Source organism: Streptomyces sp. NPDC005393, assembly GCF_040606675.1.
GTDB lineage: Bacteria > Actinomycetota > Actinomycetes > Streptomycetales > Streptomycetaceae > Streptomyces.
This window is the reverse complement of record NZ_JBEXFG010000016.1, coordinates 1-113,516: the sequence shown is the minus strand read 5'-3', so window position 1 is coordinate 113,516 and position 113,516 is coordinate 1. Positions and strand designations below refer to the sequence as shown.

The window sequence follows — 113,516 nt, the reverse complement described above, 5'->3', positions numbered from 1 at the left end:
TAGCCGTCGGGGTGAACGTAGAGCTCGGTGTGGTCGGCGAGTTCGTAGTCCTCGATCCGGACCACCGAGCCGTCACCACCCGCGGCGCCGCCGCTCGGCGGACCGCCGTGGCCCCCGTCGCCGGAGTGGAACCCTCCGCCGAAGCTCACGCTCCCGTTGAAGACCGCGACCGTGCCCATCCGGGTCGCGGAGACCTCGGAGTTGATGCGCTCGGCGATGGGGTCGGCGAGCGCCGCCGCCCGCACGGCCTCTGCTCGCTCCGGCTCGTCGTGGCCGCCCCCTGAGGTGAGCGACTGAAGCGCGTCGGCCTCACTGACCGGACCGTCTTCCTCCGGTCCGGGCTGCGCCGGGGGCCGGGAGCCCGGTGTGCCCGTGCCGTTCGGGTCGTTGTCGGCATCGCGGCGCTCGTCACCGCCGTCGGGCGGCTTCTCGGGCCCTTCCTCGGTTCCTTTTCCCGCGGGTGTTTCCCTGCTCACGTTCGTCATGGAGATGCGGATGTCCCAAGGCCGTGATGATCGCCGTGGCCGTACGGCAGGGTCAGGAGGTCTTCCAGTCGCCGTGGACCTCGACCTTGCTGTGGAAAACCTGGGCGTTCTTGATCAGCGCGGCGTTGACGGACGCCCGGCCGCCGCCCTGGGCCGCCACGGCCTCCTCGACCATGCGCCGCACATCGTCCTCGAAGGACGGATCGCGCAGCATATGAGCCTGCAGCATCCGCTGCAGCAGATCACGCGCGCCCTCGTCGTCCGGATTCCGCCGCGCCTCGTCCAGCGCGCCCTCGGCGGCGCTGTCACCGCTGAACCGCGCCCGGATACGCTCCAGCAACCGAGCCCCGCCGCCCCACGACGAGCGGCCCGCCTCCTGGCCCGCGGATTCCAGAGCTCCCTTGACCACCAGTGCGGTGCAAGCGACCGCAACGGTAATGGGATCCATGCTCCCCCGTCCCCCCATGCTCGAACGCGACGTGATGCCGCACGCCACGTATCTGTCCACGTTAGGGGCCACAACCCAGCACGATCACGCCGTTACAGAGAATGACCGAAAGTCGCCCATCCCTCTCCCCCCTTATAGCCGTCGCGCTGTCGCCATCACCTGCCACCGTCGCGCTGTCGCCGTCGCCCTGCCACGGTCGCCCTGCCACGGTCGCCCTGCCACGGTCGCGCTGCCTTCCGAGCGCTGCCACGTACTCGGTATCGCGTACGCGCGGATACTCCCGCCGTCAGACGCCGCGCGGGCCGCGGCACGCGACGGTGGTGGCCATGCAGCAGCTGAAGCGCCCCGTCCGCCGGGGACTCCTCGTCGTTCATGTCGTCGTCTCCGTCGGCTGGCTCGGGCTGACCCTCGGGATGCTGGCTCTCGGGATCACGGGGGCCGTCGCCGGGTCGGCCGAGGAGGCCGGAGCGGCGTACCGGTCGATGAATGTGCTGGGCGACTGGCTACTGATTCCGGTCAGTCTGCTGGCGCTGGGCAGCGGGGTCGTACTGTCCCTGGGGACGCCCTGGGGGCTGGCCCGCTACCGGTGGGTGTGGGCGAAGTTCTGGCTGACGCTGGGGACGACCGCCGCCACGGCGTTCGCGCTGCGCGCCCGTATCAACGCCGCGATGGCCGATGTGACGGCGGGCCGGGCGGTCGGGGCGACCACCGATCTGATCCTGGCCCCGTCGGTCAGTCTGAGCGTCTATGTCTTCCTCACCGCGATCTCGGTGGTCAAGCCATGGGGGCTGACCGCGCGCGGGCGGCGGCTGCGCGGACGCTGATCTCCGGCGCCCTCGATACTTGCCTACGCGGTCTATTTCATCCCTGCACTACCGTGGATCCCGCTCACCCACTGAGGGAGGGGTCCCATGCCGGACGAGCCGCACGGCGCCACCGCCCCGCCCACCGGGCAGGCGCTGGCCCAGGGCTGGGGCGCCCTGTCCTCCCTGCACGGCCGGATCGAGGCGCATATCGAGCGTGCGCTGCGGGCCGGGCACGGTCTCAGCGTCCGCGAGTTCGCCGTGCTCAATGTGCTCAGCGGCCAGCACGACGGCGAGGGCGGACATCTGCAGATGAAGGAGCTCGCCGACTCCGTCGTGCTCAGTCAGAGCGCCACCACCCGGCTGGTCGCCCGGCTGGAGGCCTGCGGTCTGCTGTCCCGCTACATCTGCCCGACCGACCGCCGTGGCATTTGTACGAACGTCAGCCGCGAGGGGCTCAGGCTGCTGGAGGAGGCGCGGCCGACCCATGACGCCGCGCTGCGCGAGGCCCTCCAGGACGCCGCCCGGCGGCCGGAGCTCGCACCGCTCGTGACCGCCGTCGAGGGGCTGTGCTCCCCGTCGTTGGCTCACGGCGTGACCGACCGTAGGCTCACGGCGTGACCGACTTCGAGATCCGGCGCGCGACCGCCGATGACATACCCGCGATCGTGGCCTTGCTGGCCGACGATCCACTCGGCGCCACGCGGGAGTCCCCCGACGACCCGGCTCCGTACCGGGCCGCCTTCGAGCGGCTTGAGCGGGATCCGAACCAGCGGCTGGTCGTCGCGGTCCGGGACGGCCGTACCGTCGGCACCCTCCAGCTCACCGTGGTCCCCGGGCTCTCCCGGCGCGGCGCCACCCGCTCGATCATCGAGGCGGTCCGGATCCACTCCGATGAGCGTGGCGGCGGGCTCGGCACCCAGCTGACCGAATGGGCCGTGGAGGAGTCGCGCCGCGAGGGCTGTGTGCTCGTGCAGCTGACCTCGGACGCGACCCGTACCGACGCCCACCGCTTCTATGAGCGCCTCGGCTTCGAGGCCAGCCACGTCGGCTTCAAGCTCCCGCTCGCCTGATCACGCCTGATCACAGGGTGTTGAGGTCGATGGCCTCCGCCATCCGCCGGTAGCCCGCGTCGTTCGGATGCCTGAAGTCGCCCGAGTCGTACGCCGGGTCGAGCGCGAGCGGATCGGACGGCGTGGCCATGACCTCGGCGAAGTCGACCACCGCCTCGAACGCGCCGGAGGTCCGTATCCATTCGTTGATCGCGGCGCGCCTCGCCTCGGCGCGCGGGGTGTGGTATTCCGCGCCCGGACGAGCGCACGGCGGATCTCCTTGAGGCGCGGGGAGAACGGAGGACCGGATGGCCCCGTTCGGGAACCAAACCTGCCGCGCCCGGCACGCCCCACCCAGCCCCCGGCCGTACGTACCACCGCCAGGGTCAGGCCGGCGCCCCCCTGCGCTTCGCGGGCCCGGTCAGAGCGTGCGCCAGCCCTCCGGGTCGACGCCGCCGGGCACCGCGCCGTCCGGTGCGTACGGCTCCCGCGTGAACACGAAGGTGCCGAGGTCGAGATGGGCGGGCGCGCCGTCCTCGCCCTCGACCACGCGCAGCGTCTCCCCCGCGTAGTAGCCGTCCAGGCCGGTCCAGCTCCCGTTCGGCTCGGCCCTGAAGCGCGAGCCGCGGCCCTTCCCGCCGACCGGGGACAGCTCCAGGGCCCGGTCGGCACGCAGCCGCAGCACAAAGGGGTTGGCGCCCCAGTACCAGGGCCCGGTCAGCGCCAGCAGCGCCGGATCGGCCTCGGGCAGCGGCCGCCAGGGGTCGGGGATACGGGGCTCGTGCTCCGCCACGATCCCCACGAGGTCGGCGGCGAGGGCACTGACGGCGGGCCCGGAGGTGGCGTTGGCCAGCGCGATCCCGGCGAGCCGGTCCTCCGCGCTCACCCACAGGGTGGCGAGAAAGCCGGGCATGGAACCGGTGTGGCCGTGCAGGAACCGGCCGCCGACGCGCACCAGCTGCACCCCGAGGCCGTAGCCGCCGTCCCAGTTCTCGCCGTCGGGGGCGACCGCGGGCGTCCGCATCTCGGCGAGCGTCGCGGCGTCGAGCACCCGCTCGTCCCCGTCCAGCAGGAAGGCGGCGAAACGGGCCAGGTCCCCGGCGGTCGACCAGAGCTGTCCGGCCGGGGCCATCCGCCCGGTGTCCTCGGCCGGTTCGGGCAGCAGCACATCGGCCCACGGGTGCACGGCCCATCCCCCGGCGTGCGGGGCCCGCGGCTCCAGTGATGTACGGACCATCCCCAGCGGCTCCAGCACCTCACGGGCCAGCACCTCGCCCCAGGGCGCGCCCCGCACCCGCTCGACCAGCGCGCCGAGCAGCGCGAAACCGGGGTTGGAGTAGTGGTGGCGGCGGCCGGCGGGGTGGACCAGCGGGCGCTCGCCGAAGATGTCCGCCGTCTCGGGGCGCAGCGCGCCGGGTGTGCGCTCCCACCACGGGCCGCGCGCCTCGGCGGCGAGACCGGAGGTGTGGGAGAGGAGTTGGGCGACGGTCGCACCCTCCGCCTCCGGCACCTCAAGGTGCTTGGTCAGCGGATCGGCGAGGTCCAGCAGCCCCTCGTCGCGCAGCCGCATCACCAGCACCGCCACAAAGGTCTTGGTCAGCGAGCCGATGCGGTACTGGGTATCGGCGTCCGGTGCGTGCCCGTCCACACAGCTGCGCGACCCCGTCCACACCAGCCGCCCCTCCCGCACCACGGCGCCCACCAGGGACGGGGCACGCCCCTCGGCCTGGCCGACGGCGACGCGCCGCAGCAGGGCGCGGCGGGTGGCGGGCAGCAGCTCCGCGAACTCATCGGAGGATGGGGAGAGGTGGGATGCGGTCATGTCCGCACCCTACGGCGGCCGGCCCGGACGTGTGCCTGGCTTTGACGTCAGGGTCAAGGTCTACCGTCGTCGTCATGCGGATCGGAGAGCTGGCCGAACGGGCGGGAACCACCACCCGCACTCTGCGCTACTACGAGTCGATCGGACTGCTGCCCGCGCGGCGCGCCGACAACGGATACCGGGCGTACGACGAGGACGATCTCCGGCTGCTCCGGCAGATCCGCACCCTCCAGGACTTCGGCTTCGGACTGGAGGAGACCCGGCCGTTCGTGGAGTGCCTGCGCTCCGGGCATCCGGCCGGTGACTCCTGCCCGGCGTCGCTGGAGGTGTACCGGCGCAAGCTGGCCGAGCTGGACGACTGCATCGCGCGGCTGAGCGACGTACGCGAGCAGGTCGGGGCACAGCTCGCCGAGGCGGAACGGGCCAGGGCGGCGCTGGAGACCGCGGCCACGGCACCGGGCGGGCCGCCGGAGCCGCGCTGCGAGCTGACGCCGCCGGAAGAGGCCGTCATGGCAACGACACCACCGGGAGACATGACATGACACAGACGCACACCGGGGAAGTGTCCGTGATCACGGACACCACCTTCGCCGAAGAGGTACTGGCGGCCGAGCTGCCGGTGCTCGTGGAGTTCACCGCTTCCTGGTGCCCCCCGTGCCGGATGATCGCGCCGGTACTGGCGGAGATCGCGCGGCAGGAGGCGCACCGGCTGAAGGTGGTGGAGCTGGACGTGGACCAGAACCCGGGCACCACGGCGACGTACGGCGTGCTCTCGATGCCGACGCTGATGGTGTTCCGGGCGGGCGAGCCGATGCGGTCGATGGTCGGCGCCCGCACCAAGCGGCGGCTGCTGGAGGAGCTCGCCGATGTGATCTGACACCACACCACGGCGGCGGCCCGGGCCGACGGGGGCCGGGCCGACGAGGGCCGGGCCGACGAGGGCCGGGCCGACGGGGGCGCCTGGGCTCGGGCCTGGGTAGAGGGTCCAAGTTCGCATGACCAATGACCCAGGTGCTGAGCTGAGGTTTTAGCAAGCGTCCACGCGCAGGTCAACGAAGTTACGTCCGAGTAGCTTGACCAAAACTCCTGCCTCGGAGCTACATGGGGCATCCCACTCACTCTGCCATGCGGATGTGAGCCGCCGCGTGCTGCTTTTTGGCTGAAAGCTCCGGTGGACCGCTGACCTCGATCATCTCGCCGGGGCTACGACGTGCCCGGCAGTCCCGGCGCACCGCGGCGTTCGGCCCTGCCCGCGTGCGGATGCACACCCGGTGCCGACGAACCGGCTGAGTGAGGGCGTGATCAAGTGATTATTCGAGGAGGCTGGGGAAGCGAGCGTCGGCTGACCGCGATCAGCGTGACGACCCCACCGAAGCGCTTTCCATGGGGATTGGACGCATACAAGGACGGCTACCCGCCCCGTGGCGGAACCCTTCGGCTACGCCGGCGCCTACCTCGGCATCGCCGACCTCTACCAGTTGGGCGCCCGCTCCTACGACCGGACCACCGGTCCGATTCGCCCGACCCGTCCCGTCCGCCGGCCAAGAAACCAGGGCAGCGGCCCCCCACCCGCTAACGGTCCTGTTTGAGGTCGTGCGCGAGCGCCGCGTAGATGTACTCGCTGCCCCAGCGGTCGCCATCGAGGTCGTTCTCGATGAGATGCGCTTCTCTGCGCATGCCCAGGCGCTCGCAGAGCCGAACCGATCCGGTGTTCTCGACGTCGAGTCGGGCGAACAGCCGGTGGACACCGAGTGTGCCGAAGGCGGCTGCGGCCAACGCCGCGGCGGCCTCACCCGCGTAACCGTGGCCTTCGTGGCCAGGGTGCAGGCTCCATCCGATCTCGCCCTGACGCGATCGGGCGTCGGCCAGCGTGAGGGAGACCTCTCCGATGACCCCCGGCTCTTCCTGACGGCAGAGCGCCAGTGAGAGTTTGTCCCCCTCGACGCCCCACGATGTGACCGCCGACCGCTCAGCGGCGACCGCCTCGCAGTCCTCCCGTGTGTACGGGGGCCGGTAGAGGTATCGAGCGACGCTCGCCAACCCCTGATACGCGAACAGGTCATCGGCATCGCTCGGAGTGAACAACCTCAGCGAGAGCCGGTCAGTCGTGAGGGGTACCAGGGAAGTGATGTCCACGCGATCTCCTGTGTGTTCACCGGCGCGGAGGCCCGCGCCCTTCGGCTGTGCCAGGGGCGATTCCTGGTTACCCGTCGGGGATGCGCAACGGCGACATGTGAGGGGGAGGCAGGATAGGCGGGGTAGACAACGGGGTCGGCCCGGTCCGGTGGCCTCCCCGCGCGCCGACGGCAGCGGAGCGGCCGCCCTGGCACTTCCGGTTCCGGTACGCGGCGACTTGGACCCGGGGCTCGGCTCGACTCGCTGAGGATGCGAGTTTCCACGCACCGCGAGACCGTCCTCATCACCGGCACGTTCACCGGCGGTCTTCTCCGGCGATGAGGAGCCGGTAACCATAGTCGATCGCGTCCTCGGCCAGCAGCTCCGCGTGACGCTGCTCCCAATCCCCAGAGGACAGATCTTCCCTGAGCCTGTCCATGGCCGGCTCGATTACCTCGGCAGGCAGGACGGCGAGGCTCGAACTCGCCTGCCGCACGACCGGGTCGAGGTACTGCTCCGGCCGACGCCAGAACGCGGCCAGGAATCCGTCGGTGAAGTCGTGCGGGACGGGAAAACTCAGCACGGTGTGCGCCTGGAGGCTCTCTGCGACCTCGGCCACTGACGTGAAGCGGGCGTGGTCCAGGTCCCGGATCTCCGGGAGGTACTCGGAGACCAGCCACAGCTCGCGCGTGTGGCCGGGATCCAAGGTGAGGACGACCTGGCGCCTGGCGACCCGCCGCAGTTCACGGAGCCCTTGGTGCAGGTCGGACCAGTGGTGGACCGTCAAGATGGCCATTGCCGCGTCAAACGAGCCATTCTCGAAGGGCAGGTCTTCTGCGCCGGCCTGGACTTTGTGTGGGCCGGGGTGCTGGTCGAGCATCACTTGTGAGGGGTCCACCGCGGTCACATCGGCGTCCGGCGGCTCGTAGGATCCGGCCCCCGCACCGACGTTCACCACGGTGCGGGCGCCTCCCAAGGCATCGTGGATCATTGCAGCCAGCCGCGGGTCGGGGCGGCGGACCTCGCGGTAACCGAGGCCGATGCGGTCATAGGCGGCCGACGCTCCGGCTGAGGGGAAAGAAGTCACAGGGGGCATTCAATCGGTGTTCGGGGACGATTCCCAGAGATTTCTGAGCCGAAGATGCAGTCTCGGTTCGAGAGCCCCGGGGGCTACTCCCGGAGGACGGGGCCGGTATCCATGTCGCTGGGCCATGCCGTGTTCGAACATCGCGGCTGGGGACATCCGCAGCCCCGGCAGCCCGGGGTCGACCAGACTCGTGTGGGGCCGCCGGTGATAGACCACCGCCACCCACTCGCGGGATTCGTGCCCTGCGGAGTCTGGGAAGCGGTCTACCTGATCGACTCCCTCCTGCAGAACCAGTCGGCCGCGCAGCCGGAGCAGATCCACGCCGATACGCAAGGCCAGTCGTTCCCTGTCTTCGGGCTCGCCTGCTTGCTCGGCATTGACCTGTTGCCCAGGATCCGCAACTTCCAGGACCTCACCTTCCACCGTCCCGACCCCGCGGTGCGCTACCGCCACATCGACCAGTTGTTCTCCACTGACCCCCGCACCGCCATCGACTGGGACCTCATCCGTCGCCACTGGCCCGACCTCATGCAGGTCGCGCTCTCGGTCGAGCAGGGCACCGTCTCCTCGGTCACTCTGCTGCGCAGGCTGAACAACCGGTCGCGGAAGAACCAGATCTACCAGGCCTTCCGCGAGGTAGGGCGCGCGGTACGCACGGCCGTGCTGCTGCGCTATCTGTCCGACCCGGCGCTGCGGGAGCAGATCCAGCGGGCGACGAACAAGGCCGAGGCCTACAACGGGTTCACCAAGTGGCTTCACTTCGGCAACGCCGGCTGGTTGACCAGCCGTGACCCGGAACTACAGGACAAAGCAGTCAAGTTCCTCGACCTCCTGCCCCGAGTGTGATCTTCTCGACCACCATCGACATGAGCGAGACGCTGTCCCGGATGGCCCGCGAAGGCTGGACCGTCCATGCGAGTGACCTGGCGGTGCTCAGTCCCTACCGGCGCGAGAACGTGCTCCGCTTCGGCGACTACACCACCGACCAGCTCCACATACCCCCGCCCGCCTACAACCCGGGCCTCCACACCGCTCAGGAAGTGCCGGCGGAGACATCAGCGCAACGGTGTGATCAGCGAGCGGCAGACAGTCGGTTGTCAACGATGATCAGTCCACAGCCCACGACGTCAAGGCCTCGGCCGCCCCGCGCCTGGCAGGCCGCAGCGGGCCGCCCAGGACAGCCATCGGTCCAGGGCGTGCCCGCATTGGCGGGCAAATCGCCAGGTCTGCTGAGCTTCGCCTACGCGGCTCGTGTCGCGTCTTGCTGGCCGGTTGGTTTGGCGGGTGAGGTCGGTGTGCTGGGCGTCTCCCACACGGCGGGGAGCAGGAGTATGGCGAGATTTGCAGCGCTCACCAATGCCGCTCCCAGGAGCAGTGGAGTTGTGGTCCCGATGGTCGCCGAAACAGGGGCGGCGATGGCGAGACCGAGCGGTCGGGCGGCGAAGGAGATCAGCGTGTCGAACGATCCCACGCGCCCGAGGGCTTCTTGCGGGATGCGGCGTTGCATGGTGGTTTCCCACAGCGGGCTGAGAAGGCCGACTCCGAACATCCCCGCGAAGTAGGCAGTCGTGACGATCGAGATCGGTAGGAGAAGGGCGAACGCCGTCAGCGGGAGCGCGAAGACAGCGGCGCCCACGGCGACGCCGACCAGGGGGTGGCGTATGGGCAGCCGGGAGGCGGCGTAGATACCGGCGACCATCCCCACCGTGCCGACTTCTGCGATGACGACCCAGGCGGTGTCTCCGCCCAGATGACGTACGGCGATCATCGGGCCCAGGGTGAGGAGGAAGCCCGCCGTCAGGTGCCACACGCCGTGTCCGAGGACGTTGGCCAGGAACCAGGGATGGCGGCGGGTTTCAGCCCACCCCTCGCGTAGTTCTCCCAGGAAGGCGCTTCGCTTAGCGCGCTGGAGGGGGCGGTCTAGCCGCAGGCCGCCGAGAGTGGTGGCGGATGCGATGAACAGCGTGCCGGTGAGCAGGGAGGACCACCCGGCCCCCACAAGCAGCATCAGGCCGCCGGCGGCTGCGGGAGCCGCTATCTGAGCGAGCCCTTGCGCGGCCCCGAGTTGCGCGTTGATCCGAAGGCGCTCGGGTCCGGCCACTACAGCGGCGACCAGCGTGCGGACGGCTGGTGTCCCGAAAGCCACGGCCCCGCCCGTGATCGCCGACAGCACGGCCAGATCGGGGATCCGCACTCGGCCGCTGAGCAGTTCCGCGCCGATCGCGAGTTGTGCGGCGGCGCGTATCAGGTCCGCGGTGAGCACGACCCGCTGCGGTGGGAAGCGGTCGGCGACCACACCTGCAACAGGCAGCAGGACGAGCATGGGGAGCAGCTCGCAGGACAGCACAAGGCCGAGGTCCATGGCCGAGCCGGTGCGGACAACCGCGAGGGTGAGTGTGGTCGGGATCAGCGCGGTCGCTAGAGCCGCAATAGTGCGCCCTACCAGCAACCGACGAATCGGAGAGGCCATGACGCACGGTACTTCGTCAGCCAATCTTTAGCCAACGAAATACTTGCTGGCGTAGCATACTGAAGAGATGGAGGACTCCGTCGACCGACACATTGCCCGCTGGCGTAACAAGGCGCCCTTCGACGAGCGAGCCGAAGCGATCATCACCAGGATCCAGCTGCTGACCAAGCACGCCAGCCACACCAAGCACGAAGCTCTCGCCGAAGTCGGCCTCCAGAAGTTCGAGTTCGAGACACTGCACCGCCTCGCCTCACGCGGCAAACCATGGCGCGCCACCCCATCACAACTGGCGACCGAACTGATGATCTCTCCAGCCGGAATGACCGGCCGCCTCGACACCTTGGAGAAGGCGGGCCTGATCCGCAGGCTCCGCAGTACCGAGGACCGCCGCCGCGTCGACGTCGAACTCACCGAACTCGGACACACTCGCTGGTACGCCGCCATGAAGGTGCAGGGGGCGGCCGAGGAAGCCATGGTCAAACCGCTCGACCACGCCGACCAGGACATCCTGATCGCTCTGCTCAAGCGCATGTTGGTACACGTAGAGTCTGGACGTTCCACGGCTCGCGGCTGAACCGTCGGTGGCGAGCCGATGTTGATCACCACGTTGCGGCTGCTCGCTTTCTCACTGTCATTACTGTGCGTATTCACAGCCGGGGGATGCAGTCCCTACAACAGGTACCAGGCCTTGGGAGGAGATACGCGCGGTAGCACCCGGCATCGCGGCGATCCTCGAAGACCGCGACCGCTTCGCCGGTCGACACATTGTCACCATCGTGTGTGGCATCAACGTCGACGTAGATGCCTACCACCGCTGGGTCGGCGCGTCTCCCATCCATAGGTCTTGGCAATTGCTTACAACCAGGCGAGACGTACCTGATCAGCCGGACCGCAGTCCGGGGGGCGTGGACGGCGAAGCCCCGGGCGGCCAGCAGTCGTCGGACTCGCGGACCGCTCCGGAGACGGTGGAGCGGTCCACCCCATACAGGCGGGCCAGCGCCGCGTGCGGGACACCCAGCCGCACGGCCCCAGGCAAGCGTCACAACTCGCCAAACTCGTATGGACCTTGCCATGTCACGGGCTGGCCAGCACGTCCGCTCCTCACACGGGCAAGGCACCTGCCATGATCCATGTCATGCACACACAGATCACATCGGCCGAGATGACCGACATCCACCAGGTTCTCGCTGATCACCACCGATACTGGGGAGAACGCGACCTTCGGTCCCTGCACCTTCTGGCGCTGGTGCAAGAGTTCGGTGAAACCTGTCTGATTGCCCGAGCCGAGGACGGAATCCACGGGTACATCATCGGGTTCGTCACCCCGACCGGCACCGGGTACGTACACCTGATCGCTACTCGGGACGACGCCCGTGGCATCGGTCTCGGGCGTCGTCTGTACGCGGCGTTCGCTGACGCCGCGCATCGCCACGGCGCTCTGCGATTGAAGGCGATCACGTCACTCGGAAATACCGGCTCGATCGCATTCCATCGCCGCCTCGGCTTCGATGCGAAGATCGTCGATGACTACAACGGCCCCGGTCAAGCCATGGTCGTCTTCCATCGCGTTCTGCCGTTCGACGCAGTGCAGCCCTGAGCGACCAGCCGTCCCCATCACCGGCAATCGCCCCCCAGGTCGTTACCGCCGTTCAGCCCGTCACCGTCGGTGAAGCACGTCTTGCCGTCCGAACGGCCTCTGCAACTTTGCTGCCGAACGGGGTTGGTCTCATCCCGCGGCCGCGTTCAGCTCGCTCGATCAAGGTGTGTCCCAGGTCCCCTTGGCTGAGAGATCGGACAGCGCGCGGCCGCAGATGGCGCGGATGTCGCTGAGCGCGCCCGCCGCCGGCTGCGGAGCGAGTGCGTAGGCGCCGAAGGTGGCTGTGCCGCTCTCGATGATGTTCATGACGAGCGCCTGGGCGGCCATTGCTGAATGTCCGGCGGGCAGGCGGAGGGTGTCCGTCTGTGTGAGGTCGAAACCGCAGCCTCTGGTGAAGGGACCGTCCGGGTTTGAGGGAGCGTTCCCGCAGTACCGGGGGCTAGGGATAGCTCGCGGGCTTCAGGGCCGCAGGCGGGGGACACGCCCACAGCCCGGACAGCAGTCGCCCAGCAGTCGGTGGTGTCGCAGACAGGCGAAGGACCAGCCCAGCCCCCAGGACAGCATCCACCGGCCGTCGGATTCCGCCAGGCAATCCGGGCAGAAGCGGGAGCCGGCGCCTCGCCCCCAGAGCACCCGCCGGTTGACGAAGCGACGCTCGTGATTGATCTCCAGCCCCCGCTGGTCGTAGTGCCGCAGCGTCATCGCATGGAGGTGGGCCTCTTCCAGCCCCGTCGTCGCGGACAGAGCGGCGGCATGCTGCGGCCCCAGCAGAATCGTCCAGTCCGGCGGGATGCCGTGCAGCTGGTTGCTGGCCTTCTGCCGGGGTGGCAGGCCGACGCTCAGCATGACCTCTCCCAGTGGCGTCCGAAGCAGCTGAGCGAGCGCCTCCAGCCATGAGTCCAGGGCTTCGCCGGGAAGCGGGGCCTGGCGCAGCGGCAGCGTACGGGCCTGTTTCATGCCACGGTCTTCGCCGACGCGGCCTTCGTGGTGCGGGAACAGGGCTTGGTCGTCATGCGCTTGCGGGCGAACTTCTTCTCCAGTGCCTTACGCGCCCGCTCCGCCCCCGCATCGAGTTTCACCTGGTTCAGCAGGTCCTCGTCGAGGAGTTCGACGCCGGTGCGGGCAGCACGTTGACAGCCCCGGTTGATGAGCGTCATCAGCGAGCCGATGTGGCCGGTGGTGCGGATGTAGAGGCAGTCTGATGTTGCTCCGGTTTGGTGGACACCTACCCGCTTGGGGACACTGGTCCCCGCAAGGAGGAGTTCATCGTGCCAAGGACGCGTCCGGCCTACCCGCCGGAGTTCCGTCGCCAGATCGTCGAGCTCGTCAGGGCCGGCCGTACGCCGGAGGACCTGGCCAGGGAGTTCGAGCCGTCCGCCCAGACGATCCGCAGTTGGGCGAGCTCCTCGGTTTCCCGTGGTCGACCACGATGGTCTCCGGCACCAGCGCCGGGCCTGCGACACCTGTCGTGCCGCCGCCCTTCCCCTCCCGGTCGTCCTCTTCGAGGGCTTCCCGTTCTACTAAGACGGTGCGGGGAATGCCGTGGTCGGGCCAGACAGCGTGCGCGGGCCAGTCCCTGCCCGCTGGGCGGGGCCGGTAAGTCTGGAACAGCACCGCCGCGACGTCGATGGACTGCGTGGACACCGGAGTCACCCTGATCCCCGTGACGCACCTGTCGTACCAGTCCATCGCTACCGTCAGCTCGGCCTGCACCCACTTCAGCGTGATCGGGTCCATCGCGAAGACGTCCAACCGCGTAGTGTCCATCAGCAGGTACTCGCCTGGCCGAGTCGGCCGCAGCTTCCCATACGCACCCGGTGGCCGGGCGGCGATGTCCCGGTTGCGCTTCATGCTCAACCTGAAGGTCGGCTTCCATCGCTCGAGCTCGTCGAGCCACCGGTATGCCGTCGCGCGCGTCGGCAACTTCACTTCGTCCTCGCCGTAGCGGGCGGCGAGCCGAGGGCCGATTCTGCGGATCACCTTGGCCCGGGTCGGCTGCGACTCCTTCCCGTGCTCCGCCATAATCTCCAGGGCCATCTCCACCCACCGCGGATGGGCCCGCCCGAGCCCGCCCATGGTGCCGTCCCCTCGATCCGGCCCGCCATGGACGAGACCGGCCTCGCGATCGAGGAGGAAGGCCCGCACCCATCGTTTGATGGTGCGTACGCTCACCCCCAGCTCGGCGGCCTTGGCCTCGTACCGCTGCAGCTTGGGGACTGTTGCCGCGTACGCGGGCCGCGGTTCGCCCGGCTCCGACAACTCGGCGCTTCCCGACCGGAAGCCGTAGAGGACCTCGCTGATGTGGGCGGCACGCTCACGCACCGCGGCCAGCTCCTCATCCGTGAGCTGGGCCAGGACGATGGAGGCCGTCTCGATCGGATCGTCGGACGAGGGACCGGGTCCTTCCGGGATGACTGCCGCCCGACCGGAAACGAGTACCTCCCGCAGCGATAACCGGAACCGGCGGCCCGACCCGTCGCGCACCAGGACCTCGTTGCCAGCCGCAGAGCCGAACATCTCCTCCACCGTGACGACTTCGCCGTCGTACTTCAGCCTCGTACCCACTCCGACACGTACCGCGGCTTCGTTCACGAGTCCTCCCGCATGAGACTCCCGCCTCTGAACCGTCACGTCGTCTTTCGGCACGTCGAGGTTGCGCTCACGCTCCTCTACTGGTGGCGGTAGATCGTGTCTCCCGGAGCCGGTCACGGCGGCCGGCCCTTGCCGCAGCTCGTGGGGCTCGGACAGGGGCACAGACAGATCCGTCACGAAGTGCTGGCACCACAACAGCCGCAGGACGGCTGCCCGCACCCTCCACTCCGGATGGTGCGGAAAGGCACGGAACGCCTCTCGGAGCGAGGCCCCGTACAGATCCGCCTCCCGAATCTCCGCCAGCAAGTCCTCGCTGAAGAGCCAGTCGCGCCGGTAGCCAGCGAGGAAGCGCAGGTTCGCCAGTTCCGCCTCCGGTGGCTCGCACCACACCTCGAAGTCCCAGCCGCGGGAGAGAACGACCTCGCGGGCCCAGCCGAGCGCGAAGTTCACCTTCGGCCGCGCGAGCAGATGCCGGGGCTTGACATCGACGACCAGTGGGACGTCCTTGCCCCGCAGAACGAGGAAGTCCGGGACATGGCGCCGCCGCAGTCGATCGTCCACCGTGGTGGAGAGGAGGAACGGCTGGGCGAAGACCGCCGTCACGTCCTGGTCGAAGTCGGCGTAGAGCAGGCGTGTCAACTCAAGCCGCGACTCGTAGACGACAGGGTCGCGCATGGTTGACGACCAGTACGTGCCCGAGTAGTGCTTCTGGCCGTGCCGCCAGCGGAACGTACGCCACGGCACCGAAGGCTCGAAGACATCGACGCCCGTCGTGGGCCACAGCCGGTCCTCGTCGATCTGCCCGTCCGCATAGCGAAGACTCATCGAGACTTCGCCAAGTACACGCGGCATACCCACCCCCAGCAGCGAGCGCCAGCGATGCGGGATCAGACTAAAGATCTCACAGGGCTCTTGTCCTGTCGCAGCGCATCTGTCAGATAGCGAGCCGTTGGCCTGCTGGGATGCCAGGTCGTTTGAGAGGGCGGAGGCCCGGGGTTCTCGAACGACCTGGCTTTCGCGGAAGTCGCGATCTCGATAGAGGCAGAACCTCCGGTAGAGGGGGTCCTGGGTTCCGAGGGCGGTGTAGATCCGTGCGAATCGTCGGCTACCGCCCGCGGAGTAGAGGAGTGCCGCCACCTGCGCGGTCTCGGCCCGCGGGCTCAGGCGAGGGCGGCGGCCAGCAGGGCGAAGGCGGCGATGATGACGGCAACGCGGACGTAGTGGAAGCGGTCCCAGCGGTTCATCTGCTCCTTCCAGTCCTCGGGCAGGTTCTCGGTGGTCCACGTCTTGCCCCGGTTGTTGATCGGGACGAGCAGCAGGAGCGACATGATCACGCTCAAGATCAGCAGCGCGGCGGCGATGACGACGAGGCCGGCGCCGTGGTGATGCCATCCGGCGATGGCCCAGACCGCGCTCAGGACGAGCGAGCCGATGTACCAGAACGGCATCACGGCGCCGAGCATCCGGGCCCCGTGGGTGCGGCCGCGCAGGCCGTTGTCGCCGGGGAGTCCGTTGAGGATCGGGTTGATGACGAAGGCGACGGAGAACTCCACCCCCACCATCACTCCGACGACCACGGTGGTGAAGACCCCGAGTGCGTTGAGCATGATGACCCCTCCTGGGATCTAGTGTTGCTAGACGATGAGGCAACGCTAGTACTACTGCCGATCGATTGTCTAGCGGTGCTAGGATCAAATCATGTCGGTACAGGAACGCAAGGAGCGCGAACGGGCGGGCCGCGAGCGCCTCATCGTGGCGACGGCCCGCGAACTCGCCGAGCAGCAGGGCTGGGACGCGGTCACCACCCGCCGGCTCGCCGAGCGCATCGAATACAGCCAGCCCGTCCTCTACAGCCATTTCCGCGGCAAGCGCGAGATCATCGGCGCCGTCGCCCTCGAGGGTGCCGCCGAGATGGCCGCGGCGCTGCGGGCCGCGACCTCCGCCGCGGACGGCCCTCGCACCCGGGTCACCGCCCTCGCCCGCACCTACCTCGACTTCGCCGAGCGCAACCCGGCGGTCTACGACGCCATGTTCCAGCTCGACGGCGGCCTGGCGTTCGCGCACGAGGACACCCCCGAGCCGCTGAAGGACGCCTTCGCCGCCCTGCTGGAAAGCCTCGGCGAGGTCGCCGGGGACGGCGTCCACCCGGCACTGTTCACCGAGGTGTTCTGGGCTGCCCTGCACGGGCTGGCCACCCTGACCCGGGCGGGACGGCTGCCGCCGGCGGACGCCGAGCGGAGGGTGGAGCTGCTGGTGGACCGGCTCGCCATGGTCTGACACACCGTCCGAACGGACGGGCAGCCGGGGTCTTCCGGCCCGGCTGCCGGCCTACGGCATCGCTTCTGGTCACTCGCGCCCACGCGGCGGAGCCGCAGATCGCAGGGACTCCGCGCCCCTGACGGGGCGCCCACCTCGGAAGCTACGGCCGGATGATGACACCCACCTTTACGGCTGGGTCGACCTGACGAGTGAGCGCGCTGAGCAGCTGTCCTGTCGAAGCGCATCTGTCAGATAGCGAGTCGTTGGCCTGCTTTCGCGGAGGTCGCGATCTCGATAGAGGCAGAACCTCCGGTAGAGGGGGTCCTGGGTTCCGAGGGCGGTGTAGATCCGCGCGAATCGTCGGCTCAGCTCGGCGGTCGCCGCCAGGTAGAGCTCTCTGGGGTCGATTGCGGTTGTGGGCGGGTCGAGGATGAGGTGCGTCAGCGCCACGATCTCGGGGAACGCCGCGAGGTGACTGCGGTCCTCAGCCGAGATCTTCTTGCTGACGGCGAGAGCTTCGACTCGGTCAAGACGATCGGTCCACTCCTTCCCGAGGTCGATCGGCATTCCGGAGGCGGACCAGTCTTCGACGATTCTCCGCGCCATGTCGAGGGCTCGTCTGGTCTGCCGGTGACGGCGGGCGAGCTGGTCGAGTCGACGCTGGGCCTCGATGACTTCCGGTAGGACGCCGAGCGGGATGTCGTGAGTGGAGCGGGTCCAGAGCTGATGCCGCGGGCAGAGGTGGACGTGGGCGGGCGAGAGGGTGATGACCACGGAAGCGGTGGGGCTGCGGCGGGCTGTGCAGCAGCGGCAGGGGCGGCTGATCAGCTGTTCCGTTCGTTGCCCGGGACCGTGCAGGCTGAGGAAGTCGGCGAGCGCGGGCAGGGCCCGGGCGAGCTGGGGCGTTGGGCGCCCGGAGAGTGTGGCCAAACGGTCGGGGGAGTGGGGATTCCAGCCTGCGGAGCGGCCTTCTCCAAGCGCGCGTCCACTGCCATAAGTCGCTGGTGCGGCAGGATCGAGTCCGCCATCGCCAGGGTCTGGCTCCAGCCCGGCCGCATCGGCTCGGGGACCAGCATCCTCGCCAGCAGCACCGCGGCGTCGACGCCCTTCGTGCCCGCGGGCCGCAGCAGGGCCGCGCAGATCGTGCGCGTCGTGACATCGACCGCGATCGTGAGTTCCGGGCGAGCCACGACCCCGTCGTCCAGCACCGCCATCACGTCCAGCCGCGTAGAATCGATCTGCACGATCTCCCCGGGGCGGGCAGCCATGGACGGGGTGAACGGTCCCACGGGCCGAAGGGCCTGCTGGCGGCGGACCGTTGCCGAGCCGAAGGACTCGTTGTTCTTGGCGAGGCTGTTCATCAGCCGGTAGAAGGTCGCCCTCGACGGCAGGAGCTTCGCCGCTTCCTCGCCATGCTTCGCGGCGAGGATCTGCTCGGCCTGCAGCATGAGCCGCCTGCGGTCGCCTGTCGAAAGGTCTGTCTGCCCGGCCAGTGCCTCGGTGACCGCCTCGATGACGCACTCGTCCACTCTTCCGGTGCCGGGGACCGGAGCCGACGGTTTCCGGGACCGGCCGTCCACCAACCCCCACAGCCCCTCGGCCTCGTAGCGCTGCCGCAGCCGCAGAAAAGTCCGCTTGGTGATGGGCGGGTACCGCGAGTCTTCTGTCGTCGGTTTCGGGGTGACAGAGAGGCGGCTGACGTGGTCTTGGACCCGCATCGCTAGCTGGAGTTGAGGCGGTTCCGCGGTCTGTACGAGTCCGGTGCGATGAGCCTGCGGGAGATCGCGAAGGAGACCGGGCTGAACCGCTGTACGGTCACGAAGTACTTGTCGGGCGAGGCCCCGGTGGGGCCGCCAGCGCGGACGGCGGATGGGCGGCAGCATCGACGGGTGGTCGACGAGGTCGCCCCGCTCATCGACGCGATGCTCAGGTCGGAGATCTTGCTGAAGGCGTCGGTGATCCACGAGCGTCTGGCGTCGGAGTACGGGGTCGCCATCAACTACCAGCGGGTCAAGATCTATCTCCAGGAGGCTCGGCCCCGGATCGCCGAGGAGCTTGGCATCGGCCCGGGCGAGCTGGCCGGTCTGCACCGGCGGTTCGAGGTGATCCCGGGTGCCCAGGCCCAGGTCGACTGGGGTGACGAGGGCAAGATCCTCGCGCACGTCGGGATCCCGAAGGTCCATTCGTTCCACATGACGCTGTCGTACTCCCGTGATCCGTTCTGCCGCTTCACCACCAGCCAGGACCTGGCGAGCTTCTTCGACTGCCACCGGGCTGCGTTCGCACACTTCGGCGGGGTGCCGATGACGATCGTCTACGACCGCACCAAGACCGTCGTGCGCCGCCACGTCGCGCCGGGCGAGGCGGTCCCGCTGCACCCGGAAGCGGTCGCGTTCGCAGGGCACTACGACTTCGACATCGACGTCCTGGCCGCCTACCGGACCCAGGGCAAGGGCCGCGTCGAGCGGCAAGTCTTGATCGTCCGTGACCATGTGCTGGCCGGCCGGGCCTTCTCCTCGGTCGAGGAGATGAACGCCGCCTTCTCGGCCTGGGTGCCGCTGCGGCGGGCGAAGGTGCACGGCACCCACGGCGAGATCATCGGACACCGGGCCGTGCGGGATCACGTGGCCCTGCGGCCACTGCCGGCGACTCCGTACGTGGTGGCCCAGCGGCATCTGCGGCACGTCGGCAAGGACTGCCTGGTCGCCTTCGACGCGAACCTCTACTCGGTGCCCGCCCGCAAGGTCCGCCCCCCGCCAGCTGGTCGAGATCCGGGCCACGAAGTCACAGGTCACACTGCACTCCACCGTCCCCGGCACCGACGGGGAAACTCTCCTGGCCGCCCATCCAAGGGCGGCCGGCCGCGGCGCCCGGATGGTGGACGAGTCGCACTGGGACGGCCTGCCCACCGGAGCCGGACGCCGCGTCACCACTGGCGATGTCCCGCCCCAGCCTCGCCGCGACCAGCCTCTCGGGCCCGAGGCCGGCTCGCTGGAAGCCCTGCTGAACCGGGCCGCTGCCGCCAGCGTCCAGGTCGGCCGTCGCCCGCTGTCGGTCTACGACGAACTGACCGGCACCCGCCCCTTCACCACTAACCGAGCGACGAAGGAACCCTCTTGAGCCAGCTGACCGGCAACCGCATCCACACCACGGCCGGCAAGCTCGGTCTGCCCCACCTCGCGGAGATCATCAACGAGTTCACCCGCCGGGCCGACGAGGCGAAGATGGGCTACCTCGATTTCCTCGACCTGGTCCTCTCCGAGGAACTCGCGGTCCGTGAGGACCGCCGAAGGCGTCCATGAGCCGATCCGCGACGTCGCTGACCCGGTTGTGTGGATGCCGATATCCAGACAGCCAGCGGACGTTGGCCATCTCCACCGGATCGGGCTCGTGCACCAGCACGTAGGACCAGCAGCCCATCTCCTGGCACATCGCCTCGGTCGCCGAGAACTTCACCGCGTCCTCCGGTCCGACCCGGTCCGCCGGCCGGACATCGACGACCAGGCCCGAGCCGTCCTCCAGCCGCGCGAAGTAGTCCGGCGTATGCGAGATCCGGCGCTTCGCCCCCTGCCAGGTCACCGGAACGGCTGCGAGGCCAGCCCCACCACCCTCCGGTCATGATCCAGGAGCATGGCCCGGTCCCGCTCCAGCCACGACTCGAACCCCACCAGCGACTCCATCGTCGCCGCCCAGTACCAGCCCGTGAAATGCCGCTGTCCGCGGTACGACGTGAACCGCCGTACCGGCAGCACCGACTCGAACCGAACCCGGGAAACCGCCTCCAGCACGGACTTCCGCAACCCGCCGCCCTCACCGTCAGCCCACTCGACATCGACCAGGCCCAGATCCATCGCCACCCCCGGCTCCGCATACCTGCCGAAAACGACCGTGACAGGTACCGCGAGAACCGGACCAGGAAAATGAGATCAAACCCCACGTACGGGGCAAACGTCGTCGCTCAGCGCGCGACGCAATGAGAATCCGACAGCACGAACGAGAAGCGGTGAGAATCCGACAGGCTCAGTGCGACAGAACAGCTCTGACCTGGGGCGTCTCACGCCGGTGCCATCCGTGGGACATCACTCGTGAGAAAGGGACACGAGAAACGAGAACCTACATGGGTTGGGCCTGGGCTAGGTCTGGGCCATGTCCACGAAGCGGGAGTAGTGGCCCTGGAAGGCGACGGTGATCGTGGCCGTCGGGCCGTTACGGTGCTTGGCCACGATCAGGTCCGCCTCGCCCGCGCGGGGTGACTCCTTCTCGTAGGCGTCCTCGCGGTGGAGCAGGATGACCATGTCGGCGTCCTGCTCGATGGAGCCACTTTCCCGCAGGTCCGAGACCATCGGCTTCTTGTCCGTGCGCTGCTCGGGGCCACGGTTCAGCTGCGAGAGCGCGATGACCGGCACTTCCAGCTCCTTGGCCAGCAGCTTCAGGTTTCGCGACATGTCCGAGACCTCTTGCTGACGGCTCTCGGGGCGCCGGGCGCCGCCGGACTGCATCAGCTGGAGATAGTCGATGACGACCAGCTGCAGATCGCTGCGCTGTTTGAGGCGGCGGCACTTGGCGCGGATCTCCATCATCGACAGATTCGGGGAGTCGTCGATGTAGAGCGGCGCCTGGGAGACATCCGGCATCCGGCGGGCGAGCCGCGTCCAGTCCTCGTCGGTCATGCTGCCGGACCGCATATGGTGCAGCGCCACCCGCGCCTCGGCGGACAGCAGACGCATCGCGATCTCGTTGCGGCCCATCTCCAGCGAGAAGATAACGCTGGGCATGTTGTTCTTGATCGAACAGGCGCGCGCGAAGTCGAGGGCCAGGGTGGACTTACCCATGGCGGGGCGGGCGGCGATGACGATCATCTGGCCGGGGTGCAGCCCGTTCGTCAGCGAGTCGAGATCGGTGAACCCGGTGGGCACCCCGGACATCTGCCCGCTGCGGGAGCCGATCGCCTCGATCTCGTCGAGCGCGCCCTCCATGATGTCGCCGAGCGGCAGATAGTCCTCGCTGGTCCGCTGCTCGGTGACGGCGTAGATCTCCGCCTGGGCGTTGTTGACGATCTCGTCGACGTCGCCGTCCGCCGCGTATCCCATCTGGGTGATGCGGGTGCCGGCCTCGACCAGGCGCCGCAGTACGGCGCGCTCGTGGACGATCTCCGCGTAGTACTCGGCGTTGGCGGCGGTAGGGACCGACTGGACGAGGGTGTGGAGATACGAGGCGCCGCCGACGCGGGCGATCTCGCCGCGCTTGGTCAGCTCCGCGGCGACGGTGATGGGGTCGGCCGGCTCGCCCTTGGCGTAGAGATCCAGGATCGCCTGGTAGACGGTCTCATGGGCGGGGCGGTAGAAGTCATTGCCCTTGAGGACCTCCACCACATCGGCGATGGCGTCCTTGGAGAGCAGCATGCCGCCGAGCACGGACTGCTCGGCGTCGAGGTCCTGCGGCGGGACGCGCTCGAACCCGGACCCCTCCCAGGCGGACCCGCCGCCTCCGTCGCGACCGCGCTCATGCTGCTCGTCACGGCCCCGGCCGCCGCCCTCGCCGCGGCGGATACGGGGGGACGGGAACCGGTCGGCCGGGCCGGAGTCCGCCCATGGGTCGTCCATGGGCTCGGGCACGCTCACCCCGCCACCTCCTCCCGTCCGCGGTGCGGACCTCGCCGTGCCCTTCTTCTTACGGGACGGCTATGACAAACAGGGCGCCCGGCTTCCGGTCACGACGCATCGAGTTCTGGTGGTTTCGAGGCCGGAACAGGTGGCGGGCGCCGGACCACGGTAGGCCCGTCGGGACCGCCAGCCAACTTGGTTATCCACAGGCCATGTGGATGATGTGAGCCTTCCTGTGGGTAAGTCGCGTGAACCTGTGCACGGGTCGGGGGACAGCGCTGTGGACAAACACACAATCACCCCGAGACCACCCGCCTGACCTGCGATTTCTCTATCCAGGGGCTGTGTAGAAGAAAAACTTCCGCCCCCAGCGCAAGATCACGACAAAGGGCGCAGAGAAGATCGTCCCGCACGCCGTCTTGTAAGGACCCCTCCTGGCTTGTGTCTCTTACCTGTGGAAGATTAGATTGCCTCCATGACACAGGCCCCCGCGAGCGCACGGAGCACCGTCCGCCACCACGACCGCGAGATCGTCGCACTCGCCGTGCCCGCCTTCGCCGCCCTCGTGGCGGAGCCCCTCTTCGTCATGGTCGACAGCGCTGTCGTCGGCCATCTGGGCACCACTCAGCTCGCCGGTCTCGGCGTCGCCGCCGCCCTGCTTGCCACGGCCGTCAACATCTTCGTCTTCCTCGCCTACGCCACCACCGCCGCCGTGGCCCGCCGCGTCGGCGCGGGCGACCTCGCCGGTGCGATCCGGCAGGGCATGGACGGCATCTGGCTGGCCCTGCTCCTCGGCGCCGCCGTCATCGCCGTCACCCTGCCCACCGCCCCTGCCCTCGTCGACCTCTTCGGCGCCTCGGACACCGCCGCCCCGTACGCCATCACCTATCTGCGGATCAGCGCCCTCGGCATCCCGGCGATGCTGGTGGTGCTCGCCGCCACCGGTGTGCTCCGCGGCCTCCAGGACACCCGCACCCCGCTGTATGTGGCCATCGGCGGCTTCGGCGCCAACGCCGCGCTGAACGCGGTCCTCGTCTACGGCGCCGGGCTCGGCACCGCGGGCTCCGCCTGGGGCACGGTGATCGCCCAGACCGCCATGGCCTCCGTCTATCTCGCCGCGGTCATCCGGGGCGCCCGGCGCCATGGCACCTCACTGCGCCCCGATACCGCCGGGATCCGGGCCTGTGCGCATGCCGGGGCCCCGCTGCTGATCCGTACGCTCTCGTTGCGAGCCGTGATGCTGATCGCGACGGCGGTGGCGGCCCGCCTGGGCGACACCGATGTCGCCGCACATCAGATCGTGCTCACCCTATGGAGTCTGCTGGCGTTCGCGCTGGATGCCATCGCCATCGCGGGCCAGGCGATCATCGGACGCTATCTGGGAGCGGGGGACGCCGACGGGGCACGGGCCGCCTGCCGCCGGATGGTGCAGTGGGGCATCGCCTCGGGCCTCGTCCTCGGTCTGCTGGTGATCGCCTCCCGGCCGCTGTTCATTCCCCTGTTCACCACGGACCAGGCGGTACGGGACACCCTGCTGCCCGCGCTGCTGGTGACGGCCCTCATCCAGCCGGTCTCTGGCGTCGTCTTCGTCCTGGACGGGGTGCTGATGGGCGCGGGGGACGGCCCGTATCTCGCCCGGGCGATGATCGTCACGCTGGCCGTCTTCGCCCCGGTCGCGCTGCTCGTCCCCTCGGTCGGCGGGGGACTGACCGCGCTGTGGTGGACCATGGCGCTGATGATGTCGGTCCGGCTGGCGACCCTGTGGCTGCGCACCCGCTCCGGCCGCTGGATCGTCACCGGCGCGGTACGGGCCTGAGCCTGCGTCCTACGACGAACGAGACACGACGGAGGGCCGCACCCACAGGGGGTGCGGCCCTCCGTCGTACTGTGCCGAACGCGACCGTCACCGTCAGGCGGCGACGACCTCGACGCCGACCTTGGCGGCAACCTCGGGGTGCAGACGGACCGAGATCTGGTGCGCGCCCAGGGTCTTGATCGGCGACTGCACCTCGATGCGGCGCTTGTCCACGTCCGGGCCACCCGCGTCCTTGATCGCCGAGGCGATGTCGGCCGGGGTGACGGAGCCGAACAGTCGGCCGGCGTCGCCAGCGCGGGTCTTCAGCTGCACCTTGACGCCCTCGAGCTGAGCCTTGACCTCGTTGGCCTGCTCGATCGTGGCGATCTCGCGGATGCGACGACCGCGGCGGATCTGCTCGACGTCCTTCTCGCCGCCCTTGGTCCAGCGGATCGCGAGACCACGCGGAACCAGGTAGTTACGGGCGTAACCGTCCTTGACGTCCACGACGTCACCGGCGGCACCGAGGCCGGAGACCTCGTGGGTGAGGATGATCTTCATGAATCGGTCACCCTTCCCTTATCGCGCGGTGGAGGTGTAGGGCAGCAGCGCCATCTCACGGCTGTTCTTCACGGCCGTGGCGACGTCACGCTGGTGCTGGGTGCAGTTGCCGGTGACCCGGCGGGCACGAATCTTGCCGCGGTCGGAAATGAACTTCCGCAGCAGGTTCGTGTCCTTGTAGTCGACGTAGGAGATCTTCTCCTTGCAGAACACGCAAACCTTCTTCTTAGGCTTGCGAGCAGGCGGCTTCGCCATTGTCTCTCTCCAGTGTGATCAAGAAGTTTGTGCTGGTCGCCCAGACCAGGCCGCGCGCTGTTTCACGTGAAACAACGCCCACGGGCCTAGAAGGGCGGCTCGTCCGAGTAGCCGCCGCCGGAGTTGCCGGAGCCGCCGCCCCAGCCACCGCCGCCGGTCTGACCGCCGCCCTGGCCGCCGGCCGGTGCGCCGGTCGCCCACGGGTCGTCGGCCGGAGCTCCGCCGCCCTGCTGCTGGCCGCCGCCGGGGCCGCCGCCCCAGCCGCCGCCACCGCCCTGGCCGCCACCGGCCTGGCCGCCACCGCCGCCGCCGCCGTATCCACCCTGACCACCGCGACCGGTGGTCTTGGTGACCTTGGCTGTGGCGTTGCGCAGGCTGGCGCCGACCTCGTCGACATCCAGCTCATAGACCGTGCGCTTGACCCCCTCGCGGTCCTCGTACGACCGCTGCTTCAGACGGCCCTGCACGATGACGCGCATGCCGCGCTGAAGCGACTCGGCCACGTTCTCCGCGGCCTGCCGCCACACCGAGCACGTGAGGAAGAGGCTCTCGCCGTCCTTCCACTCGTTGGTCTGCCGGTCGAAGGTACGGGGAGTGGACGCGACGCGGAACTTCGCGACCGCCGCACCGGACGGGGTGAAGCGCAGCTCGGGATCGTCGACGAGATTGCCGACGACCGTGATGACGGTCTCGCCTGCCATTGGGGAACCTCTCGGCGGGTACTGCTGGGCTGCTTGCTACTCGTTGCGATACGGCCCGAGGACCGCTGAGCGCTTACGCGGTCAGTGGGTCTCGGGACGGAGGACCTTGGTCCGGAGGACCGACTCGTTCAGGTTCAGCTGACGGTCGAGCTCCTTGACGACCGCGGGCTCGGCCTGCAGGTCGATAACCGAGTAGATGCCCTCGGGCTTCTTGTTGATCTCGTACGAGAGACGACGACGGCCCCAGGTGTCGACCTTCTCGACCTTGCCGTTGCCCTCGCGGATAACGGAAAGGAAGTTCTCGATCAGCGGGGAGACAGCGCGCTCCTCGAGATCGGGGTCGAGGATGACCATCACCTCGTAGTGACGCATGTGGAACCCACCTCCTTTGGACTCAGCGGCCACGGTCGTTCCGTGGCAGGAGGGTCGTAATGCGTTCCGCAACGGCGTCTGTACAGACACCACCGCGGACGGTACACAGTACCCGGCTCTCGCCCCCGGGTTGAAATCCGGGCGTCTTGGCCCGCAATCTGTACACATCGGGTGTGAGCGGCGTTACAGTTCGCCACCTTGCTCTATGTGCCTCCTGGAGGTGCCCCATGGCACAGGCAGCGCGATCCCAGCACGGCTTGCTCTCCTTTCTGGACACCGACGGCAAGTCGCATCCCCTCGAGAACACCGTCGCCGTGGCGACCCTGGTGATCGGTGCGATCGCCTTCATCACGGCTCATTTCACCAACCTCCACCTGGTCAGCTCATGGACCGGGCTGATCGGGATGATCACTGGTGCATGGGGCCAGCTGAGATCCGCGACCACCGGTGAGCGGTTCCTGTTGATCATCGGACTCGGCGCTTCGGCAGTCGGTTTCTACCTGGGCATGGCGCACGGAGGGCTCTTCGGCGGCCTGCTGGGCTGATCCCGGCTGAGCCTGGTCGCCCCAGGCCCAAACGGGGCGCGTCCCGGTCGCAGTAGGCTTCGGCGCGAGAGCCGGAGCCCCGACCCTGGGGATATACCTGCGAGGAGCGCCCCGCATGAGCCTGACCCTGAGGACGATCAGCCGAGAGCAGCATCTGGCGTATATCCAGAGCCTGCCCGCGGCCAGCCACATGCAGGTCCCGGCATGGGCTGACGTCAAGTCGGAGTGGCGCTCGGAGAATCTCGGCTGGTTCGACGCCACCGGCCGGCTCGTCGGCGTCGGCCTCGTCCTCTACCGCCAGCTGCCCAAGATCAAGCGGTATCTCGCCTATCTGCCCGAGGGCCCGGTCATCAACTGGTACGCGCCCAACCTCGAGGAGTGGATGCGGCCGATGCTCGCGCATCTCAAGCAGCAGGGCGCGTTCTCGGTGAAGATGGGCCCCCCGGTCGTGATCCGCCGCTGGGATGCCACCGCGATCAAGTCCGGCATCCAGAACCCCGACGTCAAGCGGCTGCGCGATATCGAGGCGACCCATATCGAGCCGCGCGCCTTCGAGGTCTCCGACCGGCTGCGGCGGATGGGCTGGCAGCAGGGCGAGGACGGCGGGGCCGGCTTCGGCGACGTCCAGCCGCGGTATGTCTTCCAGGTGCCGCTGGCGAACCGCTCGCTGGAGGATGTCCACAAGGGCTTCAACCAGCTGTGGCGGCGCAACATCAAGAAGGCCGAGAAGGCCGGTGTCGAGGTCGTCCAGGGCGGCTACGAGCATCTGGCCGAGTGGCAGCGGCTCTACGAGATCACCGCGGAGCGCGACCACTTCCGGCCCCGCCCGCTCAGCTACTTCCAGCGCATGTGGACGGCCCTCAACACCGAGGACCCCAACCGGATGCGGCTGTACTTCGCGATGCACGAGAACGAGGCCGTCGCCGCCGCCACCATGCTGATCGTCGGCGGCCACGTCTGGTACTCCTACGGCGCCTCCGCCAACCACAAGCGCGAGGTCCGGCCCTCGAACGCGATGCAGTGGCGGATGCTGCGCGACGCCTACGCACTGGGTGCGACGGTCTACGACCTGCGCGGCATCAGCGACTCGCTCGACGAGACCGATCATCTCTTCGGCCTGATCCAGTTCAAGGTGGGCACCGGTGGGCAGGCTGCCGAGTACCTCGGTGAGTGGGACTTCCCGCTCAACAAGCTCCTGCACAAGGCGCTCGACATCTACATGTCGCGCCGCTGACCGCGAATCGCTACTTCCCCACAAACGCTGCATACCTTCAATACACCGCGGCAACGAGAAAGGTTCCGGGACCGGCCAATGGCGCTCACCCTCTACGTCGACACCGCGCGCTGGCGGGCGCACCAGCAGGTGGTCATCCAGCAGTTCCCGGGGATAGTCCCGGTCTGCAAAGGCAACGGCTACGGCTTCGGCCACGAGCGGCTGGCCGAGGAGGCCGCCCGCGTCGGCTCCGACATCCTCGCGGTCGGGACCACCTACGAAGCCGCCCGGATGAAGGACTTCTTCAGCGGTGACCTGCTCGTGCTCACCCCCTTCCGCCGCGGTGAGGAGCCGGTGCCGCTGCCGGACCGGGTGATCCGGTCGGTCTCGTCGGTCGACGGCGTCTACGGCCTGGTGAACGCACGTGTGGTCATCGAGGTCATGAGCAGCATGAAGCGGCACGGCGTCACCGAGCAGGACCTGCCCAAGCTGCACGCCGCGATAGAGAACGTACGGCTGGAGGGGTTCGCCATCCACCTCCCGCTCGACCGCACGGACGGTATGGACGCGGTCGAGGAGGTCATCGCGTGGATGGACCGGCTGCGCGCCGCGCGGCTGCCGCTGCACACCATGTTCGTCAGCCATCTGAAGGCCGATGAGCTGGCGCGGCTGCAGCAGCAGTTCCCGCAGACCCGCTTCCGTGCGCGCATCGGCACCCGGCTGTGGCTGGGCGACCACGACTCGACCGAGTACCGGGGCTCGGTGCTCGACGTCTCACGCGTGGCCAAGGGCGACCGCTTCGGCTACCGCCAGCAGAAGGCGGCCTCGGACGGCCATCTGGTGGTCGTGGCGGGCGGCACGTCACACGGCGTCGGCCTGGAGGCTCCCAAGGCGCTGCACGGCGTGATGCCCCGCGCCAAGGGCGTCGCCCGCGCCGGCCTCGCGACCGTCAACCGCAACCTCTCGCCCTTCGTCTGGGCGGGCAAGCAGCGGTGGTTCGCCGAACCGCCGCATATGCAGGTGTCCATCCTGTTCGTGCCGGGTGATGTCCCGGCGCCGCAGGTGGGGGATGAGCTGGTGGCGCATCTGCGGCACACCACCACGCAGTTCGACCGGCTGCTCGACCGCTGAGTCCGCGTCGCCGGGAGGGGCTCGCCCGAGCTCACTCCCGGCCGACGCCCCAGTCCACCTGCGCCGCGCCCTCGTACCGCGCCGCGCGCCGCGCCTCGCCCAGGACGAACACGTCCGGAGCCTGGTCCAGCACGCCTCCCGACGGGTCGTCCGCCCCGTCCCGGCGCACCGGGTCCCGCTCCGGCATCAGCACGTCCCGTACGACCAGGGCACACAGATACAGCGTCCCCAGCAGATGCAGCGCTATCGCCAGCTGGTACCCCTCCGGGGGCAGCCCGCGGTGCTGCTCACCGCTGCCCGTGTACGCGAGGTACATCCAGATCCCGAGGAAATACATCACCTCGCACGCCTGCCACACCAGGAAGTCCCGCCAGCGCGGCCGCGCCAGCGCCGCCAGCGGGATCAGCCACAGGACGTACTGCGGCGAGTAGACCTTGTTGGTGAGGACGAAGGCCGCGATGATCAGGAAGGCGAGCTGGGCGAAGCGCGGGCGGCGCGGGGCGCACAGGGCGAGCGCCGCCACCCCGGCGCAGGCCAGCACCATCAGGAGGGTGGCGTAGGTGTTGACGTCCTCCATGGGGTTGCCGGTGCGCTGGGAGATGATCAGCCACAGCGAGCCGAAGTCGACCGGCCGCTCCTGGCTGAAAGTGTAGAAGGTCTTCCAGCCCTCGCGGATGTGCAGGCCCCCGCCCTGCCCGGTGATCATCACCGGTACGTTCACCACGAGCCAGGCGGCCACGGCCCCGCCGAACGCCGTACAGAAGGCCCGCCGGCGCCCCGCGCGCAGACACAGCACGAGCAGCGGCCCGAGCAGGAGTACGGGGTAGAGTTTCGCGGCCGTCGCGAGGCCGAGCAGCACACCGGCGGCCAGCGGGCGGCTGCGGGACCACATCAGCATGGCGGCGGCCGTGAGCGCGACCGCGAACAGATCCCAGTTGATGGTGGCGGTGAGCGCGAAGGCGGGCGCCAGGGCGACGAGCAGGGCGTCCCAGGGGCGGCGGCGGTGCGTACGGGCCACGCAGACGGCGATGACCGCGGTGCAGGCCATCAGCATGCCCGCGTTGACCATCCAGTAAATCTGCTCGCGGTCCTGGATGGAGCCGCCGTGCGGGGTCATCCACGATGCGACCTCCATGAAGAGGCCGGTGAGGACCGGGTACTCCAGGTAGTCCATCCCGCCCGAGACGCTGTCCGGTATGCGGTCGAAGTACGGCACCAGGTCGATGGCGAAGCCGCGGCCGTTGTAGAGGTGCGGTATGTCGGAATAGCAGGCGTGGGTGTACTGGGCGGTGGCGCCGTAGAACCAGCTGCCGTCGTAGCACGGCAGCTTCTGCACCATGCCCAGGGCGAACATGCCGATCGCGACGATCGCGATGATCCGCACCGGGGTCCACCAGCTCATGCCGAGCAGTGCCCGGCGCCCGGCCGGGCCGCCGATCAGCTCGCTGCCGGCCGCGGCCACCGAGTCCTCGGCGGTCGGCCGTACCGGCTGGGCCTGTGGGTCCTCGCGCACGCTCATGGCCCCATCCTGCCGTACGCGTCGCGCGTGAGGTGTCAGGACCGCCCCAGGGGCCCCTGAGCGCCCCCCGTACGCCGGAGAGGCGGCCAGCCGGGACGGGGGCCGCAAGGGGCGGAGAGGGCCGCACAGGGCCTCGAACGGCGGCCGCGCCGGAGCGGGTTTCGCTCCGGCGCGGCCGCCGGTGGGGTGTGCGGGTTTACGGGGGGCTAATCCTGCTTGCGGGAGCCGGTCGGGCCACCGAAGATGCCGCCGTTGTTGTTGCCACCCGGTGGCTCCGTGCTCGGCGTGGGCGACGTGCCGCCGGTATCCCCGCCGTTCGCGCCTCCGCTGCCGTTGGCTCCACCGTTCCCGCCGGCCCCGCCGTTGTTGTTGCACTTGAAGTCCAGCGGGTCACAGGTGTCCGTCGGGGACGGGCTGCTGGACGGCGACTCGGACGGCGACTCGGACGGGGTCTCGGAGGGCGTCTCCGTGGACGGGGTCGGCGTCGGCGACGAGGTCGTGGGCGACGGGCTCGCGTTGTCGCCGTAGATCTTGTCTCCTATCGGGATGGCCGACGGGAAATTCTTGACCGGCTTGCCCGCCATGGCCCCGCGCATGTAGTCGGCCCAGATCTGGGCCGGGAACGACGCACCGTGGATGGTCTTCTGGCCGCCCACACCGCGCATGGACTGGAAGACCTGGCTCTTGGCCTGGTCGTTCACCCGCCACATGCCGATCGCCGTGGACAGCTGCGGGGTATAGCCGGAGAACCAGGCCGACTTGTTCTCGTCGGTGGTTCCGGTCTTGCCCGCCACCGGACGGCCGATCTGCGCCGAGGTTCCGGTGCCCTTCTTGACCACGTTCTCCAGGACGTCTGTGACGTTGTTCGCCACATTCGCGTCGAACGCCTGCTTGAGCTGGGCGTGCTCCTTGTGGTTGTAGACGGTGCCGTTCTTGTCCTCGACCCGCTCGACCGAGTACGGATCGGCCTGCTTGCCGCTGGCCGCGAAGGTCGCGTACGACCCGGCGAGCCGGATGGCGCTGGGGGCCGAGGTGCCGAGCGAGAACGACGGGGTGATCGAGGACAGCTGCTCCTTGCTGAGGCCTGCCCTGAGGGCCGCGTCCCGCACCTTGTCGGTGCCAACGTCCATGCCCAGCTGGATGTAGGGGGTGTTCACCGAGAACTGCATCGCGGTGCGCAGGCTGATCGGGCCTTTGTCCTCGTCACCGTCGTTCCGCTGGTGCCACTCCTTGCCGTCCTTGTCGTGCCAGACGGTGCCGTCGTAGTCCCGCAAGGTCACCTTGTTGTCGCCGTCGTAGACGCTGTTCGGCGAGACCGGGGTGCGCTCGGAAGCAGGCTGCTCCCGGCCCCCCTTCGGATCACGGACGCCGTCGGTCATCGAGGCGGCCAGCACGAAGGGCTTGAACGTCGAGCCCACCTGCACACCGGTGTAGTCGGCGTTGTTGCGATAGTGCTCCAGCGCGTTCTTGCCGCCGTAGATCGCCAGGAGCTTGCCCGTCTTGGGCTCCACCGAGGCGCCGCCGAATTGCACGTATTTGTCCACAGCGCGCAGTTTCGGCTTGATGTTCTGTTTGCCGACCTTCTCGACCGCCGTCTTCAGCTGGTTGATCTTCTCGCGGTCGAACGTGGTGTGGATCTGATAGCCGCCCTTGTCCAGCTGCGACTTGCTGATGTCGGTGTTGGCGACGATGTAGTTGTCGGCGAGGTCGGTGAGATAGCCGATCTGGCCCTGCTTGTTCGTCGCCACCTTCGGGTTCCGCGGCTCCGGGAACCCCTTCCCGATCCACTGCTGGGCCTGGGCCTTGGACATCTTGCCCACCGCGGCCTCACGCTTGAGGATCCACGACCAGCGCGACTTGGCCCGCGCCGTGTTCGCCGCCTTGGTGGCGGTGGGGCCGTAGCCGCCGTTGGGGTCGTAGAGGTTCGGGCCGTTGAGCGTCGCGGCGAGGAAGGCGCTCTGGCTCGGCGTCAGGTCCTCGCAGTCTTTGTCGTAGTACGCGCGGGCCGCGGCCTGGCAGCCGTAGGCGCCGCGTCCGTAGTACGCGGTGTTCAGATAGCCCGCCAGGATGTAGTCCTTGTCCTTGGTCGCGCCCACCTTGATGGAGATGAACAGCTCCTTGATCTTGCGCGTCACCGTCTGCGACTGGTCGAGGTAGGTGTTCTTCACGAACTGCTGGGTGATGGTCGAACCACTCTGCGTCGCGCCGCCCCTGGCCATGTTGACCACCGCGCGCGCGATACCCATCGGGTCGACGCCGGAGTCCTGGTAGAAGCTGGCGTTCTCCGCGGAGATCACCGCGTTCTGCATGGACTTCGGGATCTTGCTCAGGGGCACGATCTGGCGGTTGAGATCGCCACCGCCGGAGACCACCATCTGCTTGCCGTCCCCCCAGTAGTAGACGTTCTTCTGGGTCTGGGACGCGGCCTGGGCCGAGGGCACTTGCACCACCATCAGCGCGATGCCCACGGCGCCGAGGAGTACCGCGACGAAGAAGATGAAGGTTCCCGTGACCAGTTTCCAGGACGGGACCCAGCGCCCGAAACCCGACTTGCCCGCGCGCGGGTAGTCGATAAAGCGCTTTTTGGCGGGATATTCATCGCCGCCTCCGCCACGCCCGCGACCGCCGCCGGTCGCGCGCCGGCCGCCGCCGCGGCCGCCGTGGCCCGCGCCGCCGGCGGCCGGGTCGGGCGCTCGTCTACGTCCACCGCCACGTTGGGCGGCGCGCCGGGCCTCTGCCCGGCTGCCGTAGGAAGGCTCTTCGCCGTGCGGGGCGGAGCCCGACCCGGCGGCGGCGTTGTGCGTCGGTGCTGCGCGACGGCCGGACGACTGCTGTCCGGCTCGCCGGGCCGCTGCTCGTCCGCCGCCCTGAGGCTGCGGCGACTTGCGACGGTGCTCGCTCATGGAACGACTTCTCCTCGGGCAGGCGCTATCGCCTGAAAGCGGCAGGTGGCTTCCGGTCCCCCCGACATGCGATCCGGTCGCACCAGGCAACCGGACGCACTGCATCCGGGACGAGGACGCATCGCGGCGTCACATGGTTCCCGTTGGTCTGCATGGCGAACAGAGTACGCACGGTCAAAACCCGCCCACCCGCCACCTTCGCTCCATAACCGTCAGATTGAGTGCCACGAATTGATGATGTGACGGCGTTCACCATGGCCCCTCTTGTCCCACCCGGATCGTGGTTCTATCGTCTGGATGTATCGAGTCGATACATCAGCTCGGCATAGGGACTTCAGGAGACGGGAGAGGCGGGAATGAGCAGACGCTCCGGCATCCTCGAGTTCGCCGTCCTCGGTCTGCTCCGAGAGTCCCCGATGCACGGATATGAGCTGCGCAAACGCCTCAATACCTCACTCGGGGTGTTCCGGGCGTTCAGCTACGGCAGCCTCTATCCCTGCCTCAAGACGCTGGTCGCCAACGGCTGGTTGATCGAGGAGCCCGGCAGCGCCCCCGAGGACGCTCTCGCGGCGACCCTCGCCGGTCGGCGGGCAAAGATCGTCTACAGATTGACGGCCGAGGGGAAGGAGCGGTTCGAGGAGCTGCTCGCCCACACCGGGCCGGACGCCTGGGAGGACGAGCACTTCGGCGTCCGCTTCGCCTTCTTCGGCCAGACGTCACGGGACGTACGGATGCGGGTGCTGGAAGGGCGGCGCAGCCGTCTGGAGGAGCGCCTGGAGAAGATGCGCGCCTCTTTGGCCCGCACCCGCGAGCGGCTGGACGACTACACCCTCGAGCTGCAGCGGCACGGCATGGAGTCGGTGGAGCGCGAGGTCCGCTGGCTGAACGAGCTGATCGAGAGCGAGCGGGCCGGGCGCGACCAGCGCAGCGGTTCCGCCGGGCAGGACCGGACGCCGGAGCAGGAGCCGCACCGGTCGCCTTCGCAGGACGAGTCAGGAGATGCGGACGGCCTGCCCCGGCACCGGGGTGGTTCCCGGCCGGATCCGTCCGACGACACCGCCAAGTGAGGCCCAGCACTCCGCAGGGCTTCGTCAAGTACACACAGGGAGCAACCGGAATGGGTTCGGTTCGTGTAGCCATCGTCGGTGTGGGTAACTGCGCCGCCTCGCTGGTGCAGGGCGTCGAGTACTACAAGGACGCCGACCCGGACGCCCGCGTCCCGGGTCTGATGCACGTGCAGTTCGGGGACTATCACGTGAACGACGTGGAGTTCGTAGCCGCCTTCGACGTGGACGCGAAGAAGGTGGGCCTGGACCTCGCCGACGCGATCGGCGCGAGCGAGAACAACACCATCAAGATCTGCGAAGTGCCGTCGACCGGTGTCACGGTCCAGCGCGGCCACACGCTCGACGGTCTCGGCAAGTACTACCGCCAGACCATCGACGAGTCCGAGGAGAGCCCGGCCGACGTCGTCCAGGTCCTCAAGGACAAGCAGGTCGACGTTCTGGTCTGCTACCTCCCCGTGGGCTCCGAGGACGCGGCCAAGTTCTACGCGCAGTGCGCCATCGACGCCAAGGTCGCCTTCGTCAACGCGCTCCCGGTCTTCATCGCCGGCACCAAGGAGTGGGCGGACAAGTTCACCGAGGCCGGTGTGCCGATCGTCGGTGACGACATCAAGTCCCAGGTCGGCGCGACGATCACGCACCGCGTGCTGGCGAAGCTGTTCGAGGACCGGGGCGTCGTCCTGGACCGCACCATGCAGCTGAACGTCGGCGGCAACATGGACTTCAAGAACATGCTCGAGCGCGAGCGCCTGGAGTCCAAGAAGATCTCCAAGACGCAGGCCGTCACCTCGCAGATCCCCGACCGCGACCTGGGCGCCGACAACGTCCACATCGGCCCGTCGGACTTCGTGGCGTGGCTGGACGACCGCAAGTGGGCCTACGTCCGTCTCGAGGGCCGCGCGTTCGGCGACGTCCCGCTGAACCTGGAGTACAAGCTCGAGGTGTGGGACTCCCCGAACTCCGCGGGTGTCATCATCGACGCGGTGCGCGCCGCGAAGATCGCCAAGGACCGCGGCATCGGCGGCCCGATCCTCTCGGCCTCCTCCTACTTCATGAAGTCGCCTCCGGTGCAGTACTTCGACAACGAGGCGCGGGAGAGCGTGGAGAAGTTCATCAAGGGCGAGGTCGAGCGCTGACACGCCGGCACACCCTGTGCGCATGAGCTGATCCTCGCCGCATGATCACGGGCCTTCGGGTAATACACCCGGAGGCCCGTGGTGTGTGTGAGGGTGGCGTCATGCCCGTTGTGCGTGATCTGCGCGTACTGCTGCAGCTGCGTGACTTCCGCCATCTTCTGGCCGTCCGCCTGCTGTCCCAGTCGGCCGACGGCGTCTACCAGGTCGCACTGGCCACCTATGTGGTCTTCTCCCCGGAGAGGCAGACGTCCGCCGCGGCCATCGCCTCCGCAATGGCCGTCCTGCTGCTCCCCTACTCCCTCCTCGGCCCCTTCGTCGGCGTCCTGCTGGACCGCTGGCGCCGTCGGCAGGTTCTGCTCTACGGCAATCTGCTGCGCTCCGGACTGGCCGCCGGAACCGCCGTGCTGGTCCTCGGCCAGGTGCCGGAGTGGCTCTTCTACGTCTCCGCCCTGTCGGTCACGGCCGTCAACCGCTTCGTTCTGGCCGGTCTTTCGGCGTCCCTGCCGCGGGTCGTCGACAGCCAGGAGCGCCTGGTCATGGCCAACTCCCTGTCACCGACGGCGGGAACGCTCGCCGCCACCGCGGGCGGCACACTGGCCTTCATCGTCCGGCTCTCAGGCCCGGGAGGCGCCTCCTCGGACGCGCTGGTGGTCCTGCTGGGCGCCGCGCTCTATCTCAGCGCCGGGCTCGCCGCGCTCCTGATGGCGCCCGGCCTCCTCGGGCCCGACCCGTCGGCGCTTCAGCCGCGCCTGCGGACGGCTCTGCTAAGCACCGCACGCGGTCTGGTCGCCGGAGTGCGCCATTTGCTGGAGCGCCGGGATCCCACCCTGGCGCTGACCGCGATGACGCTGATGCGCTTCTGCTACGGCGCGCTCACGGTGATGGTGCTGATGCTCTGCCGCTACGCCTGGGCCGACAACGACTCCGACGGTCTGGCGCTTCTCGGCCTCGCGGTCGGCGTCTCGGGCGCGGGCTTCTTCGCGGCGGCGTTGATCACTCCATGGGCGGTGGGCCGGCTCAGCCCCATCGGCGCCTCCCGGCCGGACGGCCAGCTCTCCTGGGTGATGGTGTGCTCGGGAACCGCGGCGATTCTGGAGCCGGGGCTGGGGCTGCCGTTCGAGCCCGCCCCGATACTGATCGCCGCCTTCGTTCTCGGGCTCGTCACCCAGGGCGCGAAGATCGCCACCGACACGGTGGTGCAGTCCGCGATCGCCGATGAATTCCGCGGCCGGATCTTCTCCCTCTACGACGTTCTGTTCAATGTCGCCTTCGTGGGAGCCGCCGGGGTCGCCGCCGTGATGCTGCCGCCGGACGGCGATTCGGCCCTTCTGGTGGTCGGTGTGGCGTTGATCTACGCGGCCACCGCACTGCTGGTCATGTTTCACGTGAAACATGACCCGCAGCGGCATGAGCGGGTCGATGTTTCACGTGAAACGTGATGCGTCAGCCCTGCTGCTGAGCCGCCCACCACTCCTTGAGCGCGGCGACGGCGTCATCCCGCTCCATGGGGCCGTTCTCCAGCCGCAGCTCCAGCAGATACTTGTACGCCTTGCCGACCTCGGGCCCCGGAGCGATCCCGAGAACCTTCATGATCTCGTTGCCGTCCAGGTCCGGGCGGATCGCGTCCAGCTCCTCCTGCTCCTGCAGCTGGGCGATGCGCTCCTCGAGCCCGTCGTAGGCACGCGACAGCGCCATCGCCTTCCGCTTATTGCGCGTGGTGCAGTCCGAGCGGGTCAGCTTGTGCAGCCGGTCCAGCAGCGGCCCCGCATCGCGCACATAGCGCCGGACCGCGGAGTCGGTCCACTCACCCGTGCCATAGCCATGGAAGCGCAGATGCAGCTCGACCAGGCGTGAGACATCCTTGATCAGCTCATTGGAGTACTTCAGCTTGGCCATCCGAAACTTGGTCATCTTGGCGCCCACCACCTCGTGGTGGTGGAAGGAGACCCGGCCGTCCTTCTCGAAACGGCGCGTCCTCGGCTTTCCGATGTCATGCAGCAGCGCGGCCAGCCGCAGCACCAGATCGGGCCCGTCGGTCTCCAGATCGATGGCCTGGTCCAGCACGGTCAGCGAGTGCTCGTACACATCCTTGTGCCGGTGATGCTCATCACGCTCCAGCTGCAGCGCCGGAAGCTCGGGCAGTACGCAGTCCGCCAGCCCGGTGTCGACGAGCAGCCGCAGCCCCTTACGGGGGTGGGCGGCGATGATCAGTTTGTTGAGCTCATCGCGCACCCTCTCGGCCGAGACGATGTCGATGCGGCCGGCCATCGCGTTCATCGCGGCGACCACCTCGGGAGCCACCTCGAAGTCCAACTGCGCGGCGAAGCGCGCGGCGCGCATCATCCGCAGCGGATCGTCGGAGAAGGACTCCTCGGGCGTCCCGGGCGTACGCAGCACCCGTGCGGCGAGGTCCTCCAGACCGTTGTGCGGGTCGATGAACTCCTTCTGCGGGAGCGCCACCGCCATGGCGTTGACCGTGAAGTCGCGACGGACCAGGTCCTCCTCGATGGAGTCGCCGTAGGACACCTCGGGCTTCCGAGATGTCCGGTCATAGGCTTCTGACCGGTAAGTCGTGATTTCAATCTGGAAGCTCTGACCTGGCCCGTTACCGTGAGGGGCGTCCTTGCGGCAGCCGACCGTGCCGAAGGCGATGCCGACCTCCCATACGGCGTCCGCCCAGGGCCGGACGATCTTCAGTACCTCGTCAGGCCGGGCGTCCGTCGTGAAGTCCAGATCGTTACCGAGGCGACCGAGCAGCGCATCCCGTACGGAGCCGCCGACCAGGGCGAGGCTGAACCCGGCCTGCTCAAAGCGGCGGGCAAGATCGTCGGCAACGGGCGAGACCCGCAGGAGTTCGCCCACGGCGCGGCGCTGCACCTGGCTGAGCTCATTGGTCGGCTGCGGGGATCGGCTGTCATTGTTGGCGTTCGGCACAACAGAATAGGGTACGTGGCCGCGCGCCTCGGGGCCTCCACGTTATCGGCGGACCCAAGGCCGTAACGATCTTGTGGAGGCCTCCACAGCACTTCGTCACAGCGGGCATCGTTACCATTTCGTGGACGCACATTGCGACGACCACTGATGACCGATTGACGACCACTGACGACGAGGGACGGGCGAGCGCGTGGCCGATGCGGCAGACCTCCGGGGGACAACTTCCGCTCGCGCCCGACGATGGCTACGGCGCACAGCGGCGCTGCTCGCGGCGGCGCCGATGTTCGCGGGCGTGCTACAGCTTCCGGCGGCCCCCGCCGCCCATGCCGAGAGCAAAGCCACCGGTGGGCGCCCCGTGGACGTCTCCATCACCTCCCTGACGCCCACCTCGCCGACGAAGAGCGACACGCTCACCGTCAGCGGCACCGTCACCAACGACAGCAGGGCGGCGGTCTCCGGCTCCCATGTCGGCCTCCGCGTCGGCCCGACCATGAACGGCCGCAGCGCGATCGACACCGCCGCCCGGCGGATCGGTTATACGCAGGGCCTCGACGGCACCGAGATCGGCGGCAAGTACACCAAGAAGATCGGCAAGCTGGCCGCCGGCGCCAGCCGTGACTTCACGCTCTCCATACCGGTGAACGAGCTGCACCTCGGGGAGAACGGCGTCTATCAGCTCGGCGTCTCCCTCACCGGCCAGACCCACAGCCGCCCCTGGCCGCAGGTGCTGGGCATCCAGCGGACCTTCCTGCCCTGGCAGTCGAGCGCGCCCGCCGAGAAGTCCCGGCTCACCTATCTGTGGCCGCTCATCTCCACCACCCATGTGACCGCGCGCACAGACAACGACGAGGACCGCACCCCGATCTTCCGGGACGACCGGCTCGCGAAGGAGCTCGCCCCCGGCGGGCGGCTGCAGCAGATGGTCACCCTGGGGAAGAACCTCCCCATCACCTGGGTGATCGACCCCGACCTGCTCGCCACCGTCGACGCGATGACGAAGAAGTACGAGGTCCAGAACGGGGACGGGACCACAGCGGGCCATGGGCAGGCCGTCGCCAAGCAGTGGCTGGACGACCTGCAGAAGGCCGTGCAGGGGCAGCAGGTGGTCGCGCTGCCGTTCGCCGACCCCGACCTCGCCTCGCTCGCCCACCGGGGCAAGAACGTCACCGGCTCCCTCGGCCACCTCCAGGACGCCACCGAGCTCGCCTCGACGACCGTGCAGACCGTCCTCGGGGTGAAGCCGCGCACCGACTTCGCCTGGCCCGTGGACGGCGCGGTCGACTCCTCGATCGTCGACGTCGCCACCTCCGCGGGCGCGCACAACGTCATCGCCCGCAGCGACAGCCTGCGGGAGACGGGCGGCCTCTCCTATACCCCCACCGCGGCCCGCCAGATCGGCGGCGGCAATACAGCGGTGGTCGCGGACGCACGACTGTCCACCGCCTTCACCGGCGACATGTCCAAGGCGCAGAACTCGACCCGCGCCATCCAGAGGTTTCTCGCCCAGACCCAGCTGATCAACCTGCAGGCGCCGGACAAGCCGCGCAGCATCGTCGTCGCCCCGCAGCGCATGCCCACCACCAGCCAGGTGCAGGCGATGGCGGCGGCCCTGGACGGTCTGTCCGGGCAGTGGAGCCAGCCGCTGGGGCTGGGGCAGGCCGCGAAGGCCAAGCCCGACCCGAACGCCACCCAGCGGGTGCCCGGCGTCCGCTCGTACCCCCGCGCGCTGCGGGCGCGGGAGCTGCCCACCGAGGCGTTCCAGAACGTGCAGGAGACCCAGGGCACGCTCGACATGTTCGAGCGGATCCTCACCGCCAAGTACCGGGTGGTCACCCCGTTCGGGAACGCGATCAGGCGGGAGATGTCCACGTCGTGGCGCGGTGAGGCACAGCACGCGACCGACTTCCGCCACGCCGTGCAGACGTATCTGTCCGGGCTCACCAAGAAGGTGCGCCTGGTCCCGAAGACGAACATGACCCTGTCCGGGCGGAGCGCGACCGTACCGGTGACCGTGCAGAACAACCTGGTGCAGGGTGTCGAGCTGCGCTTGGTCCTCCGCTCCCACCAGGGCAACCGTCTGGAGATCAGCGGCCCCCAGCTGGTCAACGTCGAAGGCGGGCACAGCCGGTCCGTGAAGTTCGGAACCACGGCCAACGCCAACGGCCCGGTATGGGTGTCGGCCCAGCTGTACACCCCGGACGGACAGCCCTACGGTCCCGAGATGCCGTTCGAGGCGAATGTCACCGAAATCACGTCGACCGTCATCCTCGTGATCGCGGGCGGTGTGCTGCTGCTGGTGCTCGCCGGCGTCCGGATCTACATCCAGCGCAAGCGTGCCGCCGCCAGGAGCGGTGAGGACGGCGACGACAGCGACGAGAACGGCCAGGACGGCGGCGAAGCGGACGGGCAGGAGGACGAGAGCGAGGACCCTCAGCCCGACGCGAGCGACCCCATGCACGCCTTCGTGCCCGAGCAGCCGAGTGACCCGGCACCGGACACCGGATCGCAAAGCGCCGGCCCGTCCGGCCCGGGTGAGAAAGTGGAGCATTGTGCAATGCCGGGGCCGGTCGGCCGCAGCGGACGATGAGGTGGGGTAGCGATGAACGCGCCATATGACGGTGATGGCCGAGTGCCACCGCCGCCGCAGCCTTCCCCTCACACCCCCCAGGGCCCTTACACACAGGATCCGCACCAGCAGGATCCGTATCTGGGCGACGGGCACCAGGCCCCCGCCGACGATCCGCGGCAGGCGTACGGGCAGCAGTACCACGCACAGGATCCCTATCTGGACGATCCGTATGCGACCGGCAGCTTCACGCCCTACCCGTATCCGGCGCAGGATGCGTACGCCCATGATCCGTTGACGGATCCGCTGTACGACCGGGCCGCGCCCCCCGCGCCCCAGCAGGGTGGCCACCCACAGCAGCACCACCAGCAGCAGCCCCCCGCACCGCAGGGTCCCGACCCACGGGCTTGGCCGGCCGCAGGCACATCCGGGCCCGCGGCCCCCGCGCAGCAGCCGCACGCCGCCGATCCGGCGGCGGCGGGCTATCCGGGCGCCGACGACGGCTACGAAGCGCGGGAGCAGCCGCAGCGGGACGCCTTCGCGCATCTCTTCCGCGATCAGCAGCCCTACGAGTCGCGGCCCGCCCAGGACTATCCGCAGAGCTCACCGGGCTACCCGCCCGCACCGCCGCAGGGACAGGCGCCCCCGCAAGGCCCGGCGCATCCGCAGGGTGAGGGCCAGGGCCAGGTGCCCGGGCCCGCGAGGTCCGAACCCGCCCCCGCGTCGGCCACCGCTCCCATGGCCACCGCTGCCACGGTGGCCGCTCCAGTGGTGACCGCCCCCGCCACGGCCGGGCCCGCCCCGAAGCCCTCCGGCGGCGGCCGTGCGTCCAGCCTGCTGCAGTCCAGCGCGCTGATGGCCGCGGGCACCCTGGTCTCCCGGCTCACCGGCTTCGTCCGCCAGATGGTGGTCATCGCGGCGCTCGGCGCGGCCACCCTCGGCTCCACCTACGCCCTCGCCTACACCCTGCCGACGATGGTGTACATCCTCACCATCGGCGGCGGCCTCAACTCGGTCTTCGTCCCGCAGCTCGTGCGCGCGATGAAGGAGGACGAGGACGGCGGCGAAGCGTTCGCCAACCGGCTGCTCACCCTGGTGATGGTGGTGCTCGGCGTCCTGGTCGCCCTGACCGTGGTCGCGGCGCCGCTGCTGATCCGCATGCTGTCGCCGACCATCGCCGACAACCCGGCGGACAACGAGGTCGCGGTCACCTTCGCCCGCTACTGCCTGCCCACCATCTTCTTCATGGGCATCCATGTGGTGGTCGGCCAGATCCTCAACGCCCGGGGCCGGTTCGGGGCGATGATGTGGACCCCCGTCCTGAACAACATCGTCATAATCTTCACCTTCGGCCTGTTCATCTGGGTGTTCGGCACCGCCGGCAGCTCGAACATGGACACCACGACCATCACGCCGGAAGGCATCCGGCTGCTGGGCATCGGCACCCTCCTGGGCCTCGTCGTCCAGGCGCTGGCGATGTTCCCCTATCTGCGTGCGACGGGCTTCCGGTTCCGGCCGCGCTTCGACTGGCGCGGCCATGGTCTCGGCAAGGCCGCCCGGCTCGCCAAGTGGACCGTCCTGTTCGTCCTCGCCAACCAGGCGGGCGTCCTCGTGGTGACGCAGCTGTCCACCGCTGCCGGCTCCGACGCCGAGAACCAGGGCTTCCCCGGCATGAGCTTCGTCGGCTACTCCAGCGCCCAGCTCATCTGGGGCATGCCGCAGGCGATCATCACCGTCTCCGTCATGGCCTCGCTGCTGCCCCGGATCTCCCGGGCGGCCCACGACGGGGACGCCGGAGCGGTCCGCGACGACATCTCCCAGGGCCTGCGCACCTCCGCCGTCGCCATCGTCCCCGTCGCCTTCGGGTTCATCGCGCTCGGCGTCCCGATGTGCACGCTGCTGTTCGGCGCCTCCGGCACCGAGGCGGCGCAGTCCATGGGCTACATCCTGATGGCGTTCAGCCTGGGCCTGATCCCCTTCTCCGTGCAGTACGTCGTGCTGCGCGGCTTCTACGCCTACGAGGACACCCGCACCCCCTTCTACAACACGGTGATCATCGCCGCAGTCAACGCCGCCGGCTCCGCCCTGTCCTATTTCGCACTGCCGGCCCGCTGGGCCGTGGCCGGCATGGCCGCCGCGTACGGCCTGGCCTACGCCACGGGCGTGGGCGTGGCCTGGAAGCGGCTGCGCGGCCGCCTGGGCGGCGATCTGGACGGCCGGCGCGTCGTGCGCACCTACGCCCGCCTCACGGGCGCCAGCATCCCCGCCGCGCTTCTCGGCGGCGGAGCCGCGTACGCGATCATGCAGACCCTCGGCATGGGGATCGTCGGTTCCCTAGCCGCTTTGGCGGGCGGCGGTCTCGTTCTTATCGCGGTTTTCTACATTGCTGCGAAACGGATGCGCGTTGAAGAGCTGACGGCCATGGTCGGTATGGTGCGCGGACGACTCGGACGCTGATCATTGAGCACAACCATCGTCCGCCATCGCGTGTCGTGCATAGCGGCGGACTGTGGGCACAATTGTCTTGGCTCGGAGTAGGCGCAACGGATGGGGAGGCAGGAACGACGGTGGCGGAACGGAGCACGGCTGCCGTCGACGTGGCCGACAGCGGTGGCGAGGAGCCGCTGACCGCCGAGGCGGGCAAGGCCACGGCCGACGGGGCGGGGACGGAACAGATGGCCGGCAAGGACACAGCGGCCGCGAGCGTCGACGAGAAAGGCGCCGCGGCCGACGCAAGCCCACTCGAGCTGCACAGCGGCCACAAGCTGGCCAGACGCTACCGTCTGGAGGAGTGCGTCACCCGTCTGGACGGATTCAGCAGCTGGCGCGCTGTGGACGAGAAGCTGCGCCGCGCCGTCGGCGTGCACGTACTGCCCGCCGACCATCCGCGGGCCAGACCGGTACTCGCCGCCGCCCGTTCGGCGGCGCTGTTGGGAGACCCCCGCTTCGTCCAGGTCCTCGACGCCGTCGAGGAGAACGATCTCGTCTATGTCGTCCATGAGTGGCTCCCGGACGCCACGGAGCTCACCGCCGTGCTGGCCGCCGGGCCGCTGGAGCCGCACGACGCCTACCAACTCGTCAGCCAGGTCTCCCAGGCCATGGCCGCCGCCCACCGCGAGGGCCTGGCCCATCTGCGGCTGAACCCCGGCTCCGTACTGCGCACGGAATCCGGCCAGTACCGCATCCGGGGCCTCGCGGTCATGGCCGCCCTGCGCGGCATCAGCACCGAGCGCCCACAGCGCACCGACACCGAGGCGATCGGCGCGCTGCTGTACGCCGCGCTCACCCAGCGCTGGCCGTACGAGAAGGACGCCCACGGCCTCTCCGGGCTCCCCAAGGGCGTCGGCCTGATCGCCCCCGACCAGGTCCGCGCGGGAGTGCACCGCGGTCTGTCCGAGCTCGCGATGCGCGCGCTGGTCAACGACGGGGCCACCGCCTCCCGCCAGGACCAGCCCTGCACCACCCCCGAGGAGCTGGCCAAGGCCGTCGCGGCCATGCCGCGCATCCGGCCGCCCGAGCCCGCCTTCACGCCCTCCTCGGCGTACCAGCGCACCACGTACCAGCAGGGCGTCTACGGCCAGCCGCCGACGCGTAGCGGACAGTCGCGCCCGGGAGCCGGCCCGGCCACTCCCGTACCGCCTCCGCCTCCGCTGCAGAGCCGCACCGGCAAGGCCCTCAAGTGGACCGTCTCCGCCCTCCTGATCGCGGCCCTCGGCCTCGGCAGCTGGCAGCTCGCGGACACCCTCCTCAAGGAGGAGAACAAGTCCAGCCCGTCCAAGTCCACCAGTGAGAAGGACGACGGCAAGTCCGGAAAGGTTGTCAGCAAGCCGATCGCGATTCAGGGAGCCGAGGAGTTCGCCCCCGACGGCAAGCCCCAGCACGCGGACCAGGCCAAGCTGACCCACGACGGTGACGCCTCGACCTTGTGGCGCACCGCCGGCTACGACGCCGGCCCTGTTCTCGCCCCGTTCAAGAAGGGAGTCGGGATCATCTACGATCTCGGCTCGGAGCGGACGCTGAAGGGCGCCTCCGTAGGGCTCCACTACGGCGGCTCCTACACCGAGGTCTCGCTGTATGCCACGGATTCCCTGACCCCGTCGGCATCGGGGTCCGATCCCGTCAGCTCGTTCAAGAAGCTCGCGTCGGGCAGGAACAAGGACAAGGCAGTCGATCTGAGCCTCACAAGCGCGGTCAAGGCCCGCTACGTCCTCGTATGGCTCACCGCTCTGCCGTACTCTCCCCCTGAGCAGTACTACACGCACCCCTACAAGCAGGCCATCACTGAAGTGAAGTTCACCGGCTGACCCAGGACAGCCGACCGACCAGGGAGGGGGCTCGACGTTGGACGACGCCACAATCGGCGGGGCGAGCGACGGCGAGCTCCTCGCCCGGCACGTCGCCGGCGATCCCGATGCCTTCAGCGAAATAGTGCGGCGCCACCGCGACAGACTCTGGGCGGTGGCGCTGCGCACCCTCGGCGACCGCGAGGAAGCCGCTGACGCGGTCCAGGACGCGCTCGTCTCCGCCTACCGCGCCGCACACACCTTCCGGGGCCAGTCCGCCGTCACAACGTGGCTGCACCGCATCACGGTCAACGCCTGTCTGGACCGGGCCCGTAAGACCGCCTCCCGCCGCACCTCACCGGTCGCCGAGACCGAGCGGCTGGAGCAGCTTCTGGAACCTCATGAATCGGCCGCCGCGCCCGCCGAGCGCGGCGATCTCCATCGAGAACTGCTGAGCGCGCTGCGTACTCTCCCGCCCGAACAGCGGGCGGCCCTGGTGCTGGTCGATATGCAGGGATATCCCGTGGCAGAGGCAGCGAAAGTCCTGGACGTTCCCACCGGCACGGTGAAGAGCCGCTGTGCCCGGGGGCGAGCACGGCTGCTCCCGCTGCTTTCGCACCTCCACCCCAATGGGACGGGTAACGCACCGTCGAGCGGGGCAAGGAACCGGACGCAGGGGACGTCCGTCCCACCGACGGCAGGACCGAATGACACAGATGCCGTGAAGGGCGGAGGTGGGCGAGCGTGACATCCTCGACGGGCACGGACGAGCACCCGGAAGTCGCGGAGATCTCCGCACTCACCGAGGGGCTGCTCTCTCCGTCCCGCACCGTCGATGTGCGGACTCACCTCGCGAGTTGCGTGCTGTGTGACGATGTACGGACCTCCTTGGACGAGATCCGCTCGACGCTCGGCACCCTTCCCGGCCCGGTGCGGATGCCCGCCGATATCGCGGGCCGGATTGACGCGGCGCTCGCCGCCGAAGCACTTCTTGACGCGACCGCCCCTGAGGGCGCCGCCGCTGTTTCACGTGAAACCCCGGATCCGGTGGCACCCGAGTCCGTTTCACGTGAAACAGCGCATGCCGCATCGGCAGCGAGCCCTGACGGCCCGGCCGACGCCGCGGAGACCAAGCCGCCGGTCACCGCCGACCGTCCCGCTGGGCGCCCTCGTGCCGCCACCGGGCCGGGACGCGGCGCTCGCCCCGGCACCCGCTCGAGCCGTGCCCGCCGCTGGCCCAAGGTCCTGCTCGGCACCGCATGCGCCGCGGCCGTCATCGGTATCGGAACCTTCGTCATCCAGGAGGGCTCGTCAGGCGACGGCAGCGGGTCCCACCCCCAGGCTCACGCCACCCGAAGCTCCTCCACGAAGGCCACACTTTCGGCGGGGACGCTCAAGGACCGCGTGCACGAGCTGCTCACCGACCGGAAGCCCACCCCCACCCCCTCGCGCGGCGTCACCGCACAGGACACCCCCGATGTGCCCCTGCGCGCGGAGGACCCCAAGGTGCCGGCCTGCGTCCAGGACGGCACGGGCCGTAGCGGTCCGGCTCTCGCCGCACAGCCGGACACCTACGAGGGCAAGCGCGCCTATATCGTCGTGCTGCCGCACCCCTCCGACAGCTCACTCGTCGACGCCTTTGTGATCGATGCCTCCTGTGTCTCCACGCCCTCGTCATCCGCCGGGGATCTCCTGATGACCCGTACCTACCCCCGAGGCTGAGGCACAGTACACAAGGGCCCCGCCTGACGGCGCCAGGGAATGCCGGACCCGTAGGATCCGTTGGGTGGGGTGGCAGCGGATTTCCGGGATAGCCCCGGATCCCGCCGCCCAGTCAGCAGTCGGCAGTCGGCAGAGACAAGGAAGACATCCGTGAGCGACGTCCGCAACGTGATCATCATCGGTTCCGGGCCCGCGGGCTATACGGCCGCGCTCTACACCGCCCGCGCTTCCTTGAAGCCGCTGGTCTTCGAAGGTTCCGTGACCGCTGGCGGTGCCCTCATGAACACCACCGAGGTGGAGAACTACCCGGGCTTCCGGGAGGGCATCCTCGGCCCTGACCTGATGGACAACATGCGGGCGCAGGCCGAGCGCTTCGGCGCCGAGCTCATCCCGGATGATGTGGTCGCGGTCGACCTCACCGAGGAGATCAAGTCCGTCACCGACTCCGCCGGTACGGTCCACCGCGCCAAGACCGTGATCGTCAGCACCGGCTCCCAGCACCGCAAGCTGGGGCTGCCGCACGAGGACGAGCTCTCCGGCCGCGGCGTCTCCTGGTGCGCCACCTGTGACGGGTTCTTCTTCAAGGACCAGGACATCGCCGTCATCGGCGGCGGCGACACGGCCATGGAGGAGGCCACTTTCCTGTCGCGGTTCGCCAAGTCGGTCACCGTGGTCCACCGCCGGGACACCCTGCGCGCCAGCAAGGCGATGCAGGAACGCGCCTTCGCCGACCCGAAGATCTCGTTCATCTGGGACAGCGTCGTCACGGAGCTCCACGGCGACGGCAAGCTCACCGGTCTGACCCTGCACGACGTCAAGAGGGGCGAGACCTCCGAGCTGCCGGTGACCGGCCTGTTCATCGCGATCGGCCATGACCCGCGCACCGAGCTGTTCAAGGGCCAGCTGAACCTGGACGATGAGGGCTACCTCAAGGTGGATTCGCCCTCCACCCGGACCAACGTGGCCGGTGTCTTCGCCGCGGGCGATGTTGTGGACCACACCTACCGCCAGGCGATCACCGCGGCCGGCACGGGGTGTGCGGCCGCCCTGGACGCCGAGCGGTACCTCGCCGCGCTGGGCGATGGCAACGCCACCGTCTGACTCCGCTTTTCACCCCCTGCACCAACCCACTAAGGAGATAGCCATGGCCGGTGCCACGGTCACCGTGACGGACGCCGACTTCGAGGAGACCGTCCTCAAGAGCGACAAGCCGGTACTCGTCGACTTCTGGGCCGCGTGGTGCGGTCCGTGCCGCCAGATCGCCCCGTCCCTGGAAGCCATCGCGGCCGAGCACGCCGACAAGATCGTCATCGCCAAGCTCAACATTGACGAGAACCCGGCGACCGCCGCCAAGTACGGCGTGATGTCCATCCCGACGCTCAATGTCTACCAGGACGGCGAGGTCGCCAAGACGATCGTCGGCGCCAAGCCGAAGGCCGCCATCGAGCGCGATCTGGCCGACTTCATCGGCTGAGCCGACGCCACCCTTGAACACGAAGGGGCTGCCCTCACGGGCAGCCCCTTCGTGTTTCACGTGAAACCCTCACAGCGGCCGAAGCGCCGGCTCCTTCTGGACCGCGCCGAGCAGCCGGTCCAGAGCCAGCTCGACATCCTCCTTCCAGGAGATCGTCGTGCGCAGCTCCAGCCTCAGACGCGGATACCGCGGATGCGGCCGCACGGTCTTGAACCCCACGGCCAGCAGATGATCAGCGGGCAGCACACACGCCGGTTCCTTCCAGGCGGCATCCCCGAACGCCTCGATCGCCTTGAAGCCCCGACGGATCAAGTCCTTGGCGACCGTCTGGACCATCACCCGGCCCAGCCCCTGACCCTGGTACCCCGGCATCAGCCACGCCGTCATCAGCTGCACGGCATCCGCCGCGACCGGGCTGGTCGGAAACGCCGTGGACCGCGGCACATACGCCGGAGGCGCGTAGAGCACAAAGCCCACCGGCACCTCATCGACATGGACCACCCGGCCGCAGGATCCCCACTCCAGCAGGACGGCCGAGATCCATGCTTCCTTCTCCAGCTCCGGCCGGCCCGCCCTTACCGCGGCCTCGCCGCTGACCGGGTCGAGCTCCCAGAAGACACAGGCACGACAGCGCTTGGGAATGTCCGGGAGATTGTCCAGCGTGAGCGGTACGAGCCGACGCCCCATGAAGTCAGTCCTTCACTTCCTTGGCCAGCCGCGGCACGGGCGGCTGACAGCGCACTACGCTCCCTGAGCAGGCTGCCGACGAAGCCGCCGACAGCTCCCAGGCCCAATCCTGTGGCCACCAGTCCGGTGCGACTCACCGATCGCATGGCCCTGCCCTCCACATGAGGCGCCTCCACCTGGATCCGCCCTGCCTGGTCGCATCGTATCCGTGCGGAGATTGCACCGATACCGCCCTTTGGGCAAAGAGCGGGTCGTGTTCCGACCTCCTCGGAACACGACCCGCCCCGCACTGCCGGTTCCGTACGGCGCCGCCGTACCGGCCAGTGCCTTACTCCTCCTCGTCCTCCACCGTGTCGTCGGAGGACAGTGGCTGCTCCAGCACCGGCCCCTCACCGGGGGCAAGGGTGCCGAGAATCCGCTCCAGATCCTCTATCGAGGCGAACTCAACGACGATCTTTCCCTTCTTCTGACCGAGGTCGACCTTCACCCGGGTCTCGAACCGATCGGAGAGACGTGAGGCGAGATCCGTGAGTGCGGGGGACACCCGCGTACCGGCCCGCGGGCCCTTGGCCTTCGGAGCGCTGCCCGACCGCGATCCCAGCAGGGTGACGATCTCCTCGACGGCCCGGACCGACAGCCCCTCGGCGACGATGCGATGGGCCAGCCGATCCTGCTCTTCCGCATCGTCCACGGAGAGCAGCGCCCGGGCATGGCCCGCGGAGAGAACCCCCGCCGCGACCCTGCGCTGGACGGAGGGAGAGAGCTTCAAGAGCCGCAGCGTATTGGAGACTTGTGGACGCGAACGCCCGATACGGTCGGCCAGCTCGTCATGTGTGCACTTGAAGTCCTTCAGCAACTGGTCGTACGCCGCCGCCTCTTCCAGCGGATTGAGCTGTGCGCGATGCAGGTTCTCCAGCAGCGCGTCGAGCAGAAGCTTCTCGTCCTCGGTGGCCCGGACGATCGCCGGGATCTTCTCCAGACCAGCCTCACGGCAGGCCCGCCAGCGGCGCTCACCCATGATGAGCTCATAGCGCTCGGGCGCCAGCTGCCGTACGACGACGGGCTGGAGGAGACCGACTTCCTGGATCGAGGTGACCAGTTCGGCGAGCGCGTCCTCGTCGAAGACCTCACGGGGCTGACGGGGGTTGGGCGTGATGAAGTCCAGCGGCAGCTCGGCGAAATGGGCTCCGGCCACCTCCTCCATCAACTCCACCGGAGCGGCTTCGGCCTCCTTCTGTGGCGGCGGCGGGGCCTCGGTTTCCTGTGGAACGCCATTCGTGGGCAGTGCGGCCACCTTGGCCGCAGCCACCCCGCGCTCCTGGGTGAGCACCGGAACCGCGGTCGGTGAGGTGGTGGCCCCTGTCGCCGTGACCATCCCCGCCCCCGCCGCGGGTCCGGCGTTGTCCGCCCCCTTCGGCGCGGGAGGGATCAGGGCACCGAGCCCACGGCCCAGTCCTCTGCGTCGCTCACTCACTGAATCCCCTCCTGCATGCTGTGCTGGTCGTGCTGGCTGATCTCAGGCAAGGCGCGAGTGTGCTGGGCGCTGTACTGCACACTGACCCCTCTGAGTGCGATCTCCCGGGCCGCCTCGAGATAAGAGAGCGCTCCGCTGGATCCCGGGTCATAGGTGAGGACCGTCTGCCCATAGCTGGGGGCCTCGGAGATGCGCACCGATCTCGGAATGCTCGTCCGTAGCACCTCACGGCCGAAGTGGCTGCGGACCTCGTCCGCCACCTGGGAGGCCAATCGGGTCCGGCCGTCGTACATCGTGAGCAGGATCGTCGAGACATGGAGCTTGGGGTTGAGATGGCCCCGCACCAGATCGACGTTCCGCAGCAGCTGCCCGAGCCCCTCCAGTGCGTAGTACTCGCATTGGATCGGGATCAGCACCTCCGCCCCGGCGACCAGCGCGTTGACCGTCAGCAGCCCGAGCGAGGGCGGACAGTCGATAAGGATGTAGTCCAGTGGCTGCTCATAGGCCTGGATCGCGCGCTCCAGCCGGCTCTCCCTCGCCACCAGGGAGACCAGCTCGATCTCGGCGCCGGCGAGGTCGATCGTGGCCGGGGCGCAGAACAGCCCCTCCACATCCGGGACCGGCTCTACGACATCGGACAGGGGCTTGCTGTCGATCAGTACGTCATAGATCGATGGGACCTCGGCATGGTGGTCGATCCCCAGCGCCGTCGAGGCATTGCCCTGCGGGTCGAGATCGATCACCAGCACACGACCGCCGTGAAGGGCGAGCGAGGCGGCCAGATTGACCGTGGTCGTGGTCTTCCCGACCCCACCCTTCTGGTTGGCGACCACCATCACCCGGGTCTGCTCCGGCCGGGGAAGGCCCTCACCAGCACGGCCGAGAGCCTCCACCGCCAGTTGAGCGGCACGGCCAATAGGGGTGTCGTCCATCGGGGGCGGCGTTTCACGTGAAACATCCTCCCCCGCCGATTCGGTACGGGGGCCGGGGACCGGGTCGGTCATCGGCCCCGCGAAGTTGGCGTCGGACCGCAAGGATTCACTCTCCTCGACATCAGGCTCGCGATGAACAGAGCCTGCCATGCTTTTGGGGTCGTGAACCAGCGAGGTCCGTTCTCCTGTGGATGAATCCACGTCCTTACGGGGTCGGCGACCGCGTGGCGGGGCCGCCGCACGACCGCGACTGATGATTCCATGCAGCAGGGAGCGACGTTTCACGTGAAACACGATGCACGGGAGGCCCCGTTAATTCGTCGCGACACTCCGATATGCGTAGTTTTGGAAGCTTGTATGGAGCACTCCGGCCCACCGCAGGGGGCCGGTTGGCCTACGACACCGACTCAGGGGCGACGCCGAGGCGTCCGACGGGCCGCCTTGGCCCGCTTGGCCGCGAAGCGCACACCTCCGGGGCTCTCCCCGACCTCGACCCGCACCACGGTGGACAGCGGATCGACCACCCCCTCGCCGACATGCAGCACCGAGGTCCCGACCACACCCAGCTTGCTCAGCGCCGCCCGGGCGTGCTTCAGCTCCTCCTCCGCCGTATCGCCCTTCAGCAGCAGCATCTCGCCGTACGGGCGCAACAGCGGCACCCCCCAGCCGGCCAGCCGGTCCAGCGGAGCCACGGCCCGAGCCGTCACCACATGCACCGGAGGCAGCTTGCCCAGAACCTCCTCGGCCCGGCCGCGCACCACCGTCACATGGTCAAGCCCCAGCAGCTCCACCACTTCCCGCAGAAAGTTCGTACGGCGCAGCAGCGGCTCCAGCAGCGTGATCCGCAGATCCGGCCGGGTCAGGGCGAGCGGAATACCGGGAAGCCCGGCGCCCGAGCCCACATCGCATACGGTGACCCCGTCCGGCACCACCTCGGAGAGCACGGCGCAGTTCAGCAGATGCCGCTCCCACAGCCGAGGCACCTCGCGCGGTCCGATCAGCCCGCGGGTCACTCCGATGTCTGCCAGCAGTTCGCCGTAGCGGACGGCCTCCGGGAAGCGCTCACCGAATACGAACCTTGCCTCCTCGGGCGCCGGGGGGAGCTCCGCTGCTTCCGTCACGGGGACCGTCCTTCCATACCGCACACTGTGCTGAACGCTGATGTAAGGCTGACAAGACTCGGCCCCGTCTGCGCGCAGACGGGGCCGAATGCATCGTGGAGCCGGACCGGATCAGGCCGGAAGCACGACCACGCAACGCTGGGGTTCCTCACCCTCGGATTCGCTGCGCAGTCCGACGGCGGCCACCGCGTCGTGCACCACTTTCCGCTCGAAGGGCGTCATCGCCTTGAGCTTCACCGGCTGACCGGTGCCCTTGGCCTCTTCCGCGGCCTTGGTGCCCAGCTCGGTGAGCTCGGCACGCTTACGGGCCCGGTATCCGGCGATGTCGAGCATCAGCCGGGTGCGGTCGCCGGTCTCCCGGTGCACCGCGAGCCGGGTCAGCTCCTGAAGGGCCTCCAGCACCTCGCCATCGCGGCCGACCAGCTTCTGCAGGTCTCGGCTGGTCGACTCGCTGATGATCGACACCGCTGCGCGGTCGGCCTCGACATCCATGTCGATGTCGCCGTCGAGGTCCGCGATGTCCAGCAGGCCCTCGAGGTAATCGGCCGCGATCTCCCCTTCCTGCTCAAGGCGGGTCAGGGTGTCGACACCCTCGGCGGCCGGGGTGGTGCCTTCCGTCACGGATGGACTCCTTCGTTACTTCTTGGACGGGTGCTTGGGACGCTGCTGGCCCTTGCGCTGCCCGGACTTCGCGCTATGCGAGGAGCCGGAAGCCGAGCTGCCGGCCGGCTTTCCGCCCTGCGCCCCCTTCTTCTCCTCCGCGCTCTGCTGCGTCTCTTCCTGGGCGGGCTTGTCCAGCGAGGGCTTCGCCGCGGAGCCGGACTGCGCCGTCGCCCTGCTGTGGCCCTGGGTGCTGCCCGAGGTGCGCTGGGACTTGGTCTGGCGCTTGGGCTGCTGACGGTTGGCGCGCGCCGTCTCGACGGCCTTCTTGGCGGCGACCTCCTCCGGCGCCTCCTTCAGCTTGCCCGCGGCACGCAGCCGCTCCTGGCGTGCCTGGAAGGCTACGCTGCCCGGGGTCGGGTTACGGCGGATGACGAACATCTGCTGGCCCATGGTCCACACGTTGGTGGTCAGCCAGTAGACGAGGACACCGACGGGGAAGTTGATGCCGAAGACGGCGAACATGATCGGGAAGACGTACATCAGCATCTTCTGCTGCTGCATGAACGGCGTCTTCACCGTCAGGTCGACGTTCTTGGTCATCAGCTGGCGCTGGGTGAAGAACTGCGACGCCGACATCAGCACGATCATGGTGATCGTCACGATGCGGACATCCATCAGGGAGGCACCGAGTTGCTGGACCTGGTCCGCGGACGACATGAACTTCACGGACAGTGGAGCGCCGAAGATATGCGCATGACGGGCGCTGTCCAGCAGCGACTGGTCGATGACGCCGACCGTCTTGTTGTTCGCGATGTGGTTGAGAACCTGGTAGAGCGCGATGAAGAACGGCGACTGCGCCAGAATCGGGAGACAGCTCGAGAGCGGGTTGGTGCCCGTCTCCTTGTAGAGCTTCATCATCTCTTCGGACTGACGCTGCTTGTCGTTCTTATAGCGCTCCTGGATCGCCTTCATCTTCGGCTGGAGCGCCTGCATGTTCCGTGTCGCCTTGATCTGCTTCACAAAGAGCGGGATCAGGCAGATACGGATCAGTACCACCAGCGAGACGATGGACAGACCCCACGCCCAGCCACTGTTCCGGTCAAAAATAAGGCTGTAGAACGAGTGGAACTGGACGATGATCCAGGAAACTACGTCATAAAGCGGACCGAGGATCGTGTCCACGAATCAGGCTCCTTGGGCGTTGGGCTGGGTCTCGGGCTGTGCGGCAGGCTCCACAGCCGGATGCCCGCCGAGGCGGTTCCGCAGCCGCTGGTGCCACACCGGACGCTTCCGGGGCGGAACGTGGTCGACGCCACCGAGTGACCACGGGTTGCAGCGCAGGATGCGCCAGGCCGTCAGCGCCGTTCCTTTCACCGCGCCGTGCCTCTGAATGGCCGTATAGCCATAGTGCGAGCACGACGGGTAGTACTTGCAGACCGGTCCCAGCATGGGGCTGACGGTCCACTGGTACAGCTTGATCAACCACAGCAGCGGGTACTTCATCGCGGCACCCCTCCCAGTAGCCGCTGCACTGCCGTGTCGAGATCGCGGGCCAGCTGGTCGTAACCCGCCTCGCCCGCACCGGGCAGTGCCCGTACGACCACAAGGCTACCTGCGGGAAAACGATCGATGCGGTCCCGCATCAGATGACGCAGTCTCCTCTTCACCAGATTACGGACGACGGCACCGCCGACGGCCTTGCTGACGACGAAACCCGCACGCGCCGGGGGAGCACTCTCCCCAGGTGCGTGCGGGTGCGTATCACCGCTGGTGAGTCCGCTGCGATAGTGCACGACAAGAAGTGGGCGACCGGCCCTGCGTCCTCGGCGTACCGCGGCGGCAAAGTCCTCGCGCCGCCTCAGCCGATGCTCGGTAGGCAGCACGTCATGGACCTTGAGGTCAGGCTGCTCAGGCAGACAGGCTGGCGCGACCCTTGCTGCGGCGGGACGCGAGAATCGCGCGGCCGGCACGGGTACGCATACGCAGCCGGAAGCCGTGGGTCTTCGCGCGGCGGCGGTTGTTCGGCTGGAAGGTGCGCTTGCTCACTCGGGGGCTCCAGAAATGAATCGGGTGGTGGCGGGACATCGCCTGGCTGTCACCGTGCGCCCACGAGTAGCTCGCAATACGCCCGAGTGCACCGCTTCACGATCACGGATCATGATGTCCGTAATCCTTGCCCATCGGAGGCAGGCGGCAGCAGCCATCGACAACTCGACCTGGTTACGGTACGCGCGGTTACGCCATCCGGTCAAACCGGTGGACGGCGCGCTGACGACACCCACGCCCCGCGTCCGGGGGCAAGGGAACGCCCGGCGACATCACATGGCACATTTGTACACACCCTGTGGACAACGACTTGAACCGTACACCCCGGCCTGACTACCGTGGCTAGGCTCCGATTCTTTTACGCCTGTCCCGAGAACCACGCAGTCGTGGGACCTGTCGGCGTCCCCCACCCAGCGAGTGAGAGAGCGTGCCCTGTGGCTGACGTACCCGCCGATCTTGCCGCAGTGTGGCCACGTGTCCTCGAGCGGCTTCTGGGAGAGGGCACGGGACAGGCCGGAGAGGGCGTCGAAGCCAAGGACGAGCACTGGATCAAGCGGTGCCAGCCTCTCGCACTCGTCGCCGACACCGCGCTGCTCGCCGTTCCCAATGAATTCGCCAAGGGCGTACTGGAAGGCAGGCTGGCCCCGGTCGTCAGCGAGACGCTGAGCCGGGAGTGCGGCCGTCCGATCCGCATCGCGATCACCGTCGACGACTCGGCCGGCGAACCGGTCGTCCCGCAGCAGCCACGGCCCGAGCAGCGGGAAAGCTATGAGCGGCCCGAGCAGCGGGAAAGCTATGAGGGGTACGACGGCCGGGAGGGCTACGGCCGTCCGGCCCCCGATGAGCTTCCGTCGGCCCGCCCCGCGTACCCCGGCTATCAGCAGCCGCGCCCCGAGCCGGGCGCCTGGCCGCGGCATCGTGACGACTACGGCTGGCAGCAGCCCAGGCTCGGCGGCTTCCCCGAGGGCGATCCGTACGCCTCACAGCATCCCCGGCAGCGCTCCTCGGCCGGCTACGACCAGCAGCCGTACGACCAGCAGCCGCGTGGCGACTACCGCGGTCCGGCCGCGGAGCGCCCCCGTCCGGGCGGGCCGGGCGGCCCGGGGGCGGGCTCCGAGCGTCCGCCGTACGAGCAGCAGCGCCATGATCTTCCCGACCCCCTCGAGCGCGCCCGCGGCGGCCCGCCCGTCCTGCCCTCGCAGACCGGTGCTCCCGGCCCGCTCGCCGCGCAGCCCGCGCCCGCGTCCGGCCCCGGTGAGCCGACCGCGCGGCTGAACCCCAAGTACCTCTTCGACACCTTCGTCATCGGCGCCTCCAACCGCTTCGCGCACGCCGCGGCGGTCGCGGTCGCCGAGGCGCCGGCCAAGGCGTACAACCCGCTGTTCATCTACGGGGAGTCGGGACTCGGCAAGACGCATCTGCTGCACGCCATCGGGCACTACGCACGCAGCCTCTACCCCGGGACCCGGGTGCGCTATGTGAGCTCCGAGGAGTTCACCAACGAGTTCATCAACTCCATCCGAGACGGCAAGGCGGACGCGTTCCGCAGGCGCTATCGCGACATGGACATCCTGCTGGTCGACGACATCCAGTTCCTGGCGAGCAAGGAGTCGACGCAGGAGGAGTTCTTCCACACCTTCAATACGCTCCACAACGCCAACAAGCAGATCGTGCTCTCCTCCGACCGGCCGCCCAAGCAGCTGGTCACCCTGGAGGACCGGCTCCGCAACCGCTTCGAGTGGGGCCTGATCACCGATGTGCAGCCGCCGGAACTGGAGACGCGCATCGCGATCCTCCGCAAGAAGGCGGTGCAGGAGCAGCTGAACGCGCCACCGGAGGTGCTGGAGTTCATCGCCTCACGGATCTCGCGCAACATCCGTGAGCTGGAGGGCGCGCTGATCCGGGTCACGGCCTTCGCGAGCCTGAACCGGCAGCCGGTGGACCTGGGCCTCACCGAGATCGTCCTGAAGGATCTGATCCCCGGTGGCGAGGACGCGGCCCCGGAGATCACCGCCACCGCGATCATGGCTGCGACCGCCGACTACTTCGGGCATACGGTCGACGATCTGTGCGGCGCCTCCCGCAGTCGGGTGCTGGTCACCGCGCGGCAGATCGCCATGTATCTGTGCCGTGAGCTGACCGATCTGTCGCTGCCCAAGATCGGCGCACAGTTCGGCGGCCGCGACCATACGACGGTGATGCACGCCGACCGCAAGATCAGGGCGCTGATGGCCGAGCGGCGCTCCATCTACAACCAGGTGACCGAGCTGACGAACCGCATCAAGAACGGCTGACACAGGGGCTCACAGGGCGCCCGCAGAGGCCTCGTCATCCGCCGAAGGGCGCTCCGGGACGGACCACTCCCGGAGCGCCCTTCGTCGTTCCGCCCCCGCGGCCGTTCGATTCCAGGCCCGGCCGACCCGGTTCTCCACAGATCCACAGCCGATCCACCATCCACACCCTGGGGACGTGCGAGTTATCCCGAACCCATCCACAGCGTGTGGCCCATAGAGAGGATCGTCCGAGGTCAGCAGGTTGTGGATTTGTGGCAATCCCGAGTCCACAGACTGTGGACAAGCACGGTGCCCACAGGGCCCGGATCGCGTTGTCCACCGGCAACCCACAGCCGAAGGCCCGTTGCCCACAGCTTCTCCACACCGCTGTCCACTGTTCGGCAACGAAACTGCCACGGTCACCGGGGCGAGTGAAAGGCGTCACACCAAGGGGGCGGGTTGGGCTGTGGGAAAGGCGGGTAAATCTGGGGACGGCGCTGGGGAGAACCGAGCGATGTCTGTGCATCGCATGTGCAGAACTCTTCGGCGTCCACAGATCACCCCGGTTGTCCACTGCCGCCGCCCACAGGGCCGGTGGACAAAAAATCGCCGCTGACCTGGGAAAAGCAAGTTATCCACGGTTTCCACAGGCCCTACTACTACGACCACAGAGGTATAGCGAGGAAACCGCTTCGAAGTGGGGCCTGTGCACAACCTCGGGCCGAGCCGCCCGACACCCCGCGCACCGACTTGACCCCGAGCCGCACCGACTGTCGGCGGCGTACGTCAGACTGGTCTCCGGCGACTCAGCCGACGATGAAGGCCAGCAGGGCGAGCCAGCAACAGCAGGAGGCGGTTCCGGTGAAGATCCGGGTGGAGCGCGATGTACTCGCGGAGGCAGTGGCCTGGACGGCCCGCAGCCTTCCGGCCCGTCCGCCGGTGCCCGTTCTCGCGGGCATCCTGCTGAAGGCGGAGGAGGGCGCCCTCAGCCTCTCCGGCTTCGACTACGAGGTCTCGGCCCGCGTCTCGGTGGAAGCCGACGTGGAGGACGACGGCACGGTCCTCGTCTCCGGCCGCCTGCTGGCCGACATCTGCCGCGCCCTCCCCAACCGCCCGGTGGAGATCTCCAGCGACGGGGTGCGGGTCACCGTGGTCTGCGGCTCCTCGCGATTCACACTCCACACCCTGCCTGTGGAGGAGTACCCGACGCTGCCGCAGATGCCGACCGCGACCGGGACCGTCCCCGGTGAGGTCTTCGCCGCCGCGGCCGCCCAGGTCGCCATCGCCGCCGGCCGTGACGACACCCTGCCGGTGCTCACCGGCGTCCGGATCGAGATCGAGGGCGACACCGTCACGCTGGCCTCGACGGACCGCTACCGCTTCGCGGTCCGTGAGTTCCTGTGGAAGCCCGAGGCCCCCGACGCCTCCGCCGTCGCGCTGGTGCCCGCCAAGACGCTGCTCGACACCGCCAAGTCGCTGACCAGTGGCGACACCGTCACCATCGCGCTGTCCGGCTCGGGTGCGGGCGAGGGGCTGATCGGCTTCGAGGGCGCCGGGCGCCGCACCACCACCCGGCTGCTCGAGGGCGATCTGCCGAAGTACCGCACGCTCTTCCCGACCGAGTTCAACTCCGTCGCGGTGATCGAGACCGCCCCGTTCGTCGAGGCTGTCAAGCGGGTGGCCCTGGTCGCCGAGCGCAACACCCCGGTGCGGCTCAGCTTTGAGCAGGGCGTGCTGATCCTGGAGGCCGGCTCGAGCGACGACGCACAGGCTGTGGAGCGCGTCGACGCCCAGCTCGACGGCGACGACATCTCGATCGCCTTCAACCCCACCTTCCTGCTGGACGGCCTCAGCGCGATCGACTCTCCGGTCGCCCAGCTGTCCTTCACCACCTCGACCAAGCCCGCGCTGCTCAGTGGCAAGCCGGCCATGGACGCCGAGGCGGACGAGGCGTACAAGTACCTGATCATGCCGGTCCGACTGAGCGGATGAGCACCGAGCGAATGAGCGGGTGTAGCCCACATCTGTGCGGTAACCCGCGGGCGTAGGCTCGGACTCATCTGCTGAAAGCAATGGACTACGGCATAAAGGATCACTGATGGAGCTCGGTCTCGTCGGCCTCGGCAAGATGGGCGGCAACATGCGCGAGCGCGTTCGCCGCGCAGGCCACACCGTCATCGGATACGACCGCAACCCGGACGTCGCCGATGTCCACAGCCTCGATGAGCTTGTGGGCAAGCTGAAGGCCCCTCGCGTGGTGTGGGTCATGGTCCCGGCCGGGGTCCCCACCCAGATCACCATCGACGAGCTGGCCGAGCTGCTGTCGCCCGGCGACATCGTCGTCGACGGCGGCAACTCCCGCTGGACCGACGACGAGAAGCACGCCGAGCAGCTCAACGCCCGGGGTATCGGCTTCGTCGACTGCGGTGTCTCCGGCGGTGTCTGGGGCCTGGAGAACGGCTACGCGCTGATGTACGGCGGCGCCGCCGAGCATGTGGCCAAGGTCCAGCCGATCTTCGACGCCCTCAAGCCCGAAGGCGACTTCGGCGCTGTGCACGCCGGCAAGGTCGGCGCGGGCCACTTCGCCAAGATGGTCCACAACGGCATCGAGTACGCGATGATGCAGGCCTATGCCGAGGGCTGGGAGCTGCTGGAGGCCGTGGAATCGGTCACCGACGTCCGCGAGATCTTCCGCTCCTGGCAGGAGGGGACCGTCATCCGCTCCTGGCTGCTGGACCTGTCCGTCCGCGCCCTCGATGACGACGAGCACCTGGAGAAGCTGCGCGGCTACGCCGAGGACTCCGGCGAGGGCCGGTGGACCGTGGAGGCCGCGATCGACAAGGCGGTGCCGCTGCCCGCGATCACCGCGTCCGTCTTCGCCCGCTTCGCCTCCCGCCAGGACGACTCCCCGCAGATGAAGATGATCGCCGCACTGCGCAACCAGTTCGGCGGCCACGCGGTCGAGAACACCAAGTAAGCACCACCCCGACAAGGGGGAGTAGCAGTACAGCCGGGGGAGGTCGGCGCAGCCCACCATGCACGTCACGCATCTGTCGCTCGCCGACTTCCGCTCGTACGCCCGGGCCGAGGTCGAGCTCGGCCCGGGCGTCACGGCCTTCGTCGGCCCCAATGGTCAGGGCAAGACCAATCTCGTCGAGGCCGTCGGCTATCTGGCCACCCTCGGCAGCCACCGGGTCTCCTCCGATGCCCCGCTGGTGCGCATGGGAGCCGACCGGGCCGTCATCCGGGCCGCGGTCGCCCAGGGCGACCGGCAGCAGCTGGTCGAGCTGGAGCTCAACCCGGGGAAGGCCAACCGCGCCCGCGTCAACCGCTCCTCGCAGGTCAGACCGCGCGATGTGCTGGGCATTGTGCGTACGGTCCTGTTCGCGCCCGAGGACCTGGCCCTCGTCAAGGGCGATCCGGGCGAGCGCCGTCGCTTCCTCGACGAGCTGATCACCGCCCGCGCGCCGCGGATGGCCGGGGTCCGCTCCGACTACGACCGGGTGCTCAAGCAGCGCAACACCCTGCTCAAGACCGCGGCGATGGCCAGGCGCCACGGCTCGCGCGGCGCAGGCGGCGACACGACCCTGTCCACCCTCGACGTCTGGGACCAGCACCTGGCACGGGCCGGTGCCGAGCTGCTCGCCCAGCGCCTCGACCTGGTCTCCGTACTCCAGCCGCTCGCCGACAAGGCGTACGAGCAGCTCGCCCCGGGCGGCGGCCCCGTGCTGCTGGAGTACCGGAGCTCGGCCGGCGAGGGCCTGGCCGCGGGGGGCAGCCGCGAGGAGCTGTACGAGCAGCTGATCGCCGCCCTCACCGAGGCCCGGAAACAGGAGATCGAGCGCGGCGTCACCCTGGTCGGCCCGCACCGCGACGATCTGGTGCTCAAGCTCGGCCGGCTCCCGGCCAAGGGCTACGCGAGCCATGGCGAGTCATGGTCGTACGCCCTCGCCCTGCGCCTGGCCTCGTACGATCTGCTGCGCGCCGAGGCCGGTGAGCCGGTGCTGGTGCTCGACGACGTCTTCGCGGAGCTGGACGAGCGGCGCCGGGAGCGGCTGGCCGAGCTCGTCGCCCCCGGTGAGCAGGTGCTGGTGACGGCGGCGGTGGAGGACGACGTCCCGCAGGTGCTGACGGGGACGCGCTACGCGGTGGCCGAGGGCGAGGTGCGGCGCGTATGACCGACCAGCCCGCGGGGTCCTCCCCATCGCCCGAGCCCTCCGGTGTCGATCTGGCGCGCGTCGCGCTGCGCGCCGCCAAGGAGCAGGCGCGTGCCCGCGGTGCCGCGGCCCAGCAGAAGAAGCAGGCACGCAGAGGGGGCTTGCGCTCCGGCGCGCGCGCCGACGGGCGCGATCCGCTTCCGCTCGGTGCGGCGATCAACCGACTGATCACCGAGCGCGGCTGGGAGACCCCGGCGGCGGTCGGCGGGGTGATGGGCCGCTGGCCCCAGATGGTCGGCCCCGAGGTGGCGCTCCATTGCGAGCCGCAGCGTTACGACGAGGACGCCCGGGTGCTGACGGTGCGCTGCGACTCCACGGCGTGGGCGACCCAGCTGCGGCTGCTCGCTCCGCAGCTCGTCGCCCGGCTGAACGCGGATCTCGGCCAGGGCACCGTGAAATTGATCAAGGTCTTGGGCCCCGGCGGCCCCGCCCGCCGCTACGGTCCGCTGCGCTCCCCCGGCTCCACCGGCCCGGGTGACACCTACGGCTGACCGGGTGACCCCGGGGCCCGTGCGCAAGCCTGAGCACAGGGTGACGGCTGAGACCCCGGTCACGGTAGCCGGTGGTTGACAGCCCAAAGCGCTGAGTGGCGGTGTGAGCCTCTTGGAGCCCGTCCCCGCATATGGGGAGTCGGTGGCGACCGGTTCAGGGCGGCACATGCGGACTCAGGCACCGGCAAGCCCCCATTCTTGTCGGCGCTACCGGTAGACTGGGGCCGTACACCGTCGCCGCTGGCGCGCCGAGCGCTTGCGGACACATGTTGAACGACGCAGCCGCTCCCGTCTGCCCCGGAGTCGGCTTGTGCTGTGCCAGAAAGGGCGCTTCGTGGCCGATTCCGGCAACCTCATCGAAAACATCACGTCTCATGACGACGGCGAGGCCTTGGCTCCGCCGTCGTACGACGCCAGTGCGATCACCGTCCTGGAGGGTCTGGACGCGGTCCGCAAGCGACCCGGTATGTACATCGGATCCACCGGGGAGCGCGGCCTGCACCACCTCGTCCAAGAGGTGGTCGACAACTCCGTCGACGAGGCGCTGGCCGGTCACGCGGACACCATCGAGGTGACGATCCTGGCCGACGGCGGCGTCCGCGTCGTCGACAACGGCCGTGGCATCCCCGTGGGCATCGTCCCGTCGGAGGGAAAGCCGGCCGTGGAGGTCGTGCTGACCGTCCTGCACGCGGGCGGCAAGTTCGGCGGCGGCGGCTACGCCGTCTCCGGCGGTCTGCACGGCGTCGGCGTCTCAGTCGTCAACGCGCTGTCGTCGAAGCTGGCGGTGGAGGTCAAGGCGGACGGCTACCGCTGGACCCAGGACTACAAGCTCGGCGTTCCGACCGCGCCCCTGGCCCGGAACGAGCCCACGGACGAGACCGGCACCACGGTCACCTTCTGGGCCGACCCGGACATCTTCGAGACCACCGAGTACTCCTTCGAGACGCTGTCGCGGCGGTTCCAGGAGATGGCGTTCCTCAACAAGGGGCTGACCATCTCGCTGACCGACGAGCGCGAGGCCCATGTGGACGAGGAGGGCAAGCCGCTCTCCGTGACGTACCGCTACGACGGCGGCATTGTCGACTTCGTCACATACCTCAACTCCCGCAAGGGCGAGCTGGTCCACCCCACGGTGATCGGCTTCGAGGCCGAGGACAAGGAGCGGTTGCTCTCCCTCGAGGTCGCGATGCAGTGGAACACCCAGTACACCGAGGGTGTCTACAGCTTCGCGAACACCATCCACACCCATGAGGGCGGCACCCACGAGGAGGGCTTCCGGTCCGCGCTGACGTACCTGATCAACAAGTACGCGCGCGACAAGAAGCTGCTCCGCGAGCGGGACGACAACCTCACCGGTGAGGACATCCGCGAGGGTCTGACCGCGATCATTTCGGTCAAGCTGGGCGAGCCGCAGTTCGAGGGCCAGACGAAGACCAAGCTGGGCAACACCGAGGCGAAGACCTTCGTCCAGAAGATCGTCAATGAGCACCTCGCCGACTGGCTGGACCGCAACCCCAACGAGGCGGCGGACATCGTCCGCAAGGGGATCCAGGCGGCGACGGCCCGGGTGGCGGCCCGCAAGGCGCGCGACCTGACCCGCCGCAAGGGCCTGCTGGAGAGCGCGTCGCTGCCGGGCAAGCTGAGCGACTGCCAGTCCAGCGACCCGTCGAAGTGCGAGATCTTCATCGTCGAGGGTGACTCCGCCGGCGGCTCGGCCAAGTCCGGCCGTAACCCGCAGTTTCAGGCGATCCTCCCGATCCGCGGCAAGATCCTGAACGTCGAGAAGGCCCGCGTCGACAAGATCCTCCAGAACAACGAGGTCCAGGCGCTGATCTCCGCCTTCGGCACCGGGGTGCACGAGGACTTCGACATCACCAAGCTCCGCTATCACAAGATCATCCTGATGGCGGACGCCGATGTCGACGGCCAGCACATCAACACCCTGCTGCTGACCTTCCTCTTCCGCTTCATGCGCCCGCTGGTCGAGGCGGGGCATGTCTTCCTGTCCCGTCCGCCGCTCTACAAGATCAAGTGGGGCCGGGACGACTTCGAATACGCGTACTCGGACCGGGAGCGGGACGTGCTGATCCAGGCCGGCCGTGAGCAGGGCAAGCGCATCAAGGACGACTCGGTCCAGCGCTTCAAGGGTCTGGGCGAGATGAACGCCGAAGAGCTGCGCGTGACCACGATGGACCCCGATCACCGCGTCCTGGGCCAGGTCACCCTGGACGACGCGGCGCAGGCCGACGACCTGTTCTCGGTCCTGATGGGCGAGGACGTCGAGGCACGGCGCTCGTTCATCCAGCGCAACGCCAAGGATGTCCGCTTCCTCGACATCTGAGTCGGCCCCCAGCCGCAGACGACAGAAGGACTTGACCAGGAATGGCCGACGAGAACACCCCGAACATGCCTGAAGAGACGCCCGAAGACCTCGCTGAGGGTGCCGCCCTCCGCGTCGAGCCGGTAGGCCTCGAGACGGAGATGCAGCGCTCGTATCTCGACTACGCGATGAGCGTGATCGTGAGCCGCGCGCTGCCCGACGTCCGGGACGGCCTCAAGCCGGTGCACCGGCGTGTGCTGTACGCGATGTACGACGGCGGATACCGCCCCGAGAAGGGCTTCTACAAGTGCGCCCGCGTCGTCGGCGACGTCATGGGCACGTACCACCCGCACGGCGACACGTCGATCTACGACGCCCTGGTGCGGCTGGCCCAGCCGTGGTCCATGCGGATGCCGCTGGTCGACTCCAACGGCAACTTCGGCTCGCCGGGCAACGACCCGGCGGCGGCCATGCGGTACACCGAGTGCAAGATGGCCCCGCTGGCCATGGAGATGCTCCGGGACATCGACGAGGAGACCGTCGACTTCCAGGACAACTACGACGGCCGCAACCAGGAGCCGACGGTCCTGCCGGCCCGCTTCCCGAACCTGCTGATCAACGGTTCGGCGGGCATCGCGGTCGGCATGGCCACCAACATCCCGCCGCACAACCTGCGCGAGGTGGCCGAGGGTGCCCAGTGGTTCCTGGCGAACCCGGAGGCGACCCAGGAGGAGCTGCTCGACGCCCTCGTCGACCGGATCAAGGGACCGGACTTCCCGACCGGCGCGCTGGTCGTCGGCCGTAAGGGCATCGAGGAGGCGTACCGCACCGGCCGTGGCTCGATCACGATGCGAGCGGTCGTCGAGGTCGAGGAGATCCAGGGCCGTCAGTGCCTGGTAGTAACCGAGCTGCCGTACCAGGTCAACCCGGACAATCTCGCGCAGAAGATCGCCGACCTGGTGAAGGACGGCAAGATCGGCGGCATCGCGGACGTCCGCGACGAAACCTCCTCGCGTACCGGCCAGCGCCTGGTCATCGTGCTCAAGCGGGACGCGGTCGCCAAGGTCGTCCTCAACAACCTCTACAAGCACACCGATCTGCAGACGAACTTCGGCGCCAACATGCTGGCGCTGGTCGACGGGGTGCCGCGTACCCTCTCGCTCGACGCGTTCATCCGCAACTGGGTCACGCACCAGATCGAGGTCATCGTCCGCCGGACCCGCTTCCGGCTGCGCAAGGCCGAGGAGCGGGCGCACATCCTGCGCGGTCTGCTCAAGGCGCTCGACGCGATCGACGAGGTCATCGCGCTGATCCGGCGCAGCGACACGGTGGACACCGCGCGCGGCGGCCTGATGGGCCTGCTGGAGATCGACGAGATCCAGGCGAACGCGATCCTGGAGATGCAGCTGCGGCGGCTGGCCGCCCTGGAGCGTCAGAAGATCGTCCAGGAGCACGACGAGCTGCAGGCGAAGATCAGCGGGTACAACGCGATCCTGGCCTCGCCCGAGCGGCAGCGGCAGATCATCAGCGAGGAGCTGACGGCGATCGTCGAGAAGTTCGGCGACGACCGGCGCTCCAAGCTGGTTCCCTTCGACGGCGACATGTCCATCGAGGACCTGATCGCCGAGGAGGACATCGTCGTCACCATCACGCGTGGCGGCTATGTGAAGCGGACCAAGACCGAGGACTACCGCTCGCAGAAGCGCGGCGGCAAGGGCGTGCGCGGCACGAAGCTGAAGCAGGACGACATCGTCGACCACTTCTTCGTCTCGACCACGCACCACTGGCTGCTGTTCTTCACCAACAAGGGCCGGGTCTACCGGGCGAAGGCGTACGAGCTTCCGGACGCGGGCCGCGACGCACGCGGCCAGCACGTCGCGAATCTGCTGGCGTTCCAGCCGGATGAGAAGATCGCGCGGATTCTCGCCGTCCGGGACTACGAGGCGGTGCCGTATCTGGTGCTGGCCACGAAGTCGGGCCTGGTGAAGAAGACTCCGCTGAAGGACTACGACTCGCCCCGCTCGGGCGGTGTGATCGCCATCAACCTCCGCGAGATGGAGGACGGCAGCGAGGACGAGCTGATCGGTGCCGAGTTGGTGTCCGCCGAGGACGATCTGCTGCTGATCAGCAAGAAGGCGCAGTCGATCCGGTTCACGGCGACGGACGAGTCGCTGCGGCCGATGGGGCGCGCGACCTCCGGTGTGAAGGGCATGAGTTTCCGCGAGGGCGATGAACTCCTCTCGATGAATGTCGTCCGGCCGGGTACGTTCGTGTTCACCGCCACCGACGGTGGGTACGCGAAGCGGACGAATGTCGATGAGTACCGCGTCCAGGGTCGCGGCGGTCTCGGAATCAAGGCCGCCAAGATCGTGGAGGACCGTGGTTCTCTGGTCGGTGCGCTGGTGGTCGAGGAGTCCGACGAGATCCTCGCCATCTCGCTCAGCGGCGGTGTGATCCGTACACGGGTCAGCGAGGTCAGGGAGACGGGCCGTGACACCATGGGCGTCCAACTGATCAACCTGGGCAAGCGCGATGCCGTCGTGGGCATCGCCCGGAACGCCGAGGCCGGTCGCGAGGCTGAAGAGGTCGAGGAGGTCATCGAGACCGCGATCGAAGCAGCCGAGGAGGCCGCGTCCGAGGCGGCTGGGGGCACACCGCCCCCGGCTGACGAGACCGAGGAGTAAGTCGTGACTGGAGCCACGGGTGCCGCGGGCGGCGGTGCGGATGCCGGAGGGCGTCCGGGATCGGGACCCCCGTCCCCGGCGGGCGGTACGTCCGCTTCGGAAGGCACCCGTGGCCCAGCCGACGACTCCCAGGGGGAACAGTGACGGACACCCGGCAGCCGCAGCCGCAGCCGCAGCCGCAGCCGCAGCCGCAGCCGCAGCCTCAGCACGCGAGCCCGCTGCCCGGTGAGCGGCCCACCCCGCCGCAGCCCGCGCAGCCGTACCACCCGCCGCAGGCCTACGCTCCGCCGCCCGGCGGCGGGGCCCCTCCCGGCGGCGGGGCCGGACGGGGCGGCTCCGCGGTGCCGGGTCAGCCGGGTCAGCCGGGTCAGAGCGGCCAGCAGCAGGCCGCGGCGGCCGTGCGCCGTCCGCGTACGGGCGCGGGAGCTCGTCCGATGCCGCGCACACGCAAGGCGCGGCTGCGGGTCGCCAAGGCCGATCCGTGGTCGGTCATGAAGGTCAGCTTCCTGCTCGCGATAGCGCTCGGGATCTGCACGGTGATCGCGGCGGCGGTGCTGTGGATGGTCATGGACGCCATGGGTGTCTTCAGCGCGGTGGGCGGGACGCTCAGCGAGGCGACGGAGTCGAAGAAGGGCAGCGGGTTCGACCTGGAGTCCTTCCTGTCACTGCCCCGAGTCATGGCGTTCACCTCGATCATCGCCGTGATCAATGTGGTGTTGGCGACGGCATTGGCGACGCTGGGCGCGTTCATCTACAACCTGTCGGCGGGCTTCGTGGGCGGCGTGGAGCTCACGCTCGCCGAGGACGAGTAGCGGCCCGCCGTTACCGATTTTGGGACAGGGCTGGTGGTGCGCTAATCTTTCGGTGCAGCGCGGGGCTATAGCTCAGACGGTTAGAGCGCTTCCCTGATAAGGAAGAGGCCACAGGTTCAAGTCCTGTTAGCCCCACCAGCGCGGTTCAGCCTGGACGGAGATCTCTTCCGTCCGGGCTGATCGCGTATGGGCGCCCGGAAGTTGATGGCCGGTTGTTGCTCGGCCAATGCCGAGCATAGGTCACCGAACGGTATCGGTCGGTGTGTATCATCGGGCGCCAGAGGTCCCCTACGTCAAGGAAAGAGACGAGGTAGCGCGGTGAAGAAGCTTCTCCTGGTCGCACTGGCCGCCATCGGCGGGCTCCTCGTGTACCGCCAGATCCAGGCGGATCGCGCCGAGCAGGATCTGTGGACGGAGGCGACCGACTCCGTACCCGCAGGTTCGGGTGTGTGAGCCCCCACAGAGTCCCGGTACGGGGCCCCGACCGCTGGAGCGGTCGGGGCCCCGTCGGCTTTACTGGCGCCGTGGCGTTGGCGGGGATGTGACGGCGGAGGCCGCTGCTATTCACCCTCGCAAATAATTTACTTGCATATGCAAATATGGCGGGTGGGCGGCTGGCAGGACGAGGGGGGCGCGATGAAGGACCGCAGCAAGGTCAGGACCGGCCTCGCCGCGGTGGCGGCGCTGTGCGCGGCGGCCGCGGCGCCGGGGCCGATCCCGGTGGCGGCCGCCGACAGCACCGCCGGGGCCCGGGCGTACGAGCCCCAGGGCACCCGGATAGAGGGCGCCGGGGACGATACGGACGCCCCGCCCCTCACGACCGGCCGTACCTACGTCGACAGTGTCGCGCCTGGCGAGAAGCGGTACTACAGCGCGCAACTCGACGGGGAGTCCGCCGCCTACGTCTCGGCGGTCGCGGCCCCCCGGCCCGGCGCGGGCGTGGCCTCGTACCGCGACGGCGTCAAAGTGACGCTGGAGAACCCCGACGGGGGCATCTGCGACACCGCGTCCCCGAAGGTCGAGACGAACGATGTCGCCTACCCCCTGGCCGATTACGCCTCCCGCCAGATCGGCTCGGGCTCGGTGGCGTCCTGCCGGAAGGCCGGGCGCTATCTCGTCACGGTGGAGCGGCAGGCCGACTCCCAGGACCCGGACCGCTGGCCGCTGGAGCTGCGGCTGATGGTGGAGCCGCCGGTGAAGGGCGGGGCCACCGGGCGGACGCCGGAGGGAAGTTGGCACACGACGCCGCCCCGGCCGCCCAGCGGAAGCACCCACCACCAGCAGGGCGGCCGCGGATTCGCCGACGCGCCGCTGGTGGCCACGGGGGCGTGGGAGGACCAGTTCCGGCCGGGGGAGACCCACTTCTACCGGGTGCCGGTCGAGTGGGGGCAGCAGATCTCCGCCGTCGCCGAACTTCCCGCCGACGGTACGGACAAGAGCACCGGCCTCCTCGACCAGGCGGTCGGAATGCGTGCCTACAACCCGGCGCGCGGGCTCGCGAAACGGGGCACCGTCTCCGCACAGGAGGGCGAGCCGCCCCGGACCGAGGTGAGCACCGCGCCCGCGGCGTACGGAAACCGGTTCGCGAAGGCCGACTACTCGATCCGCGCCATGAGCTTCACCGGTGGGTACTACCTGGCGGTCACGCTCAACCCCTCGGACGTCGCACCGCATGTGAAGGGCACGGTGCCGGTCATCCTGCGGGTACGGGTCGCGGGCGACACGCGCAGCGGGCCGACGTACGACGGCAACGCGGTCAAGGCCGGTTTCGGCCTCTCGGACGCCGACAGGAGGGCGGCCAAGCGACAGGCGATGCCCGTGCCGGGCGCCGGTCCGCAAGCCGCCGCCGACGAGAGCAGGGACGGCCTCCGGGCGGTGGGCTACGCGGGCCTCGGCACGGGGACTGCCCTGCTGCTCGGGCTCGGTGTGTGGACGCTCTCCGCCCGGCGGCGCGCCCCGGCCTCGGTCTCGGGAGCGCCCGTGGAGGATCCGACGACGGGTCAGCAGCGCTACGGACCGCCGCCCGCCTGGTAGTTCGACCGCTCCTGCGGATCACCGTCTGCGCTGCGGATCAGTGTGCGCCGCGGGTCAGCTTGTGCCCCCGGTCAGCTTGTGCCGCGGGTCAGCCCGCGACGATCAGGGCGCACGCACCGACCGCGAAGCACAGGGCCGCGAGGATCAGGATCGAGAGCGTCGCCTTCCGGGACGGTCCGCCTGGGCGCCGCCGGGCGGCGTGGGGAACCCGGGGCCGCCGAGCGGTGTATGGACGAGTAGGAGGGTATTCACGCGGCGCCGGTGCGGGCGCGGCGGCCGGAGCGGGAGCGGGGGTGGGCGTATGCGGGCGTGCGTGCGCGTGCTGTACGGGGTGCTGTGGACGCTGTGCGTGGTGCGGGCGCTCCATGGGCGGCTGTGGGACCGGCGGGAGGGGGACCGCGGTCGACGGGGTGGGCGGGGCCGACGGCTGGGATATCGGCGACTGCGAAAGCTGGGGGTGTGGTGTCATCGGCTGTGGGGCCGGTGGATGCCCGGCCGGTGGATGCCCGGCCGATGGATGCCCGGCCGATGGATAAGGGGTTGGCGGATGCGGCGCGGGCGGATGCGGCGTTGGTGTCGGCGGGGCCGTCGTCGGCTGTGGCAATGGCGTGCGCGGGGGTGGCGTCCGCGGCTGCGAGGTCTCGGGGCGCGGCGTCTCATTGCGCGGTGCCGGAGGCTGGGTTGCCGGAGGCTGCTGGGTGCGGGGCTGCGGCGGCGGGAGGGTGAAGCTGCCGGTGTCCGACATGGAGGGCCGCGGGGCCGGGGCGGCCGGTTCGGCTGCGGGCTGAGAGGACCGGGCCGGCGGTGCCACACCGCTTCCCTCGGGCTTGTCCGCCTTCGCATGACGGCGGCCCGGCCGGGTCGGGCCGCCGGGCCCGAACCCCGCGGGCAGCGGCCCGAGGTGGTCGAAGACCTCGATCGCCTCGTCGTCCAGATCGGCCTCGGGCAGCATCTCGACCGCGGTGGCGAGTGCCTTCCGCGCCCCCGTGGCCGTGCGGAACCGGTCCTCGGGATCCGGCTGCAGCAGACTCGCGATCACCTGCCACAGCGGCTCGGGCACCCCCGCGGGCGCGTTCGGCACGCCCTGCTCGCTGAACCGCTTGACGAGCGCCTCCGCGTCCGGCTTGTGCCCGCCGAGCAGATAGAGCGTCACCAGACCGACCGCGAAGAGGTCGGCCGGGAAGTCCGGCTCCTCGCCCATCATCTGCTCGGGTGCGAAGTAACCGGGGGTGCCCATCACATAGTTGGCCTCGGTGAGCCGGGGCTCGCCCTTCGTCAGCGCGATGCCGAAGTCGGACAGTCGCACATGCGGCCGCCCGGCCCCCGTGGACTCCAGCAGGATGTTCGCGGGCTTGATGTCCCGGTGCACCACGCCTTCGGCGTGCACCGCCGCCAGCCCGGAGAGTAACTGGTCCAGCAGGGTGCACACATAGCGCGGCGACAGCGGGCCGTAGTCGCCGATGAGGTGGGCGAACGAGCCGCCGCCCACCAGGTCCATGGTGAAGAGCACCTTGTCGTCGTCCGCCGCCCAGCTCGCCGGCGCCAGCACATGGGGATGGTCGATCCGCAGGGCCTGTTCCCGTACGAAGCGCAGCAGTGTGTGGGCGTCCCGTTGCTGGAGCACCTTCGCCGCGACGTACCGTCGGCGGCGGTGGTCCCAGGCGCGCCATACGGCGCCCACGCCCCCACGCCCGACCGGGTCCACCAGCTCGTACCGGCCCGCGAAGATCTCACCCATCGCGCCGTGCCCGCCCCGTCATCGACTCGTCAGCAGTCCATCAGCCCGTCAGCTCTGGTGCGCCTCGTAGTGGGCGACCGCCTCGGCGGTCCGCCCGGCGCCGTACACACGGAGAAACTCTGCCAGCTCGGGATGGGTGGAGGCGAGGGAGCCGGCGGCATCGATGATGTCCCCCGCGGCGGCCACGGACCGCAGCAGCGACTGGATCTCGCGCACCACGCGGCGTACGGTCGGGGCGCCCGTGCTCGCCGTGGCCTGGGTGGAGTTGAGGACCGAGCCGCCCGCGGTCTTCTTGATCTCCTCCATGCGCTCGGCGGCCTCCCCGGCGCTGACCCTGCCGTCCGCCGCCTGGCTGGACAGCTCCTGCAGCGCCTGCACGCGCTGGACGACGGCAGGATTGCCGATCTTCGCACGCTGACCGCTCATGAGCTGCGACAGCATCGGTGCGGACAGACCGAGTACGGCGGCGAGACGGGCCTGGTTGAGGCCGAGATCGTCGATCAGACGGCGAAAGAGCGCCCCCAGCGGTTCCCCGTACCAGCTGCGCTGCAGCTCCCGTGCGCGCGCAGTGGCATCCTGCTGTGTTGCGTCCATCTCGCTCTCCCCTTCGCTTCGCTGCCGCGAATCTTGCGTGGCATCCTACGGAGAGCGGTACGCGCGAGCGATACCCGGTCGGGAAAGGCGGTCGGTACCGGGTATCCTGATCGGCGACGGGGCCTTAGCTCAGTTGGTAGAGCGCCGTCTTTGCATGGCGGATGTCAGGAGTTCGACTCTCCTAGGCTCCACCCCTGTCACCAGCCAGGACACCGGATCCGGTGTCCTGGCTGGTTCTTTGTGGGCCCGGCGCATGGTGTTGCCACTCGCGGCATTGGCCCGCGCAACACTTGCGCGATGCTCCAGGCTTTCCCTACGTACTCGGGCAAGCCGCCCGGGAGTCGTCTGACCGGCGCGAGCCGCCGTACTGGGGGACACGATGGGTGAACTGAGTCCGCTGGGCGACAATCTGCCCGAGGAGTGCCGGGCGTTCGCCGTGGAACTGAGAAAGCTGTTCGCCGGGCTGGAGGTCTCGGTGCGCCGATATGCCGTGCGCCGGCACCGGGATCCCAGCACGATCTCGCGCTTTTTGAGCGGTACCCGCAGCCCGCCGTGGGAGTTCGTGTTCGATCTGTTCACCGATCTCGCGGCGCAACGGGGCTCCGCCGCCACTCCGGCCGCCATCGAGCTGGTGCGGGAGCTGCACCTGGCAGCGGTGCGCACCAGCCGGTCCCCCGGGCACGTCATGGAGATCCTGCAGATCCAGCTGGCCGAGGCCGACCGGGAGGCGCGGTGTTCCCTCGCGTACCAGGATGCGCTGGGCGAGGTGCTGCTCGACCGCAAGCATCGCATCGCCGATCTCGATGTGCGGCTGAACCAGGCCGAGGCGGCATGGGCGACGGAGCGGGCCCGGGCGGACGCGCTGGAGGGGGACTTCCCGGACAACGAGGAGCTGATCAAGGAGCGGGACAAGCTCCAGCAGGAGGTGCGGCGGCTCGCCGAGGAGCTGGAGGAGGTACCGCTGCGCGGACGGCTGGCGGAGGACCGCTGTCTGGTGCTGGAGCGGCAGCTGGCCATGGTGGAGTCCCGGCGTCCGGCCGTGGTCCCGCAGCCGGAGGAGGAGCCCGGCACCCCGGTGGGGCCCACGGTGTCCAGGTCCGGTGCCGGGCTCCGGCCGAAGATCCTCGTGGTGGACGACCAGCACTACAACCTGCTGGCCATGGGGGCCGTGCTGGCCACGCTCGACCAGGAGCTGGTGACCGCGGCCTCCGGGCAGGAGGCGCTCAAGGCGCTGCTCGACCACGACGACTTCGCCCTGATCCTCATCGATGTGCAGATGCCCGAGATGGACGGCTACGAGACGGCTGCCCATATCAAGCGGCGTCCGCGCAACCGCGATAACCCGATCATCTTCCTCACCGCGATGGGCGCCGATCCGGAGCACTCGTCGCGCGGATACGCGGCGGGCGCGGTGGACTACATGGCCAAGCCGTCGACCCCTGGGCGCTGCGGGCCAAGGTGTCCGTCTTCACCAAGATCTTCCTGGAGCGCCGCCGGCGCCGCTAGGCCGGGCGTGATGGCATGGACTGAGCCTTGGCGAGCAGAGCAGAGCAGGACGGGTAGGGAAAGGCCGACGGGCAGGGAAACGCCGAGGGGCGGGAGACCGCGGTCTCCCGCCCCTCGGCGGGGGCCGCGCCGGTCAGCGCTGGTTGTCGTCCTTGCCCGCTTCGGCCTCGTCCTGCTTGGCCCGCACGTCCGGGTCGAGGGCGCTCTGCTCGCTGCCGTCCACCGCCGTCAGCCGCTCGCGGTCGCCCACCTCGGTCGCCGCGGGGGGCTCGACCAGCCAGTCGGGGTTGGCCTGCTTGTCCCACCACTTCCAGGCGGTGTAGACGCCCGCGCCGATCAGTCCGATGAACGTGGCCCGCTTGGCGACGCGGGCGGCGCGGGACCGGCGGCGGCGCTTCCTGGCGAGCTTCTCGATCTCGGCCGCCGTCACATGAGTGCGCAGCGCCGCGACGGCGGCCGCCGTGCGTACCGCCGCCTCCTCGCGCGCCGGCCCCGCCGCGGCACGCACTCCGGCCACCGCGTGCTCGACGCGGGGCCCGGTGTACTCGGCGGCCCGGCGCGCGGCCTTGCGGGTGCGCTTGGCGGCCCGGGTGGCGGCCTTGTCCACCTTCGGCGGAAGGGTGCCTCGGGCCTGGCTGAGCCGTGGCGCGATATGCGCGTGGTACTGCGTACCGGCGCTGCACCGGGCCTGATGTGCGGCGTGCGAGACCTTCGGCGCAAGCCGTTCGCGGGCTTCGTGCGCGTAGCGCGCGGCGGTGTCCTTGGCCGTGCCGGCGTAGGGCGCCACCGCCTCCGCGGCGTGCAGGACGCTGCCCTTGGCGGTGCCGGTCGCGGCTCGCACGCTGTCAATGCGGGTCACGGGATCCTCCTCCTCGGTGGCGTGATCGTGCTCCGGGGTTCAGAGTCGTGTTGCTCTATCTGCGCAGTTTCGTGTTTCCATCCCAATAAAGATCATGCCTGTTTGTGGAGATCATGCCCGTTCGCAGGACGCGGGGCATGCGTGACCGGGCATCCGGGTCATAGCGGTGATTCTCCCCGAAACGGTGCGGATCGGCGCGCCGCGCGCCGCTTCGGCGGCTACTCGTCGCCCTTGCGTCCGTGCGAGGATCAGGAGACGGAAGCGAAAACTATGGAAGGTAGATCGTGGCCGAGCAGCTTTACGCCACCCTGAAGACGAACAATGGCGACATCGTGGTCCGGTTGCTGCCGAACCACGCCCCCAAGACGGTCAAGAACTTCGTGGAGCTGGCCGAGGGCAGCCGGGAGTGGACCCACCCGGCCACCGGCAAGAAGGCCAAGGAGAAGCTCTATGACGGCACCGTCTTCCACCGGGTGATCAGCGGTTTCATGATCCAGGGCGGCGACCCGCTCGGCAATGGCACCGGTGGCCCCGGCTATGAGTTCGGTGACGAGTTCCACCCGGACCTGGCGTTCAACAAGCCGTACCTGCTCGCTATGGCCAACGCCGGGCCGGGCACCAACGGCTCGCAGTTCTTCATCACCGTCTCCCCGACCGCGTGGCTGACCGGTAAGCACACCATCTTCGGCGAGGTTGTCGACGAGGGCAGCAAGAAGGTCGTCGACGCGATCGCGGGCGCCGCGACCAACCCGCGCACCGACCGCCCGCTCCAGGACGTCGTCATCGAGTCGGTCGTCGTGGAGACCCGCGAGGGCTGATCCCGCACGGGAACTCCGCGCCCCGCTTGTCCGTGTGAACAAGTGTCCGTGTGAACAAGCGGGGCGGGGGACGCGCGCGATCCTGTGACAGGGGGCGAAGGGACACCATGGAGGATCAGGCGGTCTGCTGCTACCGGCACCCGCAGCGGGAGACCGGCATCAGCTGTGCCCGCTGTGAGCGGCCGATCTGCCCGGAGTGCATGATCAGCGCCTCCGTCGGGTTCCACTGCCCGGAGTGCGTTCGCGGCCATGCGTCCGCCGCGTCCGGAGCCGCGGACGCCGGCCCCCCGAGGCGCGCGGCCCAGCCGCGCACCATAGCGGGCGGCACGATCACCTCCGATCCGCGGCTGGTCACCAAGATCCTGGTCGCGCTCAATCTCGTCATATGGCTCGCGGCGCTCGCCGCCGGCAACCGGCTGGTGGACGATCTCGACCTGGTCGGCCGGGCCTACAACCCCGGTACGGCCGATATCGTGGGTGTCGCCGAGGGCCAGTGGTACCGGCTGCTGACCTCGGTGTTCCTGCACCAGCAGCTGATGCACATCGCCTTCAACATGCTCTCGCTGTGGTGGATCGGCGGACCGCTGGAAGCCGCGCTCGGCCGCGCCCGTTACCTCACGCTGTATCTGCTGTCGGGGCTGGGCGGCAGCGCGCTGTCGTATCTGCTCGCCGCACAGAACCAGCCCTCGCTCGGCGCCTCCGGCGCGATCTTCGGCCTGCTCGGCGCCACCGCGGTGCTGATGCGCCGGCTGAACTACGACATGCGGCCGGTCATCGCGCTGCTCGCGCTGAATCTGCTCTTCACCTTCACCTGGCACGGCATCGCCTGGCAGGCGCATGTCGGCGGGCTGGTCGTCGGCACGGTGGTGGCGTACGGGATGGTGCACGCGCCGCGCGAGCGCCGTGCGCTGGTGCAGCAGGGGACCTGTGCGCTGATGCTGCTCGCGATCGTCGCGGCGGTGTGGATCCGTACGGTCCAGCTCACCGGCTGAGCGGTGTGTCCGGGCGACGCGAGCCCGCCCGGACGGCCTCGAACGGGCCTGGCTCGGTCAGTTGTCCACAGCATCCGGTGGATCTTGCGCCACCTGTGGAGAACATCTGTGCGAGCCCCCACTGACCTGCGTTTTCCCAGGAAGGCGCGGGGGTGAACGATCGAACAGTGGTGCTCCGCCGGTCACACCGGCGTCAACGCGGCAGAGGTTATCCACAGATCTTCTGAGTTTTCCCCGGCTGTGGATAACTCTGTGGACAAAGCCGTGGACGGGGCTGGGGGAGCGCGGTTACTTCCACTGGGTGGAGACGACGAACCCCGCGGCGATGAAGCCGAAGCCGACCACGATGTTCCAGTTGCCCAGAGCCTTCACCGGCATGTCCCCAGTGGTCACGTAGAAGAGGACGATCCACGCGAGGCCGATCAGGAACATCGCCAGCATCAGCGGCGCCACCCACCGGCGGCCGCTGCTCAGATTGATGCTGGCCGCCTGCTTCGCCGGCGGCGGCGTGAAGTCGTCCTTCTTGCGGATCCGTGACTTCGGCACGAGGAACTCTCCTGTCGATGCGCTGCGTGACCGCGCGGGGATATGAACGGACGGCGCCGGGGCGGGACAGCGACGGGGGCCACTTCCCTCCCCCACACGTCAGTTAGCGTAGTCCTTCCGAGGCGTCGTAAGGAGCAAGGGTACGTTGAGCAATTCCGCTGACTCCCCCACCCCGGCATCCCGCCGCCCCCGGTTCCGTCCCGTCCGGCTGCTGACCGCGGCGGTCTTCGCGCTGGCCGGCGTGATCTTCTGGACCAGTTTCAACACGGCCCAGGGCACCGACATCCGCAGTGATGAATCGATGCTGCGGCTCTCCGACCTCATACAGGAGCGCAGCCGCAAGAACGGCGCCCTGGACGACAGCGCCGCCCGGATGCGCTCCGACGTCGACGCCCTCGCCCGGCGGGACAACGGCAGCACCAAGGCCGAGCGCCGAAACCTCGCCGAGCTGGAGAAGACCGCCGGCACCAGGGAGCTCACGGGCCCCGGGCTCAGCGTCACCCTCACCGATGCCCCGCCGAACGCCACCCCGAAGATCCCCGGCGTTCCCGATCCCCAGCCCAACGACCTCGTCATCCACCAGCAGGACCTTCAAGCCGTGGTCAACGCGCTGTGGCAGGGCGGCGCCAAGGGGATCAAGGTGATGGACCAGCGGCTGATCTCCACCAGCGCGGTGCGCTGCGTCGGCAACACCCTGATCCTGCAGGGCCAGGTCTACTCCCCGCCGTACAAGGTGACCGCCGTCGGCGACCGCGGCAAGCTGCGCGCCGCGCTCGCCGCGTCCCCCGCCATCCAGAACTACCGCAGCTATGTCGACGCGTACGGCCTCGGCTGGAAAGTCGACCAGCACGACACGGTGACTCTTCCCGGCTACTCCGGCACAGTGGATCTGCATCAGGCACAGCCCACCGGATAGCGCATGGGGGGCCGGCGAAGACGCGGCTGGTCATCAGAGTGCTCAGTGAGGTCTGCGTCACCGTCGGCACCTTGATCATTCTTCTGGTGGTCTACGTCCTGTACCGGACATCGATCCGCGCCGACCGCGCCATAGACGGCGAGATCGACCACTCCAGGACCGATGGGCCGCCGGTCCGGTCGCCGCCGGCGCCCGGCCCTCGCCCCAGCCGCCCACCGCCACGGGACGGGCGCTTCCTTCGCGATCATGTACATTCCGCGCTTCGGCGCCGACTGGGCCAAGCCCGGGGAGGGCACCGCCACCGGCACCCTGAAGAAGGGGCTCGGCCACTGCACCCGCACCGCCCGCCTCGGCGCCATGGCCAACTTCGCCGTCGCCGGGCACCGCCGCACCTACGGCGACCCCTTCAAGGACTTCCCCGAGCTGCGCCCCGGCGACGCGGTCGTACTGACGGACGGCGCCACCTGGTTCACGTACCGCATCGACCGCCGGCCCCATCGCACGCTGCCGTACGACGTCGGGGTGATCGATCCGGTGCCGCGCGCGTCCGGCTTCCGGCGCCCCGGCCGCTGTCTGACGCTGACGACATGCGAGCCGGAGTGCTGACGACATGCGAGCCGGAGTGGGGCCACAGCCACCGCCTGATCGCCTGGGCGCACCTCGACGCGACCCGGCCCGTGGCGCACGGCAAGCCCCACGCTTTGGTCAGCTGAGCCTCCTGCCCCCTCCCCGGCCCCTTACTCTGGTGCTGCAATCGACTCCGTCATCGGTGAGTAGGGATGGCATGTACGGCTGGATCTGGCGTCATCTGCCGGGCAACGCATGGGTACGGGCGCTGATTTCCCTCGCCCTCATGCTGGCGATCGTGTTCGTGCTCTTCCAGTACGTCTTCCCGTGGGCGGAGCCGCTGCTGCCGTTCAACGACGTGACGGTCGACGAGGGAATGGGGAGTCTGCGATGAGCGCGCGCATCCTGGTCGTCGACAACTACGACAGCTTCGTCTTCAACCTCGTCCAGTACCTCTACCAGCTCGGCGCCGAGTGCGAGGTGGTGCGCAACGACGAGGTCTCCCTCGCGCACGCCCAGGACGGCTTCGACGGTGTGCTGCTGTCCCCCGGCCCCGGCACCCCCGAGGAGGCGGGCGTCTGCGTCGACATGGTGCGGCACTGCGCGGGCACCGGGGTGCCGGTGTTCGGCGTCTGCCTGGGGATGCAGTCCATGGCCGTGGCGTACGGCGGAGTCGTCGGCCGCGCCCCGGAGTTGCTGCACGGCAAGACCTCGCTGGTGACCCATGAGGAGGCCGGCGTCTTCCGCGGTCTGCCCTCGCCCTTCACCGCCACCCGCTACCACTCGCTGGCCGTCGAGCGGGGCACTGTCCCGGACGAGCTGGAGATCACGGCCTGGACACAGACGGGCATCGCCATGGGGCTGCGCCACCGTGAACTGCGCGTCGAGGGGGTTCAGTTCCACCCGGAGTCGGTCCTCACCGAGTGGGGCCATCGCATGCTCGCCAACTGGCTGGTGGAGTGCGGGGACACGGGGGCGGTGGAGCGGTCGGCGGGGCTCGCCCCGGTGGTCGGGGCGGTCGGCGGTAAGGCCGGCGAGTGACCGCACTGCGCCCCGAGCGCAAGGGCGCGGCCTATGGCGCCCAGGAAGCCGCCCCGTACGCGCCGTACGGGCCTCATGAGCCGTACGACGAGCAACGGGGCCCGGACGCCTTCGGGACGGCTGCGGAGGGCCTCGGGGACCCGCTGAACGACCCGCTGCCGGGAGCGGCCCAGGACGCCGGCACGGGGCATGCCGTGGGCACCGCCTCGTTCCCCGTGCCGCCACCCACCGGGCGCCGCAGGCGCGCCTCCCCGGCCCCCTCCGGGCCCGGAGGCGCCGGGGAAGCGGGCGGGCCGCCCACGGGGCGCAGGCGCGCCCGTGCGGCCTCCTCAGCCACTCCGGCCCCCGTAACCCCGTCCGGCCCCGGAAACGCGGCGGAGGCGGCCGAGACGGCCGTCCTGCGCCCGGTGGCGCCCCGGGGCGACGACGAGACGGTCGCCCTGCGCGCCGTGAGCCCGAAGGCCGCTCCCCCCGGCGACGACCAGACCGTGCTGCTGCGCAAGGTCGCGCCGGACCAGTCCCCGGACCGGACGCCGCCGCCCGGCGGCCGGGCCGTCCGCCGGAAGGCCGCCCAGGGGACCGGGAAGCGCGCCGGCAGGCACGGCGCCCGCGCGGGCGGCGGCGCGCCGGAGACGGGCGCCACAGCGGCCGCCAGGACCGGCAGGCCTCGCACCCGGATGGAGGCCAAGCGCGCCGCGCGGGCGCGCAAGGACAGTCCCGGGGTCGTCGCGAGCCGGCTCTTCGGCGAGCTGTTCATCACCCTCGGTGTGGTGATGCTGCTCTTCGTCGGCTATCAGCTGTGGTGGACGAACATCCGGGCCCATCTGCAGGCGGACGGCGCCGCCAGCAATCTGCGGAAGAAGTGGGACCAGGGCGGCGAGGGGGACCGCGATCCGGGCGCGTTCACGCCCGGCCAGGGGTTCGCGATCATCTACATCCCCCAGCTGGACGTGAAGGCCCCGATCGCCGAGGGGATCGACAAGCACAAGGTCCTCGACCGCGGCATGGTGGGCCACTACGGCAAGGGCAAGCTGAAGACCGCGATGCCGTGGAGCAAGCAGGGCAACTTCGCGCTGGCCGGGCACCGCAACACCCACGGCGAGCCGTTCCGCTACATCAACCACCTCAAGCCCGGCGACAAGATCATCGTCGAGACGCAGAGCCGGTACTACACCTACGAGATGCGCAGCATCCTGCCGCAGACGCCGCCCTCCAACACAAGCGTCATCAAGCCGGTGCCGCCCGGCTCCGGCTTCACCAGGCCGGGCCGCTACATCACGCTGACGACCTGCACCCCGGAGTTCACCAGCACCTACCGGATGATCGTCTGGGGCAGGATGGTCGACGAGCGGCCGCGCAGCGAGGGCAAGCCGGACGCGCTGGTCGAGTGAGCGCGAACGGCCATGAACCGAGCGCGAAAAGCCATAACACCAGAAAAAGGGGTACGACGCGGTGGCACGGACCGACCACGACCAGCGACGGGGCCGGCGCCCCGACCTGCCCGCGGCGCCGAGCCGCCACACCGGCCGCGGGCGGATCGCCGCGGCCGTAGCCGTCTTCGGCGAGCTGTTGATCACCGCGGGGCTTATCCTCGCCCTGTTCGTCGTCTACTCGCTGTGGTGGACGAACGTCCTCGCCGACCGCGAGGCGCGGAAGCAGGGCGACCGGATGCGCAAGCACTGGGCCGAGCAGGGGCCCGGCCGGCTCGACACCAAGGACGGCATCGGCTTCCTGCACGTACCGTCCATGCACAACGGCGAGGTGCTGGTCAAGAAGGGCACCTCGGCCAAGATCCTGAACGACGGCGTCGCCGGGTACTACACGGACCCGGTCAAGGCCGCGCTGCCCTGGGCGAAGAAGGGCAACTTCTCCCTCGCCGCGCACCGGGACGGGCACGGTGCGAAGTTCCACAACATCGACAAGGTCCACGACGGCGACGCGGTGGTCTTCGAGACCCGCGACACCTGGTACGTCTACAAGGTCTACGCGACGCTGCCCGAAACCTCGAAGTTCAATGTGGATGTGCTCGACCGGGTCCCGAAGGAGTCGGGCCGGAAGCGGCCGGGCCGCTACATCACGCTCTCCACCTGCACCCCGGTCTACACCTCGCGCCACCGCTACGTCGTATGGGGCGAGCTGGAGCGCATGGAGAAGGTGGACGCGGACCGTACGCCCCCCAAGGAACTGCGCTAGCCCCCGTCCGGCGGGCGGCCTGCGGTACCGGCGGGCGGCGTCGGCAGTAATACGGGGAAGCCCCCGGCACCCGTCTCGCGGGCGCCGGGGGCTTCCCCGTGCGCGGTGCGGCCCCGGCGGGGCCGGCGGGTGGATCAGCCCAGGCCGCCGAAGATGCCGCCGTTGCCGCCGCCGTTATTGCCTCCGCCGTTGCCCTGGCCCGCGACGGTGATGAGGTTCACGGACTGGCCCTTGGGCACCTGGGTGCCCGCGCCCGGCTGGCTGGTGACCACCGTGGCGTTGTCGTCCTGCGGGCCGGCGATGTTGCCCACATTGAGGCCGAGGTCCTGGAGAGCCTTCTTGGCGTCCTTGAGAGACTGGCCGCCCAGGTTGGGCACCTGGACGTTCTCCTGCTGGGCCGGGGCCTTGGCCACGGTCAGGGTGACCACCGAGTTGGGCGCGACCTCCTGGCCGCCTTCGGGGTCCTGCCTGAGGACCGTGCCCGCCTCGACGTCGCCGTTCTCCTCCTCCTGCGCCTGGACTTGGAGGCCCTTCGCCTGGAGGGCCGCCTTGGCCTGATCGAGCTTCTGTGTGGTCACGTCCGGGACGAGGACCTTCGACTGGGCCTGGGCGACGGTCAGGGTGATCGTGGAGCCCTTGGCGACCTTCTTGCCGCCCTCCGGGTCCTGGCGGATCACCTTGCCGGCGGTCTGGTCGGACTCCTCCGTCTCCTTCAAGACCTCGAAGCCCTTGTTCTTGAGCTGCTGCTCGGCGGAGTCGAACTGGACATTGAGGACGTCGGGGACCTCGACCCTCGCTGCGGGCTTCGGACCTTTCGACATGGTCAGCTTGACCGTGCCGAACCGCTTGATCTCTCCGCCACTCCCGGGGTTCTGCTCACAGACCGTGTTCTTCTCCGCGTCGTCGCAGAACTTGGAGCCGACCTTCTTGACCTTGAAGTCGCCGTTCTCCCCCTGGCCCGAGGCGTCGGAGAAGGATTTGCCGACGAGATTCGGCACCGGGACCATGTCGTCGGTCTTGCCGCCCCCGAACAGCGACTTCCCGATGAAGATGGCGCCGACCAGCACCAGTATCCCGGCGAGGATCAGCAGGATCGTGGAGAGCCTGCCCTTCCGCGAGGGGGGCCCGCCGCGCCCGCGTCCGCGGTCCGGCCGCTCGTCGTAGCCGAAGCCGCCGTCGTCCTCGCGCAGCGGCGGCAGCATCGAGGTCGGCGCCCCGGAGTCCTGCGGCCGCAGCATCGTCGTGGGCTGGTCGGCGGCGCCGTAGCCGACCGCGCCCAGCGCGGCGGTGGCGGCGACCGGCTGGCCCTCCAGGGCCGCCTCGATGTCGGCACGCATCTCGTCGGCCGACTGGTAGCGGTAGTCCGGATCCTTGACCAGGGCCCGCAGGACGATGGCGTCCATCTCCGGGGTGATCTCGGGGTCGTACGTGCTCGGCGGCTGCGGCTCCTCCCGTACGTGCTGGTAGGCCACGGCCACCGGGGAGTCGCCGACGAAGGGCGGCCGCACGGTCAGCAGCTCGTAGAGCAGACAGCCGGTGGAGTAGAGGTCGCTGCGCGCGTCGACGGTCTCGCCCTTGGCCTGCTCGGGGGAGAGGTACTGGGCGGTGCCGATCACGGCGGCCGTCTGCGTCATGGTCATACCGGCATCGCCCATGGCCCGGGCGATGCCGAAGTCCATCACCTTGACCTGGCCCGTCCGCGTGAGCATGACGTTCGCCGGCTTGATGTCCCGGTGGACGATGTTGTTCCGGTGCGAGTACTCCAGGGCCTGGAGGATCCCGGTGGTCATCTCCATCGAGCGCTCGGGGAGCAGCTTTCTGCCCGAGTGAAGCAGCTCACGCAGTGTGGAACCGTCGACGTACTCCATCACGATGTACGGGATCGAGACACCGTCGACGTAGTCCTCGCCGGTGTCGTAGACCGCGACGATCGCGGGATGGTTGAGCGAGGCGGCCGACTGGGCCTCTCGGCGGAACCGGGCCTGGAAGGACGGATCGCGGGCGAGGTCCACCCGGAGCGTCTTCACAGCGACAGTACGGCCGAGGCGGGTGTCGTGCGCGAGGTAGACCTCCGCCATGCCACCGCGGCCGAGCACTGAGCCCAGCTCATACCGGCCGCCGAGGCGACGCGGCTCTTCCATAGCTACTCCAGCCCTCTTCCGTGATTCCCGGCCGCACCTGTGGGGGCCGGCGAAGTGCTGCTCGCGCATACCGTACCCGGCACGTCTTACGGGACCCGGTCTCAGCCGCTACTTGATACCGGACCGGTACGGCGACGTGCGGGATTCGTGTCGGGGCGTGACCGGCGTCACTTGTTGCCCTCGCTGTCGAGTACCGCCTTCATCACACTCTTGGCGATCGGCGCGGCCAGCTTGCCGCCGGCGATGTCGTTGCGGAGGGTGTCGGAGCCCTCGATGACGACCGCGACGGCGACCGGGGAGCCGTTGTCGCCCTTGGCGTAGGAGATGAACCACGCGTAAGGGTTCTTGCTGTTGGCGACGCCGTGCTGGGCGGTACCGGTCTTGCCACCGACGGTGACGCCCGGGATCCGGGCGTTGGTTCCGGTGCCCTCCTTGACCACGGTCTCCATCATGTCCTGGAGCTTGCGGGCGTTGTCCGCGGTGAGCGGCTGGCTCATCTGCTCGGGGTCGTTCTGGTCGACCGTGTTCAGATTGGGAGCGCGCAGCGAGTCGATCATGTACGGCTTCATCAGCTTGCCGTCATTGGCGACCGCGGCGGCGACCATGGCCATCTGCAGCGGGGTGGCGCGGGTGTCGAACTGGCCGATGGAGGACATCGCGTTGGACGGCTTGTCCATGTCCTCGGGGTAGAAGCTGGCGTTGGTGCGGACCGGTGTCAGGATCTCTTTGTTGAAGCCGAACTTCTTGGCCTCCTCGAGCATCTTCTCCTTGCCGAGGTCGTCGCCGAGCTTGCCGAAGACCGTGTTGCAGGAGTAGCGGAGCGCCTGCCGGAGCGTGGCGTTCTCGCAGGGGATGTTCCCCTCGTTCTCCAGGTTCTTGCTGGACAGCGGCAGCTGCCAGGGCAGCGGCGACTCGGTCGGCGCATCGATGTTCGAGTACTTGCCGTTCTCCAGCGCGGCCGCGGCGGTGACGACCTTGAAGGTGGAGCCCGGCGGGTAGGTCTGCCGCAGCGCCCGGTTGAGCATCGGGTCGTCGGTGTTGTTCTGCGGCTGCAGCGCCTGCCATGCCTTCTCGTCGCTCTTCGAGCCGCCCGCGATCTTCGAGGGGTCGTAGCTCGGGGTGGAGGCGAGGGCGAGGATCTTGCCGGTGCGCGGGTCGAGCGCGGCGACGGCGCCCTTGTTGTTGCCGAGTCCCTTGAACGCGGCCTCCTGGGCCTTGCCGTTCAGGGTGGTGATGACGTCGCCGCCCTTCTGCTCCTTGCCGGTGATCATGTCGATCGTCCGGTTGAAGAAGAGGCGGTCGTCGTTGCCCGTGAGGATGCCGTCCTCGAGCTTCTCGATCTGGTTGGCGTCGAAGACCTGGGAGGCGTAGCCGGTGACGGGCGCCCACATCGCACCGTTCTTGTACGTGCGCTTGTACTTGAAGTCGGTGCCGTTGGTCTCCACGGATCCGGTGATCGGCCGGCCGTCGACGATGATGTTGCCGCGCGGCTGGTTGTAACGGGCGATCAGGACGCGGCGGTTGTTCTTGTTGTTCTTGAGCTCGTCGGCCTGGACGTACTGGATCCAGTTGTCCCGTATCAGCAGGGCGAGGACGAGGAGGCCGCAGAAGATCGCGATTCGGCGCAGCGGCTTGTTCACGGTCGGACCACCTGAGTCATCTCGGCGTCTGTGGACGGAGCGGGCGTCGGGGCCGGGCGGCGCGCGGTGTCGCTGATCTTGATGAGGACGGCGACCAGCGCCCAGTTGGCGAGCACCGAGGAGCCGCCGTAGGCGAGGAACGGCATGGTCATACCGGTCAGCGGGATGAGACCCATCACACCGCCGGCGACGACGAAGACCTGGATGGCGAAGGCGGCGGACAGGCCGATCGCCAGCAGCTTGCCGAACGGGTCGCGGGCGGCGAGGGCGGTGCGCACGCCGCGCTCCACGATCAGGCCGTACAGCAGCAGGAACGCCATGGTGCCCGCCAGGCCCAGCTCCTCGCCGACGGTGGCCAGGATGAAGTCGGAGTTGGCGGCGAAGCCGATGAGGTCGGAGTTGCCCTGGCCGAGGCCGGTGCCGAAGACGCCGCCGGAGCCGAAGGACATCAGGGCCTGGGCGATCTGGTCGCTGCCGCCGGTCTTGAAGGCCGCGAAGGGGTCGAGCCAGGCGTCGACGCGCTGCTGGACGTGCGGTTCGAAGGTGGCGACGCCGACCGCGCCGCCCGCCGACATCAGCAGACCGAAGACGATCCAGCTGGTGCGCTCGGTGGCGACGTACAGCATCACGACGAACAGGCCGAAGAACAGCAGCGAGGTGCCCAGGTCGGTCTCGAAGACGAGAATGAGGATGCTCATCGCCCACACCACGAGGATCGGGCCGAGGTCACGGCCGCGGGGCAGGTACAGGCCCATGAAGCGGCGGCTGGCGAGCGCGAGCGCGTCCCGCTTGACCATCAGATAGCCGGAGAAGAACACGGCGATGATGATCTTGGCGAACTCGCCGGGCTGGATGGAGAAGCTGCCGATCCTGACCCAGATCCGGGCGCCGAAGACCGGCGGGAAGAACACCGGGAGGATCAGCAGGATCAGCGCCCCGATCATGGAGACGTACGTATAGCGCTGAAGGATCCGGTGGTCCTTGAGGAAGATCAGTACGGCCACGAACAGGGCCACGCCCATCGCCGAGTACATCAGCTGGTTGGGGGCCGAGGGCGAGAAGACCTGACCGATGTTCTCCGCCCGCTGGGCCAGCCGCTTGGACTGGTCCAGACGCCAGATGAGTACGAGTCCCAGCCCGTTGAGCAGCGTGGCGATCGGCAGCAGCAGCGGATCGGCGTACGGCGCGAACTTTCGCACCACGAGGTGGCCGACGCCGGCGAGCAGGCCGAGCCCGATGCCGTAGCTGAGCATGCCCGACGGCATCTCGTCGCTGAGCGCCAGACCCGCGGTGGCGTAGGCGAAGACCGGAATGATCACCGCGAAGACCAGCATGGCCAGCTCGGTGTTGCGCCTGCTCGGCGGCCCGGCCGTGCTGATGGTCGTCGTGTTCGTCGTACTACTGCTCATGGGTGGACGGCCCCTTACGGCTTCACTGCTGGGTGCTGCTGCACTGCGGGACCAACTTCTTCTCATCCTCCGAGAGAGTGGGGCCGGGCTTCGGAGTGGGAGAAGTCGTCGGCGTCGTCGTGGGCTTCGGCGTGGCCTTGGCGGCGCGCGTCTCCGTCCCGCTCTTGTCGGCCGTGGGCTTGGCGCCGCTCCCCTGGGTCTTGCCGGCGCTCGGGGTGGCCTTACCGGACGCGCCGCCGGCCTGGCCCTCGTCGCCGGTGAGGTCCTTCTGGCTCTCCTCCGCCTTCCGCTGCGCGTCGGCCTTTCTGCAGGCGCTGGCGAGGGTGGCGAGGTCCGTGGTCTTGTCCTCGGCCTGGTCCAGACCACTGACCGCGATGGTGTCCTCGACCCGGCCGCGCTGGTCGGTCGGGAGGTACTTGAGTTCGATCTCGCGGTGGTCCTCATGGACCTTGTTGAGCTTGATCCAGGCGAGGTCCTGGCTGATGCCCTGGTAGATCGCGACGTGGTCGCCGTTGGCGCCCACGTAGTACTGCGACTGCGTCCAGCGGTAGCCGCCGTAGAGCCCGCCGCCGATCACGGCGAGACCCAGCACGATGAAGAGCGACCGCTTGGCCCATGTCTTGCGACCGCTCTTCTTGCTGAAGTCCCCGTCGGCATACGCCCCGAAGCTTCCCTCGGGCGGTCCGCCGATGGCCGGACCGCCGCTGCCGGGCGGCCCGAAGCCGCCCCGCGCGTCACCCTGCTGCGGCACGGACCGGCCGAGCTCGGCGGCGCGGCCCGCGGGGGTGTGCGCGGCGCCGCCGTCCCCGAGGGGGATCTGGTTCTCGGCGACCGCGCCCACGATGACGGGGGTGTCGTTGAGCTGCCCGGCCAGGGTGTCGCCGCCGTCGACGTCGAGGACGTCGGCGACGATGCAGGTGATGTTGTCGGGGCCGCCGCCGCGCAGCGCGAGCTGAATGAGCTCCTGCACGGTCTCGTGCGGGCCCTGGTAGCTGGCGAGGGTGTCCTCGAGGGTCTGGTGGCTGACGACGCCGGACAGGCCGTCGGAGCAGATCAGATAGCGGTCCCCGGCCCGGACCTCGCGGATGGACAGATCGGGCTCGACATGGTCGCCGCTGCCCAGGGCGCGCATCAGCAGGGAGCGCTGCGGGTGGGTGCCCGCCTCCTCCTCGGTGATCCGGCCCTCGTCGACGAGGCGCTGGACCCAGGTGTGGTCCTGGGTGATCTGGGTGAGCACACCGTCACGCAGCAGATACGCGCGCGAGTCGCCGACGTGCACGAGACCGAGCCGCTGGCCGGTCCACAGCAGGGCGGTGAGCGTGGTGCCCATGCCCTCCAGCTGGGGGTCCTCCTCGACCATGACGCGCAGCTGGTCGTTGGCGCGCTGCACGGCGCTGCCCAGCGAGGTCAGGATGTCCGACCCCGGGACGTCGTCGTCGAGCTGGACGAGGGTGGAGATCACCTCGGAGCTGGCGACCTCGCCGGCGGCCTGGCCGCCCATGCCGTCGGCGATGGCGAGCAGCCGGGGACCGGCGTAACCGGAGTCCTCGTTGCCCTCCCGGATCATGCCCTTGTGCGATCCGGCCGCGAAACGCAGTGACAGACTCATGCGCACCTCGCCCGTCGGCTCCGGGTACAGCCCCTTGCCAACCACGCTGCCCACCCTCCGGTCGTCATGGTCCTACTACTTCCGCAGCTCGATGACGGTTTTGCCGATACGGATCGGCGCGCCGAGCGGAATCGGTGTCGGTGTGGTGAGTCGGGTCCGGTCGAGATAGGTGCCATTGGTGGACCCGAGATCCTCGACGATCCACTGGCCGTCACGGTCCGGGTAGATCCTGGCATGCCGGCTGGAGGCGTAGTCGTCGTCCAGCACGATTGTTGAATCGTGCGCACGGCCGAGAGTGACGGTCTGCCCCTGCAGGGCGACCGTGGTGCCGGTCAGCGTGCCTTCGGAGACCACCAGCTTGGTGGGGGCCCCACGGCGGCCGCGGCCGCCCGACTGCTGGCGCTGCTGCGGCGGTGCTGCCGGCTGCTGCTGTTGCCGCTGAGGCTGCGGCCGGTCGGGGGCGCCGCGGCGCGCCGAACCGCGCTGGGTCACGCGGGTCCCGAACAGGTCGCTACGGATGACCTGAATGGCCACGATGACGAACAGCCACAGTACGGCGAGGAAACCCAACCGCATGACCGTGAGGGTCAGCTCTGACATTGCCCCCGCTTCACCCTTCGGCTTGCCGGTAAACGATGGTGGTGCTGCCCACGACGATGCGTGAGCCGTCGCGGAGCGTAGCGCGCGTGGTGTGCTGTCCGTCCACCACGATGCCGTTGGTCGACCCCAGATCCTGGATGGTCGGCGGTGTTCCGACCCGGATTTCGCAGTGTCTGCGGGAGACACCGGGGTCGTCAATCCGCACGTCAGCGTCGGTGGAGCGGCCCAGGACCAGCGTGGGCCGGGAGATCTGGTGGCGGGTGCTGTTGATCTCGATCCAGCGCCGGGTCTGGCCCTGCGGCTGCGCGCCGATGCCGGCTCCCGCCCCGCCGGTGCGGGGCACCGGACGGGCGCCGGGAGGCGCTGAGGGCATCGGAGGCGCACCCGAGGGCTGGGCGGGGTAGCCGCCGGGGCGCTGCTGGGCCGCGCCGGCGCTACCGCGGCCCGGCGCCTGCTGCGGGCTCTGGGACTCGCTGGAGGCCAGGGTCCGGCTGCGCACCCGGTAGAGGCCGGTGTCGAGATCGTCGGCCTTCTCCAGATGGACCTTGATGGAGCCCATGAAGGTGTAACGCTGCTGCTTGGCGTAGTCGCGCACCATGCTGGACAGCTCGTCGCCGAGCTGTCCGGAATACGGGGCCAGCCGCTCGTAGTCGCCCGTGCTCAGCTCGACGATGAAGTCGTTGGGGACGACGGTCCGGTCGCGATTCCAAATCGTTGCGTTGTTGTCGCATTCACGCTGGAGCGCGCCCGCGATCTCGACGGGCTGGACCTCGGACTTGAACACCTTGGCGAAGGTGCCATTCACGAGACCCTCGAGACGCTGCTCGAAGCGCTTCAGTACTCCCACGGGGCACCTCCTTCCTCAGTCGTGCTCAGTGTCGTCCTCGTACTGCTTACTGATCGTATCCACGCGTCGGGAAATCGGGTGGTTCCCCTTCCTGGCCCTGTGGAGCAGTGTCACCTCTCACAAGGATCGTAGAGGTGCCCTGACGACAGTGTCCCGCAACCGTGACCGACTCCGAGCGGGCGGGGGGCGAGGGCATCGGATACGGGTGTGAATCCACCCTCCGCAGCGTGCTAATGTTCTGGATGTCGAAAGGCGCTCCCCCACGAACCGGGCCGATCGAAGTGATCAATCCGGGGGGCGGGGCCTGCAGCCGAACGACAACACCCATGCGCGGGTGGCGGAATAGGCAGACGCGCTGGATTCAGGTTCCAGTGCCCGAAAGGGCGTGGGGGTTCAACTCCCCCCTCGCGCACCAGTCGGAGCGGGCCCCTCCAGAGTGACAAAAGTCGCTCGGAGGGGCCCGCTTCGCCTTTGCCCGACGACGCGGGCGGCTGAGGGGCCTCCCCGTGCGGGGAGGCCCCGGGCCCGCTGGACGAGGCCCCTGCTGCCTGTGCCGGTCCGGATCAGGCGGCGAAGCGGGCGGCGAGCGCCTTGGCCTTCGCGGCGGCGTCCTCGTGGGCCTTCGCCTTGGAGGCGTCCGAGAGCTCGATCAGGTCGGCCATCGCGGGGTTGCCACGGGCCAGCGTGAGCTCCGGCACAACGAACTCGACCTCGAGGCCGAGCGCCCCGTTCAGTGCCTTCTCCAGGTAGGTCGTGACGAACTCGAAGCTCTCCCGCGGGGTGCCGGGGCCGTAACCGCCGCCACGGCTGGCGACGACGACGGCAGGGGTGCCCGAGGTGGTGGTCTGCTCCGCGCCCGAGGTGCGGCCCATGATGATCACGTGGTCCAGCCACGCCTTGAGGGTGGAGGGAATCGTGAAGTTGTACATCGGGGCGCCGATGAGGACCGCGTCGGCCTGCTCCAGCTCGGTGGCCAGGGTGTCCCGCAGCGCGAAGGCGGCCTGCTGCTTCGGCGTGCGGGCGTCGGCGGGGATGAAGCCGGCGTGCGCGGCGAGGCCGTCCAGGTGCGGCAGGGGCTCGGCGGCCAGGTCGCGGTAGATGACCGTGCCGTCCGGATGCTGGGCCTCCCACTCCTTGCGGAAGCTGGCGGCGACGGTGCGGGAAGCGGAGGCTTCGCCGGGGAAGACCGAGGTGTCGATGTGCAGAAGGGTGGGCATGGGATGCCTCCGTTATGACCAGGGCTCCGGGAAGGAACCAGTTAATTCCTACGTACCTACGGAAAGGCACAGTAGCTTACTTTTCCGCAGTCCCAAACGAGAACGCAGTAGTCTGTATTCCATGGCGGACGGTGGCGGGCACGAGGAGCGCAGCGAGCAGGCGTGTAAGCAGGTCGACGGCAAGATCACGCGGGTCTTCGAGCTCTTCGGAAAACGGTGGACCGGGCTGATCGTGGCGGTGCTGACGGAGCGCGGGGCGTACTTCGCCGAGCTTCGGCGGGCCATCCCGGGCATCAGCGAGCGCATGCTGTCGGACCGGCTCACCGAGCTGGCGGCGGCGGGGCTGGTGGTGCGGGAGGTCGACGCCGGGCCGCCGCTGCGGGTCGCCTACCGGCTGACGGACGCGGGGAAGGCGCTGGAGCCCGCGCTGAAGGAACTGGCGCGCTGGGCGGAGGACCATCTGCCGGAAGGCGGCGGCTGTCCGGAGCAGTTCCGGCGCTGAGCTGGTGCGCAGGGCCCGTCGGGACGGTTGTCCACAGGCTCTGACGGTGTTTCCCGGAGAGCGGTACGGTCTGGTCAGTCGATGTCGTTGTCGGCGTTGTTGGGGGTTGCCGGCGCTGATCGGGGTTGCCGGCGACGCGCGAGGGAAACGGGGGGCGCGATGACGGACGGCCGGAGCGGTGGGAGCGAGCCGGGCGACGGGGCCGAGGTGAGCGACGGGGGTGCGGCCGGGGTGGCCCGGCGGCTGCCGCCGGTGCCGGGCTTCGCCACGTGGCACGGTGACGGGCCGTCACCCCGGCAGCAGGGCAAGGCGCTGCGTAAGCGGGTGCCGCGCTCGGCACAGGCCGAGCCGCCGTCGGGCGCGGACCGGCCGGACGCGGTGGCGGCGGTCGAGCGGTCGAACGCCGGGCGGCTGGCGGAGCTGACGCCGATACGGGTCGGGCGGATGGCCGCCACCCCCTTCTCCTTTCTGCGCGGGGCGGCCGGGCTGATGGCCCATGACCTCGCGGCCACACCCGTGACCGGAATCGGAGCACAGCTGTGCGGCGATGCGCACGCCGCCAACTTCGGGCTCTACGGGGACGCACGCGGCGGTCTGGTCATCGATCTCAACGACTTCGACGAGACCATCCACGGTCCGTGGGAGTGGGATGTGAAGCGGCTCGCCACCTCGCTGGTGCTGGCCGGCCGGGAGGCGGGGGCGGACGAGGACACCTGCCGGGCGGCGGCCCATGACGCGGTCGGTGCCTACCGCCGCACGGTCCGGCTGTTGGCCAGGCTCCCGGCGGCCGACGCCTGGAACGCGATCGCGGACGAGGAACTGGTCTCCCACACGGACGCCAAGGATCTGGCCGGGACGCTGGAGCGGGTCTCCGAGAAGGCCCGGCGCAACACGAGCGCGCGATTCGCCGCCCGGGCCACGGAGGCCGTGCCCGGCGAGGAGGGCTCATCCGGGCGGCCCGGGGCCCGGCGCTTCGTGGGCGCGCCGCCGGTGCTGCGCCGGGTGCCGGACGACGAGGCGGCGGCGGTGGCCTCGGCGCTCGGCGAGTATCTGGAGACGCTGCCGGAGGACCGGCTGCCGCTGCTCGCCCGGTACGAGGTGCACGATGTGGCGTTCCGGGTGGTCGGCACGGGCAGCGTGGGGACCCGGTCGTATGTGGTGCTGCTGCTCGACCACCGGGGCGAGCCGATGGTGCTCCAGGTGAAGGAGGCGCGTCCCTCCGCGCTGCTGCCGTATGTGGCGAAGGCCGGTTTCGAGGTGCCGGATGTCACACACGAGGGGCGCCGTGTGGTGCTCGGGCAGAAGCGGATGCAGGTGGTCAGCGACATCCTGCTGGGGTGGACCACCGTGCGGGGGCGGCAGTACCAGGTGCGGCAGTTCCGGAACCGCAAGGGAAGCGTGGACCCGGCGGCGCTGGCCGCCGACCAGATGGACGACTACGGGCGGATGACCGGAGCGCTGCTGGCGCGGGCCCATGCGCACAGCGCCGATCCGCGGCTGCTGGCCGGGTACTGCGGCAAGAACGAGGAGCTGGACGAGGCCGTGGCCGCCTTCGCGGTGGCGTACGCGGACCGTACGGAGGCGGACCACTCCGAGCTGGTCGCGGCGGTGCGCGCCGGGCGGATAGCGGCCGAGCTGGGGGTGTGAGCCGTGACAGGGGTGCGAGGTTCCGTCGCCCCCGGCCACCGGACGTAGGCTGAGCGGGTGACGAACCCGGAAGCGCAGCAGCAGGCACAGCAGTCGGTGTCGGAGGCGGAGCCCCAGGCGGAATCGCACGACCGGTCGCAGGAGTCCCGGTCCGAGGAGATCCCGTCCGAGGAGTCCCGGTCCGAGGAGTCCCGGTCCGAGGAGGAGGCGCGGGCCGCCGAGCGCCTTGAGCGGGCGGTGCGGGCGGCCGAGCAGGCGCTGATCGAGTTCGAGATCGCGGTGGAGACCTTCCGGGTGGAGGTGGAGAACTTCTCCCGGCTCCACCATCAGCGGCTCGGGCCGATGTACTCGCGCCTCGACGAGCTGGACGCGCTGATCGCCGAGGCGGTCGCGGCCCGTACCGGCGACCCCGAGGACATCCGGAAGGCCCGTGAGGCGCGGGGGCTGGTCCTGCCCATGCCGGGCGTGGAAGAGCTGTTCAACGGCTGGATCGACTCGGAGGGTCTCTCGCCGGAGGCGGCCGCCATGCTCACCGAGCGGCCGGTGCAGCCGCCGCCGCGGGTGCGGCCGAGCGAGGAGGCCCGCCGGATCTACCGGGAGCTGGCCCGTAAGGCCCATCCGGACCTGGCCGAGGAGGAGGCCGAGCGGGAGCGGCGCGGCGCGTTCATCGTGCGGGTCAACGCGGCCTATGCGGCCGGGGACGTGGAGACGCTGCGGGCGCTGGCCGAGGAGTGGGCGGCCGGCCCGCCGCCGCCGGAGCGGCGGGCGAGCCGCAGCGAGGAGCTGTACGCCCGGCTGGAGTGGCTGGCCGAGCGCAAGGAGATGCTGGCCGCGGCCGCCGCCGAGCTGGAGTCGAGCGCGATCGGCGCGATGATCAAAATGGCTCCTGAGGATCCGGACCGGCTGCTGGACGAGATCGCCGAGCAGCTGCTGACCCAGGCCGCCGAGAAGGAGGCCCGGCTGGCGGAGCTCGCGCGGTAGTAGGTTTTCTCTGGCTGCTGATGTCGTGTGAGAGGTGTGTGTGATGCGTTTTGCCCAGCTTCCCGAGATGGAGGCCGCGGCGGTGCCGGCCGACGGCTTTCTGCTGGACGTCCGGGAGGACGACGAGTGGGCTGCCGGGCATGCCGAAGGCGCTCTGCACATCCCCATGGGCCAGGTCGTCGCCCGGTTCGGTGAGCTGACCGAGGCGGTCGGCGAGCGGCGGGTGCATGTGGTGTGCCGGGTCGGCGGGCGGTCCGCGCAGGTGACGCAGTATCTGGTCGCGCAGGGTCTGGACGCGGTGAATGTGGACGGCGGGATGCTCGCCTGGGACGCTGCGGGCCGCCCGATGGTGGCCGGCCCCGACGACACTGCCGAAGGGGCCTTCGTGCTCTAGGGGCTCTAGGGGCGCCATGTGCTCCAGGGGCGCCTGGCCGGTCCGCGCCGCAGCGGCCCGAGGGCCTGCCCGAGCCGGTGCCACAGCGCCCGGTCGATGTCGTCGGCGACGGCGCCGGGGGTCATCGCGGGGCTGGGCACGCCGACCGGGGCGACGGAGGAGAAGACGGCCTTCGCCGCCTGGACGGCTGCCTGCTGCTCCTCGGTGGAGGTGAAGTCCACTGTCCGTCCTCCCGCGCCGCGGCTGTGTCCGACGGCCGGTCAAGATGGAACAGGTTATACAAGAAGGGAACACGCCCGGAACGGCCCGGCCCTCAGCGGTCGAAGTCCAACTCCACCCGTTCGCCGACCGGATGGGCCTGACAGGCCAGCACATAGCCCGCCTCCACCTCGTCCGGCTCCAGCGCGAAGTTCCGGTCCATCCGCACCTCGCCGGAGACCAGGAACGCCCGGCAGGTCCCGCACACCCCGCCCTTGCAGGCGTACGGCGCGTCCGCGCGGTTGCGCAGCACGGTCTCCAGAAGCGGCTCCCCGTCCCGCACCGGCCAGGTGCCCGACCGCCCGTCCAGGGTCGCCGTCACCGAGCTGTGCGACGCGGCGGCGGCCGGCGCGGGGGAGACGTCCTCGCCGGAGCCCGTCTGGACATGGAAGATCTCCTGGTGGACCCGGCCGCGGGCGACGCCGAGACCGCGCAGCGCCCGCTCGGCGGCGCGCACCAGCCCGTATGGCCCGCACAGGAACCAGCCGTCCACCGATCGCACCGGCAGCAGCGCGGGGAGCAGCCCGGTCAGCCGCTCCTCGTCGAGCCGCCCGGACACCAGCCCGGTCTGCTGCTCCTCCTGGGAGAGCGCGGTCACCAGCTGGAACCGGTCGGGCCAGCGGTCCTTGAGGTCGGCGACCTCCTCCAGGAACATCGTCGAGGCGGCGGTGCGGTCGCTGCGGATCAGACAGAAGCGGGCCGCGGGCTGCCGGCTGAGCAGCGTCGTGGCGATGGACAGCACGGGCGTGATGCCGCTGCCGCCGACGACCGCGGCGAAGTGCCCGGGCCTGGGGGCGAGGACGAACCGGCCGGCCGGGGCCATCACCTCCACGACCTCGCCGACCGCCAGCTCCTTGAGGGCATACGTCGAGAACGCGCCGCCCTCCACCAGCCGCACCCCGACCCGCAGGAACTCCGGTCCCTCGCCGCCCGGGCCCGGTGTGCAGATCGAGTACGTCCGCCGGATCTCCGCGCCGTCCGCGAACCGCCGCACCGCGATGTGCTGCCCCGGGGCGAAGCGGAATGCCTCGCGCAGCCCGGGCGGCACCCGCAGGGTGACGGCCACCGCGTCATCGGTGAGCCGGTCGACGGCCGCCACCCGCAGCGGGTGGAACGCGCCATGACCGGGCGTGGCCCGCACCACCGCTTCTGCGGCCATCACAACTCCTTGAAGTGGTCGAACGGTTCGCGGCACGCCTCGCAGCGGCGCAGCGCCTTGCAGGCGGTGGAGGAGAAGCGATTCAGCAAGGTGGTCTCGGTCGAGCCGCAGTGCGGGCAGCGCACCGCGAGCGCGACGGCGACCGGGCCGCCCGCCGCCGCGCGGCCCGGCGAGGGCGGCGCTATGCCGGCCTCCGCGAGCTTGCGGCGGCCCTCGGCGCTGATCGCGTCCGTGGTCCACGGCGGGGAGAGGACCGTGCGGACCGCCACCTCGGGGATGCCCCGCTCGTGCAGCACCCGCTCGATATCGGCGGCCATCGACTCCAGCGCGGGGCAGCCGGTGTAGGTGGGGGTCAGCTCGACCTCGACCCGGCCCGGCGCCAGGATCCGCAGCCCGCGCACCACGCCCAGCTCGGCCAGGGACACCATCGGCAGCTCGGGGTCCGGGACGGATCCGGCCAGCCGCCGCAGCTCCTCTTCGAGCGGGGTGGTGCGGGGGGCGTGGGGCGTGGGCGTCACCATGTCGCCCCCGGATGGCTGCGGTGCAGATGCTGCATCTGGGCGAGCATCGGGCCGAACGGCTCGGTATGGATGCCCTGGCGCCCGGCGCCGGCCGCCCAGGAGCTCCGCTGCGGCCCCTCGGGCATGGCCAGGGTGGCGCGGCCCAGGACGGAGCCGACGCGGTCCAGCCACTGCGTGTGCAGGGCGTCCCACTCCACCTCGCACCCCTCGACCGGCGCGAACAGCTCCCCGGTGAACCGCCACAGCGCCTCCAGCCCGCGCCCCATCCGCTCATGGCTCTCGGCCGTGCCGTCGCCGAGCCGCAGGGTCCAGTGCTCGGCGTGGTCGCGGTGGTAGGCCACCTCCTTGACCGCCTTGGCGGCGAGGGGTGCGAAGGGGCCGGTGCCCCGCGCCAGCCGCTCGTACAGCAGCTCCTGATAGGTGGAGAAGTAGAGCTGGCGGGCGATGGTGTGGGCGAAGTCACCGTTCGGCTGCTCGACGAGCTGGACGTTGCGGAACGCCCGCTCCTCGCGCAGATACGCCAGCTCGTCCTCGTCGCCGGCCAGGGAGAGCAGCACCCGGGCCTGGCCGAGCAGATCGAGGGCGATATTGGCGAGCGCGACCTCCTCCTCCAGCACGGGGGCGTGCCCGGCCCACTCCCCCAGTCGGTGGGAGAGCACCAGCGCGTCGTCGCCCAGGGCGAGGGCCGCGGTCACAGGTGCCGCACCCCTTCCGGGATCTCGTAGAAGGTGGGATGGCGGTAGGGCTTGTCGGCGGCCGGATCGAAGAACGGGGCCTTCTCGTCTGGAGACGAGGCGGTGATCTCCGCGGACGGCACCACCCAGATCGATACGCCTTCCGAGCGCCGGGTGTACAGATCGCGGGCGTTGCGCAGGGCCATCTCGGCGTCCGGCGCGTGCAGGGATCCGGCGTGGGTGTGCGACAGCCCGCGCCTGCTGCGCACGAACACCTCCCACAGCGGCCACTCTCCGCTTGGACTGTCGCTCATGCCTGTGCCTTCCCGTGCTTGGCCGCGAACGCGGCGGCGGCCTCGCGCACCCAGGCGCCTTCCTCATGGGCCCGGCGCCGCTGGGACATCCGCTCGGCGTTGCACGGGCCGTTGCCCCGCAGCACCTCCCGGAACTCCTCCCAGTCGATCGGGCCGAAGTCGTAATGCTCCCGCTCCTCGTTCCACCGCAGCTCGGGGTCGGGGAGGGTGAGGCCGAGCGACTCGGCCTGTGGGACGCAGATGTCGACGAAGCGCTGGCGCAGCTCGTCGTTCGAATGGCGCTTGATCTTCCAGGCCATCGACTGGGCGGAGTGGGCCGATGCGTCGTCCGGCGGGCCGAACATCATGAGCGACGGCCACCACCAGCGGTCCACCGCGTCCTGCGCCATGGCGTGCTGTGCCTCGGTGCCCCGGCTCAGGGCCAGCAGCAACTCATATCCCTGGCGCTGGTGGAAGGACTCCTCCTTGCAGATCCGGACCATCGCGCGGGCGTAAGGACCGTAGGAGCAGCGGCAGAGCGGGACTTGGTTGGTGATCGCGGCACCGTCCACCAGCCAGCCGATGGCGCCGACGTCGGCCCAGGTCAGCGTGGGGTAGTTGAAGATCGACGAGTATTTCTGGCGGCCCGAGTGCAGCTTGTCGAGCAGCTCGCCCCGGCTGGTGCCCAGGGTCTCGGCCGCGCTGTAGAGATACAGGCCGTGGCCCGCCTCGTCCTGGACCTTCGCCATCAGGATCGCCTTGCGGCGCAACGAGGGGGCGCGGGCGATCCAGTTGGCCTCCGGCAGCATGCCGATGATCTCGGAGTGGGCGTGCTGGGCCATCTGCCGGACCAGCGACGCCCGGTAGTCATCGGGCATCCAGTCGCGCGGCTCGATGCGCTCGTCCGCGGCCAGGGTGGCGTCGAACTCCGCCTCGTATACCCCCGCCTCCGCCGCCATGGTCGTCATGCGAAGCCCCTTCGCCGCCGTCGCCACCGACCGGCCAGCCGACCGACCGATCGTTCGGTTCAATGGTGTGCTGGCGGCACGTAGGGTGTCAAGCCTGTGGATAACGCTGAGGACGCTGTGCCGGGTGGTTCCCATGGGTACCGTTCCGGGCGTAGGGCCGCGGGGGCGCGCAGCCGCCCTGGTGTGCGCGAGGACCGGGACCATCGGGAGCGGGGCGGGGTATGGCGCAGACGGAGCCGGCCGACGAGGCGGCGGGACGGGTCGCCGCGCTCTCGCTGCCGTCACAGCTGATCGTCGCGGTGGGGATCGCGGCCGTCGCGGTCGCCGCGGCCCTTCACCTCGCGATGGCCTTTCTGAACGTCGCGCCGCCCAACACCCTCAGCGAGCGGCACGGCGCGGCGATCGACGACTACGTCTATCCCGAGTTCGAGCGGAACTGGAAGCTCTTCGCCCCCAATCCGCTCCAGCAGAACGTCGCGGTACAGGCACGCGCCGAGATCCGTACACCCGAGGGCGGCACCGCGACCACCGGCTGGAGAAACCTCTCCGCACAGGACGGGGCGGCCATCCACCACAATCTGCTGCCCAGCCACACCCAGCAGAACGAACTGCGCCGCGCCTGGGAGTTCTACGTCAGCTCGCATGACGCACAGGAGCGGCCGAACGGGATGCGCGGCAACCTCTCCGAGCAGTACATCCGCCGGATCGTGATGCTCCGCTTCGGCCGGGACGAGGACGGCGGGGCTGTGGAGCGAATACAGGTACGGTCCGCGACCACACCGCTGGCCGCGCCGCCCTGGGGTGAGGAGAAGACCGACACCACGACGGTCTACCGGAACCTGCCGTGGTGGACGGTGACCTCCGACGACCTCCCGGAGGCGGAGCGCCGGTGACCCTCTCCGCCCGCCTCCGGACCGCCGTGACCCGTGGCCACGCCCGCGTCACCGGCTCCGCGCTCGGCCTCTACCAGAGCGCCGTGGTGCGCATCGGCTTCTCCTTCACCTGGCTGCTCTTCCTGGTGCGCGAATGGCCCCACCGCCGGGAGCTGTACGGCCCCGACGGCCCCTGGAACTGGGACATGGCCGACCGGCTGATCGACGGCAACCACGCCTTCAGCGCGCTCATGTGGTCCGACAGCGTCGTGTGGTTCGAGATCGTCTACACCCTCGCCCTCGTCTCCAGCGCGCTGCTGCTGCTCGGCTGGCGCACCCGCACCATGTCGGTGCTGTTCATGCTCGGGGTGCTGTCCCTGCAGAACCGCAGCATCTTCGTGGGGGACGGCGGCGACAACCTCGTCCATCTGATGGCGCTCTACCTGGTGCTGACCCGGTGCGGGCAGGTGTGGTCCCTGGACGCCCGGCGGGCGGCGCGCCACGCGGCCCGCGCGGACCAGGAGAGCGCCGCCCGGCCGGACCAGGAGGGCCAGGAGGACCGGGGCCAGGAGGACCGGGGCCCGGAGGAGCCGCCGCGGGATACGGCCGGGATCGTGCTGTGGGCCGTCACCGGATCCGCCCTGCTCTGGGCGCAGCTGTTCACCGGCGCCCGGCTCTTCTGGACGGCCGACGGCCCCCTCCCCGGGCTGGGCTGGGCCACGGTCCTGTGGGGGCTGTGGCTCGTCCAGGCCGGCTGGTGGCTCGTACGGCGCTACGCACCGGGGGAGCCGCGCACCGTCATGGAGGTGCTCGCCCATCTGGCACACAACGGCGCACTGTTGGTGATCATGGCCGAGGCCTGTCTGCTCTACGCCTCGGCCGGCTGGTACAAGGTGCAGGGCTCGCGCTGGCAGGACGGCACCGCGCTCTACTACCCGCTGCATCTGGACTACTTCTCGCCCTGGCCCGGCCTCGCCTCGGCCATGGCCGCCAGCGGCACGCTGGTCATGGTGCTGACCTACGGCACGGTCATCGTGCAGGTCGCCTTCCCCTTCACCCTGCTGAACCGGCGGGTGAAGAACGCGATGCTCGTCCTGCTGATGCTGGAGCACCTCGGCATCGCCGTGATGCTGGGGCTGCCCTTCTTCTCGCTCGCCGCGATCGCGGCCGACTCGGTGTTCCTGCCGAGCAACTTCCTGCGCTGGGCCGGTGCGCGGGTGGGCCGGGCCCGTGACCGGGTGGCGGCGCGCGCCGTCCGGCTGCCGGGCCGGCGGGAGCGGGAGAGCGGCGAGGAGCCTCCGGCCCGTACTCTCATCGGCTGAGCGGCGAGACCCGCCCCCAGGATCCGGCCCAGTACGACCAGGGTCATGCCGCCGTCCGTTGGCTACGCTGGGTTGTCCGTCATGCCGCCGTGTACCGGGATGCCAGCGGCTTGTGACACTCAGGGGGATGCCGCCATGTCCGTAGACGTGGTCCAGCTCGCGCAGGATCTCGCTCCGTACGCCACCACAGCCATCACCGCCTACGGAACCGCGGTACTGGCCCGCGTCGAGAGCGACGCCGCCGATGCCACCGTCTCGTTCGGACAACGCATCCTGCGACGCCTCACCGGTCGCGACACTCCCGGCACCGAGACGACGGCCGAACAGGAAGCCCTCGCCGGCACCGTCTGCGATCTGGCCGACGCTCCCGATGACGCCGACCTGGCCGCGGTGCTCCGAGTGCAGGTCCGCCGCCTGCTGACGGCGCACCCGGGTATCGCTGCTGACATCGCCGGATGGGCGCGACCCGCCGCGCCAACCACGGTCACCATCACCACGTCAGGGGAGAGGTCACCGGCCGTCCAGAACAACTACGGCACCATCAGCACCGGCGACTCCACCATCTGAGGCCGCAGCATGACCGAAGCCTTTCCGCGAAGCGCGTCGCCGCAGACGCCTGGGCCCGCCACATCGGGAGCCCGGTCACCAGCTGTGGGAACCAATCACGGCTCCATCTTCACCGGTGACACAACTGTCCAGGCTCCCTTGATCCTGCCGCCGCCGGCCGACGTGTCCGGCCCCCGGGGGCTGCACAACCTGCCACGGCCCGCCAGCCACCGGTTCGTCGGTCGTGAGGCGGAGATGGCCACCGTGGAGCAGGCTCTACGGCCCCGGCATGCGCGGGCCGCCGCGCACGTCGTCACGCAGGCGATGTCCGGGCTCGGCGGAGTCGGGAAGTCCACCCTGGCTCTGCACTTCGCCCACCACCACCGCACCGGCTACGCCGCGGTCTGGTGGATCAACGCCGAGACACCCGAGACCATCACCGATTCTCTGGCCCAGCTCACCGCTCGGCTCAACCCCGGTCTCCATACCGGCGCCACTACCGGCGCGGCCCTGGCCGAATGGGCCCTGGCCTGGCTGGACACCCACCCCGGATGGCTCCTGATCTTCGACAACGCCACCCACCCCGACCACCTCGCCCCGTACCTCGCCAGACTCAGCGGCGGCGACCACCTCATCACCAGCCGCCTCACCCACGGCTGGGACCAACTGGCCGCCCAGCCCCTGCACCTGGAGGTCCTCACCCCCTCAGCCGCCACCAGCCTGCTGCACCAACTTGCCGGGCGGGAGGACCCTGAGGAGTACTCGGCCGCCGAGGAACTGACCGACGAACTTGGCCACCTTCCCCTGGCTCTTGAACAAGCAGGCGCATACATCCGCCGCACCCGGACCACCTACACCGGATACCTCCAGCGCTTCCGCGCCCAAGCAGCCCGGATGCTCAACACCCCCGGCAACGGCGACCCCCACAGCACCACCATCGCCCGCACCTGGCGCGTCACCCTCGACACCATCGCCGAACGCGACCCACTGGCCATCCACCTGCTACGCGTCATGGCCTGGTTCGCTCCCCACGACATACCCCGCGACCTCCTCAGCGGCACGACCGACGAGGAAGACGCGGACGCCGATGCCCTCGCCCTCCTCAATGACTTCAGCATGATCACCCTTACGGAGAGCACCGCCGCCACCCACCGCCTGGTCCAGGCCGTCGCCCGGACCCCTGATCCTGACGACCCCCACCGCACCGAACAGGCCATCAGCGAAGCCAAATCCACCGCGGAAGGCTTGATCCGCGACGCGCTCCCCCACACCCCGACGACCCACATCACCGAATGGCCCGGCTGGCGAGCCCTGCTCCCTCACATCGACGCCTACCTCACCCACACCCACCCCGACACAGACACCGTCGACACCGAGTTCATCCTGTACAACGCGTCACGATTCCTGCTCAGCCAGGGCCGGCTCCCCCAAGCCACCCGGTACGCACACCGCTCGGCCACCACATCAACACGCCTCTGCGGCGGGGACCACCCCAGCACCCTGGCCTCCCGCGACAACCTTGCGGGCGCCTACGAGTCGGCGGGGGATCTGGGCCGGGCCATCCCGATGCGCGAGCGGAACCTCACCGACAGCACTCGGATCCTCGGCGGGGACCACCCCAGCACCCTGGCCGCCCGTAACAACCTTGCGGGGGCCTACCGGGCGGTGGGGGATCTGGGCCGGGCCATCCCGATCTACGAGCGGAACCTGACCGACAGCGCCCGGGTCCTCGGCGAGGACCACCCCGACACCCTGACCTTCCGCAACAGTCTCGCGGGCGCCTACCGGGCGGCGGGGGACCTGGACCGGGCCATCCCGATCTACGAGCGGAACCTCACCGACCGGCAGCGGATCCTCGGCGAGGACCACCCCAGCACCCTGATCGCCCGTAACAACCTTGCGGGCGCCTACCGGGCGGTGGGAGATCTGGGCCGGGCCATCCCGATCTACGAGCGGAACCTCACCGACTACGTCCGGGTCCTCGGCGACGATCATCCCAACACCCTGACCTCCCGTAACAACCTTGCGCGCGCCTACGAGTCGGTGGGGGATCTGGGCCGGGCCATCCCGATGTTCGAGCGGAACCTCACCGACCGGCAGCGGATCCTCGGCGACGACCACCCTGACACCCTGACCTCCCGCAACAGTCTCGCGGGCGCCTACCGGGCGGCCGGGAACCTGGACCGCGCCATCCCGATCTACGAGCGGAACCTCACCGACCGGCAGCGGATCCTCGGCGACGATCATCCCGACACCCTGATCTCCCGTAACAACCTTGCGCGCGCCTACGAGTCGGTGGGGGATCTGGACCGGGCCATCCCGATGTTCGAGCAGAACCTCACCCACAGCATCCGGGTCCTCGGCGACGACCACCCCACGACTCACATCGCGCGGAGCAACGCGCAGCAGGCGCGTTCCACTCCGCGCTGACAACGACTCTTGCTGTGACCGGCCGGGCTGCCCGCGTCAGCGGATGACGAAACACCTGGTCGCGGCCCTGGCCCGTACCCTGTGGGCATGAGCGACGACGAGGCCATGAAGGCCGTACGGCAGTGGCGCGCGACCGCCCCTGAGACCGTCCTGCTCGACGGCTTCCACGCGCTGAAGCATGCCCTTCGATTCGGTGCGGACGTGCGTGTTGCCGTCACGAGCGACAAGGCCGCCGTCACGGCTCTCGCGGCCGAGCTGGCCGACGACCTGACCGACGTGATCACGGATCTGGTCGTTGAGGTGCCAGAGCAGACCTTTCGTGGTCTCGTTCTCCGAGTGCATCCCACAGGGATCGCCGCTCTGGCGGTCAGGCGTAGTAGTCAGGCGAATCTGGACGACCTGTCCGGCCGGCCCCGGTCGGCACCGGTCGTCGTCCTGGACAACCCCCGCAACCTCGGGAACGTCGGGGCCGTCGTCCGGCTTGCTGCCGGATTCGGAGCCGCGGGTGTGGTCACGACCGGTGATATCGACCCGTGGCACCCGAATGCCGTGCGCTCGGGTGCGGGTCTTCACTTCGCCACCGCGGTCGAACGGCTACCGGTCGACGCCCTTCCACCCGGCCCGCTGTATGCCCTGGACCCGGAGGGGGAGGACATCCGGTCTGTGGCCATCCCCGATGACGCGTTGCTCGCGTTCGGCTCGGAGCGGCATGGCATCTCGCCGGAGCTGCGGAAGCAGGCCACCAGGCTGGTGGCACTTCCCATGCGACCCCAGGTGTCCAGCTACAACCTGGCTACCAGCGTGGCCATGGCCCTGTTCCACTGGGCAGGAACCGCCCCGGTCCCGCCGAGCACGCGGTAGACGCGCCCACGCGGCGGTCGACTGACCCGCCGCGCGGGCGCGGCCCCCGCGGTTACGCCGGGCGCCGGACCTCGATCATCCGGAACCGGCTCGCCACGAACGCGCCGTCACACAGCGCCGCGTTGGCCGACGGATTGCCGCCCGAGCCATGGAAGTCCGAGAAGGCCGCGGTCTGGTTCACATACACCCCGCCGGTCAGATTGAGCGACAGCTGGGCGCACTCCTCCAGACACGCCTCCTCGATCAGACGCTCCACCTCCGGCGACGTGGTGTACGCGCCGACCGTCATCGCGCCCTTGTCCCGGGTGGTCCGGCGCAGCAGCCCGACCGCGTCCGCCGTCGAGCCGACGGCGACGGCGAAGGACACCGGGCCGAAGCACTCGGCGAGATAGGGGGCGTCCGCGTCGGCCGCCTCCCCGAACTTCCGGGCCCCGTCCGCCTTCACGATCAGCGGGGTGCGGACCGTGGCGCCCGGGAAGTCGGGGTGGGTGACCGCGCGGGAGGCGAGGGCGACCCCGCCGAGCCCCGGCGCGGCCTCCAGCCGCTCCTGGACCCGCGGGCCCACGATGGCGCCCAGCAGCGCGCCCGCCCGCACATCGTCGCCGAGCAGCCCGTCGACCGCCGCCGCCAGATCGGCCACCACCTCGTCGTACGACTTGGGCCCGGCGTCCGTGGCGATGCCTTCACGGGGGATCAGCAGATTCTGCGGGGTGGTGCACATCTGGCCGCTGTACAGGGACAGGGAGAAGGCCAGATTGGCCAGCATGCCCTGGTAGTCGTCCGTGGAGTCGATCACGACCGTATTGACCCCGGCCTTCTCCGTGAAGACCTGGGCCTGGCGGGCGTGGGTCTCCAGCCAGTCGCCGAAGGCGGTCGAGCCCGTGTAGTCGATCAGGCGGATCTCGGGGCGCACGGCGAGGACCTTGGCGATCCCCTCGTCCGGCCGCTCGGCGGCGAGCGCCACCAGATTGGGGTCGAAGCCCGCCTCCCCGAGCACCTCCCGCGCCACCTGGACGGTCAGCGCGAGCGGCAGCACGGCCTGCGGATGCGGCTTGACCAGCACCGGATTGCCGGTGGCGAGCGAGGCGAAGAGACCCGGGTACCCGTTCCAGGTCGGGAAGGTGTTGCAGCCGATCAGCAGGGCGATACCGCGCGGGACGGCCGTGAACGTCTTGCGCAGCCGCAGCGGATCGCGCTTGCCCTGCGGCTTGGACCAGTCCGCGGCGTCCGGCGTGCGGGTCTGCTCGGCGAACGCATACGCCACCGCCTCCAGGCCGCGGTCCTGTGCGTGCGGGCCGCCCGCCTGGAAGGCCATCATGTACGCCTGCCCGCTCGTGTGCATCACGGCCTGGGCGAACTCGTGCGAGCGGGCGCCGATTCGGGCCAGAATCTCCAGGCACACCATGGCCCGCGCCTCGGGCCCGGCATCCCGCCAGGCGGGCAATCCCGCCCGCATCGCCGGGAGGAGCACCTCGATATCCGGGTGCGGATACTCCATGCCCATCTCGATGCCGTACGGCGAGACCTCGGAGCCCGTCCAGCCGTCCGTGCCCGGCTGGTCCAGGTCGATGCGCTTGCCGCGCAGCGCCTCGAACGCGGCCTGGCCCTCGGCGACGCCGAGGCTGGCGCGCCCGCCCCGCTCCTCGCCGCCGTACGCCTTCGGGTGCTCCGGGTGCGGGGACCAGTACGCCCGGGTACGGATAGCCTCCAGGGCCTGGTCGAGGGTGGGGCGGTGCGTCTCGGTCAATTGCGCTGTGGTGAGTGCGGTGGTCACGACTGACCAACTCCTCGTCGAGCTGGGGCTGGGCTGGGAAGGGTGACAGAGTTAGATTAACCGAACGATCGGTCGGGACAAGAGGGCCTGGCAGAACCTGTGGACAACTTCGTCCGAGAGGATGAGCGGCATGACTGAGATCGACCGGGGTACGGCGCGCACCAGCACCGTCGCCGTCATCGGCACCGGCACCATGGGCCGGGGAATCGCCCAGGTGGCGCTGGTCGCCGGCCACCCCGTGCGGCTCTATGACGCCGCGCCCGGCCGGGCCGCCCGGGCCGTGGACGCCATCGCCGCCCGCCTCGACCGGCTGGTCGGCAAGGGCAGTCTCCCGGCCGCGGACCGTGACGCGGCTCTCGGCCGGCTCGCGCCGGTCGCCGGGCTCACCGACCTGGCCGACGCGGATCTGGCCATCGAGGCGATCCTTGAGGAGATCGGCGCGAAACAACAGCTGTTCACTGCCCTCGAATCCGTCGTCTCCGACCGCTGTCTGCTCGCCACCAACACCTCCTCCCTCTCCGTGACGGCCGTCGCGGGCGCCCTGCGCCACCCCGGCCGCCTCGTCGGTCTGCACTTCTTCAACCCCGCGCCGCTGCTGCCGCTGGTCGAGGTCGTCCGGGGCGCCGCCACGGACGAGGCCGCCGCCGACCGTGCGTACGACACCGTCGCCGCCTGGGGGAAGACCCCGGTGCGCTGCGCCGACACCCCTGGATTCATCGTCAACCGCCTCGCCCGCCCCTTCTACGCCGAAGCCTTCCGGATCCAAGAGGAGGGCGGCGCCGACCCGGCCACCATCGATGCCGTGCTGCGCGAGTCCGGCGGGTTCAGGATGGGCCCCTTCGAGCTGACCGACCTGATCGGCCAGGACGTCAATGAGGCCGTCACCCGCTCCGTCTGGGAAGCGCTGTTCCACGATCCGAAATTCACCCCGTCCCTCGCCCAGCGGCAGCTCGTCGCCTCCGGACGGCACGGGCGCAAGGCGGGCCACGGCTGGTTCGACTACGCAGAGGGCGCCGAGCGCCCCGCACCGCACACCGCCGAGCCTCACGAGGCCCCCGAGAAGGTCGCCCTCCACGGTCATCTGGGGCCCGCCGACGAGCTTGCCGAGCTCATCGCGGAGGCGGGCATCACGGTGATCCGCGAACCCGTCGAAGCGCCGGGGGCGGCGGCGACAGGGCACGCCGCGGGATACCTCGCCCTCCCGGACGGCACCCGGCTGTCCCTGACCGACGGTTCGCCCGCCGGCACGGACCCCTTCGCCGGCTGTATCCGCTTCGATCTGGCGCTGGACTACCGGACCGCCGCCCGCGTCGCCCTCGCGCCGTCCGAGGCCGCCTCCCCGGAGTCCGTACGGTCCGCGATCGGTCTGTTCCAGGCGCTCGGGAAGCGGGTCAGCGTCGTCCAGGACCTCCCGGGCATGATCGTGGCCCGCACCGTCGCGATGCTCGTGGACTTCGCCGAGGACGCCGCCGCCCGGGGCGTGGCAAGCCCGGAGGACATCGACACCGCCATGCGCTCCGGGGTGAACTACCCGCGCGGACCGCTGCACTGGGGACGCGAACTCGGCGCCCCCTGGGTGCGCGACACCCTGCGGAACCTCCATGAGGCCTGGCCGACCGGCCGCTACGCACCGTCCCAGGCCCTGATGCGGCGTGCCGCCGCCGAGGAAAGGCTGCTCTCACCATGACCATGGCCAAGCGCGACACCTATACGCCCGAATCGCTGCTCGCGGTTGCCGTCGAGGTGTTCAACGAGCGCGGCTACGACGGCACGTCCATGGAGCATCTCTCCCACGCCGCCGGCATCTCCAAGTCGTCCATCTACCACCATGTGAAGGGCAAGGAAGAGCTGCTCCGGCTGGCTCTGAGCCGCGCCCTGGACGAGTTGTTCGGCATCCTCCAGGAGCCGGCCGCGAGCGGCGGCCGGGCCGTCGAACGGCTGGAGTACGTGGCCCGGCGGACCGTCGAAGTGCTGATGGCGGAGCTGCCCTACGTCACCTTGCTGCTGCGCGTCCGGGGCAACACGGACACCGAGCGGTGGGCCATGGAGCGGCGGCGGGAGTTCGACCACGAGGTCGCCGAACTGCTCAAGCAGGCGGCAGCCGACGGCGACCTGCGCGCCGATGTGGACGCCCGGCTGGCCACCCGGCTGCTCTTCGGCATGATCAATTCCATTGCGGAGTGGTACCGGCCGGGCCGCGGCGGGTCCGTGACCTCCGGCGAGGTGGCCGACGCCGTGGTGCGGACGGCCTTCGCGGGCCTGCGCCCGCAGGGCGGGGACACCCCGTAGGGCTCCCCGCCCGCGCCGGACCCGGCTATCGCTCCGTATCGAGCTCCGTCTCCTCGAAGACCAGCAGCGTCCGGGTGCTCAGCACCTCCGGTATGGCCTGGATCCGGGTGAGGACCAGCTCGCGCAGCGAGCGGTTGTCCGCGGTGTGCACCAGCAGCAGCACATCGAAATCTCCGCTGACCAGGGCGATGTGGGCCGCCCCGGGAAGCTCTTTGAGCTGGTCGCGCACGGTGCGCCAGGAGTTCTGGACGATCTTCAGCGTGATGTACGCGGACGCCCCCTGCCCGGCCCGCTCCTGGTCCACCCGGGCGCTGAAGCCGCGGATCACACCGTCGTCGATGAGGCGGTTGATCCGGGCGTAGGCGTTGGCCCGCGAAACATGTACCTGGTCGGCTACGGAGCGTATGGAGGCGCGGCCGTCCGTCTGGAGCAGACGCAGGATGTCGCGGTCGATGGAGTCCAGCTCACGCGCGGGGAGTCTGCCGTCCGGATTGGCCATCTGTTCGCCCTGCATACCGCTACGCCTCCCCTTGGTGGACGACCTGTCTTCATCTCATGTTGTGCAGAACCGTTTGTCCACAGGCTTGGGTCTCCTGTAGCCAAAATGCGTTAGCGACCGAACAATCGGTAGGGAGAGGGGGCGCCACACGGCGCGCCCCGCACCCTTCCAGCTGTCTGCCCGCCTGGAGGTCGCGTCATGACGGTCCTTGAGCAGCCCGGTGGCTACCGGCCCGCTCCCCCGCCCGCCTGGCATCCCCGAGCCGACGCGGCGCCGCTGCTGCCCGGCGCGGAACCGTACCGCCTGCTGGGCACCGCGGCTGCCGCCGACATCTCGCCCGATCTGCTGACCCGGCTCCACCGCGAGCTGGTGCGCGGCCGTCGCTACAACACGCAGGCCACCGCCCTCACCCGGCAGGGCCGGCTGGCCGTCTACCCCTCCTCCACCGGGCAGGAGGCCTGCCAGGTCGCCGCCGGTCTGGTGCTCCAGGACCGGGACTGGCTGTTCCCCAGCTACCGCGACACCCTGGCCGCCGTCGTCCGCGGGCTCGACCCCGTCCAGGCCCTCACCCTGCTGCGCGGCGACTGGCACTCGGGATACGACCCCCACACCCACCGCGTCGCCCCCCTGTGCACCCCGCTCGCCACCCAGCTGCCGCACGCCGTCGGCCTCGCCCACGCCGCGCGTCTCAAGGGTGACGACGTCGTCGCCCTCGCCCTCGTCGGCGACGGCGGCACCAGCGAGGGCGACTTCCATGAGGCGCTCAACTTCGCCGCCGTCCTGAACGCCCCGGTCGTCTTCCTGGTCCAGAACAACGGCTTCGCGATCTCCGTCCCCCTCGCCAAGCAGACCGCCGCTCCCTCCCTCGCCCATAAGGCGGTCGGCTACGGCATGCCCGGCCGCCTCGTCGACGGCAATGACGCGCCCGCCGTGCACCAGGTCCTCGACGAGGCCGTGGGCCGGGCCCGCGCCGGCGGCGGCCCCACGCTCGTCGAGGCCGTCACCTACCGCATCGACGCCCACACCAACGCCGACGACGCCACCCGCTACCGCTCCGAGTCCGAGGTCGAGGCGTGGCGGGCCCACGACCCCATCGCGCTCCTGGAGGAGGCCATGCGGGAGCGCCATCTGCTCGACGACACGGACGTCCGGGCCGCGCGCGAATCCGCCGAGCGGCTCGCCGCCGATCTGCGCGACCGTATGAACCAGGACCCGGTCGTCGACCCCATGGAGCTCTTCGAGCACGTCTACGCCGACAAGACCAGCCAACTGCGTGAGCAGGCGGCCCTGTTGCGCGCGGAGCTCGAGGCCGAGGCCGAGGCCGGCTCCGGCGGGGCCGGCCGCGGTGAGTCCGACTAAGGGGAAATGATGACCACCGCCACAGCCGCCGGGACCGGCACCGCCCGTAAGCCCGCCACCATGGCCCAGGCCCTTGGCCGGGCGCTGCACGACGCCATGGCCGCCGATCCGTCCGTCCACGTCCTCGGCGAGGACGTCGGCACCCTCGGCGGCGTCTTCCGGATCACCGACGGGCTCGCCAAGAAGTTCGGCGATGACCGCTGCACGGATACGCCCCTCGCGGAGGCGGGCATCCTCGGCTCCGCCGTCGGCATGGCCATGTACGGGCTGCGGCCCGTCGTCGAGATGCAGTTCGACGCCTTCGCCTACCCGTCCTTCGAGCAGCTCATCAGCCATGTCTCGCGCATGCGCAACCGCACGCGCGGCGCGATGCCGCTGCCCATCACCGTGCGGGTGCCGTTCGGGGGCGGCATCGGCGGGGTCGAGCACCACAGCGACTCCTCCGAGATCTACTACATGGCCACCCCCGGCCTCCATGTCGTCGCCCCCGCGACCGTCGCCGACGCGTACGGGCTGCTGCGCGCCGCCATAGCCTCCGACGACCCCGTCGTCTTCCTCGAACCCAAGAGGCTCTACTGGTCCAAGGCCGACTGGTCGGCCGACCGGCCGGAGGAGGTCCCGCCCATCGGGCGTGCGGTCGTACGGCGGTCCGCCGGGGGCGGTTCCGGCGGCCGGACTGCCAGCCTCATCTCGTACGGGCCCTCCGTGCCCGTCTGCCTCGAAGCCGCCGAGGCCGCGCGGGCCGACGGCTGGGACCTCGAGGTCGTCGATCTGCGCTCGCTCGTCCCCTTCGACGACGACACGGTGTGCGCCTCCGTGCGCCGGACCGGCCGCGCGGTCGTGGTCCACGAGGCCACCGGCTTCGGCGGGCCCGGCGGGGAGATCGCCGCCCGGCTCACGGAGCGCTGCTTCCACCATCTGGAGGCGCCGGTGCTGCGGGTCGCCGGGTTCGACATCCCGTATCCGCCGCCCATGCTCGAGCGGCACCATCTGCCCGGTGTGGACCGGGTGCTGGACGCCGTCGCCCGGCTCCAGTGGGAGTCGGAGTGGACCGAGGGGAGCGCGGTCTGATGGCTGTCGTGCGGGAGTTCACACTGCCCGATCTGGGTGAGGGGCTCACCGGGGCCGAGATCGTCCGGTGGCTCGTCGAGGTCGGCGATATCGTCGCCGTCGACCAGCCGGTGGTGGAGGTCGAGACCGCCAAGGCGATGGTGGATGTGCCCTGCCCGTACGGCGGAGTGGTCACGGCCCGCTTTGGCGAGGAGGGTACGGAGCTGCCGGTGGGGGCGCCGCTGATCACGGTGGCCCTGTCGGAGGAGGCCGGCTCGTCCGAGGGGGGTGGGGCTTCCGACTCCGGGGCGGCGGTCTCCTCCGCCTCCTCCCCCGACGGCGCGTCCGGGAATGTGCTGGTCGGCTATGGGACGACGGCCCCAGCCGCGCGGCGTCGGCGCGTTCGTTCTTCGCCGTCCCGTGCGGTGGCCGAGCCCCCCGCCGGGCCCCTTCCTGTCATCTCGCCCCTGGTACGGCGGCTGGCCCGGGAGCATGGCCTCGATCTGCGCGAGCTGAGGGGATCCGGGCCCGAGGGGCTGATCCTGCGGGCGGATGTCGAGCGTGCGGTGGGGGCCGGGGGGCCCGCGCGTGCGGGCACCGTTGCCGCGCCTGTCATTGCGGCGGGCTCCCCTGGGGGCGTGAGCGGTGCGGCGCGCGAGGAGCGGGTTCCGCTGCGTGGGGTGCGGGGCGTCGTCGCCGACAAGCTCGCGCGCAGCCGCCGGGAGATCCCCGACGCGACGTGCTGGGTGGACGCAGACGCGACCGAACTGCTCGCCGCCCGCGCGGCGATGAACGCCGCCGGTGGCCCCAAGGTGTCCCTGCTCGCCCTGCTGGCCCGCATCTGCACGGCGGCGCTCGCGCGTTACCCCGAGCTCAACTCCACGGTCGACATGGACAGTCGCGAGATCGTCCGGCTCGCCGATGTCCATCTGGGGTTCGCGGCGCAGACGGAGCGGGGGCTGGTCGTGCCGGTGGTGCGCGATGCGCATGCCCGTAGCGCTGAGGGGCTCTCCGAGGAGATGGCGCGGCTGACCGAGGCCGCCCGGACGGGGACGCTCGCGCCCGCGGAGCTGACCGGGGGCACGTTCACCTTGAACAACTACGGGGTCTTCGGGGTCGACGGCTCGACCCCGATCATCAACCACCCCGAGGCGGCCATGCTCGGGGTCGGCCGGATCGCCGCGAAGCCGTGGGTGTACGAGGGGGAGCTGGCGGTGCGGCAGGTGGTGCAGCTGTCGTTCACGTTCGACCACCGGGTGTGCGACGGGGGGACGGCTGGGGGGTTCTTGCGGTATGTGGCCGACTGCGTGGAGCGGCCGGCGGTGTTGTTGCGGGGGCTGTAGCGCGGGGGGTGGGGCGCGGGGGGTGCGTTTCGGGTGCGGATGCGTTTCGGGTGCGTTGCGGGTGGGGGTGCGGGTGCGTCGGGGGTGCGTTTGGGGTGTGGGTGCGGTGGGGGTGCGGGTGGGTGCGTTTGGGGTGCGGGTGCGGGTGCGGGTGCGTCGGGGGTGCGGGTGGGTGCGTCGGCGGTGCGTTTGGGGTGCGGGTGCGGGTGGGTGTGTCGGGGGTGCGTTTGGGGTGTGGGTGCGGTGGGGGTGCGGGTGGGTGCGCCGGGGGTGCGTTTGGGGTGTGGGTGCGGGGCCTCCGGGGCGGGGGGCCTGGACCGTATATTTACGGCGCCGGTGC

Annotated in this window: 103 protein-coding genes, 3 tRNA genes and 10 pseudogenes (1 of these 116 running past the window's edge); 64 read left to right on the top strand and 52 right to left on the bottom strand. The window is 69.7% G+C overall.

Annotated features, from left to right (window positions below):
- Together ABZS71_RS16470 and ABZS71_RS16465 are read right to left on the bottom strand one after the other, a co-directional pair.
- Nucleotides 1-476, bottom strand: partial view of a hypothetical protein gene (locus tag ABZS71_RS16470; protein WP_356210647.1) — the 5' end (the start) only. 1,870 nt of this gene lie to the left of the window's left edge; the window shows 476 of its 2,346 coding nt (coding positions 1-476); it begins with the start codon at nt 474-476; the stop codon falls past the left edge of the window.
- A 61-nt stretch (nt 477-537) separates the two neighbouring features.
- Complete coding sequence (locus tag ABZS71_RS16465; protein ID WP_355849651.1) at nt 538-933, bottom strand: hypothetical protein; 396 nt, start codon at nt 931-933, stop codon at nt 538-540.
- A 326-nt stretch (nt 934-1,259) separates the two neighbouring features.
- On the opposite strand from ABZS71_RS16465, the gene ABZS71_RS16460 reads away from it, so the two are divergent.
- The 3 genes from ABZS71_RS16460 to ABZS71_RS16450 all read left to right on the top strand — a co-directional run bounded on the left by ABZS71_RS16460 (nt 1,260) and on the right by ABZS71_RS16450 (nt 2,809).
- A complete protein-coding gene (locus ABZS71_RS16460) occupies nt 1,260-1,757 on the top strand; it encodes a DUF2269 domain-containing protein (RefSeq protein WP_355849654.1) in 498 nt (165 codons plus the stop codon).
- An 87-nt stretch (nt 1,758-1,844) separates the two neighbouring features.
- Complete coding sequence (locus ABZS71_RS16455; RefSeq protein WP_356210645.1) at nt 1,845-2,357, top strand: MarR family transcriptional regulator; 513 nt, start codon at nt 1,845-1,847, stop codon at nt 2,355-2,357.
- On the top strand, nt 2,354-2,809 hold the full coding sequence (locus ABZS71_RS16450; protein WP_355849660.1) for a GNAT family N-acetyltransferase: 456 nt from the start codon (nt 2,354-2,356) through the stop codon (nt 2,807-2,809). The genes ABZS71_RS16455 and ABZS71_RS16450 overlap by 4 nt, the downstream gene beginning before the upstream one ends.
- Nucleotides 2,810-2,819: 10 nt before the next feature.
- Here the strand turns inward: ABZS71_RS16450 and ABZS71_RS16445 are convergent, their stop codons facing one another.
- Together ABZS71_RS16445 and ABZS71_RS16440 are read right to left on the bottom strand one after the other, a co-directional pair.
- Complete coding sequence (locus tag ABZS71_RS16445; RefSeq protein WP_356210688.1) at nt 2,820-3,098, bottom strand: SGNH/GDSL hydrolase family protein; 279 nt, start codon at nt 3,096-3,098, stop codon at nt 2,820-2,822.
- Nucleotides 3,099-3,209: 111 nt separating this feature from the next.
- Entirely contained in the window at nt 3,210-4,610 is a 1,401-nt protein-coding gene (locus ABZS71_RS16440) for a serine hydrolase domain-containing protein (protein ID WP_356210643.1), read from the bottom strand.
- Nucleotides 4,611-4,684: 74 nt separating this feature from the next.
- On the opposite strand from ABZS71_RS16440, the gene ABZS71_RS16435 reads away from it, so the two are divergent.
- Nucleotides 4,685-5,152 (top strand): MerR family transcriptional regulator, encoded by a 468-nt coding sequence (locus ABZS71_RS16435; protein ID WP_356210641.1) that lies wholly within the window; start codon nt 4,685-4,687, stop codon nt 5,150-5,152.
- Nucleotides 5,149-5,487: a thioredoxin gene (gene trxA / locus ABZS71_RS16430; RefSeq protein ID WP_356210639.1), complete on the top strand. Its 339-nt coding sequence runs from the start codon at nt 5,149-5,151 to the stop codon at nt 5,485-5,487. The genes ABZS71_RS16435 and trxA (ABZS71_RS16430) overlap by 4 nt, the downstream gene beginning before the upstream one ends.
- Before the next feature lie 695 nt (nt 5,488-6,182).
- Here the strand turns inward: trxA (ABZS71_RS16430) and ABZS71_RS16425 are convergent.
- Nucleotides 6,183-6,746 (bottom strand): GNAT family N-acetyltransferase, encoded by a 564-nt coding sequence (locus ABZS71_RS16425; protein ID WP_356210636.1) that lies wholly within the window; start codon nt 6,744-6,746, stop codon nt 6,183-6,185.
- A 295-nt stretch (nt 6,747-7,041) separates the two neighbouring features.
- Nucleotides 7,042-7,821, bottom strand: coding sequence for a methyltransferase domain-containing protein (locus tag ABZS71_RS16420; RefSeq protein WP_356210633.1), 780 nt, complete (start codon nt 7,819-7,821; stop codon nt 7,042-7,044).
- A gap of 195 nt (nt 7,822-8,016) precedes the next feature.
- On the opposite strand from ABZS71_RS16420, the gene ABZS71_RS16415 reads away from it, so the two are divergent.
- On the top strand, nt 8,017-8,658 hold the full coding sequence (locus ABZS71_RS16415) for a Tn3 family transposase (RefSeq protein ID WP_356210630.1): 642 nt from the start codon (nt 8,017-8,019) through the stop codon (nt 8,656-8,658).
- 20 nt (nt 8,659-8,678) lie between these two features.
- Nucleotides 8,679-8,729, top strand: a pseudogene (locus ABZS71_RS16410) (hypothetical protein); the annotation flags it as partial.
- A 323-nt stretch (nt 8,730-9,052) separates the two neighbouring features.
- On the opposite strand, the gene ABZS71_RS16405 reads toward ABZS71_RS16410, so the two are convergent.
- Nucleotides 9,053-10,282 carry an MFS transporter gene (locus ABZS71_RS16405; protein WP_356210627.1) on the bottom strand — a complete coding sequence of 410 codons (1,230 nt, stop codon included), beginning with the start codon at nt 10,280-10,282 and terminating at the stop codon, nt 9,053-9,055.
- Nucleotides 10,283-10,349: 67 nt separating this feature from the next.
- Here ABZS71_RS16405 and ABZS71_RS16400 point away from each other — a divergent pair, with 67 nt between their 5' ends.
- The 3 genes and pseudogenes from ABZS71_RS16400 (at nt 10,350) to ABZS71_RS16390 (ending at nt 11,879) form a co-directional block, all read left to right on the top strand.
- Nucleotides 10,350-10,856, top strand: coding sequence for a MarR family transcriptional regulator (locus tag ABZS71_RS16400; protein WP_356210625.1), 507 nt, complete (start codon nt 10,350-10,352; stop codon nt 10,854-10,856).
- A gap of 142 nt (nt 10,857-10,998) precedes the next feature.
- Nucleotides 10,999-11,112: pseudogene (locus ABZS71_RS16395) on the top strand (threonine dehydratase); the annotation flags it as partial.
- Nucleotides 11,113-11,417: 305 nt separating this feature from the next.
- Nucleotides 11,418-11,879 carry a GNAT family N-acetyltransferase gene (locus tag ABZS71_RS16390; RefSeq protein ID WP_356210623.1) on the top strand — a complete coding sequence of 154 codons (462 nt, stop codon included), beginning with the start codon at nt 11,418-11,420 and terminating at the stop codon, nt 11,877-11,879.
- 159 nt (nt 11,880-12,038) lie between these two features.
- Here ABZS71_RS16390 and ABZS71_RS16385 read toward each other — a convergent pair whose 3' ends face one another.
- The 3 genes from ABZS71_RS16385 to ABZS71_RS16375 form a co-directional block, all read right to left on the bottom strand.
- On the bottom strand, nt 12,039-12,185 hold the full coding sequence (locus ABZS71_RS16385; RefSeq protein ID WP_356210620.1) for a hypothetical protein: 147 nt from the start codon (nt 12,183-12,185) through the stop codon (nt 12,039-12,041).
- A 153-nt stretch (nt 12,186-12,338) separates the two neighbouring features.
- A complete protein-coding gene (locus ABZS71_RS16380) occupies nt 12,339-12,836 on the bottom strand; it encodes a TniQ family protein (protein ID WP_356210618.1) in 498 nt (165 codons plus the stop codon).
- Nucleotides 12,833-13,036, bottom strand: coding sequence for a hypothetical protein (locus tag ABZS71_RS16375; protein WP_356210615.1), 204 nt, complete (start codon nt 13,034-13,036; stop codon nt 12,833-12,835). The genes ABZS71_RS16380 and ABZS71_RS16375 overlap by 4 nt, the downstream gene beginning before the upstream one ends.
- Nucleotides 13,037-13,147: 111 nt before the next feature.
- On the opposite strand from ABZS71_RS16375, the pseudogene ABZS71_RS16370 reads away from it, so the two are divergent.
- A pseudogene (locus ABZS71_RS16370) lies at nt 13,148-13,276 on the top strand (transposase); the annotation flags it as partial.
- Between the two features lie 10 nt (nt 13,277-13,286).
- Here ABZS71_RS16370 and ABZS71_RS16365 read toward each other — a convergent pair.
- Both ABZS71_RS16365 and ABZS71_RS16360 read right to left on the bottom strand, forming a co-directional pair.
- Nucleotides 13,287-15,323: pseudogene (locus ABZS71_RS16365) on the bottom strand (TnsA-like heteromeric transposase endonuclease subunit); the annotation flags it as partial.
- 308 nt (nt 15,324-15,631) lie between these two features.
- Nucleotides 15,632-16,078 (bottom strand): DUF1772 domain-containing protein, encoded by a 447-nt coding sequence (locus tag ABZS71_RS16360; protein WP_355858727.1) that lies wholly within the window; start codon nt 16,076-16,078, stop codon nt 15,632-15,634.
- A 91-nt stretch (nt 16,079-16,169) separates the two neighbouring features.
- Here ABZS71_RS16360 and ABZS71_RS16355 point away from each other — a divergent pair, with 91 nt between their 5' ends.
- Nucleotides 16,170-16,748, top strand: a complete 579-nt coding sequence (locus tag ABZS71_RS16355; protein WP_355858730.1) for a TetR/AcrR family transcriptional regulator — start codon at nt 16,170-16,172, stop codon at nt 16,746-16,748.
- Nucleotides 16,749-16,916: 168 nt separating this feature from the next.
- Here the strand turns inward: ABZS71_RS16355 and ABZS71_RS16350 are convergent, their stop codons facing one another.
- Together ABZS71_RS16350 and ABZS71_RS16345 are read right to left on the bottom strand one after the other, a co-directional pair.
- On the bottom strand, nt 16,917-17,504 hold the full coding sequence (locus ABZS71_RS16350) for a hypothetical protein (RefSeq protein ID WP_356210612.1): 588 nt from the start codon (nt 17,502-17,504) through the stop codon (nt 16,917-16,919).
- Nucleotides 17,505-17,554: 50 nt separating this feature from the next.
- Nucleotides 17,555-18,448 (bottom strand): hypothetical protein, encoded by an 894-nt coding sequence (locus ABZS71_RS16345; RefSeq protein WP_356210609.1) that lies wholly within the window; start codon nt 18,446-18,448, stop codon nt 17,555-17,557.
- 6 nt (nt 18,449-18,454) lie between these two features.
- Between ABZS71_RS16345 and istA the strand changes: the two are divergent.
- Nucleotides 18,455-19,850: pseudogene (gene istA, locus ABZS71_RS16340) on the top strand (IS21 family transposase).
- Nucleotides 19,847-20,020 (top strand): annotated as a pseudogene (locus ABZS71_RS16335) (ATP-binding protein); the annotation flags it as partial. The pseudogenes istA and ABZS71_RS16335, both read left to right, overlap by 4 nt.
- Nucleotides 20,021-20,069: 49 nt before the next feature.
- On the opposite strand, the pseudogene ABZS71_RS16330 reads toward ABZS71_RS16335, so the two are convergent.
- The 3 genes and pseudogenes from ABZS71_RS16330 to dnaB form a co-directional block, all read right to left on the bottom strand.
- A pseudogene (locus ABZS71_RS16330) lies at nt 20,070-20,309 on the bottom strand (hypothetical protein); the annotation flags it as partial.
- Nucleotides 20,306-20,587 carry a hypothetical protein gene (locus ABZS71_RS16325; protein WP_356210607.1) on the bottom strand — a complete coding sequence of 94 codons (282 nt, stop codon included), beginning with the start codon at nt 20,585-20,587 and terminating at the stop codon, nt 20,306-20,308. The pseudogene ABZS71_RS16330 and the gene ABZS71_RS16325, both read right to left, overlap by 4 nt.
- Nucleotides 20,588-20,863: 276 nt before the next feature.
- A complete protein-coding gene (gene dnaB / locus ABZS71_RS16320; protein ID WP_356210605.1) occupies nt 20,864-22,351 on the bottom strand; it encodes a replicative DNA helicase in 1,488 nt (495 codons plus the stop codon).
- A 457-nt stretch (nt 22,352-22,808) separates the two neighbouring features.
- Here dnaB and ABZS71_RS16315 point away from each other — a divergent pair, with 457 nt between their 5' ends.
- A complete protein-coding gene (locus tag ABZS71_RS16315) occupies nt 22,809-24,149 on the top strand; it encodes an MATE family efflux transporter (protein ID WP_356210602.1) in 1,341 nt (446 codons plus the stop codon).
- A gap of 93 nt (nt 24,150-24,242) precedes the next feature.
- On the opposite strand, the gene rplI is transcribed toward ABZS71_RS16315, so the two are convergent.
- The 4 genes from rplI to rpsF all read right to left on the bottom strand — a co-directional run bounded on the left by rplI (nt 24,243) and on the right by rpsF (nt 26,017).
- Nucleotides 24,243-24,689, bottom strand: coding sequence for a 50S ribosomal protein L9 (gene rplI, locus ABZS71_RS16310; protein ID WP_355858753.1), 447 nt, complete (start codon nt 24,687-24,689; stop codon nt 24,243-24,245).
- Between the two features lie 18 nt (nt 24,690-24,707).
- Nucleotides 24,708-24,944, bottom strand: a complete 237-nt coding sequence (gene rpsR, locus ABZS71_RS16305; RefSeq protein ID WP_003978893.1) for a 30S ribosomal protein S18 — start codon at nt 24,942-24,944, stop codon at nt 24,708-24,710.
- 86 nt (nt 24,945-25,030) lie between these two features.
- On the bottom strand, nt 25,031-25,645 hold the full coding sequence (locus ABZS71_RS16300; RefSeq protein WP_356210599.1) for a single-stranded DNA-binding protein: 615 nt from the start codon (nt 25,643-25,645) through the stop codon (nt 25,031-25,033).
- Nucleotides 25,646-25,726: 81 nt separating this feature from the next.
- Entirely contained in the window at nt 25,727-26,017 is a 291-nt protein-coding gene (gene rpsF, locus ABZS71_RS16295; RefSeq protein WP_009716508.1) for a 30S ribosomal protein S6, read from the bottom strand.
- Between the two features lie 227 nt (nt 26,018-26,244).
- Here rpsF and ABZS71_RS16290 point away from each other — a divergent pair, with 227 nt between their 5' ends.
- From ABZS71_RS16290 to ABZS71_RS16280, 3 genes are all read left to right on the top strand, one after another.
- Entirely contained in the window at nt 26,245-26,562 is a 318-nt protein-coding gene (locus ABZS71_RS16290; protein ID WP_355858761.1) for a hypothetical protein, read from the top strand.
- A gap of 115 nt (nt 26,563-26,677) precedes the next feature.
- The gene (locus tag ABZS71_RS16285; RefSeq protein ID WP_355858764.1) at nt 26,678-27,796 is read left to right on the top strand and encodes a peptidoglycan bridge formation glycyltransferase FemA/FemB family protein; all 1,119 of its coding nucleotides are present in this window, start codon (nt 26,678-26,680) and stop codon (nt 27,794-27,796) included.
- A 78-nt stretch (nt 27,797-27,874) separates the two neighbouring features.
- The gene (locus ABZS71_RS16280; protein WP_355858767.1) at nt 27,875-28,906 is read left to right on the top strand and encodes an alanine racemase; all 1,032 of its coding nucleotides are present in this window, start codon (nt 27,875-27,877) and stop codon (nt 28,904-28,906) included.
- A gap of 31 nt (nt 28,907-28,937) precedes the next feature.
- On the opposite strand, the gene ABZS71_RS16275 is transcribed toward ABZS71_RS16280, so the two are convergent.
- Together ABZS71_RS16275 and ABZS71_RS16270 are read right to left on the bottom strand one after the other, a co-directional pair.
- The gene (locus ABZS71_RS16275; RefSeq protein WP_356210596.1) at nt 28,938-30,425 is read right to left on the bottom strand and encodes a glycosyltransferase 87 family protein; all 1,488 of its coding nucleotides are present in this window, start codon (nt 30,423-30,425) and stop codon (nt 28,938-28,940) included.
- 206 nt (nt 30,426-30,631) lie between these two features.
- A complete protein-coding gene (locus tag ABZS71_RS16270) occupies nt 30,632-33,328 on the bottom strand; it encodes a transglycosylase domain-containing protein (protein ID WP_356210594.1) in 2,697 nt (898 codons plus the stop codon).
- Between the two features lie 356 nt (nt 33,329-33,684).
- On the opposite strand from ABZS71_RS16270, the gene ABZS71_RS16265 reads away from it, so the two are divergent.
- From ABZS71_RS16265 to ABZS71_RS16255, 3 genes are all read left to right on the top strand, one after another.
- Complete coding sequence (locus ABZS71_RS16265; RefSeq protein WP_355855096.1) at nt 33,685-34,395, top strand: PadR family transcriptional regulator; 711 nt, start codon at nt 33,685-33,687, stop codon at nt 34,393-34,395.
- A 50-nt stretch (nt 34,396-34,445) separates the two neighbouring features.
- Nucleotides 34,446-35,528: an inositol-3-phosphate synthase gene (locus ABZS71_RS16260; RefSeq protein ID WP_356210591.1), complete on the top strand. Its 1,083-nt coding sequence runs from the start codon at nt 34,446-34,448 to the stop codon at nt 35,526-35,528.
- A 101-nt stretch (nt 35,529-35,629) separates the two neighbouring features.
- Nucleotides 35,630-36,967, top strand: coding sequence for an MFS transporter (locus ABZS71_RS16255; RefSeq protein ID WP_356210588.1), 1,338 nt, complete (start codon nt 35,630-35,632; stop codon nt 36,965-36,967).
- Between the two features lie 4 nt (nt 36,968-36,971).
- Here ABZS71_RS16255 and ABZS71_RS16250 read toward each other — a convergent pair whose 3' ends face one another.
- Complete coding sequence (locus ABZS71_RS16250; RefSeq protein WP_355855087.1) at nt 36,972-38,462, bottom strand: CCA tRNA nucleotidyltransferase; 1,491 nt, start codon at nt 38,460-38,462, stop codon at nt 36,972-36,974.
- A 190-nt stretch (nt 38,463-38,652) separates the two neighbouring features.
- Here ABZS71_RS16250 and ABZS71_RS16245 point away from each other — a divergent pair, with 190 nt between their 5' ends.
- The 7 genes from ABZS71_RS16245 to trxA (ABZS71_RS16215) all read left to right on the top strand — a co-directional run bounded on the left by ABZS71_RS16245 (nt 38,653) and on the right by trxA (ABZS71_RS16215) (nt 48,507).
- Nucleotides 38,653-41,049, top strand: coding sequence for a DUF6049 family protein (locus ABZS71_RS16245; protein WP_356210585.1), 2,397 nt, complete (start codon nt 38,653-38,655; stop codon nt 41,047-41,049).
- Nucleotides 41,050-41,061: 12 nt separating this feature from the next.
- Nucleotides 41,062-43,485, top strand: a complete 2,424-nt coding sequence (murJ, locus tag ABZS71_RS16240; protein ID WP_356210582.1) for a murein biosynthesis integral membrane protein MurJ — start codon at nt 41,062-41,064, stop codon at nt 43,483-43,485.
- A 110-nt stretch (nt 43,486-43,595) separates the two neighbouring features.
- A complete protein-coding gene (locus ABZS71_RS16235; RefSeq protein ID WP_356210579.1) occupies nt 43,596-45,332 on the top strand; it encodes a protein kinase family protein in 1,737 nt (578 codons plus the stop codon).
- Nucleotides 45,333-45,369: 37 nt separating this feature from the next.
- A complete protein-coding gene (gene sigM, locus ABZS71_RS16230) occupies nt 45,370-46,059 on the top strand; it encodes an RNA polymerase sigma factor SigM (RefSeq protein WP_355855074.1) in 690 nt (229 codons plus the stop codon).
- Nucleotides 46,056-47,033: a hypothetical protein gene (locus ABZS71_RS16225; protein ID WP_356210577.1), complete on the top strand. Its 978-nt coding sequence runs from the start codon at nt 46,056-46,058 to the stop codon at nt 47,031-47,033. The genes sigM and ABZS71_RS16225 overlap by 4 nt, the downstream gene beginning before the upstream one ends.
- A 150-nt stretch (nt 47,034-47,183) precedes the next feature.
- Entirely contained in the window at nt 47,184-48,134 is a 951-nt protein-coding gene (trxB, locus tag ABZS71_RS16220) for a thioredoxin-disulfide reductase (protein WP_355855067.1), read from the top strand.
- A 43-nt stretch (nt 48,135-48,177) separates the two neighbouring features.
- Nucleotides 48,178-48,507: a thioredoxin gene (gene trxA, locus ABZS71_RS16215; RefSeq protein ID WP_355855064.1), complete on the top strand. Its 330-nt coding sequence runs from the start codon at nt 48,178-48,180 to the stop codon at nt 48,505-48,507.
- A 69-nt stretch (nt 48,508-48,576) separates the two neighbouring features.
- Here the strand turns inward: trxA (ABZS71_RS16215) and ABZS71_RS16210 are convergent, their stop codons facing one another.
- From ABZS71_RS16210 to rpmH, 9 genes are all read right to left on the bottom strand, one after another.
- Nucleotides 48,577-49,194, bottom strand: a complete 618-nt coding sequence (locus ABZS71_RS16210) for a GNAT family N-acetyltransferase (RefSeq protein WP_356210574.1) — start codon at nt 49,192-49,194, stop codon at nt 48,577-48,579.
- A gap of 328 nt (nt 49,195-49,522) precedes the next feature.
- Entirely contained in the window at nt 49,523-50,668 is a 1,146-nt protein-coding gene (locus ABZS71_RS16205; protein ID WP_355855057.1) for a ParB/RepB/Spo0J family partition protein, read from the bottom strand.
- On the bottom strand, nt 50,665-51,750 hold the full coding sequence (locus ABZS71_RS16200) for a ParA family protein (RefSeq protein WP_355855054.1): 1,086 nt from the start codon (nt 51,748-51,750) through the stop codon (nt 50,665-50,667). Before ABZS71_RS16200 ends, ABZS71_RS16205 begins: the two co-directional genes overlap by 4 nt.
- Before the next feature lie 257 nt (nt 51,751-52,007).
- Nucleotides 52,008-52,721 carry a 16S rRNA (guanine(527)-N(7))-methyltransferase RsmG gene (rsmG, locus tag ABZS71_RS16195; RefSeq protein WP_356210571.1) on the bottom strand — a complete coding sequence of 238 codons (714 nt, stop codon included), beginning with the start codon at nt 52,719-52,721 and terminating at the stop codon, nt 52,008-52,010.
- Between the two features lie 111 nt (nt 52,722-52,832).
- On the bottom strand, nt 52,833-53,342 hold the full coding sequence (locus tag ABZS71_RS16190; RefSeq protein ID WP_355855049.1) for a R3H domain-containing nucleic acid-binding protein: 510 nt from the start codon (nt 53,340-53,342) through the stop codon (nt 52,833-52,835).
- Nucleotides 53,343-53,357: 15 nt separating this feature from the next.
- Nucleotides 53,358-54,506, bottom strand: a complete 1,149-nt coding sequence (yidC, locus tag ABZS71_RS16185) for a membrane protein insertase YidC (RefSeq protein WP_355855046.1) — start codon at nt 54,504-54,506, stop codon at nt 53,358-53,360.
- Between the two features lie 3 nt (nt 54,507-54,509).
- Complete coding sequence (yidD, locus tag ABZS71_RS16180) at nt 54,510-54,827, bottom strand: membrane protein insertion efficiency factor YidD (protein ID WP_355855043.1); 318 nt, start codon at nt 54,825-54,827, stop codon at nt 54,510-54,512.
- Nucleotides 54,824-55,207, bottom strand: a complete 384-nt coding sequence (gene rnpA / locus ABZS71_RS16175) for a ribonuclease P protein component (protein WP_356210568.1) — start codon at nt 55,205-55,207, stop codon at nt 54,824-54,826. The genes yidD and rnpA overlap by 4 nt, the downstream gene beginning before the upstream one ends.
- 25 nt (nt 55,208-55,232) lie before the next feature.
- Entirely contained in the window at nt 55,233-55,370 is a 138-nt protein-coding gene (rpmH, locus tag ABZS71_RS16170; RefSeq protein ID WP_006348049.1) for a 50S ribosomal protein L34, read from the bottom strand.
- A gap of 434 nt (nt 55,371-55,804) precedes the next feature.
- Here rpmH and dnaA point away from each other — a divergent pair, with 434 nt between their 5' ends.
- The 11 genes from dnaA (at nt 55,805) to ABZS71_RS16115 (ending at nt 70,201) form a co-directional block, all read left to right on the top strand.
- Nucleotides 55,805-57,664, top strand: coding sequence for a chromosomal replication initiator protein DnaA (dnaA, locus tag ABZS71_RS16165; RefSeq protein ID WP_356210566.1), 1,860 nt, complete (start codon nt 55,805-55,807; stop codon nt 57,662-57,664).
- Between the two features lie 840 nt (nt 57,665-58,504).
- Nucleotides 58,505-59,635, top strand: a complete 1,131-nt coding sequence (gene dnaN, locus ABZS71_RS16160; RefSeq protein WP_356210685.1) for a DNA polymerase III subunit beta — start codon at nt 58,505-58,507, stop codon at nt 59,633-59,635.
- A gap of 106 nt (nt 59,636-59,741) precedes the next feature.
- Nucleotides 59,742-60,620: a phosphogluconate dehydrogenase (NAD(+)-dependent, decarboxylating) gene (gene gnd / locus ABZS71_RS16155; protein ID WP_355855028.1), complete on the top strand. Its 879-nt coding sequence runs from the start codon at nt 59,742-59,744 to the stop codon at nt 60,618-60,620.
- Nucleotides 60,621-60,678: 58 nt separating this feature from the next.
- Nucleotides 60,679-61,821 (top strand): DNA replication/repair protein RecF, encoded by a 1,143-nt coding sequence (recF, locus tag ABZS71_RS16150; RefSeq protein ID WP_355855025.1) that lies wholly within the window; start codon nt 60,679-60,681, stop codon nt 61,819-61,821.
- Nucleotides 61,818-62,351 (top strand): DciA family protein, encoded by a 534-nt coding sequence (locus ABZS71_RS16145; RefSeq protein WP_355855022.1) that lies wholly within the window; start codon nt 61,818-61,820, stop codon nt 62,349-62,351. Before recF ends, ABZS71_RS16145 begins: the two co-directional genes overlap by 4 nt.
- Before the next feature lie 310 nt (nt 62,352-62,661).
- Nucleotides 62,662-64,692 (top strand): DNA topoisomerase (ATP-hydrolyzing) subunit B, encoded by a 2,031-nt coding sequence (gyrB, locus tag ABZS71_RS16140; RefSeq protein WP_356210564.1) that lies wholly within the window; start codon nt 62,662-62,664, stop codon nt 64,690-64,692.
- Between the two features lie 41 nt (nt 64,693-64,733).
- Nucleotides 64,734-67,355 (top strand): DNA gyrase subunit A, encoded by a 2,622-nt coding sequence (gene gyrA / locus ABZS71_RS16135; protein ID WP_356210561.1) that lies wholly within the window; start codon nt 64,734-64,736, stop codon nt 67,353-67,355.
- 218 nt (nt 67,356-67,573) lie between these two features.
- The gene (locus ABZS71_RS16130) at nt 67,574-68,167 is read left to right on the top strand and encodes a DUF3566 domain-containing protein (protein WP_356210682.1); all 594 of its coding nucleotides are present in this window, start codon (nt 67,574-67,576) and stop codon (nt 68,165-68,167) included.
- A gap of 61 nt (nt 68,168-68,228) precedes the next feature.
- Nucleotides 68,229-68,305: transfer RNA gene (locus ABZS71_RS16125), tRNA-Ile, on the top strand.
- 180 nt (nt 68,306-68,485) lie between these two features.
- Nucleotides 68,486-68,620 (top strand): DLW-39 family protein, encoded by a 135-nt coding sequence (locus tag ABZS71_RS16120; RefSeq protein ID WP_003958712.1) that lies wholly within the window; start codon nt 68,486-68,488, stop codon nt 68,618-68,620.
- A 183-nt stretch (nt 68,621-68,803) separates the two neighbouring features.
- Complete coding sequence (locus ABZS71_RS16115; protein WP_356210559.1) at nt 68,804-70,201, top strand: hypothetical protein; 1,398 nt, start codon at nt 68,804-68,806, stop codon at nt 70,199-70,201.
- Between the two features lie 88 nt (nt 70,202-70,289).
- Here ABZS71_RS16115 and ABZS71_RS16110 read toward each other — a convergent pair whose 3' ends face one another.
- Nucleotides 70,290-71,939 (bottom strand): serine/threonine-protein kinase, encoded by a 1,650-nt coding sequence (locus ABZS71_RS16110; RefSeq protein WP_356210557.1) that lies wholly within the window; start codon nt 71,937-71,939, stop codon nt 70,290-70,292.
- 48 nt (nt 71,940-71,987) lie between these two features.
- Complete coding sequence (locus ABZS71_RS16105; protein ID WP_355855004.1) at nt 71,988-72,533, bottom strand: DNA-binding protein; 546 nt, start codon at nt 72,531-72,533, stop codon at nt 71,988-71,990.
- Between the two features lie 118 nt (nt 72,534-72,651).
- Between ABZS71_RS16105 and ABZS71_RS16100 the strand changes: the two genes are divergently transcribed.
- Nucleotides 72,652-72,724, top strand: a tRNA-Ala gene (locus tag ABZS71_RS16100).
- A gap of 188 nt (nt 72,725-72,912) precedes the next feature.
- Nucleotides 72,913-74,039, top strand: a pseudogene (locus ABZS71_RS16095) (response regulator).
- Nucleotides 74,040-74,172: 133 nt separating this feature from the next.
- Here ABZS71_RS16095 and ABZS71_RS16090 read toward each other — a convergent pair.
- The gene (locus ABZS71_RS16090; RefSeq protein ID WP_355854998.1) at nt 74,173-74,898 is read right to left on the bottom strand and encodes a DUF5324 family protein; all 726 of its coding nucleotides are present in this window, start codon (nt 74,896-74,898) and stop codon (nt 74,173-74,175) included.
- Between the two features lie 284 nt (nt 74,899-75,182).
- Here ABZS71_RS16090 and ABZS71_RS16085 point away from each other — a divergent pair, with 284 nt between their 5' ends.
- On the top strand, nt 75,183-75,716 hold the full coding sequence (locus ABZS71_RS16085) for a peptidylprolyl isomerase (RefSeq protein ID WP_355854995.1): 534 nt from the start codon (nt 75,183-75,185) through the stop codon (nt 75,714-75,716).
- A gap of 107 nt (nt 75,717-75,823) precedes the next feature.
- Nucleotides 75,824-76,708 (top strand): rhomboid family intramembrane serine protease, encoded by an 885-nt coding sequence (locus ABZS71_RS16080; protein ID WP_355854993.1) that lies wholly within the window; start codon nt 75,824-75,826, stop codon nt 76,706-76,708.
- A 288-nt stretch (nt 76,709-76,996) separates the two neighbouring features.
- Here ABZS71_RS16080 and crgA read toward each other — a convergent pair whose 3' ends face one another.
- On the bottom strand, nt 76,997-77,254 hold the full coding sequence (gene crgA / locus ABZS71_RS16075; protein WP_355854990.1) for a cell division protein CrgA: 258 nt from the start codon (nt 77,252-77,254) through the stop codon (nt 76,997-76,999).
- A gap of 145 nt (nt 77,255-77,399) precedes the next feature.
- Between crgA and ABZS71_RS16070 the strand changes: the two genes are divergently transcribed.
- The 6 genes and pseudogenes from ABZS71_RS16070 (at nt 77,400) to ABZS71_RS16045 (ending at nt 81,971) form a co-directional block, all read left to right on the top strand.
- Entirely contained in the window at nt 77,400-78,170 is a 771-nt protein-coding gene (locus ABZS71_RS16070) for a DUF881 domain-containing protein (RefSeq protein ID WP_356210553.1), read from the top strand.
- Nucleotides 78,167-78,883: pseudogene (locus ABZS71_RS16065) on the top strand (class E sortase). Before ABZS71_RS16070 ends, ABZS71_RS16065 begins: the two are co-directional and overlap by 4 nt.
- Before the next feature lie 71 nt (nt 78,884-78,954).
- Complete coding sequence (locus ABZS71_RS16060) at nt 78,955-79,131, top strand: hypothetical protein (RefSeq protein ID WP_355854981.1); 177 nt, start codon at nt 78,955-78,957, stop codon at nt 79,129-79,131.
- Nucleotides 79,128-79,778 (top strand): aminodeoxychorismate/anthranilate synthase component II, encoded by a 651-nt coding sequence (locus ABZS71_RS16055; protein WP_355854978.1) that lies wholly within the window; start codon nt 79,128-79,130, stop codon nt 79,776-79,778. Before ABZS71_RS16060 ends, ABZS71_RS16055 begins: the two co-directional genes overlap by 4 nt.
- Nucleotides 79,775-81,169, top strand: coding sequence for a class E sortase (locus ABZS71_RS16050; RefSeq protein ID WP_356210550.1), 1,395 nt, complete (start codon nt 79,775-79,777; stop codon nt 81,167-81,169). Before ABZS71_RS16055 ends, ABZS71_RS16050 begins: the two co-directional genes overlap by 4 nt.
- Nucleotides 81,170-81,230: 61 nt before the next feature.
- Entirely contained in the window at nt 81,231-81,971 is a 741-nt protein-coding gene (locus ABZS71_RS16045) for a class E sortase (protein WP_356210548.1), read from the top strand.
- Nucleotides 81,972-82,105: 134 nt separating this feature from the next.
- On the opposite strand, the gene pknB is transcribed toward ABZS71_RS16045, so the two are convergent.
- The 6 genes from pknB to ABZS71_RS16015 all read right to left on the bottom strand — a co-directional run bounded on the left by pknB (nt 82,106) and on the right by ABZS71_RS16015 (nt 90,217).
- Nucleotides 82,106-84,112, bottom strand: a complete 2,007-nt coding sequence (pknB, locus tag ABZS71_RS16040; RefSeq protein WP_356210545.1) for a Stk1 family PASTA domain-containing Ser/Thr kinase — start codon at nt 84,110-84,112, stop codon at nt 82,106-82,108.
- A gap of 167 nt (nt 84,113-84,279) precedes the next feature.
- Nucleotides 84,280-85,752: a penicillin-binding protein 2 gene (locus tag ABZS71_RS16035; protein WP_356210543.1), complete on the bottom strand. Its 1,473-nt coding sequence runs from the start codon at nt 85,750-85,752 to the stop codon at nt 84,280-84,282.
- A complete protein-coding gene (locus ABZS71_RS16030; RefSeq protein WP_355858154.1) occupies nt 85,749-87,161 on the bottom strand; it encodes an FtsW/RodA/SpoVE family cell cycle protein in 1,413 nt (470 codons plus the stop codon). Before ABZS71_RS16030 ends, ABZS71_RS16035 begins: the two co-directional genes overlap by 4 nt.
- A 22-nt stretch (nt 87,162-87,183) precedes the next feature.
- A complete protein-coding gene (locus ABZS71_RS16025) occupies nt 87,184-88,770 on the bottom strand; it encodes a PP2C family serine/threonine-protein phosphatase (protein ID WP_356210679.1) in 1,587 nt (528 codons plus the stop codon).
- 75 nt (nt 88,771-88,845) lie between these two features.
- Nucleotides 88,846-89,370, bottom strand: coding sequence for an FHA domain-containing protein (locus ABZS71_RS16020; protein WP_355858157.1), 525 nt, complete (start codon nt 89,368-89,370; stop codon nt 88,846-88,848).
- Between the two features lie 10 nt (nt 89,371-89,380).
- Entirely contained in the window at nt 89,381-90,217 is an 837-nt protein-coding gene (locus tag ABZS71_RS16015; protein WP_356210540.1) for an FhaA domain-containing protein, read from the bottom strand.
- A 328-nt stretch (nt 90,218-90,545) separates the two neighbouring features.
- Here ABZS71_RS16015 and ABZS71_RS16010 point away from each other — a divergent pair.
- Nucleotides 90,546-90,632 (top strand) — tRNA-Leu (locus tag ABZS71_RS16010).
- Between the two features lie 148 nt (nt 90,633-90,780).
- Here ABZS71_RS16010 and ABZS71_RS16005 read toward each other — a convergent pair.
- On the bottom strand, nt 90,781-91,434 hold the full coding sequence (locus tag ABZS71_RS16005; protein ID WP_356210537.1) for an NAD(P)H-dependent oxidoreductase: 654 nt from the start codon (nt 91,432-91,434) through the stop codon (nt 90,781-90,783).
- Nucleotides 91,435-91,555: 121 nt separating this feature from the next.
- On the opposite strand from ABZS71_RS16005, the gene ABZS71_RS16000 reads away from it, so the two are divergent.
- The 4 genes from ABZS71_RS16000 to ABZS71_RS15985 all read left to right on the top strand — a co-directional run bounded on the left by ABZS71_RS16000 (nt 91,556) and on the right by ABZS71_RS15985 (nt 94,958).
- A complete protein-coding gene (locus tag ABZS71_RS16000; RefSeq protein WP_355858166.1) occupies nt 91,556-91,936 on the top strand; it encodes a helix-turn-helix domain-containing protein in 381 nt (126 codons plus the stop codon).
- Nucleotides 91,937-92,095: 159 nt separating this feature from the next.
- A complete protein-coding gene (locus ABZS71_RS15995; RefSeq protein ID WP_356210534.1) occupies nt 92,096-93,583 on the top strand; it encodes a DUF2252 domain-containing protein in 1,488 nt (495 codons plus the stop codon).
- 159 nt (nt 93,584-93,742) lie between these two features.
- The gene (locus ABZS71_RS15990) at nt 93,743-94,564 is read left to right on the top strand and encodes a hypothetical protein (RefSeq protein ID WP_356210677.1); all 822 of its coding nucleotides are present in this window, start codon (nt 93,743-93,745) and stop codon (nt 94,562-94,564) included.
- Nucleotides 94,565-94,607: 43 nt separating this feature from the next.
- Complete coding sequence (locus ABZS71_RS15985; protein ID WP_356210532.1) at nt 94,608-94,958, top strand: rhodanese-like domain-containing protein; 351 nt, start codon at nt 94,608-94,610, stop codon at nt 94,956-94,958.
- 74 nt (nt 94,959-95,032) lie between these two features.
- On the opposite strand, the pseudogene ABZS71_RS15980 reads toward ABZS71_RS15985, so the two are convergent.
- The 6 genes and pseudogenes from ABZS71_RS15980 to paaA all read right to left on the bottom strand — a co-directional run.
- A pseudogene (locus ABZS71_RS15980) lies at nt 95,033-95,179 on the bottom strand (acyl-CoA dehydrogenase); the annotation flags it as partial.
- 92 nt (nt 95,180-95,271) lie between these two features.
- Nucleotides 95,272-96,375, bottom strand: coding sequence for a 2Fe-2S iron-sulfur cluster-binding protein (locus tag ABZS71_RS15975; protein WP_356210529.1), 1,104 nt, complete (start codon nt 96,373-96,375; stop codon nt 95,272-95,274).
- A complete protein-coding gene (gene paaD, locus ABZS71_RS15970; protein WP_355858178.1) occupies nt 96,375-96,896 on the bottom strand; it encodes a 1,2-phenylacetyl-CoA epoxidase subunit PaaD in 522 nt (173 codons plus the stop codon). Before paaD ends, ABZS71_RS15975 begins: the two co-directional genes overlap by 1 nt.
- Complete coding sequence (gene paaC / locus ABZS71_RS15965; protein ID WP_355858181.1) at nt 96,890-97,591, bottom strand: 1,2-phenylacetyl-CoA epoxidase subunit PaaC; 702 nt, start codon at nt 97,589-97,591, stop codon at nt 96,890-96,892. Before paaC ends, paaD begins: the two co-directional genes overlap by 7 nt.
- Entirely contained in the window at nt 97,588-97,884 is a 297-nt protein-coding gene (gene paaB, locus ABZS71_RS15960; protein ID WP_355858184.1) for a 1,2-phenylacetyl-CoA epoxidase subunit PaaB, read from the bottom strand. The genes paaC and paaB overlap by 4 nt, the downstream gene beginning before the upstream one ends.
- Nucleotides 97,881-98,831, bottom strand: a complete 951-nt coding sequence (gene paaA / locus ABZS71_RS15955; protein ID WP_356210526.1) for a 1,2-phenylacetyl-CoA epoxidase subunit PaaA — start codon at nt 98,829-98,831, stop codon at nt 97,881-97,883. Before paaA ends, paaB begins: the two co-directional genes overlap by 4 nt.
- Before the next feature lie 221 nt (nt 98,832-99,052).
- On the opposite strand from paaA, the gene ABZS71_RS15950 reads away from it, so the two are divergent.
- The 5 genes from ABZS71_RS15950 (at nt 99,053) to ABZS71_RS15930 (ending at nt 104,862) form a co-directional block, all read left to right on the top strand.
- Nucleotides 99,053-99,724: a DUF5819 family protein gene (locus ABZS71_RS15950; protein ID WP_356210523.1), complete on the top strand. Its 672-nt coding sequence runs from the start codon at nt 99,053-99,055 to the stop codon at nt 99,722-99,724.
- Nucleotides 99,721-101,025: an HTTM domain-containing protein gene (locus tag ABZS71_RS15945; protein WP_356210520.1), complete on the top strand. Its 1,305-nt coding sequence runs from the start codon at nt 99,721-99,723 to the stop codon at nt 101,023-101,025. The genes ABZS71_RS15950 and ABZS71_RS15945 overlap by 4 nt, the downstream gene beginning before the upstream one ends.
- A gap of 135 nt (nt 101,026-101,160) precedes the next feature.
- Nucleotides 101,161-101,592, top strand: coding sequence for a hypothetical protein (locus ABZS71_RS15940; RefSeq protein WP_356210517.1), 432 nt, complete (start codon nt 101,161-101,163; stop codon nt 101,590-101,592).
- An 84-nt stretch (nt 101,593-101,676) separates the two neighbouring features.
- Nucleotides 101,677-104,001 (top strand): FxSxx-COOH system tetratricopeptide repeat protein, encoded by a 2,325-nt coding sequence (fxsT, locus tag ABZS71_RS15935; RefSeq protein ID WP_356210514.1) that lies wholly within the window; start codon nt 101,677-101,679, stop codon nt 103,999-104,001.
- 87 nt (nt 104,002-104,088) lie between these two features.
- On the top strand, nt 104,089-104,862 hold the full coding sequence (locus tag ABZS71_RS15930; protein ID WP_355858202.1) for an RNA methyltransferase: 774 nt from the start codon (nt 104,089-104,091) through the stop codon (nt 104,860-104,862).
- Between the two features lie 52 nt (nt 104,863-104,914).
- Here ABZS71_RS15930 and paaN read toward each other — a convergent pair whose 3' ends face one another.
- A complete protein-coding gene (paaN, locus tag ABZS71_RS15925; protein WP_356210511.1) occupies nt 104,915-106,636 on the bottom strand; it encodes a phenylacetic acid degradation protein PaaN in 1,722 nt (573 codons plus the stop codon).
- 130 nt (nt 106,637-106,766) lie between these two features.
- Between paaN and ABZS71_RS15920 the strand changes: the two genes are divergently transcribed.
- Together ABZS71_RS15920 and ABZS71_RS15915 are read left to right on the top strand one after the other, a co-directional pair.
- Complete coding sequence (locus ABZS71_RS15920; RefSeq protein WP_356210508.1) at nt 106,767-108,323, top strand: 3-hydroxyacyl-CoA dehydrogenase; 1,557 nt, start codon at nt 106,767-106,769, stop codon at nt 108,321-108,323.
- Nucleotides 108,320-108,925 (top strand): TetR/AcrR family transcriptional regulator, encoded by a 606-nt coding sequence (locus tag ABZS71_RS15915; protein WP_355858211.1) that lies wholly within the window; start codon nt 108,320-108,322, stop codon nt 108,923-108,925. The genes ABZS71_RS15920 and ABZS71_RS15915 overlap by 4 nt, the downstream gene beginning before the upstream one ends.
- Before the next feature lie 25 nt (nt 108,926-108,950).
- Here ABZS71_RS15915 and ABZS71_RS15910 read toward each other — a convergent pair whose 3' ends face one another.
- Entirely contained in the window at nt 108,951-109,439 is a 489-nt protein-coding gene (locus ABZS71_RS15910; protein ID WP_356210505.1) for an Lrp/AsnC family transcriptional regulator, read from the bottom strand.
- A 183-nt stretch (nt 109,440-109,622) separates the two neighbouring features.
- Here ABZS71_RS15910 and pdhA point away from each other — a divergent pair, with 183 nt between their 5' ends.
- From pdhA to ABZS71_RS15895, 3 genes are read left to right on the top strand one after another with little or no spacing between them, the layout of a single operon-like run.
- Complete coding sequence (gene pdhA / locus ABZS71_RS15905) at nt 109,623-110,783, top strand: pyruvate dehydrogenase (acetyl-transferring) E1 component subunit alpha (protein ID WP_356210502.1); 1,161 nt, start codon at nt 109,623-109,625, stop codon at nt 110,781-110,783.
- 9 nt (nt 110,784-110,792) lie between these two features.
- Nucleotides 110,793-111,854, top strand: coding sequence for an alpha-ketoacid dehydrogenase subunit beta (locus ABZS71_RS15900; protein ID WP_356210497.1), 1,062 nt, complete (start codon nt 110,793-110,795; stop codon nt 111,852-111,854).
- On the top strand, nt 111,854-113,176 hold the full coding sequence (locus tag ABZS71_RS15895; RefSeq protein WP_355858223.1) for a dihydrolipoamide acetyltransferase family protein: 1,323 nt from the start codon (nt 111,854-111,856) through the stop codon (nt 113,174-113,176). The genes ABZS71_RS15900 and ABZS71_RS15895 overlap by 1 nt, the downstream gene beginning before the upstream one ends.
- Nucleotides 113,177-113,516 lie beyond the last annotated feature (340 nt).

Coding starts and splice junctions, on each gene's coding strand:
- paaD (WP_355858178.1), bottom strand. CDS start 96,896: ATGGTGACGCCCACGCCCCACGCCCCCCGCACCACCCCGCTCGAAGAG.
- ABZS71_RS16285 (WP_355858764.1), top strand. CDS start 26,678: ATGAGCCTGACCCTGAGGACGATCAGCCGAGAGCAGCATCTGGCGTAT.
- ABZS71_RS15920 (WP_356210508.1), top strand. CDS start 106,767: ATGACTGAGATCGACCGGGGTACGGCGCGCACCAGCACCGTCGCCGTC.
- ABZS71_RS15940 (WP_356210517.1), top strand. CDS start 101,161: ATGTCCGTAGACGTGGTCCAGCTCGCGCAGGATCTCGCTCCGTACGCC.
- ABZS71_RS16385 (WP_356210620.1), bottom strand. CDS start 12,185: ATGAACATCATCGAGAGCGGCACAGCCACCTTCGGCGCCTACGCACTC.
- ABZS71_RS16400 (WP_356210625.1), top strand. CDS start 10,350: ATGGAGGACTCCGTCGACCGACACATTGCCCGCTGGCGTAACAAGGCG.
- ABZS71_RS16200 (WP_355855054.1), bottom strand. CDS start 51,750: ATGGCAGGCTCTGTTCATCGCGAGCCTGATGTCGAGGAGAGTGAATCC.
- ABZS71_RS16210 (WP_356210574.1), bottom strand. CDS start 49,194: ATGGGGCGTCGGCTCGTACCGCTCACGCTGGACAATCTCCCGGACATT.
- ABZS71_RS16260 (WP_356210591.1), top strand. CDS start 34,446: ATGGGTTCGGTTCGTGTAGCCATCGTCGGTGTGGGTAACTGCGCCGCC.
- ABZS71_RS16420 (WP_356210633.1), bottom strand. CDS start 7,821: ATGCCCCCTGTGACTTCTTTCCCCTCAGCCGGAGCGTCGGCCGCCTAT.
- ABZS71_RS15995 (WP_356210534.1), top strand. CDS start 92,096: ATGACGGACGGCCGGAGCGGTGGGAGCGAGCCGGGCGACGGGGCCGAG.
- ABZS71_RS16375 (WP_356210615.1), bottom strand. CDS start 13,036: ATGACGCTCATCAACCGGGGCTGTCAACGTGCTGCCCGCACCGGCGTC.
- ABZS71_RS16030 (WP_355858154.1), bottom strand. CDS start 87,161: ATGAGCAGTAGTACGACGAACACGACGACCATCAGCACGGCCGGGCCG.
- ABZS71_RS16300 (WP_356210599.1), bottom strand. CDS start 25,645: ATGGCAGGCGAGACCGTCATCACGGTCGTCGGCAATCTCGTCGACGAT.
- ABZS71_RS16290 (WP_355858761.1), top strand. CDS start 26,245: ATGGCACAGGCAGCGCGATCCCAGCACGGCTTGCTCTCCTTTCTGGAC.
- ABZS71_RS16105 (WP_355855004.1), bottom strand. CDS start 72,533: ATGGACGCAACACAGCAGGATGCCACTGCGCGCGCACGGGAGCTGCAG.
- ABZS71_RS16345 (WP_356210609.1), bottom strand. CDS start 18,448: ATGCGGGTCCAAGACCACGTCAGCCGCCTCTCTGTCACCCCGAAACCG.
- ABZS71_RS15930 (WP_355858202.1), top strand. CDS start 104,089: ATGAGCGACGACGAGGCCATGAAGGCCGTACGGCAGTGGCGCGCGACC.
- ABZS71_RS16020 (WP_355858157.1), bottom strand. CDS start 89,370: ATGTCAGAGCTGACCCTCACGGTCATGCGGTTGGGTTTCCTCGCCGTA.
- ABZS71_RS15900 (WP_356210497.1), top strand. CDS start 110,793: ATGACCACCGCCACAGCCGCCGGGACCGGCACCGCCCGTAAGCCCGCC.
- ABZS71_RS16315 (WP_356210602.1), top strand. CDS start 22,809: ATGACACAGGCCCCCGCGAGCGCACGGAGCACCGTCCGCCACCACGAC.
- gnd (WP_355855028.1), top strand. CDS start 59,742: ATGGAGCTCGGTCTCGTCGGCCTCGGCAAGATGGGCGGCAACATGCGC.
- pdhA (WP_356210502.1), top strand. CDS start 109,623: ATGACGGTCCTTGAGCAGCCCGGTGGCTACCGGCCCGCTCCCCCGCCC.
- ABZS71_RS16460 (WP_355849654.1), top strand. CDS start 1,260: ATGCAGCAGCTGAAGCGCCCCGTCCGCCGGGGACTCCTCGTCGTTCAT.
- ABZS71_RS16275 (WP_356210596.1), bottom strand. CDS start 30,425: ATGAGCGTGCGCGAGGACCCACAGGCCCAGCCGGTACGGCCGACCGCC.
- ABZS71_RS16080 (WP_355854993.1), top strand. CDS start 75,824: ATGGAGGATCAGGCGGTCTGCTGCTACCGGCACCCGCAGCGGGAGACC.
- murJ (WP_356210582.1), top strand. CDS start 41,062: ATGAACGCGCCATATGACGGTGATGGCCGAGTGCCACCGCCGCCGCAG.
- ABZS71_RS16145 (WP_355855022.1), top strand. CDS start 61,818: ATGACCGACCAGCCCGCGGGGTCCTCCCCATCGCCCGAGCCCTCCGGT.
- yidD (WP_355855043.1), bottom strand. CDS start 54,827: ATGAAGTACCCGCTGCTGTGGTTGATCAAGCTGTACCAGTGGACCGTC.
- ABZS71_RS15985 (WP_356210532.1), top strand. CDS start 94,608: ATGCGTTTTGCCCAGCTTCCCGAGATGGAGGCCGCGGCGGTGCCGGCC.
- ABZS71_RS15975 (WP_356210529.1), bottom strand. CDS start 96,375: ATGGCCGCAGAAGCGGTGGTGCGGGCCACGCCCGGTCATGGCGCGTTC.
- ABZS71_RS16060 (WP_355854981.1), top strand. CDS start 78,955: ATGTACGGCTGGATCTGGCGTCATCTGCCGGGCAACGCATGGGTACGG.
- ABZS71_RS16390 (WP_356210623.1), top strand. CDS start 11,418: ATGCACACACAGATCACATCGGCCGAGATGACCGACATCCACCAGGTT.
- ABZS71_RS16255 (WP_356210588.1), top strand. CDS start 35,630: ATGCCCGTTGTGCGTGATCTGCGCGTACTGCTGCAGCTGCGTGACTTC.
- gyrA (WP_356210561.1), top strand. CDS start 64,734: ATGGCCGACGAGAACACCCCGAACATGCCTGAAGAGACGCCCGAAGAC.
- recF (WP_355855025.1), top strand. CDS start 60,679: ATGCACGTCACGCATCTGTCGCTCGCCGACTTCCGCTCGTACGCCCGG.
- ABZS71_RS16360 (WP_355858727.1), bottom strand. CDS start 16,078: ATGCTCAACGCACTCGGGGTCTTCACCACCGTGGTCGTCGGAGTGATG.
- ABZS71_RS16270 (WP_356210594.1), bottom strand. CDS start 33,328: ATGAGCGAGCACCGTCGCAAGTCGCCGCAGCCTCAGGGCGGCGGACGA.
- ABZS71_RS16440 (WP_356210643.1), bottom strand. CDS start 4,610: ATGACCGCATCCCACCTCTCCCCATCCTCCGATGAGTTCGCGGAGCTG.
- ABZS71_RS16005 (WP_356210537.1), bottom strand. CDS start 91,434: ATGCCCACCCTTCTGCACATCGACACCTCGGTCTTCCCCGGCGAAGCC.
- ABZS71_RS16025 (WP_356210679.1), bottom strand. CDS start 88,770: ATGAGTCTGTCACTGCGTTTCGCGGCCGGATCGCACAAGGGCATGATC.
- ABZS71_RS16055 (WP_355854978.1), top strand. CDS start 79,128: ATGAGCGCGCGCATCCTGGTCGTCGACAACTACGACAGCTTCGTCTTC.
- ABZS71_RS16115 (WP_356210559.1), top strand. CDS start 68,804: ATGAAGGACCGCAGCAAGGTCAGGACCGGCCTCGCCGCGGTGGCGGCG.
- ABZS71_RS15895 (WP_355858223.1), top strand. CDS start 111,854: ATGGCTGTCGTGCGGGAGTTCACACTGCCCGATCTGGGTGAGGGGCTC.
- ABZS71_RS16405 (WP_356210627.1), bottom strand. CDS start 10,282: ATGGCCTCTCCGATTCGTCGGTTGCTGGTAGGGCGCACTATTGCGGCT.
- ABZS71_RS15915 (WP_355858211.1), top strand. CDS start 108,320: ATGACCATGGCCAAGCGCGACACCTATACGCCCGAATCGCTGCTCGCG.
- trxA (WP_355855064.1), top strand. CDS start 48,178: ATGGCCGGTGCCACGGTCACCGTGACGGACGCCGACTTCGAGGAGACC.
- ABZS71_RS15910 (WP_356210505.1), bottom strand. CDS start 109,439: ATGCAGGGCGAACAGATGGCCAATCCGGACGGCAGACTCCCCGCGCGT.
- ABZS71_RS16380 (WP_356210618.1), bottom strand. CDS start 12,836: ATGAAACAGGCCCGTACGCTGCCGCTGCGCCAGGCCCCGCTTCCCGGC.
- trxA (WP_356210639.1), top strand. CDS start 5,149: ATGACACAGACGCACACCGGGGAAGTGTCCGTGATCACGGACACCACC.
- ABZS71_RS16355 (WP_355858730.1), top strand. CDS start 16,170: ATGTCGGTACAGGAACGCAAGGAGCGCGAACGGGCGGGCCGCGAGCGC.
- pknB (WP_356210545.1), bottom strand. CDS start 84,112: ATGGAAGAGCCGCGTCGCCTCGGCGGCCGGTATGAGCTGGGCTCAGTG.
- ABZS71_RS16465 (WP_355849651.1), bottom strand. CDS start 933: ATGGATCCCATTACCGTTGCGGTCGCTTGCACCGCACTGGTGGTCAAG.
- ABZS71_RS16265 (WP_355855096.1), top strand. CDS start 33,685: ATGAGCAGACGCTCCGGCATCCTCGAGTTCGCCGTCCTCGGTCTGCTC.
- ABZS71_RS16280 (WP_355858767.1), top strand. CDS start 27,875: ATGGCGCTCACCCTCTACGTCGACACCGCGCGCTGGCGGGCGCACCAG.
- paaB (WP_355858184.1), bottom strand. CDS start 97,884: ATGAGCGACAGTCCAAGCGGAGAGTGGCCGCTGTGGGAGGTGTTCGTG.
- rpsF (WP_009716508.1), bottom strand. CDS start 26,017: ATGCGTCACTACGAGGTGATGGTCATCCTCGACCCCGATCTCGAGGAG.
- ABZS71_RS16000 (WP_355858166.1), top strand. CDS start 91,556: ATGGCGGACGGTGGCGGGCACGAGGAGCGCAGCGAGCAGGCGTGTAAG.
- ABZS71_RS16435 (WP_356210641.1), top strand. CDS start 4,685: ATGCGGATCGGAGAGCTGGCCGAACGGGCGGGAACCACCACCCGCACT.
- ABZS71_RS16455 (WP_356210645.1), top strand. CDS start 1,845: ATGCCGGACGAGCCGCACGGCGCCACCGCCCCGCCCACCGGGCAGGCG.
- ABZS71_RS16110 (WP_356210557.1), bottom strand. CDS start 71,939: ATGGGTGAGATCTTCGCGGGCCGGTACGAGCTGGTGGACCCGGTCGGG.
- rplI (WP_355858753.1), bottom strand. CDS start 24,689: ATGAAGATCATCCTCACCCACGAGGTCTCCGGCCTCGGTGCCGCCGGT.
- ABZS71_RS15950 (WP_356210523.1), top strand. CDS start 99,053: ATGGCGCAGACGGAGCCGGCCGACGAGGCGGCGGGACGGGTCGCCGCG.
- rpsR (WP_003978893.1), bottom strand. CDS start 24,944: ATGGCGAAGCCGCCTGCTCGCAAGCCTAAGAAGAAGGTTTGCGTGTTC.
- paaA (WP_356210526.1), bottom strand. CDS start 98,831: ATGACGACCATGGCGGCGGAGGCGGGGGTATACGAGGCGGAGTTCGAC.